At 29.0% G+C, this 115343-nt stretch carries 99 protein-coding genes, 1 pseudogene and 1 riboswitch (1 of these 101 running past the window's edge); of the genes and pseudogenes, 76 read left to right on the forward strand and 24 right to left on the reverse strand.

The genetic code is table 11. The features are described 5' to 3' along the window. Window positions 1–161: 161 nt before the first annotated feature. Entirely contained in the window at window positions 162–770 is a 609-nt protein-coding gene (locus tag Q3223_RS11910) for a DedA family protein (RefSeq protein ID WP_407812033.1), read from the forward strand. Between the two features lie 203 nt (window positions 771–973). Here Q3223_RS11910 and Q3223_RS11915 read toward each other — a convergent pair whose 3' ends face one another. From Q3223_RS11915 to Q3223_RS11925, 3 genes are read right to left on the reverse strand one after another with little or no spacing between them, the layout of a single operon-like run. Beyond that, on the reverse strand, window positions 974–1615 hold the full coding sequence (locus Q3223_RS11915; RefSeq protein ID WP_054275705.1) for an ABC-2 transporter permease: 642 nt from the start codon (window positions 1613–1615) through the stop codon (window positions 974–976). Beyond that, window positions 1603–2469: an ABC transporter ATP-binding protein gene (locus Q3223_RS11920; RefSeq protein WP_054275706.1), complete on the reverse strand. Its 867-nt coding sequence runs from the start codon at window positions 2467–2469 to the stop codon at window positions 1603–1605. Before Q3223_RS11920 ends, Q3223_RS11915 begins: the two co-directional genes overlap by 13 nt. 13 nt (window positions 2470–2482) lie before the next feature. After that, on the reverse strand, window positions 2483–2854 hold the full coding sequence (locus Q3223_RS11925) for a GntR family transcriptional regulator (protein WP_054268998.1): 372 nt from the start codon (window positions 2852–2854) through the stop codon (window positions 2483–2485). Window positions 2855–3048: 194 nt separating this feature from the next. Between Q3223_RS11925 and Q3223_RS11930 the strand changes: the two genes are divergently transcribed. The 11 genes from Q3223_RS11930 to Q3223_RS11980 all read left to right on the forward strand — a co-directional run bounded on the left by Q3223_RS11930 (window position 3049) and on the right by Q3223_RS11980 (window position 17274). Next, window positions 3049–3978, forward strand: a complete 930-nt coding sequence (locus tag Q3223_RS11930) for an AAA family ATPase (protein WP_054268999.1) — start codon at window positions 3049–3051, stop codon at window positions 3976–3978. A gap of 13 nt (window positions 3979–3991) precedes the next feature. Then, window positions 3992–5767, forward strand: coding sequence for a nitric oxide reductase activation-like protein (locus Q3223_RS11935; protein WP_054269000.1), 1776 nt, complete (start codon window positions 3992–3994; stop codon window positions 5765–5767). A gap of 132 nt (window positions 5768–5899) precedes the next feature. Further along, a riboswitch (cobalamin riboswitch) is annotated at window positions 5900–6093 on the forward strand. Between the two features lie 188 nt (window positions 6094–6281). Further along, window positions 6282–7034, forward strand: a complete 753-nt coding sequence (locus Q3223_RS11940; protein ID WP_054269001.1) for an energy-coupling factor ABC transporter permease — start codon at window positions 6282–6284, stop codon at window positions 7032–7034. Continuing rightward, the gene (locus Q3223_RS11945; protein ID WP_009888183.1) at window positions 7024–7308 is read left to right on the forward strand and encodes an energy-coupling factor ABC transporter substrate-binding protein; all 285 of its coding nucleotides are present in this window, start codon (window positions 7024–7026) and stop codon (window positions 7306–7308) included. Before Q3223_RS11940 ends, Q3223_RS11945 begins: the two co-directional genes overlap by 11 nt. Before the next feature lie 2 nt (window positions 7309–7310). Next, on the forward strand, window positions 7311–8009 hold the full coding sequence (gene cbiQ, locus Q3223_RS11950) for a cobalt ECF transporter T component CbiQ (protein WP_009888184.1): 699 nt from the start codon (window positions 7311–7313) through the stop codon (window positions 8007–8009). After that, complete coding sequence (locus Q3223_RS11955; RefSeq protein ID WP_054269003.1) at window positions 8002–8820, forward strand: energy-coupling factor ABC transporter ATP-binding protein; 819 nt, start codon at window positions 8002–8004, stop codon at window positions 8818–8820. The genes cbiQ and Q3223_RS11955 overlap by 8 nt, the downstream gene beginning before the upstream one ends. A 252-nt stretch (window positions 8821–9072) precedes the next feature. Then, a complete protein-coding gene (locus tag Q3223_RS11960) occupies window positions 9073–11337 on the forward strand; it encodes a DUF3553 domain-containing protein (protein ID WP_054275709.1) in 2265 nt (754 codons plus the stop codon). A gap of 18 nt (window positions 11338–11355) precedes the next feature. Continuing rightward, window positions 11356–12654 carry a M18 family aminopeptidase gene (locus Q3223_RS11965; RefSeq protein ID WP_074179959.1) on the forward strand — a complete coding sequence of 433 codons (1299 nt, stop codon included), beginning with the start codon at window positions 11356–11358 and terminating at the stop codon, window positions 12652–12654. Between the two features lie 30 nt (window positions 12655–12684). Then, on the forward strand, window positions 12685–13437 hold the full coding sequence (locus Q3223_RS11970; protein ID WP_054269006.1) for a patatin-like phospholipase family protein: 753 nt from the start codon (window positions 12685–12687) through the stop codon (window positions 13435–13437). A 64-nt stretch (window positions 13438–13501) separates the two neighbouring features. After that, window positions 13502–14026, forward strand: coding sequence for a peptidylprolyl isomerase (locus Q3223_RS11975; RefSeq protein WP_054269007.1), 525 nt, complete (start codon window positions 13502–13504; stop codon window positions 14024–14026). Between the two features lie 743 nt (window positions 14027–14769). After that, window positions 14770–17274, forward strand: coding sequence for a DNRLRE domain-containing protein (locus tag Q3223_RS11980; RefSeq protein WP_407812034.1), 2505 nt, complete (start codon window positions 14770–14772; stop codon window positions 17272–17274). A gap of 85 nt (window positions 17275–17359) precedes the next feature. Here Q3223_RS11980 and Q3223_RS11985 read toward each other — a convergent pair whose 3' ends face one another. Beyond that, entirely contained in the window at window positions 17360–18958 is a 1599-nt protein-coding gene (locus Q3223_RS11985) for a putative manganese-dependent inorganic diphosphatase (RefSeq protein ID WP_054268916.1), read from the reverse strand. A gap of 878 nt (window positions 18959–19836) precedes the next feature. Here Q3223_RS11985 and adhE point away from each other — a divergent pair. Then, window positions 19837–22479 carry a bifunctional acetaldehyde-CoA/alcohol dehydrogenase gene (gene adhE / locus Q3223_RS11990; protein ID WP_074179962.1) on the forward strand — a complete coding sequence of 881 codons (2643 nt, stop codon included), beginning with the start codon at window positions 19837–19839 and terminating at the stop codon, window positions 22477–22479. A 360-nt stretch (window positions 22480–22839) separates the two neighbouring features. Here the strand turns inward: adhE and Q3223_RS11995 are convergent, their stop codons facing one another. The 3 genes from Q3223_RS11995 to Q3223_RS12005 are packed head-to-tail and all read right to left on the reverse strand — an operon-like array spanning window position 22840 to window position 26471. Then, window positions 22840–23181: a hypothetical protein gene (locus Q3223_RS11995; protein WP_021382906.1), complete on the reverse strand. Its 342-nt coding sequence runs from the start codon at window positions 23179–23181 to the stop codon at window positions 22840–22842. 39 nt (window positions 23182–23220) lie between these two features. Then, window positions 23221–23883, reverse strand: a complete 663-nt coding sequence (locus Q3223_RS12000; RefSeq protein WP_407812035.1) for an ABC transporter ATP-binding protein — start codon at window positions 23881–23883, stop codon at window positions 23221–23223. Window positions 23884–23894: 11 nt separating this feature from the next. After that, window positions 23895–26471: an ABC transporter permease gene (locus Q3223_RS12005; RefSeq protein ID WP_407812036.1), complete on the reverse strand. Its 2577-nt coding sequence runs from the start codon at window positions 26469–26471 to the stop codon at window positions 23895–23897. Window positions 26472–26678: 207 nt separating this feature from the next. Here Q3223_RS12005 and Q3223_RS12010 point away from each other — a divergent pair, with 207 nt between their 5' ends. Together Q3223_RS12010 and Q3223_RS12015 are read left to right on the forward strand one after the other, a co-directional pair. Further along, window positions 26679–27614 (forward strand): sensor histidine kinase, encoded by a 936-nt coding sequence (locus Q3223_RS12010; RefSeq protein ID WP_407812037.1) that lies wholly within the window; start codon window positions 26679–26681, stop codon window positions 27612–27614. 18 nt (window positions 27615–27632) lie between these two features. Then, entirely contained in the window at window positions 27633–28370 is a 738-nt protein-coding gene (locus Q3223_RS12015) for a LytTR family DNA-binding domain-containing protein (RefSeq protein WP_009888197.1), read from the forward strand. A 171-nt stretch (window positions 28371–28541) separates the two neighbouring features. On the opposite strand, the gene Q3223_RS12020 is transcribed toward Q3223_RS12015, so the two are convergent. The 3 genes from Q3223_RS12020 to Q3223_RS12030 form a co-directional block, all read right to left on the reverse strand. Then, window positions 28542–33599 (reverse strand): DUF4132 domain-containing protein, encoded by a 5058-nt coding sequence (locus Q3223_RS12020; RefSeq protein ID WP_407812038.1) that lies wholly within the window; start codon window positions 33597–33599, stop codon window positions 28542–28544. Between the two features lie 24 nt (window positions 33600–33623). Next, on the reverse strand, window positions 33624–34043 hold the full coding sequence (locus tag Q3223_RS12025) for a hypothetical protein (RefSeq protein WP_054268921.1): 420 nt from the start codon (window positions 34041–34043) through the stop codon (window positions 33624–33626). Between the two features lie 225 nt (window positions 34044–34268). Further along, window positions 34269–34520, reverse strand: coding sequence for a hypothetical protein (locus Q3223_RS12030; protein ID WP_054268922.1), 252 nt, complete (start codon window positions 34518–34520; stop codon window positions 34269–34271). Window positions 34521–34608: 88 nt separating this feature from the next. On the opposite strand from Q3223_RS12030, the gene Q3223_RS12035 reads away from it, so the two are divergent. The 11 genes from Q3223_RS12035 to Q3223_RS12085 all read left to right on the forward strand — a co-directional run bounded on the left by Q3223_RS12035 (window position 34609) and on the right by Q3223_RS12085 (window position 44127). After that, a complete protein-coding gene (locus tag Q3223_RS12035; RefSeq protein WP_243194164.1) occupies window positions 34609–35358 on the forward strand; it encodes a YkgJ family cysteine cluster protein in 750 nt (249 codons plus the stop codon). A gap of 40 nt (window positions 35359–35398) precedes the next feature. After that, window positions 35399–36310, forward strand: coding sequence for an MBL fold metallo-hydrolase (locus Q3223_RS12040; RefSeq protein ID WP_054268924.1), 912 nt, complete (start codon window positions 35399–35401; stop codon window positions 36308–36310). A 50-nt stretch (window positions 36311–36360) separates the two neighbouring features. Further along, a complete protein-coding gene (locus tag Q3223_RS12045; RefSeq protein ID WP_054268925.1) occupies window positions 36361–37173 on the forward strand; it encodes a GTP pyrophosphokinase family protein in 813 nt (270 codons plus the stop codon). A 109-nt stretch (window positions 37174–37282) separates the two neighbouring features. Next, on the forward strand, window positions 37283–37975 hold the full coding sequence (locus tag Q3223_RS12050) for a metallophosphoesterase (RefSeq protein WP_054275721.1): 693 nt from the start codon (window positions 37283–37285) through the stop codon (window positions 37973–37975). A gap of 86 nt (window positions 37976–38061) precedes the next feature. After that, window positions 38062–39000 carry a hypothetical protein gene (locus tag Q3223_RS12055; protein ID WP_407812039.1) on the forward strand — a complete coding sequence of 313 codons (939 nt, stop codon included), beginning with the start codon at window positions 38062–38064 and terminating at the stop codon, window positions 38998–39000. Between the two features lie 36 nt (window positions 39001–39036). Next, entirely contained in the window at window positions 39037–40194 is a 1158-nt protein-coding gene (locus Q3223_RS12060) for an SAM-dependent methyltransferase (protein WP_223152931.1), read from the forward strand. 151 nt (window positions 40195–40345) lie between these two features. Continuing rightward, window positions 40346–40906, forward strand: coding sequence for a 5' nucleotidase, NT5C type (locus Q3223_RS12065; RefSeq protein WP_407812040.1), 561 nt, complete (start codon window positions 40346–40348; stop codon window positions 40904–40906). 28 nt (window positions 40907–40934) lie between these two features. After that, window positions 40935–41426, forward strand: coding sequence for a hypothetical protein (locus Q3223_RS12070; protein WP_021382913.1), 492 nt, complete (start codon window positions 40935–40937; stop codon window positions 41424–41426). A gap of 225 nt (window positions 41427–41651) precedes the next feature. Next, window positions 41652–42203, forward strand: a complete 552-nt coding sequence (locus tag Q3223_RS12075) for a helix-turn-helix domain-containing protein (protein WP_054268930.1) — start codon at window positions 41652–41654, stop codon at window positions 42201–42203. Between the two features lie 71 nt (window positions 42204–42274). After that, entirely contained in the window at window positions 42275–43210 is a 936-nt protein-coding gene (locus tag Q3223_RS12080; RefSeq protein ID WP_223152932.1) for a D-aminoacyl-tRNA deacylase, read from the forward strand. Between the two features lie 53 nt (window positions 43211–43263). After that, entirely contained in the window at window positions 43264–44127 is an 864-nt protein-coding gene (locus Q3223_RS12085; RefSeq protein WP_054268931.1) for an EamA family transporter, read from the forward strand. A 178-nt stretch (window positions 44128–44305) separates the two neighbouring features. On the opposite strand, the gene Q3223_RS12090 is transcribed toward Q3223_RS12085, so the two are convergent. From Q3223_RS12090 to Q3223_RS12100, 3 genes are all read right to left on the reverse strand, one after another. Continuing rightward, window positions 44306–44902, reverse strand: a complete 597-nt coding sequence (locus Q3223_RS12090) for a TIGR04100 family radical SAM protein (RefSeq protein WP_167639817.1) — start codon at window positions 44900–44902, stop codon at window positions 44306–44308. A gap of 26 nt (window positions 44903–44928) precedes the next feature. Next, entirely contained in the window at window positions 44929–45456 is a 528-nt protein-coding gene (locus Q3223_RS12095; protein WP_054268933.1) for a TIGR04002 family protein, read from the reverse strand. 325 nt (window positions 45457–45781) lie between these two features. Next, a complete protein-coding gene (locus Q3223_RS12100) occupies window positions 45782–46780 on the reverse strand; it encodes a D-2-hydroxyacid dehydrogenase (protein ID WP_054268934.1) in 999 nt (332 codons plus the stop codon). Between the two features lie 676 nt (window positions 46781–47456). On the opposite strand from Q3223_RS12100, the gene hadA reads away from it, so the two are divergent. The 8 genes from hadA to Q3223_RS12140 all read left to right on the forward strand — a co-directional run bounded on the left by hadA (window position 47457) and on the right by Q3223_RS12140 (window position 57033). After that, window positions 47457–48656: an isocaprenoyl-CoA:2-hydroxyisocaproate CoA-transferase HadA gene (gene hadA, locus Q3223_RS12105; RefSeq protein WP_054268935.1), complete on the forward strand. Its 1200-nt coding sequence runs from the start codon at window positions 47457–47459 to the stop codon at window positions 48654–48656. A gap of 38 nt (window positions 48657–48694) precedes the next feature. Then, entirely contained in the window at window positions 48695–49495 is an 801-nt protein-coding gene (gene hadI / locus Q3223_RS12110) for a 2-hydroxyisocaproyl-CoA dehydratase activator HadI (protein WP_021382982.1), read from the forward strand. 14 nt (window positions 49496–49509) lie between these two features. Next, complete coding sequence (gene hadB, locus Q3223_RS12115) at window positions 49510–50736, forward strand: (R)-2-hydroxyisocaproyl-CoA dehydratase subunit HadB (protein WP_074179972.1); 1227 nt, start codon at window positions 49510–49512, stop codon at window positions 50734–50736. Next, window positions 50736–51863 (forward strand): (R)-2-hydroxyisocaproyl-CoA dehydratase subunit beta, encoded by a 1128-nt coding sequence (gene hadC, locus Q3223_RS12120; RefSeq protein ID WP_054268937.1) that lies wholly within the window; start codon window positions 50736–50738, stop codon window positions 51861–51863. The genes hadB and hadC overlap by 1 nt, the downstream gene beginning before the upstream one ends. A gap of 47 nt (window positions 51864–51910) precedes the next feature. Further along, window positions 51911–53044 carry a putative isocaproyl-CoA dehydrogenase AcdB gene (gene acdB / locus Q3223_RS12125; RefSeq protein WP_021382942.1) on the forward strand — a complete coding sequence of 378 codons (1134 nt, stop codon included), beginning with the start codon at window positions 51911–51913 and terminating at the stop codon, window positions 53042–53044. A gap of 32 nt (window positions 53045–53076) precedes the next feature. Then, complete coding sequence (gene etfB / locus Q3223_RS12130; RefSeq protein WP_054268938.1) at window positions 53077–53862, forward strand: electron transfer flavoprotein subunit beta; 786 nt, start codon at window positions 53077–53079, stop codon at window positions 53860–53862. Between the two features lie 18 nt (window positions 53863–53880). Further along, a complete protein-coding gene (locus Q3223_RS12135) occupies window positions 53881–54918 on the forward strand; it encodes an electron transfer flavoprotein subunit alpha/FixB family protein (RefSeq protein WP_021382901.1) in 1038 nt (345 codons plus the stop codon). Between the two features lie 483 nt (window positions 54919–55401). After that, complete coding sequence (locus Q3223_RS12140) at window positions 55402–57033, forward strand: sigma-54-dependent Fis family transcriptional regulator (RefSeq protein WP_054268939.1); 1632 nt, start codon at window positions 55402–55404, stop codon at window positions 57031–57033. Between the two features lie 239 nt (window positions 57034–57272). Here Q3223_RS12140 and fba read toward each other — a convergent pair whose 3' ends face one another. Beyond that, window positions 57273–58199: a class II fructose-1,6-bisphosphate aldolase gene (gene fba / locus Q3223_RS12145; protein ID WP_054268940.1), complete on the reverse strand. Its 927-nt coding sequence runs from the start codon at window positions 58197–58199 to the stop codon at window positions 57273–57275. A 192-nt stretch (window positions 58200–58391) separates the two neighbouring features. Between fba and Q3223_RS12150 the strand changes: the two genes are divergently transcribed. From Q3223_RS12150 to rlmD, 3 genes are read left to right on the forward strand one after another with little or no spacing between them, the layout of a single operon-like run. Continuing rightward, a complete protein-coding gene (locus Q3223_RS12150) occupies window positions 58392–58721 on the forward strand; it encodes a DUF1904 domain-containing protein (RefSeq protein ID WP_003427754.1) in 330 nt (109 codons plus the stop codon). Then, window positions 58721–59443 carry a pseudouridine synthase gene (locus Q3223_RS12155; RefSeq protein ID WP_054268941.1) on the forward strand — a complete coding sequence of 241 codons (723 nt, stop codon included), beginning with the start codon at window positions 58721–58723 and terminating at the stop codon, window positions 59441–59443. Before Q3223_RS12150 ends, Q3223_RS12155 begins: the two co-directional genes overlap by 1 nt. Window positions 59444–59466: 23 nt before the next feature. After that, window positions 59467–60822, forward strand: a complete 1356-nt coding sequence (gene rlmD, locus Q3223_RS12160) for a 23S rRNA (uracil(1939)-C(5))-methyltransferase RlmD (RefSeq protein WP_054268942.1) — start codon at window positions 59467–59469, stop codon at window positions 60820–60822. An 805-nt stretch (window positions 60823–61627) separates the two neighbouring features. On the opposite strand, the gene Q3223_RS12165 is transcribed toward rlmD, so the two are convergent. Both Q3223_RS12165 and Q3223_RS12170 read right to left on the reverse strand, forming a co-directional pair. Continuing rightward, complete coding sequence (locus Q3223_RS12165) at window positions 61628–62077, reverse strand: hypothetical protein (protein WP_407812041.1); 450 nt, start codon at window positions 62075–62077, stop codon at window positions 61628–61630. After that, window positions 62017–62373, reverse strand: a complete 357-nt coding sequence (locus Q3223_RS12170; protein ID WP_407812042.1) for a hypothetical protein — start codon at window positions 62371–62373, stop codon at window positions 62017–62019. The genes Q3223_RS12165 and Q3223_RS12170 overlap by 61 nt, the downstream gene beginning before the upstream one ends. Before the next feature lie 165 nt (window positions 62374–62538). Between Q3223_RS12170 and Q3223_RS12175 the strand changes: the two genes are divergently transcribed. The 10 genes from Q3223_RS12175 to Q3223_RS12220 all read left to right on the forward strand — a co-directional run bounded on the left by Q3223_RS12175 (window position 62539) and on the right by Q3223_RS12220 (window position 71037). After that, window positions 62539–65106 carry a sigma-54-dependent transcriptional regulator gene (locus tag Q3223_RS12175; protein ID WP_407812043.1) on the forward strand — a complete coding sequence of 856 codons (2568 nt, stop codon included), beginning with the start codon at window positions 62539–62541 and terminating at the stop codon, window positions 65104–65106. A 229-nt stretch (window positions 65107–65335) separates the two neighbouring features. After that, on the forward strand, window positions 65336–65740 hold the full coding sequence (locus Q3223_RS12180) for a PTS sugar transporter subunit IIA (RefSeq protein WP_054268945.1): 405 nt from the start codon (window positions 65336–65338) through the stop codon (window positions 65738–65740). 23 nt (window positions 65741–65763) lie between these two features. After that, complete coding sequence (locus tag Q3223_RS12185; RefSeq protein WP_223152938.1) at window positions 65764–66261, forward strand: PTS sugar transporter subunit IIB; 498 nt, start codon at window positions 65764–65766, stop codon at window positions 66259–66261. A 2-nt stretch (window positions 66262–66263) separates the two neighbouring features. Beyond that, complete coding sequence (locus Q3223_RS12190) at window positions 66264–66665, forward strand: PTS mannose transporter subunit IIC (protein ID WP_074179975.1); 402 nt, start codon at window positions 66264–66266, stop codon at window positions 66663–66665. A 17-nt stretch (window positions 66666–66682) separates the two neighbouring features. Continuing rightward, window positions 66683–67171 (forward strand): PTS sugar transporter subunit IIB, encoded by a 489-nt coding sequence (locus Q3223_RS12195; RefSeq protein WP_054268948.1) that lies wholly within the window; start codon window positions 66683–66685, stop codon window positions 67169–67171. A 26-nt stretch (window positions 67172–67197) separates the two neighbouring features. Continuing rightward, window positions 67198–67953: a PTS sugar transporter subunit IIC gene (locus Q3223_RS12200; RefSeq protein WP_021383017.1), complete on the forward strand. Its 756-nt coding sequence runs from the start codon at window positions 67198–67200 to the stop codon at window positions 67951–67953. After that, on the forward strand, window positions 67953–68801 hold the full coding sequence (locus Q3223_RS12205) for a PTS system mannose/fructose/sorbose family transporter subunit IID (RefSeq protein WP_054268950.1): 849 nt from the start codon (window positions 67953–67955) through the stop codon (window positions 68799–68801). The genes Q3223_RS12200 and Q3223_RS12205 overlap by 1 nt, the downstream gene beginning before the upstream one ends. A 46-nt stretch (window positions 68802–68847) precedes the next feature. After that, window positions 68848–69327 (forward strand): L-2-amino-thiazoline-4-carboxylic acid hydrolase, encoded by a 480-nt coding sequence (locus tag Q3223_RS12210; RefSeq protein WP_054268951.1) that lies wholly within the window; start codon window positions 68848–68850, stop codon window positions 69325–69327. Window positions 69328–69389: 62 nt separating this feature from the next. Beyond that, window positions 69390–70697: a M20 family metallopeptidase gene (locus Q3223_RS12215; protein ID WP_223152939.1), complete on the forward strand. Its 1308-nt coding sequence runs from the start codon at window positions 69390–69392 to the stop codon at window positions 70695–70697. Between the two features lie 16 nt (window positions 70698–70713). Further along, window positions 70714–71037: a hypothetical protein gene (locus Q3223_RS12220; RefSeq protein ID WP_167639809.1), complete on the forward strand. Its 324-nt coding sequence runs from the start codon at window positions 70714–70716 to the stop codon at window positions 71035–71037. Window positions 71038–71236: 199 nt separating this feature from the next. Here Q3223_RS12220 and Q3223_RS12225 read toward each other — a convergent pair whose 3' ends face one another. Beyond that, window positions 71237–72058 carry an MBL fold metallo-hydrolase gene (locus tag Q3223_RS12225; RefSeq protein ID WP_054268954.1) on the reverse strand — a complete coding sequence of 274 codons (822 nt, stop codon included), beginning with the start codon at window positions 72056–72058 and terminating at the stop codon, window positions 71237–71239. A gap of 250 nt (window positions 72059–72308) precedes the next feature. Here Q3223_RS12225 and Q3223_RS12230 point away from each other — a divergent pair, with 250 nt between their 5' ends. The 15 genes and pseudogenes from Q3223_RS12230 to Q3223_RS12300 all read left to right on the forward strand — a co-directional run bounded on the left by Q3223_RS12230 (window position 72309) and on the right by Q3223_RS12300 (window position 90694). Then, window positions 72309–73709, forward strand: a complete 1401-nt coding sequence (locus Q3223_RS12230; RefSeq protein WP_407812044.1) for a sigma-54 interaction domain-containing protein — start codon at window positions 72309–72311, stop codon at window positions 73707–73709. A 222-nt stretch (window positions 73710–73931) separates the two neighbouring features. Then, window positions 73932–74999: a 2,4-diaminopentanoate dehydrogenase gene (ord, locus tag Q3223_RS12235; RefSeq protein ID WP_407812045.1), complete on the forward strand. Its 1068-nt coding sequence runs from the start codon at window positions 73932–73934 to the stop codon at window positions 74997–74999. A 34-nt stretch (window positions 75000–75033) separates the two neighbouring features. Continuing rightward, on the forward strand, window positions 75034–75342 hold the full coding sequence (ortA, locus tag Q3223_RS12240) for a 2-amino-4-oxopentanoate thiolase subunit OrtA (RefSeq protein WP_407812046.1): 309 nt from the start codon (window positions 75034–75036) through the stop codon (window positions 75340–75342). Further along, window positions 75335–76768: a 2-amino-4-oxopentanoate thiolase subunit OrtB gene (ortB, locus tag Q3223_RS12245; protein WP_176702550.1), complete on the forward strand. Its 1434-nt coding sequence runs from the start codon at window positions 75335–75337 to the stop codon at window positions 76766–76768. The genes ortA and ortB overlap by 8 nt, the downstream gene beginning before the upstream one ends. A 77-nt stretch (window positions 76769–76845) precedes the next feature. After that, window positions 76846–77220, forward strand: coding sequence for an ornithine aminomutase subunit alpha (locus tag Q3223_RS12250; protein ID WP_021382945.1), 375 nt, complete (start codon window positions 76846–76848; stop codon window positions 77218–77220). Further along, window positions 77214–79418: a D-ornithine 4,5-aminomutase subunit OraE gene (oraE, locus tag Q3223_RS12255; RefSeq protein WP_054275767.1), complete on the forward strand. Its 2205-nt coding sequence runs from the start codon at window positions 77214–77216 to the stop codon at window positions 79416–79418. Before Q3223_RS12250 ends, oraE begins: the two co-directional genes overlap by 7 nt. Continuing rightward, window positions 79418–80827 (forward strand): GlmL-related ornithine degradation protein, encoded by a 1410-nt coding sequence (locus Q3223_RS12260; protein WP_074179984.1) that lies wholly within the window; start codon window positions 79418–79420, stop codon window positions 80825–80827. The genes oraE and Q3223_RS12260 overlap by 1 nt, the downstream gene beginning before the upstream one ends. Next, window positions 80812–81876 (forward strand): ornithine racemase Orr, encoded by a 1065-nt coding sequence (gene orr, locus Q3223_RS12265; RefSeq protein WP_054275769.1) that lies wholly within the window; start codon window positions 80812–80814, stop codon window positions 81874–81876. The genes Q3223_RS12260 and orr overlap by 16 nt, the downstream gene beginning before the upstream one ends. Window positions 81877–81905: 29 nt before the next feature. Continuing rightward, window positions 81906–83327 (forward strand): Na+/H+ antiporter NhaC, encoded by a 1422-nt coding sequence (gene nhaC / locus Q3223_RS12270; RefSeq protein ID WP_054268962.1) that lies wholly within the window; start codon window positions 81906–81908, stop codon window positions 83325–83327. A gap of 830 nt (window positions 83328–84157) precedes the next feature. Continuing rightward, a complete protein-coding gene (gene vanR, locus Q3223_RS12275; RefSeq protein ID WP_054268963.1) occupies window positions 84158–84859 on the forward strand; it encodes a VanR-ABDEGLN family response regulator transcription factor in 702 nt (233 codons plus the stop codon). A gap of 64 nt (window positions 84860–84923) precedes the next feature. Then, the gene (vanS, locus tag Q3223_RS12280) at window positions 84924–85991 is read left to right on the forward strand and encodes a vancomycin resistance histidine kinase VanS (RefSeq protein ID WP_243194173.1); all 1068 of its coding nucleotides are present in this window, start codon (window positions 84924–84926) and stop codon (window positions 85989–85991) included. Between the two features lie 148 nt (window positions 85992–86139). Continuing rightward, entirely contained in the window at window positions 86140–87189 is a 1050-nt protein-coding gene (gene vanG / locus Q3223_RS12285; RefSeq protein WP_407812047.1) for a D-alanine--D-serine ligase VanG, read from the forward strand. Next, window positions 87182–87985, forward strand: coding sequence for a M15 family metallopeptidase (locus tag Q3223_RS12290; protein ID WP_407812048.1), 804 nt, complete (start codon window positions 87182–87184; stop codon window positions 87983–87985). The genes vanG and Q3223_RS12290 overlap by 8 nt, the downstream gene beginning before the upstream one ends. A 16-nt stretch (window positions 87986–88001) precedes the next feature. Continuing rightward, window positions 88002–90146 (forward strand): annotated as a pseudogene (gene vanT, locus Q3223_RS12295) (serine racemase VanT catalytic subunit). A gap of 191 nt (window positions 90147–90337) precedes the next feature. Further along, complete coding sequence (locus Q3223_RS12300; protein WP_219673834.1) at window positions 90338–90694, forward strand: VOC family protein; 357 nt, start codon at window positions 90338–90340, stop codon at window positions 90692–90694. A gap of 64 nt (window positions 90695–90758) precedes the next feature. Here the strand turns inward: Q3223_RS12300 and Q3223_RS12305 are convergent, their stop codons facing one another. Continuing rightward, a complete protein-coding gene (locus Q3223_RS12305; RefSeq protein WP_407812049.1) occupies window positions 90759–92081 on the reverse strand; it encodes an MATE family efflux transporter in 1323 nt (440 codons plus the stop codon). Window positions 92082–92201: 120 nt separating this feature from the next. Between Q3223_RS12305 and Q3223_RS12310 the strand changes: the two genes are divergently transcribed. The 3 genes from Q3223_RS12310 (at window position 92202) to Q3223_RS12320 (ending at window position 96371) form a co-directional block, all read left to right on the forward strand. After that, window positions 92202–93098 carry a LysR family transcriptional regulator gene (locus tag Q3223_RS12310; RefSeq protein WP_054268970.1) on the forward strand — a complete coding sequence of 299 codons (897 nt, stop codon included), beginning with the start codon at window positions 92202–92204 and terminating at the stop codon, window positions 93096–93098. A 225-nt stretch (window positions 93099–93323) separates the two neighbouring features. Beyond that, window positions 93324–94178 carry a helix-turn-helix transcriptional regulator gene (locus Q3223_RS12315; protein WP_407812050.1) on the forward strand — a complete coding sequence of 285 codons (855 nt, stop codon included), beginning with the start codon at window positions 93324–93326 and terminating at the stop codon, window positions 94176–94178. Window positions 94179–94256: 78 nt separating this feature from the next. Beyond that, window positions 94257–96371 (forward strand): HelD family protein, encoded by a 2115-nt coding sequence (locus Q3223_RS12320; protein ID WP_407812051.1) that lies wholly within the window; start codon window positions 94257–94259, stop codon window positions 96369–96371. Between the two features lie 261 nt (window positions 96372–96632). On the opposite strand, the gene Q3223_RS12325 is transcribed toward Q3223_RS12320, so the two are convergent. Further along, the gene (locus Q3223_RS12325; RefSeq protein ID WP_407812052.1) at window positions 96633–98876 is read right to left on the reverse strand and encodes an ATP-binding cassette domain-containing protein; all 2244 of its coding nucleotides are present in this window, start codon (window positions 98874–98876) and stop codon (window positions 96633–96635) included. A gap of 331 nt (window positions 98877–99207) precedes the next feature. Here Q3223_RS12325 and Q3223_RS12330 point away from each other — a divergent pair, with 331 nt between their 5' ends. The 5 genes from Q3223_RS12330 to Q3223_RS12350 all read left to right on the forward strand — a co-directional run bounded on the left by Q3223_RS12330 (window position 99208) and on the right by Q3223_RS12350 (window position 105176). Beyond that, entirely contained in the window at window positions 99208–99924 is a 717-nt protein-coding gene (locus Q3223_RS12330; protein WP_054268973.1) for a hypothetical protein, read from the forward strand. Window positions 99925–99951: 27 nt separating this feature from the next. Further along, a complete protein-coding gene (blaCDD, locus tag Q3223_RS12335) occupies window positions 99952–100890 on the forward strand; it encodes a CDD family class D beta-lactamase (protein WP_054268974.1) in 939 nt (312 codons plus the stop codon). Between the two features lie 291 nt (window positions 100891–101181). Further along, the gene (locus Q3223_RS12340) at window positions 101182–101688 is read left to right on the forward strand and encodes a GNAT family N-acetyltransferase (protein ID WP_054268975.1); all 507 of its coding nucleotides are present in this window, start codon (window positions 101182–101184) and stop codon (window positions 101686–101688) included. Between the two features lie 147 nt (window positions 101689–101835). Next, window positions 101836–102519, forward strand: a complete 684-nt coding sequence (locus Q3223_RS12345) for an ABC transporter ATP-binding protein (protein ID WP_054275778.1) — start codon at window positions 101836–101838, stop codon at window positions 102517–102519. Then, window positions 102516–105176, forward strand: coding sequence for an ABC transporter permease (locus Q3223_RS12350; RefSeq protein WP_407812053.1), 2661 nt, complete (start codon window positions 102516–102518; stop codon window positions 105174–105176). The genes Q3223_RS12345 and Q3223_RS12350 overlap by 4 nt, the downstream gene beginning before the upstream one ends. Window positions 105177–105369: 193 nt before the next feature. Here Q3223_RS12350 and Q3223_RS12355 read toward each other — a convergent pair whose 3' ends face one another. From Q3223_RS12355 to Q3223_RS12365, 3 genes are all read right to left on the reverse strand, one after another. Continuing rightward, window positions 105370–106551 (reverse strand): sensor histidine kinase, encoded by a 1182-nt coding sequence (locus Q3223_RS12355; RefSeq protein WP_407812054.1) that lies wholly within the window; start codon window positions 106549–106551, stop codon window positions 105370–105372. Further along, window positions 106551–107213, reverse strand: coding sequence for a response regulator transcription factor (locus tag Q3223_RS12360; protein ID WP_054268979.1), 663 nt, complete (start codon window positions 107211–107213; stop codon window positions 106551–106553). The genes Q3223_RS12355 and Q3223_RS12360 overlap by 1 nt, the downstream gene beginning before the upstream one ends. A 112-nt stretch (window positions 107214–107325) precedes the next feature. Continuing rightward, the gene (locus Q3223_RS12365; protein ID WP_054268980.1) at window positions 107326–107964 is read right to left on the reverse strand and encodes a TetR/AcrR family transcriptional regulator; all 639 of its coding nucleotides are present in this window, start codon (window positions 107962–107964) and stop codon (window positions 107326–107328) included. A 179-nt stretch (window positions 107965–108143) separates the two neighbouring features. Between Q3223_RS12365 and Q3223_RS12370 the strand changes: the two genes are divergently transcribed. From Q3223_RS12370 to Q3223_RS12390, 5 genes are all read left to right on the forward strand, one after another. Then, entirely contained in the window at window positions 108144–108749 is a 606-nt protein-coding gene (locus tag Q3223_RS12370) for an MBL fold metallo-hydrolase (protein ID WP_054275783.1), read from the forward strand. A 103-nt stretch (window positions 108750–108852) separates the two neighbouring features. After that, window positions 108853–109578 carry a PadR family transcriptional regulator gene (locus tag Q3223_RS12375; RefSeq protein WP_223152952.1) on the forward strand — a complete coding sequence of 242 codons (726 nt, stop codon included), beginning with the start codon at window positions 108853–108855 and terminating at the stop codon, window positions 109576–109578. A gap of 100 nt (window positions 109579–109678) precedes the next feature. Beyond that, entirely contained in the window at window positions 109679–110437 is a 759-nt protein-coding gene (locus Q3223_RS12380) for an ABC transporter ATP-binding protein (RefSeq protein ID WP_167639796.1), read from the forward strand. A 4-nt stretch (window positions 110438–110441) separates the two neighbouring features. Continuing rightward, window positions 110442–111182 (forward strand): ABC transporter permease, encoded by a 741-nt coding sequence (locus Q3223_RS12385; protein WP_407812055.1) that lies wholly within the window; start codon window positions 110442–110444, stop codon window positions 111180–111182. Next, window positions 111182–112231: an ABC transporter permease gene (locus Q3223_RS12390; protein ID WP_407812056.1), complete on the forward strand. Its 1050-nt coding sequence runs from the start codon at window positions 111182–111184 to the stop codon at window positions 112229–112231. Before Q3223_RS12385 ends, Q3223_RS12390 begins: the two co-directional genes overlap by 1 nt. Window positions 112232–112349: 118 nt before the next feature. On the opposite strand, the gene Q3223_RS12395 is transcribed toward Q3223_RS12390, so the two are convergent. Next, window positions 112350–113009: a chloramphenicol acetyltransferase gene (locus Q3223_RS12395; protein WP_231301318.1), complete on the reverse strand. Its 660-nt coding sequence runs from the start codon at window positions 113007–113009 to the stop codon at window positions 112350–112352. Then, window positions 113002–113580, reverse strand: a complete 579-nt coding sequence (locus Q3223_RS12400; protein ID WP_054268987.1) for a TetR/AcrR family transcriptional regulator — start codon at window positions 113578–113580, stop codon at window positions 113002–113004. Before Q3223_RS12400 ends, Q3223_RS12395 begins: the two co-directional genes overlap by 8 nt. Before the next feature lie 372 nt (window positions 113581–113952). Here Q3223_RS12400 and Q3223_RS12405 point away from each other — a divergent pair, with 372 nt between their 5' ends. After that, window positions 113953–115343: the 5' portion of a penicillin-binding transpeptidase domain-containing protein gene (locus tag Q3223_RS12405; RefSeq protein WP_407812057.1), read on the forward strand. 658 nt of this gene lie beyond the right edge of the window; the window shows 1391 of its 2049 coding nt (coding positions 1–1391); its start codon is at window positions 113953–113955; its stop codon lies off the right edge, out of view.

Here is a 115343-nt window from a genome sequence, read left to right on the forward strand (position 1 = left end):
ATTTATATAAGTTTCTTATTTTTAAAGTACTATTTTCAAAGTATGTTATAAATACTTTGTATAAATACATATAATAGTTTAAAGAGATTGATTCTTTAAATACAGAGTGGCGAGCTCTTATAGATATGTACTTTTAAATAAGAAAGGAGATAGATAAGTAAGTGTCTGTAATCAATAGTTTTATTCTACAATATGGATTAATCTCTGTATTTGTATTAATTATGATTGAGTATGCTTGTTTTCCATTACCTAGCGAAGTTGTATTGCCATTATGTGGAGCAATTGCCGCAAGGAATCATTTTGGGTTTTTGACAATTTTGATTTTGAGTATAATTGCAGGTATACTTGGGTCAATATTTTGTTATACAGTAGGAAATTGGGGTGGGAAATCTATCATAAATAAAATAGTAGAGATTTGTCCAAAGGCAAAGAAAGGAATATTTGCATCTCAGGACTATTTTAATAAATATTCTTCTATTTCTGTTTGTGTATGTAGATTAATTCCATTATGTAGAACATACATATCTTTTATAGCAGGTATAGCAGGTCAGAATATTATAACTTTTGTAGTATCATCTATTGTAGGAATTACCATATGGAATACTTCACTAATTAGCATAGGGTATATTTTCTCAGAGAGTTGGGTAAAAATAATGTCCCATTATAATGATTATAAATTCCTAGTTCTAATTATACCAATAGCTTTAATTCTTATTGGATTTACTATTAAGTCATATATACATAAAAAACATCATAAGTTAAGATTATAAAAAATTAATAGATTTTTTCATCATTTTTTATACTTACTGTAAGATTTAAGTGTTTGAGATAATTTCTAATAATCAAAATCCCCGTTTTTAGTACAATGTAGAAACGGGGATATTTAATGTCAAATTGTAATGAATAAGTTAAATTTAATAATGAAATAACATATTGAGTAGTAGTTAAGAGCAATTAATTATCAGCTTTATTTTTATATACAGCTATTTTTTCTTGAATATCCAAGTACACTTATTACAAAAGAAACAATGAATAAGACTATAACTGTAGTGAAAGCCATCAACAAATAGGATTGAGTAGAAGTCATAATGGTAGAAAGTCCAGGTCCATCCTCAAAATATTTGATAAAATAGAAAATAGGAACGACGAAAAGTAATCCTATTGTTTGTGCTGAACGGAAACCAAACCAATATGTAAGAGGTAAGCAAATAGCAGTACAAGTAAGTGGCAAAATAATTGCTGCAATAATAGATAAGCCCAATATACTGATTTCAAAATTACCATAGAAAATACTGCTCATCAAACTAAATATAATGCTTCCAGATAAACTAAAAACCAATGTGCATATAACAGAAATATATTTGCTTGCCACTACAGAATATCCACTAACAGGCATAGCTAATTGATATTTTTTCCAGTTTACATTCTCATCACTTGCAAAACTTATAATGTTTTGCATACCTATTGAAATAGAAAACATAATTGAAGTCATTAATCCAGCATATATCCCCATATTCATAATGAGAAGGATAATAGCCAATATTGCAATTATAATAAGTTTCTTATCAATACTTTTAAAAAAAAGATAGAAGTCTTTGTAAATTAATCCTCGCATAATATTCCTCCTTTAATATAGAAAAGCATAATATCTTCCAATGTCGCATTATCAACAACTACATCCTTATATTTTCTTCTTGCAGTTTCTTTATCATCAACTAAGCATTCTATACTCATATTTGTCTGTTTGCAAATAAGATAATCATCTTGTGAGATAGTTTTAAATTTTTCTTTTCCACATCTAATAATTCCATAATTGTAGATTAAGTTATCTTTTTGTTCTTCAAAAACAATTTCTCCTTTATGAATTAGTATTACATAATCTGCAATTTTTTGTATATCTGATGTGATATGGGATGAAAAGAAAATAGAGTGTTCTTCATCTTGTATGAATTCCAAAAACAAATCCAATATTTCATCTCTACTAACAGGGTCAAGCCCAGTTGTTGCTTCATCTAAAATTAGAAGTTTTGGTCTATGAGCCATAGCACATATAATAGAAAGTTTCATTTTCATTCCTTTGGAAAATGAGCCAATAGTTTTTTTTAATGGAAGCTTGAATTTTTCTAGATAATGTTGATAAAGTGTATCATCCCATGACGTATATATGCCAGATAGTATTTTACTGATATGTTTTACAGTAAAAATATCATGGAAATTGCACTCATCAAAGACAATACCAATATCATTTTTAATTGAATACGTTGCATTGTCTACCCCAAATATCTCAATTTTTCCAGCATCTTTTTTCAATTCATTCAGTATCAAATTAATTGTGGTACTTTTACCAGCTCCATTCTCTCCAATAAAGCCGACAATTCTACCTTTTGGAATACAAAATGAAACATCTTTTAATGAAAAATCATCAAAATTTTTATATAAGTTTTGAACTAAAACATTATTCTTTTCCATAGTTTACATCCCCTTAATCTTCATAGAATAATTTGAGAATATTGGTCATCTGCTCATAAGATATACCATGTGTTCGACCAATTTCTGAAACTTTTTGCAATAATTCTTCTGCTATTCGTAACTGTTCTTCTTGGATGAACTCTTTATTTTGACTAGATACAAAACTACCTTTACCAGACACAGTTTCAATAAATCCATCACGAGTTAAATCCTCGTATGCCCGTTGAACAGTAATTACACTTATATGTAAATCTTTTGCTAGACTTCTCATAGATGGTAGCATCTCACCAGCAGATAATGTTCCATTCATTATAAGACTTTTAATCTGCAAACATATTTGTTCATATATAGGTTTATCACTACTATTACTAATGATTATTTCCATTTAATCCTCCTATACTGTACTTACTGTACTTGTTAGTTAAGTACAGTATAGGCCTATAAATCAGTCTTGTCAAGATAATAAATATAAAAGAGAGAATAATACAATAATTTATATGTTAGTCACCTTATATCTTTTTATGCTAAAATGGTGTTAAGAAATGAAACAAATACTATTTATATAAAAGGGGTAAGAATATGGATATAATAGATAATCTAAGGGTACAAGGGGTAGATGAGAAACTTATTGAAGATGTACTATATTTTAGACGTTATTATGCTCTAGAGAAAGATTTAGAATATAGGGTAACGAAGTCTAAAACTTATTTTTATGGAAGAGATATTTTGTCTATGTGTATAGCAGCTATTTTGGAAGAAGAAAATATATTATTATCAGGACCAAAAGCAACAGGAAAAAACTTACTTGCTGACAACTTGGGTGAGATATTTAATAGACCTCAATGGAATACATCATTTCACATAAATACAGATAGTTCAACACTTATAGGTACAGACACATTTATAGATAATGAAGTTAAGCTTAGAAGGGGTTCTGTTTATGAATGTGCCATCAATGGGGGATTTGGTGTATTTGATGAAATTAATATGGCAAAGAATGATGCTGTAGTTGTAGTACATTCAGCTTTAGATTATAGAAGACTGATTGATGTTCCTGGATATGAAAGAGTAAATCTGCATCCAGCAACGAGATTTATTGGAACTATGAATTATGAATATGCAGGAACAAAAGAACTTAATGAGGCACTAGTATCTAGATTTATGGTAATAGATATTCCTCCTATAGAAGAAGATAAGTTGATGATGATTTTAAAAAATGAATTTCCAGATGCTGATGAAGAAAAATTAATGCATTTTGCAGGAATATTTCTAGATTTACAGTTGAAGTCTCAAAATGGTGAAATATCTAGTAAAGCTATTGACTTGCGTGGTCTCATGGCATCACTTAAGACTATAAGAAGAGGGTTGAAACCAACTCTTGCAATTAACATGGGACTTACAGGAAAGACCTTCGATATATATGAGAAAGAAATGGTTGGAGATGTAATTAAAACTAGAATACCTAATAAATGGGAGAGTATAGATGTATTTCCAATAAGTCATATTTAATATAGGTGAGATTATGAAATGGATATATGATGATTATGAATTTGAAAACAGAGCAAATAATTTATCTTGGACAATAGCTGGAGATTACAATGAAAGTATAGACATATCAGAAAAGGATTATTCTTCAAAAGAAATAGGTTTATATTTTGCAATAATTGCAGGTGCTAGAAGAAAGTATGTAGATTGGGACATAGTAAAAAAATACCTTACAAATAGAATACGAAAAGGATATGACAAAGATATTATATTGGGTCTGATTCAAGTCATATTAAATACAATAGTTGAAGAAAAGGCTATTAAAGATAGACCAGGGATAGAAGATATAAGAAGAAATGCTTATAAAGATATTGTTTCACGTTTTACCAAAATACACAATGACAATATTATGGATAAAATTAAATATGCCTTTGTACTTTATAATATGGACAAGCATCCAGCATTAGATAGCCTAACTAGAAGAATAGTTAATGACATAAGGAATATAGATACAAATCAAGATATTATGGAGATTTTAAAAGCATTAGATGTTATATATTTAACTTATTTTGAATATATGTTAAATGGAGAAGAAAGTAGTTCTACATATGATGAAAATAATGTAAAAGATGTTGATGTAAATTTTGATACATTTGCTGATTTTATGTATGAAGAACTTTATAGTGATGAAGAAGAAAATATTATTGAAAGTGATATAGACTCTATATCTTCATCTATGCTTATAGAGGGAGTAGGAGATTTTGAGGATTCTCAATCTAGCAATTCAGCAGACAGAGTAATATATGTTGATGAAGAGACTGCAAATAAGATATATTCAAAGATAGAACATTATTATGGGAAAACTTATTTGAGTAAAGGTGAAATTAAGAAGATTGAAACACAAAATTGTAGAAATGTTCATGAAGGGTGTAGAATACACTTTACAGATGGAGTTCTTAGAAGTGAGTGTAATAATGTATTCCAGTTAAAATATGTGACAAGGCAAAAAGAAAATAATTTAGGGAAATTTAGAGAGCATGCTAGAATGTATAGACAGCAGATAAAGAGATTAAAAGAAAGTCTAGCTAGAATTTTGATAGAAGAAAATGCTAAAACAAGAGTATACTCTGATTGTGGAACTATATTAGCAAATAGGGCTTGGAGAGTGGGTAGAAGTAATAATAATAAAATATTTTATAAAGATATAGAAAATGAAAAAGGAAAGTATGTTATTGATATATTATTAGATGCAAGTGGTTCTCAAAGTAGAAATCAAGGAAATGTGGCAATTCAGGCGTATATAATTGCAAATGCCTTAACAGAGGTTGGCATACCAAATAGAGTTATGGGATTTTCTAGTTTTTTGGATTATACAATATTAAAAAGATTTAAAGATTATGATGATAGTTTAAAAAATAGTGAAAATATATTTGAATACTTTTGTGCTGGTAATAATAGAGATGGTTTAGCTATAAAATCTATATGTAGTGGTCTAATAAATAGAGATGAAGAAAATAAAATTTTGATAGTTCTTAGTGATGGAAGACCCAATGATGTAAAGATAGGAAAAAATAGTGAGAGAACCTTAAGAGGAGAAAAAGCTTATAGAGGGATAGTTGGTTTAAGAGATACAGCTAATGAAGTAAGAAAAGCTAGGAAACAAAATATATTAGTATTAGGAGTATTCACAGGGAAAGAATCAGAGCTTGAGGCTGAAAGATTAATATATGGAAACGATTTTATATATTCAAGAGATATAACTAGATTTTCTGATGTGGTTTCGATGTATTTAAAGAAGATAATTAGAAATTAATCAAGATTATAAAAAATAATTTATATACATAAAAATATAAAAATGAATAAAATTTGTAAAAAATGTAGAAATTTTCACAGAAAAGGTATACAATGATTTATATAGCAAATGTTTTAAGAATAATTTAAAAATTAAATATATAATATTATAGGTTCTTCAAGCAAGATTAATAGGGAAAAAGGTTAAATTCCTTTACAGCCCCCGCTACTGTGATGCAGACGAAACTTTTGTTAGCCACTATGATGATATACTTTTATATTTCATGGGAAGGAAGAGGAGTAGGAAGAAGCTAAGTCAGGAGACCTGCCTAAAATATTAAAGTAATTTCTTCGGGGATGGAGAAAGTTTCTTATAATAATTATACAGATATGTTCATTTTATGTGTTTGTATTTGGATTGTCGAAAATTAGAAGCCTAGCCATCGAGTTAGGCTTTTTTATTTTTATTTTTAAAATAAATCAGACATATATTATTTATATTTTAATTATTAGAAAGGGAGAGAGGGGATAGTAAAATGAAACAAAATATCAAATTAGGGGTTATAGCTGCACTTATGTTAATCATTTTAACTCCAGTTACATCGAATGCAATGCACATAATGGAAGGATACTTACCAGTAAAATGGTCTATAGCATGGGGAGTTATATTTATACCATTTTTTTTAGTAGGACTAAAATCAATAGGAAAAATAGTAAAGCAAGACCCTAAAAAGAAAGTATTATTAGCGCTGTGTGGAGCATTTGTATTTGTATTGTCAGCACTAAAGATACCTTCAGTAACAGGAAGTTGTTCACATCCTACTGGAGTAGGTCTTGGAGCAATAATGTTTGGACCAAGTGTAATGTTTGTTCTTGGAACTATAGTTCTAATATTCCAAGCATTACTATTGGCACATGGAGGAATAACTACTTTAGGAGCTAATGCTTTTTCAATGGCTATTATAGGACCAATTATATCATTCTTAATATTTAAAGCATTAAAGAAAAAAGACGGAAATAATGCAATGCCAGTATTTCTTGCAGCAGCAATAGGAGATTTGGCTACATATACAGTAACTTCGATACAGTTAGCACTGGCTTTCCCAGACCCATCAGGTGGAGTGATGGCTTCAGCAATTAAGTTTTTAGGAATTTTCTTTATGACTCAAATACCAATAGCGATAGCAGAAGGTATACTTACTGTAATTGTATATAATTTAATTACAGAAAATGGAGAAAAAAGCATACTAGAAAATAATGATAAAGGAGTTAAAGCTAATGAGTGCTAAAACAAAGACGAAAACTAATATATTACTACTTTTATTAGTAGTAGCTCTTATCATATTCCCATTACTTGTTAATTCGGGAGCTGAATATGGAGGAGCAGATGGTCAAGCTGAGAGTGAAATTACTAAGATAAATCCAGATTATGAACCATGGTTTAGTAGCCCATATGAGCCACCAAGTGGAGAAATAGAAAGTTTATTATTCTCTGCACAAGCAGCGTTAGGTGCTGGTGTAATAGGGTACATATTAGGTGTTCAAAAAGGAAAGAGAAGTTAATTATGCTTATAATTGATAAATATGCATATACAAATAGATTAAGTAAAGTAAATCCAAATAAAAAAGTAGCCATAGGAGTAATCTTTCTGATTGCTTCTATGGTAATAAAAAATATATTTGTTTTAAGTGGAATTATGATTTTAATGAGTATTCTAGTTGTTTGTGTAGCTGGAATAGATTTAAAGAATTATTTAAAATTACTCAGAATACCAATGTACTTTTTATTTCTTAGTATAGGAATAACTCTTGTAAATATATCTTTTAATAAGGCAGACTTATTATATAGTTTTGAAATTTTTAGTTTCAATGTAGGAATATCAAAAGCATCTATTGACATGTCTATTCATGTGTTATTTAGAGCTATGTCTTGTTTGACTTGTGTATACTTTTGTATACTTACAACACCTTTTAATCAATTAATATTCTTCTTTAAAAAAATGCATTTACCTGATACTTTTGTTGAGCTATCAATGTTAATATATAGGTTTATATTCATATTTTTAGAAGAATTTTCAGAAATATATAAGTCACAAGAACTAAGATTTGGGTACATAAATTTAAAAACTTCATATAAATCCTTAGGAATTCTTGGAAGTATGCTGTACAAAAGACTTATGACAAGGTATGATGATATGTGTATATCATTAGACATAAAATTGTATGATGGTAAATTTCACATAGTAGGGGATAATGATGTTTAAAATAAATAATTTAACTTATCAATATGAAAAGAATGCCAATGCATTATTAAACATTAATATGGATTTCTCAAAGGGAAATGTTATAGGTATAATAGGTTCAAATGGTTCAGGAAAATCAACATTATTTATGAATTTAATGGGTATATTAAAACCTACATCTGGAGAAATTCTTTTTAAAGAAGAAAAATTAAAATATGATAAGAAAAGTTTGTATAATCTTAGAAAAAATGTGGGTATTGTCTTTCAAGACCCAGAAAAACAAATTTTCTATTCAAAAGTATACGATGATATAGCATTTGCAATGAGAAATATTGGTATAGATGAAAAAATAATTAAAGAGAGAATAAATAAAGCTCTAGTAGCTGTTAATGGAATAGATTTTATAGATAGACCAGTACATTTTTTAAGTTATGGTCAGAAAAAAAGGGTAGCGATAGCATCAGTTATAGCAATGGAAAATGAAATTATATTGCTTGATGAGCCTACAGCTGGTTTAGACCCAGTAAGTACTAGGTCTATTGTAGATATAATAAAGGGATTGAATAAAGATAATATAAAAATAGTAATATCCAGTCATGATATGAATTTAATGTATGAAATATGCGATTATATATATGTATTGGATAAGGGGATTTTAATTGATGAAGGAAAGGCAGAAAATGTATTTGTAAATGAAAATAACATTATACAAGCTGGCTTAGAATCCCCATGGCTAGTAAAGGTACACAAAAATATGAACCTACCTTTATTTAAGAAAGAAGAAGATTTGTATAAGTACTGGAAAGAAAGAGAACTTAATACAAACAAATAATTAAGCCCTAAACCTATTTTAAAAAAATAGATTTATATATAATAACCCTTAACCTAGACCCCTTAAAGGTGCCTTATGATTCCCCAAATCATAAGGTTATTTTTTTATTAAATAATAAAATAAATTATATGTAAAGTGTTATTTAATTGTAATATATTGGAAATAATCTATTAGTATAATACATAATTATAATTTGAAGTAATTCATATTTTAGATTAAAATATATTTATGGCTGTTAACAGGAGGAGAAATATGAATTTAGATACATTAAATCCTGCTCAAAGAGAAGCAGTAGAAAAGACTGAAGGTCCAGTACTTATACTGGCTGGAGCTGGTTCAGGTAAAACTAAGGTATTAACAACGAGAATGGCATACCTTATAGAAGATAAAGGTGTACAACCACCAAATATATTAGCGATAACATTTACAAACAAAGCTGCAAATGAAATGAGAGAAAGAGTTGAACAAAATATAGGTTCTGAGACTAAGGAAATGTGGATAAGTACATTCCATTCTTGCTGTGTTCGTATACTTAGAAAAGATATAAATAAGATTGGTTACAACAGGAGTTTTGTAATTTATGATGCAGCAGACCAAGTTACATTGGTTAAAGACTGTCTTAAAGAACTAAACTTAAGTGATAAGGTGTTTGAACCAAAAGCAGTTATAAGTGCTATTTCAGGAGCAAAAGATAAGCTTTATACTCCAAAACAGTTTAAAGACATTAACATGGCAGATAATAGAATGAGTAAAATTGCAGATATTTATGCATTATATCAAGACCGTTTAAAAAGAAATAGTGCACTTGATTTTGATGATTTAATACTTAAAACTGTAGAGCTTTTTAAGGCTAATGAAGAAGTTTTAGCATATTATAGAAGTAGATTTAGATACATAATGGTAGATGAGTATCAAGATACAAGTAAAGCTCAGTATGAATTGATAAAATTATTAGCAAGAGAACATCAAAATATTTGTGTTGTTGGAGATGATGACCAAAGTATTTATGGATGGAGAGGCGCAGATATAAGAAATATACTTGAATTTGAGAAAGATTATGATAATGTACATGTTGTAAAATTGGAGCAAAATTATAGGTCTACACAAGTGATATTAGATGCAGCTAATAAAGTTATATCTAATAATATAGAAAGAAAAAGGAAAAAGCTTTGGAGTGAAAAAAAAGAAGGAGAGCTTATAAAGATACAATTAACTGGTAGTGAAATAGAAGAAGCTGATTTCATTGCTGATTCAATTGCACAAATAGCTAGAAAAGAGAAGAGACCATATAAAGACTTTGCAGTACTTTATAGAGCAAATGCACAAGCTAGACCTGTAGAGGATGCTTTAAATAGAAGTCAAATACCATATAATATATATGGTGGTACAAAATTTTACGAGAGAAAAGAGATAAAGGATTTATTAGCGTATTTAAGAGTTATTCAAAATCCACAAGATGATATATCTATAAAAAGAATTATAAACGTACCTAGAAGGGGTATAGGGCTTAGAACAATAGAAAAAATTGAAGATAGAGCTAATTTAAAGCAGGAAAGTATATATTCAGTATTAATTGATATAGAGACAAATTCAGATATATCTACTAAAGCAAGAGCAAGTATAAGTGGATTTGTTGATATTATAGGTACACTTAGAACTATAAAAGAAGTTTATCCTGTTAGTAAACTTATAGAAAAGGTCTTAGATACTACAGGATATATGGATGAACTTGTAGAGATAAGGAATAAAAATGAAAAAGATTTGACTGGTAAGGGAGAGGAAGCTCAAGATAGAATTGACAACTTAAGAGAATTCATATCTATAGCTTTGGAGTTTGAAAGTAGTAATGATGAGAATTATGAAAACAAAGACTTAGAAACATTCTTAACTAGTATAGCACTTACATCTGAATCAAATGATGAAGAAGACAATGATAGGGTTTCTCTTATGACAATTCATACATCTAAAGGGCTAGAATTCCCTGTAGTATTCCTAATAGGTATGGAAGAAGGATTATTCCCTATATCAAGAGCTATAAAGTCTCTAAGTGATTCACAGATAGAAGAAGAGAGAAGACTTTGTTATGTTGGTATAACTAGAGCTAAAGAAGAGTTATATATGTCATTGACAGAGAAGAGGACATTATATGGTAAAACAAATGTTGCAATAGCTTCGAGATTTATGGAGGAGTTACCAGAAGAATGTATAGAAAGATTGTACAAAGTAAAGAAAGAACTGAGTTATTCTAAAGCAAGCTATAATATGTTAGATAAATATACTAAAAAGTATATGAATACTATAAGTAAATCTAAAGTTGCTGACAAGGTTAATGCTACAATAAAAGATTCCAATAAAGAAACTAATCCAGATGATATAAAACTTGGTTCTAAAGTGCATCATCCTAAATTTGGGGTTGGGACAGTAGTATCTATAATTGGCACAGATGTTACTATAGCTTTTGACAAGCAAGGAATTAAAAAAATAAACAAAGAATATACAACACTAAATATTTTATAATGGAGGTTAATATAGGGAATGGATAGTATAAATTTTGCTAAGAACTTAATAGACTTCATATATGATAGTCCATCATCTTTTCATGCAGTTGATAGTGCTAAAGAAATTCTAGATAAAAATGGATTTGAAGAGTTAGCTTTAAATCATAAGTGGAACCTAAAAGTGGGTGGAAAATACTATGTTACTAAAAATTTATCTGCTATAGTAGCTTTTGTAGTTAATTCAGAAGACATAGAGAAAGATGGTTTTAGAATAATAGGTTCTCATTCAGATTCTCCTACATTTAGCATTAAACCAAATGCAGAAATAGAAGCTGAAAAATCTTATTTGAAGTTGAATACAGAGTGCTATGGAGGAGCAATATTGAGCACATGGTTAGATAGACCTCTTGGCATAGCTGGCAGGGTAGTTTTAAAGAGTGATAATGTATTAAAGCCAAGCGAAAGACTTATAAACTTTCAAAAGCCAATTTGTATAATACCAAACCTAGCTATACACTTAAATAGAAGTATAAATGATGGTCATTCATATAATAAGCAAAAGGATATGTTACCTTTAGTTGGTTTGTTGAATGATACATTAGAAAAAGATAACTTCCTTTTAAAACAAATAGCATCTAATTTGGATGTAAATATGGAAGATGTCATAGATTTTGATTTGTTTTTATATGAATTTGAAAAAGGAAGTTTAATAGGGGCTAATGATGAATTTATATCTATAGGAAGACAAGACAATCTTGCTATGGTACATGCTAGTTTGAATGCTCTTATCGATACTAAAGGTCAAAATGGCGTAAATGTAATGGCCGTATTTGATAATGAAGAAGTTGGTAGCTCTACTAAACAAGGTGCAGATTCAAACATGCTATTAAATATATTGGAAAGAATTTGTTTATCAATAGGTAAAGATAGGGAAGAGTTCTTTGAGTCTATTTATTCATCTTTTATGATATCATCAGATTTGGCTCATGCTATCCATCCAAATACTCCAGAAAAACATGACCCAACTAATAAACCAGTTATGGGAAAAGGACCTGTTATAAAGATAAATGCTAGTCAGGCATATACAAGTGATGGGTATTCTATAGCTGTTTATAAGAATATATGTAGAGAAGCTAATGTTGAGTATCAAGAATTTGTTAATAGGTCAGATGAAAGAGGTGGAAGTACTATAGGTCCAATATCTTCAACTCATATAGATATACCATCTGTGGATGTGGGAAGTCCAATTTTGGCAATGCACTCTATAAGAGAATTAGGAAATGTTGAAGACCATTATAGTATATATAAAACGTTTAGCAAGTTTTTTGAAATATAAATATAAGATAAACAATTTGGAGATGAGACTATGAAATTAGGATTATGCTTAGAAGGTGGAGGCGCAAAAGGGGCTTACCAAGCAGGAGTAGTAAAGGCATTATATGATGGAGGAATAAATAAATTTTATTCAATTTCAGGGACATCGATAGGAGCAATAAATGGATATTATTTGTACACAGGTAATGTTGATAACTTAGAAAAAATGTGGACAAATATAAAAGATATCCAGAATGGAAATGTAAAAATAGTAAATAATACTGTGGATAATTCTCCTGCTATAGACAATTTGAGGGAACTAGATGATAGTAAAATTGAAGAAATGAAGTTTTATGTTAACTATGTAGAAGTCAATAATAAGGTAGTATCAGAAAAGATTGTTGATGTATCAAAAATGACTCGTGATGAAGCAATTATCAGTATTTCATACAGTGGATTGTTACCATCAAATCCAAAGGCCACTCTTGGTTTTAAAGAACAATTTGCAAAAGATGTTCAAGAAGGACTATATGATGGTTTTAAATTAGATGGAGGTCTAATTAGGAGTGCATTGATTGAACCTTTAATTGTGGATAATGTGGATAAGATTATTTTAATATCAACGAAATATAATTATGAATTGCCAGAAGATATTAAAAAAACATACGATGAAGACAGAATAATAGTAGTTAGACCAAATACTCAGTTCGCACCTAAAGACACTCTTAATTTTGATGATGAGTTTTGTAAAGCTATTTATCAAGAAGGATATGAAATAGGAAAAAATATACTTGATAGACTTTAATTTAGAGTATAATATAATAAATGTAATTGTATAATTTAACTAAGGAAAAGGAAGGTAATGAATTATGGAAAATAAAAATCCTATAGTAACTATAGAAATGGAAAATGGAAAAGAAATTAAAATTGAGTTGTACCCAAATATAGCACCAAATACAGTTAAAAACTTTGTATCATTAGTAAATGAGGGATATTATAATGGAATAATATTTCATAGAGTAATACCAGGATTTATGATACAAGGTGGATGCCCAAATGGTACAGGAATGGGTGGTCCAGGTCACTCTATAAAAGGTGAATTTAGTGGGAATGGATTTACTAATAATTTAAAACATGAAAGAGGAGTCATATCAATGGCTAGAACTATGGCACCTAATTCAGCTGGTTCTCAATTTTTCATAATGCATAAAAATTCACCACATTTAGATGGTCAATATGCAGGATTTGGTAGAGTAATAGAAGGTATAGAGGTTGTTGATGAAATAGCATCAATTAGAACAGATGCAGCTGATAAGCCACAAACTCCACAAGTTATGAAATCTGTTACTGTGGAGACTTTTGGAATAGATTACTCTGATGTAGAAAAAAATTAAAACATATATAAAAATTAGTTATAAGTAAAAGTCAAAATATATGTTGTTTATTGAAGATAAAATGGGATGTAGTTACGTCTTTAGACGAATACATCTCATTTTTTATTTATTCTATATAATAAGAAATTGTGTATTAAAATAATAAATTACAAAATATACCAACTAGAAATAACATTGGATTTTTATGATACTTATTCCATAAAATTAGTATCATAAAATTTTAATTAAAAAATAAAGTACAGTTAAAAAAATTTTACTAAAAATATTTTTATCCAAGTTTGTATATAATAATATATTAAATAAATATGGAAGACATATGGAAAACAATTATTCCAGTGTCTTTTTAAGCTATTTTATCTATTTTATTTAAGAAAAATAAGTTTTTCTATGTTTTTTATTTATAAAAAAATATCATCATGGAAATATCTTCTATTTACAATTTTATAACTTTGGTTTACAATAATAGAGACAATAAATCCTAAAAAACATAAGAAGAAAAAAGTGCTTAATATTTGAGAGAGACTGGTTTAGTTTACACCAGCTAGGCCAGTCAAGGAATAATTTAAAGTGTAATATATAACAATGAAAAAGAACCTGTAATTAGAATCTTCTAATTACAGGTTCTTTTTTGCAGAAATTGGTATTATTATATAAATATTTAAGAAAGTAAATTTTTAACTTTGTTGTAACTAAGTACGTTTTTTAACATAGTATAATATAGACCCAAAATGGAGGGATTATAAATGAGAAATATTATACTTTATTTAAATGATGATACCTTTATATCAAGAAAATATCCAGATAAAAACTTTAGTTTTTTAGAATATTGTTTAATAGGAACTAAATATTCAAGTACTTTTGTAGAAGAAAAACTTCTTACTTTTTTCAAAGTAAGAATACCAGAAATATTAAAAGATAAAAATATACTAAAAGCAGAGTTATTTATTCATATTAATTCAGATAATAATTATATTTTTAATGAAAAAATAGATATTGAAGTAAAAAGAATAACCGAATATTATAATTCAAGGACTATATCATGGAATGATAAATTGCCTATAGAAAATATTGAAGGATATTTACCAATTGGTATAAGTGATACATCTAACTATATATGTTTAAATATTACAAGTATTGTAAAAGCATGGGCGGTGGGCAAGTATCCTAATTATGGATTAGCTTTATCTTTAAATTATCCTTGTAAGATTATAGAGTTTACATCTAGTAGAGGTCGTAACAAACCATATATACTTATAACATTTGAAGAAAGAAAAAAAGAGTGCTGTCCTCCTAAATTCGGATGTCCTCCAATTAGAGTTACAGGTCCAACCGGACCAAGAGGCCCAATGGGAAGCACAGGAGCAACAGGACCAACCGGAAATACCGGAGAAATAGGGCCAACAGGAGCGACTGGTCCAACTGGAAACGCAGGAATAACAGGGTCAACTGGAGCGACTGGTTCAACAGGAAACACAGGAGTAACTGGAGAAATAGGCCCAACCGGAGCAACAGGTCCAATAGGAAACACAGGACCAACTGGAGCAACAGGCCCAACCGGAAATACTGGAGAAATAGGTCCAACAGGACCAACCGGAAATACAGGATTAGAAGGTTCAATGGGAGCAACAGGACCAACCGGAAATACTGGAGAAATAGGACCAACCGGAGCAACAGGCCCAACAGGAAACACAGGAACAACAGGAAACACAGGAACAACAGGAAACACAGGAACAACAGGAGCAACAGGACCAATCGGAAATACTGGAGAAATAGGAGCAACCGGAGCAACAGGTCCAACCGGGAACACAGGAGCAACTGGAGAAATAGGACCAACTGGAGCGACAGGACCAATAGGAAACACAGGACCAACTGGAGCAACAGGCCCAACCGGAAATACTGGAGAAATAGGAGCAACCGGAGCAACAGGTCCAACCGGGAACACAGGAGCAACTGGAGAAATAGGAGCAACCGGAGCAACAGGTCCAACCGGGAACACAGGAGCAACTGGAGAAATAGGACCAACCGGAGCAACAGGTCCAATAGGAAACACAGGACCAACTGGAGGAATAGGGCCAACCGGAGCAACAGGTCCAACCGGAAATACCGGAGAAATAGGTCCAACAGGCCCAACCGGAAATACTGGAGAAATAGGACCAACCGGGGCAACAGGTCCAACAGGGAACACAGGAGCAACTGGAGCAACAGGTCCAACAGGGAATACAGGAGAGATAGGGCCAACTGGAGCAACAGGTCCAACAGGGAATACAGGAGAGATAGGGCCAACTGGAGCAACTGGCTCAACAGGAAACACAGGATTAGAAGGCCCAATGGGAGCAACAGGCCCAACTGGAAACACAGGAGCAACTGGAAATACAGGGTTAGAAGGTCCAATGGGAGCAACAGGCCCAACCGGAAATACCGGAGAAATAGGACCACCTGGAGCGACTGGTCCAACTGGAAACACAGGAGCAACTGGAGAAATAGGACCAACCGGAGCAACAGGTCCAATAGGAAACACAGGAGCAACTGGAGAAATAGGACCAACCGGAGCAACAGGTCCAATAGGAAACACAGGACCAACTGGAGAAATAGGAGCAACCGGAGCAACAGGTCCAACAGGGAACACAGGAGCAACTGGAGAAATAGGACCAACCGGAGCAACAGGTCCAATAGGAAACACAGGAGTGACAGGACCAACAGGACCAACCGGAAATACAGGAGTAACAGGAGAAATAGGACCAACAGGAAACACAGGAGCAACAGGAGCGACAGGACCAACCGGAAATACTGGAGCAACAGGTAATTTCTCACAGCCAATTGCTAATTTTCTTGTAAATGCTCCATCTGCACAAATCTTAAATAATGGGGAAGCTATAAAAAATTGGCAAGCAGTATTGGGGAATAGTTCAAGTATAACAGTGGATGCAAATGGTACATTTAAAGTAGAAGAAAATGGTGTGTACTACATTTCAGTTTCATTAGCATTGCAACCAGGTTCATCAAGTATAAATCAATACTCTTTTTCTTTCTTATTTCCTATTTTAGGAGGGAGAGATTTAGCAGGTATCACTACTGAGCCAGGTGGTGGAGGTGTGGTTTCTGGATATTTCGCTGGTTTTCTATTTGGTGGAACTACATTTACTATAAATAATTTTTCATCTGTGTCTGTAGGAATAAGAAATGGTCAATCAGCAGGGACAGCGGCAGCTTTGACTATATTTAGAATAGCTGATACTATTATGACTTAACTTTATATTTAATATTAATATATGTATAATAAAAAACTGTTTCAAATATATATTTGAAACAGTTTTTCTGTTTAAAAATTTTATATTATTTAAAGTTCTTGATTGCAGTAGTTAAATTAGGCACTAGTTGTTTCTTTCTAGATACAACACCTGGTGCAAATGTACCTTGAACACCTTCAACACTAAATGCATCAGCAATTAATCTATCTTCTGCCTTATAGATTAAATAAGAGCCTTCTTTAATTATGTCTGTAACTGCAATAACTAATTTATCATAATCAGTTGAATTTATATAAGATAAAAATTCATCTTTTTTAGCAAATATAGAATCTATATCTAAAGTAAATACTTGTCCAATACCAACTTTATATCCACTCATATTGAATTCTTTAAAGTCCATATTTACTATTTCTTCTATAGTATATTCATCTAAAGAAGTACCACATTTAAACATATCCATAGCATATTTTTCCATATCTACATTTGCTATTTTGCTTAGTTCTTCACATGCTTTTTTATCCATGTCAGTTGTTGTTGGAGATTTGAATAATAATGTATCAGATAATATAGCAGATAAAAGAAGTCCAGCTATTTCATAAGGTATCTCAACATTATTTTCTTTATACATTTGGTAAATTATAGTACTATTACATCCAACAGGCATAACTCTAAAAGACATAGGAACATCAGTAGAAATACCACCAAGTTTATGATGGTCAATTATTTCAACTATATTTGCTTGTTCAATTCCATCAGCACTTTGGGCATATTCATTATGGTCAACTAAAACAACATTCTTTTTAGTTGGGTTCAATAGATGCCCTTTTGAAATCAATCCTAAAAACTTATTATCATCATCTAATATAGGATAAGATCTGAAGTTTGTCTCTAGCATGATTTCTTTAATTTCATCCATGTAATCATCTTCTTTGAATGTAATTAAATTTTCTGTAGCCTCTATAGAGTCTAAGAAACTACATTGATTTATCACATTAGAAGTTTTATAGTTATCACTTTCAACAGAAACAACAGAAACTCCATTTATTTTAGCAAGAGCTAGTAAATCTTTTGAAATTTCTGTATGATTAGTAAGTATTAAAAGTTTAACTTTTGTATCAATAGCATATTCAATACTATCATATCTATCGCCAACAATAGCTATGTCTCCCTCTTTTAGAGTCTCTATTAGAGTTTCCATACCAAATGATAGAGTAACCACTCTACCTTTTACATCTTCACCACAATCCACAAGAATAGTACCATTAAGGTTTTTACAAATATTTGATAGTGATGTGTGTATAGTTGTAAAGTGTTGATGAAGTAGGTTTTTAGCTATTTCTTTCATAGTAATGATACCAGCAAAAGTTCCATCATCATAAGTTACAGGTAGTGTCTTAACATTTTTTTCATCCATAAGATTATAAGCTTCTAATATAGATGAAGTTGGAGTTAAAGGAACTACTTTATCATAATTTAAATCTCTAACTTGTATTCTAACATTATCTAAAATTTCAGGTGCATCTACCTTAAAGTAATCTAAGGCATATTTAGCCTCTTTTCTGATATCTCCCAAAGCATAAGCTGTTGCTTTTATTCCTAGTTTGTTCTTTAAATGTGCTAATGAAATTGCAGAACATATTGAATCTGTATCTGGATTTTTATGTCCGAAAACTAATAAACTCATTTTAATACTCCTTTCAAAACTTGAATATAAATAATAATTGATAAAAATATTATATCAAAAGGTTGTGGGTATATGTTGTAAAAAGAAAAAAATTTAATGAAAAAATATTATATAAAATTTTATTTCTTACATAAATACAATGAATTTGATATAAAAATCATTATGATATTATACTTTTACCCAATTATATTCTCAATTAAATTTACTTTTATTTGAAATAAATCGATTAAATATACCTGCGAAAAAATTAATTAATATGATAATAAACTAAAAATTTATAAATATTTTATACTATAAAAATTTTTGTATATATGTTATAAGTAAAAAATTAACGGATTTAACATAAAAATTATTTATAGATATGAAAAGTATACTAAGTATGTATTGATTTAAAAATAACTTATATAAACTATACTAATTTCAGTTTATATATTTTTTAAAATTATACGGATGTTGTAGAACGAAAAATTGCATATAAGTCAAAAATAAGTGTTATTTTATGAAAATATGACAAAAATTTTATATGTTATTTATGCAAATAATACATAAATAACATATAAAATTTAATAAGTAAAAAAAGTGAAAGATATAAATTATCATTTTAGTATTTTATTTAGTCAAAGTAAATTATTCAAATGAAAAATATCTCATTTAAATAAAAAATTTAAATAAAAGTAAAAAAAATAATGTATTTGTTAAAAAATAAATTGACAAAATATTCAGAAAAAAACTTCTTGACCTAGAGAGACAAAGTAAATAAAATCTAAGGTATAGACATGAAATCTATAAAAATATTTTAAGTATAAGTTAAAATATAGATGATGTATTTAAGATTTATAAAAATAGGCGATACATAATTATTTAGGGAGGTTTTTAGTATGGAGAAGAAAGAAAAAGCTGTAGAAAAATTAAATGTTGAAGTATGTAGTCCTGAAATTGTCAATAGTGTTGAGACATTAAAAATGAGGCTAGAAGAAATCAGACTAGCACAAAAAGAATTTGCAACATTTACACAAGAGCAAGTAGATAAAATTTTCTTAGCTGCTTCAACTGCAGCAAATCAACAAAGAATACCTCTAGCAAAAATGGCAGTAGAAGAAACTGGTATGGGTATTGTTGAAGATAAGGTTATAAAAAATCATTTTGCTTCAGAGTATATTTATAATGCTTATAAAGACACTAAAACTTGTGGTGTTATAGAAAAAGATGAAGCATTTGGTTTCACAAGAATTGCTGAACCAGTAGGTGTTTTATCAGCAGTTATACCAACAACTAATCCTACATCGACTGCAATATTTAAGTCCCTAATAGCACTAAAAACTAGAAATGGTATAATTTTCTCTCCTCATCCAAGAGCTAAAAACTGTACTATAGAAGCAGCTAAAGTTGTACATGATGCAGCAGTTAAAGCAGGTGCCCCAAAAGGACTTATAGGTTGGGTAGATGTACCTTCAATTGAACTTACTAACGTTGTTATGGCAGAGGCAGACCTTATATTGGCTACTGGTGGACCTGGAATGGTTAAATCTGCATATTCTTCAGGAAAGCCAGCTGTTGGAGTTGGACCTGGAAATGTACCTGCAATAATAGATGAGAGTGCAGATGTAAAAATGGCTGTTAGTTCAATATTAGTATCAAAATCATTTGATAATGGTATGATATGTGCTTCTGAGCAAGCAGTAATAGTGCCAGAAAAAATATATGAAGAAGTTAAAAAAGAATTTAAATATCGTGGAGCACATTTCTTAAATAAAGAAGAAACAGAAAAAGTAGGAAAAGTAGTAATAATTGATGGTTCATTAAATGCTAAGATAGTTGGTCAGCCAGCTCATGTGATAGCTAAAATGGCTGATGTAGAAGTTCCAAAAACAGCTAGAATAATAATTGGTGAAGTAGAATCTGTTGAAGTAGAAGAACCTTTTGCACATGAAAAACTTTCTCCAGTACTTGCAATGTACAAATCTAAAAGTTTTGAAGATGCAGTTGCTAAAGCTGAAAAATTAGTTGCAGATGGTGGATATGGCCATACATCTTCGTTATATGCAGACTCTATAAATCATCCAGATAGAGTAGAGAAGTTTGTAAATGCTATGAAAACTTGTAGAGTATTAGTTAATACTCCATCGTCACAAGGTGGTATAGGTGACTTATATAACTTTAAATTAGCACCATCTCTTACTCTTGGTTGTGGTTCTTGGGGTGGAAACTCAGTATCTGAAAACGTAGGAGTGAAACATTTACTTAATATCAAGACAGTAGCTGAAAGGAGAGAGAATATGCTTTGGTTTAGAGCACCAGAAAAGGTTTATTTCAAAAAAGGTTGTTTAGGTGTAGCAGCAAGAGAATTTAAAGATGTTATGGATAAAAAGAAAGCCTTTATAGTAACAGATTCTTTCCTTTACAATAATGGATACACTAAGAAGCTAACTGATTTGTTAGATGAGATGGGAATTAAGCATACTACATTCTTTGATGTTGCTCCAGACCCAACATTAGCTTGTGCAAGAGAAGGAGCTAAGGCTATGGCTGATTTCCAACCAGATTTAATAATAGCTGTAGGTGGAGGTAGTGCAATGGATGCTGGTAAGATAATGTGGGTAATGTATGAGCATCCAGAGGTAGACTTCCAAGATTTGGCTATGAGATTTATGGATATAAGAAAAAGAGTATATGCATTCCCTAAAATGGGTGAAAAAGCATACTTTGCTGCTATCCCAACATCAGCAGGTACTGGTTCAGAGGTAACTCCATTTGCAGTTATAACTGACCAAGATTCAGGTGTAAAATATCCATTAGCAGATTATGAATTAATGCCAAACATGGCTATAATCGATGCTGACATGATGATGGAGATGCCACCAAGATTAACAGCAGCATCAGGTGTTGATGCCTTAACACATGCACTAGAAGCATATGTGTCTATGTTAAGAACTGAACCAGCTGATGGATTAGCACTTCAAGCAGGTAAAATAATATTTGAATATCTACCTCGTGCATACAAAAATGGAAAGAATGATAAAGAAGCAAGAGAAAAAATGGCAATGGCATCTACTATGGCTGGGATGTCTTTCGCAAATGCTTTCTTAGGAATTTGTCACTCTCTAGCACATAAACTGGGTGCATTCCACCACGTTCAACATGGTGTTGCAAATGCATTATTAATAAATGAAGTAATTAAGTTCAATTGTGCAGAAGCTCCAAATAAGATGGGTGCATTCTCACAATACAGATATCCTGATTGTATACAAAGATATGCTGAATTTGCTTCTTTTGCAGGAATCAAGGGAAATACAGACCAAGAAAAAGTAGATAACCTTATAAAAGCAATAGATGAATTAAAGGCAAGAGTAGGACTTCCTAAAACTATAAAAGAGGCTGGGGTAGAAGAATCTAAATTCTTAGAAGGATTAGATGCTATGGTTGAACAAGCTTTTGATGACCAATGTACAGGAGCTAATCCTAGATACCCATTGATGAGTGAATTAAAAGAGATATATTTAAAAGTTTATTATGGTAAATAATATTTATTGTACAATATAGGTTCTATTAGACTTGAATATAAATTATTAGATTTGAATATAAATAGATTTTTATTAGAGTCGTATATAAATAGTTTTTAATAATACATTATAACTTAAATCTTAAACGGAAATGATAAAAAGTTAAGAAATTCATATTGATTTTGAATATGTGTATTTAATCAATTAACTTTAAAATTAGTCGGAAAATTTTTTTATTACATATAATTTTAAAGCAGAATATATAAAAAACTTTATGAAAAAATTATAAAAATATTCAGAAAATTCTATTGACTAATTTATTTATCATGATATAATAAGTTTAGAAAACAAAAAGAATTGGGGCCTATTAAGGCCCCCTTACTACTTTTTGATAGATTTATTTAGAATAACTTTCTCACTTTGATTTTTTATATTTATTATAGAATCAGTATAATCTACTTCAAAGTTAGCAAAAGCAGAGAATAAATCTATGTCCCTTAATAAATGAATTGTCATACATTGATTGTTCTTATTTACCCTTAGAATCAATGCTCTTACAAAGGGAAATTGGATTCTAGAATTAAATAAGTTAGAACCGTCAGTATCTATATCTAAGCTACGATAATTAATATCTATAAATACATCTACATCATCGTTTTCTTCTCTTATTATTCTATAGTCAAAATCCAAGTCTAAATTTAAATTACCTAAAACCAATAACATTTAAATCCTCTTTTCTATAAGTAGTTTTAGAGTATTAGTTTAACTAAGCTCTCCATCTATTATAGATATAATTCTATCTGCTTTTCTAGCAATATTTTCATTATGTGTTATTATTATAAGAGTTTGGTTATATTTTTTTATAGAATTTTTTAGTAAATCCATGACTTCTTCTGTAGTTTTACTATCCAAATTTCCTGTTGGTTCATCTGCTAGTATTATACTCGGTTTTGCAGATAAAGCGCGTGCAATAGCAACTCTTTGTTGTTGACCACCAGATAATTGATTTGGAAGATGATTTTTCCTCTCACCAAGACCCAATAAATTTATAATGTCTTCGATATATTCTTCATCGACTTTTTTATTGTCTAACTTTAGTGGTAATTCTATATTTTCTTTTACATTTAATACTGGAATTAGGTTATACTGTTGAAAGACAAATCCTACTTTTTGTCTTCTATATTTTGCTAATCTTTTATCTGAAAGGCAACATATATCTTTACCATCGACTTTTATAGTCCCGCTACTTGGTCTCTCAAGACCGCCTACTAAATGTAGAAATGTGCTTTTTCCACTTCCACTTGGACCAATTATCGCAACAAATTCACCCTTATTTATTTTTAAATTTGCATCCTTTAGTGCATGTACAGCTGTTTCCTTTTTTCCATAAATCTTACCTAAGTTAAGAATCTCTAATATAGGCATAATTAATCCTCCTATTCTGTAATGTTTATAGCTTCAACTATACTAATTTTATTTATTTTCCTTAATGGAATATATGTAGCTAGGATACCTACAATTATGTTTGCTAAAACAACTAGGATATATATTTTGTAATCTATTGAAAATCCCAAGCCATATGATACAAAGCCTTGCATATAATACATTTTAAACTGTATTATAAGTCCTGAAATGATGGTAATTACACTTGAGAGTGTTCCATATAATATTCCTTCATAGAGTATCATATTTTTAAAGCCTCTCTCAGAAATACCAATAGCTCTCAACATTCCAAATTCACTAGTTCTTGAAGTTAAGTTATAACTTATGTTATTTATTATGTTAAGTACACTAATTATAAACATTACTGTTACTATGCCATAACTATAAATCAAAGACCTAGATGTCATCTTATCAGAATTTTCTTTTTCTACCATCATATCTACTGTTGTAGTTCCAGGAACTTCACTTCCAATTTTACCTAGAAGTCTATTTATTTTTTTCTTGTTTGCATTTTCATTAATGTCTGTATAAACTAAGTTATACTTATCTACACCAGTTAATTTTTTTAGATATTCGCTACTCGTTATTACATCTACACCATCATCTCCAGAGTACATACCATTATCTGCAAAAGGATAACTTATAATAGCTCCAACTTTAAATTCATATTCTAAGTATTCATAATTATCTTTTAAACTTTCATAAAGTCCTGTATCCATTCCAGCCTTCGGGTATTTAACTTTTATAGTATCACCTACCTTTATATCTATAGCTGGTGTCCCTTCACCAGGAGTAAAGGTCTTTGTATATTTTTGTGTTTTAGAAATTTCTGGTACATATACTATAGCTAAGTTTTCTTTTTTCATTTTTTTCAAGTTTATACTTCCACTTACTAAGTAATCTTCTAATGAATTTATCATCTCATCATTATAACCTTTTAACTTTTGTTTTAATGTATATTTTCCAGTAGTCTTATTTTTTATAAATAAAGGATTTTTCTTATAATAAGGAGCTGAATTTATAGCTTCGTAGTAATCTAATCTATTTATTTTATTTACCTCTATTCTCGTGTTTAAGATGCTAGCAGTTTTGACTTTGTCAATTCCATCTATATTTTTAATTTTATCTATCTGATTATCATTAAATCCCCTTATATCTTTAAAAGAGGTATTGCTACCAATTTCATTGAGATAAGTATTTGATAGAATAAAATCTGCATTCATATATACTTGCTCTTGAATGTTTTTGTTTTTGACATCTAAAAAAGAATATTTATAATTGTCTTTTATGACAATTATACCTCCTATACTCATAGATAATACAATTATAAGGAATCCCTTTTTATTTCTAAAGATGTTTTTTGCAGATATAGATTTTGTTACTGACATATTTAAAGTCAATTTTGATATTAAAGAATTAACTTTGATTATATTTTTATCAGTTCCAAAAGTTTTTCTTATAGCATCAATAGGAGAAATTCTTCTTATCTTTAAATATGTAAAGAAACTTATAATGAGTATTGTCAGTATTATACATGCAATTGATAAGAGGATTATTTTATCTGGAATAACAAAAGGAGTAACATTTATATTTCCTTCAAATTGAATATTTCCTGCAAACCTATTAAATATTTGTGCACCTCCCATACCTGTACATATACCTAGAGGCATTGCTATCAGAGCAAGTATGAAAAGTTCATAAAACATAAGTTTGAAAATCCTAAAGTTAGTGGAGCCAATAGCTCTTAAGATACCATATTCTTGTACTCTTTGGTATATTGATATAACATAGATACTATAGATTACAATACCAGAAAATATACTCATAGCAATTGCAACATATTTACTTGAATTATCTAAAGTACCATTTTCCATAGTAGCGTCTATAAGCATTGAGTTTCTTCCTACGCTTTTCTCATCCAACATAGCATTTTTTACTATATTGTCTATGTTTGTATTTATATCACTGCCTTCATTAAATTCAATAGAAGCTGTAAACTTATTCAATTTTGATTCATGTAGGTTTAAAAAAATTTCACATTTCCCCTTTTGTTTCTCTATAAATCTATCTTCAAGTATTCCTACAACTTTAAAGGTCTCTGGTTTTTCTTTTTGATATAATTTAAAAGTAAGGTTTTGATTTATTTCTGACTTTAAACCCATACTATTTAAAACCCATTTTTCTACCACCACCTCATTGTTAGCTTTTGGGAGGTGACCTTTTATAAGTTTAGATTGATTAGTTAAGTAATTTTTATTTGCATATTGTATGTTTATAGGTAATTTTTCATTAACATCTGTAGATGCATAATAAGATGTTATACCTAGGTTTTTAATATCTTTACCAGATTTTATGGATTCTAATTGATTTCTCTTTATATCTTTAAAGTATGCATGGTCAGTTCCAAGCTCTCTCTTTGATCTATCTACCTCTGCTTGTTGAGCACTTCTTGAGAGGGTACCAATACCAACAATGAGTGATGTAGCAAGAATTATACTTAGAGCAATTGCTAAAGACCTTGCTTTATAACTTTTTATGTATCTTAGTACTATTTTCAAATTATCTTTCATATTTACCACTTCCTTTCTTAGCTAAATCAATTATATGTTTATTTAAAATATATATCAAAGTAAGTATCTTCAAGTTTTGAGTACTTAATTGTACAAATTTATATGCATATTTACAAGTTTAATTAATGTACATGTAAATTTTGACTTTTTACATAATTTTTCTAAAATGATATAATCCTCATATAAAGTGTAGATGGGAGGGGAATTATGGAGAATAATTTTATATTTCCTATAGTAATACTAACTTTGTTTATATTTAGTAATCTTATAATGAATAAATACAGGTTTTATAAAGAATTAGACATATTAAAAAGAGGAATATTAACGTTTTTTGTATCGTGTTTTGTATGGATTTTATTCATGGAGGGTATTGAGTATATACAATTAAGTTTAGGATATAATTTTTTACTTGAAGGAGTATTAAATATTGTACTTTTTTTAATTTTAATTATTTTAAGCTTTTATATAGGATTTAAATTTATAAGATTACTAGACAATAACAATAAACAAGAGTATAAGCTACAAAAATTAGACAGTAAAATAAATCATAAGGACAATATAATCGTAAAATTAAGAAGTCAAAAACATGACTATTTAAAACATTTACAAGTAGTATATTCTCTATTAAATACTGGCTTAGCTGAAGATGCCAAAGAATATATAACGAATATATCAAATAGCTTTAAATCAAAAAATTCAAGATATGGGAAAGTATCTTATTTAGATGCTATAGCTTCCTTAAAATATGAGGAATGTCTTGAAAAGAACATATCTTTTGATGTATATATCCAAGATTTTATGGATAATTTAGAGATTGAACCTAATGATATGAGTTCAGTGCTATTAAACATAATAGACAATGCAATAGAATCTTTGTCTGCTATACAAAAGGAAAAGAAGTATATAAGATTACATGCATATGAAGATGAATTTCAGTATATTATAGCCATAAAAAATAATGGTCCTAAAATACATAATGTCGAAAGTATATTTTTGGATGGATTTAGCACTAAAGAAGGGCAAGACAGAGGTTTTGGGCTATATCTAGTTAAAAATATACTAGATAAGTATGATTATAGTATACTTGTAAATAGTGACGATTTTTTAACTGAATTTGTAATTTTAATACCAAAATATTATTAGTTAGGAGGAGAGAAGTCTGTGATAAAAGTTTTGATTTGTGATGATGATAAAATTGTAAGAGATGATATAGCAAATATAGTTAAAGAGTCTGGATATGTAGATTATGTTAAGAAAGTCAAGGATGGTATAGAAGCAATTGAATTTATAAAAAGTGAGAAAATAGACTTATTGATTATTGACATTGATATGCCATATAAAAATGGGATTGATTCTGCCAAAGAAATTCTTTCTATAGATAAAGATATACATATAGTTTTTGTAACAGGTTTTGCTGACTATAGTCTTGAGAGCTTTAAAGTACATCCTATAGATTTTATAGTTAAGCCGTTTAAAAAAGAAAAAATACTTGATTCAATTAATATAGCAATAGACCACATTAACTCTCATAAAATTGCAAAAAATAATTTTATAGAAGATACTCTTTTTGTATATAAAATAAGGAAACAGATACATATGATTAATTTTGATGATATAGTCATGTTTGAGAAAAATTCAAGAGCTATTAATTTATATACTAGAGATGAAGATACGATAAAATTTTATGAAAACTTTGATGATTTAAAAAAACGCCTACCTCCTAATTTCTTTATGACTCATAGACAATACATAGTAAATTTAAGACTTATACATAAGGTTATACCTATAAATAAGTCTTCTTTAGAGATAAAATTTATAAATTTTCAAGAAAGTGCTACTTTAAATAAATCTTTAGAAAAAGATTTTCTATACAGATTTTATAGGGTTAAAAGGTTTTAATGAAGAAAAAAATTTTCAGTGATATACAATATGTATGATGAAGATATCATATAAATTTGCTATAGTTATAAATTAATTCGTATAAAATATAATATAAAATATAATATAAAACATATTGGACTTTCATGGAAAATTAGAAAGCCCAATATGTTTTAGAGATAAATCTTATATTTATAAGTTGCTTAAGATACTAGGGTCTTTAATCTTATTATCTTCAGCAAGTAATAAGATTTTAGACATAATCTCAGCAGTCTTAGGGTCTTCATCAGCAAAAGGAAGGAATATCTTTCCTCTACTTTGAGAATGTACAGGAAGTATATTTAAAGCACCCATTCCTTTTTTATGTACGATACCAGAACCCATATGTACAGAATACTCACCTAAATTGCCTACTATAAGAGCATGAGACCCTTCAAAATTGACATTTTTAATCTTTAACAATAATAGCAATTCTTTAGCAATTGCTATACGCATCTCTACAGTAGAATGGCTTGTTTCAGGGTCAACACCACCAGCATGAGCGACACTTACAACGAGGTCTATATCACGCATAACTTCTGAAAATAAAATTGGAGGTATTGAAGCCAATTCTAAGCTTTTATAAGTCTTTCTATCAAAGAATTCTACTGTTTCAATAGTAGGGGGCTCAATATCTGCTGGCGAAAACCAATCAGCAAGTGCAAACATTTTTGCTACTATATTTTCTTTATAAAACACTTTTTGTAAACCTTCTTCATAATCAACAGTCCAAAGCTGATTTCTAAGAAGTGCTACAGTTTTCTTTGGCTGGATTTGGTGTCCAGCATATCTACGAGATATAGTTTTTTCAGATAATTCATCACTATTTATTCTATAATACTCGCGAAATACTTGCTTAAATGGCTGAACAATTTGCTTATTAAATAAGTCATGTTGGAATTCACTCCATTTACCAGATTCAAAAAGATGAACCGGATGTGCAAGTTTTAATTTATTTTTTGCTGTTAATTTAGAAGTCTCGCCCTCTATATTGCAAATAAAGAACTTAGACTTATCATTATAAACATATCCAATATTATCATCGCACACCCACACTAGATTCTTAATCAAAGGGCAGATAACTGGGTTTTTATAAATATTGGAGATTTCTTTAACTGTAAATATTATTTCATTTTTCATAGCTTGTTCTAAACTCTGTTTTGCACGAGAATACTGACTCTTTAAATCTTTTTGAACAGATTTAAGTTCAAGTACATATGGATGTTTGGCAATGGCTTTTGGTATACTTTTTAAAGCTTTATTACCTTTCTGGACTTTAGTAGATGCTTTACCATTTTCATCAACATCTATCCAAATTGAAGTTCCATCAATATCTTTTGGCTTAAATAAATGAGAGACTTCATTTAGTTTTTCAGTTTCAAGAGCCCACATCATACGATTGACATCTCCAAATCCAGCACTTCGAGCTAGATTTTCTAGCGCTATTGTACAAGCTTTCGATTCACTTTCACGACGTTGTGCTCCAAATTGTTTACTTTCTTTAGCAAATTTTTGGATAAATTCATAACGGAAAGTTGCTTCTTTAAGGTCTCCTTTTTTCATAGGAAGTAAAGAAAAACTTCTCAGCTTGTCTTGATTTCTATTTGTTTCAATTTCCTTCATTAACATGTCCTTATCAAGTTTACCGAGTGTAGCATCAGCATAAAGTTGTGCACGTCTATGAGAGTTTCCACCACTAGTTATATACTTAGCTGATTTGTAAAGTAGATTGAATCTTTCTTCACCAATGGTCTTATATGAATCCAAAAACCAGTCTATATCAAAAGCCCCATCGATAAAACTACGTGGTGAAATAGGGGAGAATAGAGCAACTTCTGATTCTTTTTGCGCAGAAAATCCTTCATTTATGTGTGCATGGAAGTACCAAATTGTACTCTTTAGACCCTTCCAGTTTAAATACTTTTCAATTATATTGACCCATTGAGGAGCATACATAGCAGCTTCTATCAATCTTAATTCAGTAATATCAGTGTCTTTAAGCAATTTTTTTAATTCTTTTGAGTCATCTTCTTTAGTAGGATAACAATTTTTAAGTAGAGAACTTAAAACATCTTTCTTTGAATAATTGTTACCATATGAATATCCCCTTTGAAAAGTTTCTTTACCAAGAGCAACTAATAGATTTACAAAATAATTTATACCTTCAAAATATTGTATGTTATTAGCTAGATGAGAAACTTCTGTTGGCATATCACCTCTACGTGATTCAATTTCTATAACTCTATTTGTAACAGTTTTTAAATTGTTTTTAAGCCAAGGATACTTTTCTAATGTGTCGCCAGCCCATCTAGGATTTGTTAGTGTTCTTATTATATTTGATGAATTGTATCCACTTATAATTTCTCTATTAACTTGTTCTTCAGTCATTAATCCTAATTCATGAGCACGAGCAAATACACCTATGCTAGTATAAAAAGGAAACTTATATTCTAATAACTGATAATTTGAAAATGTAGTATAGAAAAACTTAGTAAAAGAAATATCATCATAAATAAATGAATTTGCTTTATCAAGCCAATAATTTAAAATAGGGGCATCCAAAGCAGGGCAGTATTCATTTTGTCTATAATAGTTTTTAGTAAATTCAACTCTTTGTTTTTTACATTGTTCTGTAGTTAATAAATTTCTTAGTTTATAATATATATCTAAACAATAGTCAAATATCTCTTTATGGTCAAACTCATTTAGTAAAACTCTTAGAAGTCTTCTTGTAAGTGCATCGAATTTTAATTTATCAAGTCTTGCATATATTTTCTTTTGTTTTTTATAGTCAAGAACATTTGAATAGATAGACGAAAACCAACTTTTTTCTATTTCATTATATCCGCATGTATTTATATTATAAAATAAAATATCAAGTATTAATTTGTAGTCTAAATCGAGTTTTTTACTAATTCCCCTCCAAAGTCCTGCCAATGGATAATTATCAAGAGTATCATTAGAAGTCTTATATTTAATAGGAGTCAGATTATAAGTAGAGTAACCTAAAAGTACTTTTTCTACATTACCTGACCATCTTTCAACTTCATATTCATAGTCTGCATTTTCAGTAATAAGTTCATCAAATTTTTCATAAACTTGTATTATTTTATTTATGTCTGTATCAAGAATTTTTTTAGCTTCTTTTTTTGTTGATATAGAAATAGATTCTTCACCTGAAGATAAACTTATATTTGAAATAATTTTATTAAGTTTTGATGGAGTAGAAGAATCATCTTTAAAAGTAAATTGTTCAGGAATTTGAACCTTGTCTTTAGGATTATATATTCCAAACCCATTTTCTTTACAATAATCATTTTTTGCTTTACCTAATAAATTATCAATTAATATTTGAACTTGAGATGTATTCTTTTTAGATTTATCAATATCTTCTATCAGTAAAATAAGCTTATTATATAGTTTTTGTCTATTAGTATTGTCTTTTAATAAGTTTACAATTTCAAGACCTCCAAGACATTTTTGTGAATTTGAAGATTTTATAAGAGAGGAAGCGATGTTCTCTAATTTTGAATCATCTTGTTCAAGTAAAATTTTTATTACAGTTTGTCTAATAGAGCTTGTCTTTAAAGAAAGTAGATTGGTTATTTTGTCTAGCTCTATATCTGTTAGTTCAAGCTTTCTAAGTAGACTTAATACAGTTTCTCTATTGGAAACACTCTTATCACTTAAACATTCTAGTAAGAACTCACGTTGTCTATCCGTTTTTGGTTCATTTATGAAGTTGACTATAAGTGAAGCTCTTAAGTCTGAGCTCATAAGATGACAATTTTCCATAAGAGTGTCTATAAATTGGGCATTCATATCGTATGCTGTTAATGTCATCATACATTTAAGTATATCGTGAGAAGAAATTTCAATCCAAGTCCATGGAAATACGCTTCCTGAAAAAGATTTAGTCTTTGAATTTAAAATTTCTAAAGTATGTTTTAAATTTTCAAATTGTTCTTTTCTAGCACTAAAGTCTTTATCAATTGGAGTGTTTGACAGGTCAAAGTCAGTTTCTCTTTTTTGCCAATTATAGTAGTAGCCAACAGAACTTTCTACATAGAAATTTCTAATTACCCATGCTAGAATTTCTAAATCATCTCCCTTGATATTTTTAGATGCTATTGAGTGTTTGAAATATGTACTTTCTGTATGTGACAAGAAGTAAAGACCTACAAGTTTTTTATATTTTTCCTGACAAGAAAGTAAATCTTCAATAAGAGAGTAAGAGTCATATATATTGTAAGTTGCAGTAGACCATAAAGCAAAATAAATTTCAAGATTATCATCACTATTAACTGATTCTGTACGGAAATTTTCATCAGTTAATGATTTATATGAAAGTTCTAAGCACTTACGTATTATTCCGGGTTTTTGGTCTGAAAAACCAAGTCCTGTCCATGTATCTAAGGCTCTTATAACAGAACTAAATCTCTCTAAATTATTGTCCAAGATAGTTTTTAACATGTATATTGATGCAGGAATTGTACCTTCATCTAAGCTCTCCACAATTTGTTGTCTAAGCCCTTCTTGTTGCTTAGCTGCCAAAAGAAGTTTAGAAAGCATTTCATAGCATTTCTCACTATGACTTTTCATAATACCAATTATCATTTGTCTTGTAAGTAGAGCAGTTTGATTCTCTCCAAATATTACTTCTTCCAAGGCATTGATTATTTCTTGATTACCTTTATCTATTTCCAGTGCTATTTTATCACTCATTACAGAGTCATAGTATAAGACCTTATTTGGAAGCGTAAGATAATCTATAACTGAGAAATCATAATAAATTAAATCTACATAGTTTGAAATAAATCTAATTATACTTCTAAAATAATCTACAAGTCTATTTGAGCGATAACCTTTACGATAATAGCCTCCTGAATATGTATAATCCATCTTTCTTTTAATTAACTTACAAAGTTCTTCTACTTGTTCAGAAGTAAGTATTAACTCCAAAGCATTTTTTAAGGGTCCAGAAAGTAGTTCATCTATATTTTTAATCTCATAATAATAGCAATTATAGTATTTTTTTATCATATTTAAGAATTTATCTTCAGGGTCTCTATAATAGTATGAGCTATTTTCTATACAGTCCCAGAGAGCTTTTGCTAAGTCATAATACTTTTTTGAAGAGGATTTAGTAATATTATTTTTTAAATTTTCAATTATTTTAGGATTTTTTTCTACTCTAGTACGTTCCAACATTTATGTACCTCCAAATTATTTATTTTAAAACATTCTTCCAGCAAGTAGGGTAAGTCTTATAAAGGTAAATATATCTCCATTTTTTAGACTTATAGGGGAATTAAGTTCTTCAATAACATCTTCATTTATAAGCACCTTGTAAATTCCATCTTCAAATGCTTGTAATGCAACTTCTATTGCTTTTTCTACAGATTGTTTATTTTCGTTATAAATAGAACCAAATCCAACTTTTCCAATATCAGCCTGAGATTCAATTTCTTCATTAGTTAAGAAGTTTATTATTGATTTTTCTGGGATTTTTTCATTATATTCAAGAACATTTTTAGATACAATTTCAGAGATAGCCTCTTTTAGGCAATTGATGTTGTCAGATAAATCAAAAGGAGTAAGTTCTAGCATAGGTTTACGTTTGCCAACGGCTTTAACTCTAAAATAAATTTGCATAAAATCACCTCGCAAAACATTAATTATATATTTTAAAATTTATCTATTTGTTATATTATATCATTTTGTGAATTATTAATGTGAATTATGAGATTATTTTACAAAAAATAGAAAAAAAGCTATCTTAAAGTCTAAAAAAGAAATAAAAGATAACTTTTAACTATGAGTATATAAAATTATAACCATACATTTATTAAATTTTAATTTTAGAATTACTTTTGGTATCTATCTTTTTTTATTTACAAATTTTGGTCCTAAATATTTTTTTATTTCTTCTTCAGGAGAAAAGTCATCAATAAGTATTTCTTTTCCAGTATCCTCAAATACTACAAGAACTTCACAGTCACCTTGTAAGAAAAATTTTCTAACAGTATCTTCTTTAACTTCTCTAACCTTTATTACATTCTTTTTTTCTTTCTCAAAGTCTTTTGTGTAATAACTTCCCATCATATTAATTATTTTTGTATATCTATTCATAAAATGCCTCCTTATGCGATTAAATTTTAAAAATATGTTATAATAATTGTTTGTATTAACTTAATAATTATAACAAGGAGTAATAATAATGACTAGTATAAAAAATAAAGATATTTTAAATTGTATAGATTATTCCATTAAAAATAAGCTCTTTGATGAATTAAATGATGTATATAAATCTTTGCCAACAGGAAATTGTTCTGGATGTGGAAGTTGTTGTATGGAATCAGTAGGTATAAATTTAATTGAGTTTTTGAATATATTTTGTTATCTTGAAGATAGAGTTGATTTAAAAAGAAGTTGTATAAGTAAGGTATTAGATTACTACTTTGAAGAGTATACAAGAAAGAATGCATGTCCATTTAAAGATAATAATAATAGATGTTTAATATATGAAGTTAGACCATTAAATTGTAGACTGTTTGGACATTGGAAAAAAGAGGACTATAATAAAAATTTAGATAATGTCACTAAGAAAAATAACGATTATAAAATATTGATGAAGAAACAATATGGATTTGAAATAAATGATGAAGTGGTAAATTATAGAATAAATTACTGTGATAGCTTTGTTCCAGACAAGGATTATTTAAGTAAATCTGAGAGATTAAGTTTTTCTGATAAACTTATGATATTAGATTCAAAGATTTATTCTAATGGACTCATAGATATAGATTTTAGAGATAGAGGGATAGTTGAATATTTTATAGAGTCATTACTTTATAGAGGCTTATCCTATAATGTAAAAATAAGGATATCTAAAGAGTACAAAATAAGAAGAAGAACTATTGATAGAATAAAAAGGATTGTTCTTGTAGATTCTCATATTAGTAAGTAATAAATTGTAGCATAAATATTGTCAAAATGAGGTGAAGAAGGTGAATCTTACAAAAGTAAAAGGAAATACCTTTTTTATAAAAGGTGGCACGAATACAGGAATATATGTATTTGAAGATAATACAGCACTTATGATAGACCCAGGGTTATGTGGTTCAAGACCTAGGAGAGTAAATAAAGTTTTAGATGAAAATGAAATACAAGTTAAATATATTATAAACACTCATGGTCATGATGACCATTATGGAGCATGTAATCAATTTAAAGAGTATTATAAAGATGTGTGTATAATGTCATCAAAATACGATAAATTATATATAGAAAATCCAGAACTATTTTCAAAGTATATTGTCGGGGGAAAGAGCAATGTATTTATGGATAATATTTTAAAAAATAAACTTTTGGATGATATAAAAATAGATAAATCTATAGAAGCTGGTAAGCTTGAATTAAATAATGAAATGTTTGATATAATTGAATTTCAAGGTCATACACCTGGAAGTGTCGCTGTTTTGACAAAGGATAAGGTAATTTTTGTTGGAGATTTATTGATAGGAGATGAAATTCTATCAAAATATGACTTCTTGTTTTTATATGATATACAAGAACAAATAAATTCATTAGAGAAATTAAAAGATATAGATTTTGAGTACTTAGTCTTAGGGCATGGCAAGCAAGTAATATCAAAGGAAGATTCTTATGAATTAATCGAAAAACATTTAAATGCTCTAAAAAAATATCTATATCAAATAAGAAAGTTACTTGAAGAGCCTAAATCTTTAGAAATTTTATTAAAAAACATTATAAATAACAATAATTTAAGCAATAATTATAAAGAGTATCATTTTTTTAAATCTTCATTAGTATCTGTTATAAGTTACTTAGTTGATTTAGGAGAAATAGGATATATATTGGAGAATGGGGAATTGCTTTACTATACAAAAACAAAATAAATTATGATAAAATAAAGAAGGTCATAAAAAACAAATAAAGGGTGAGCAATATGGAATACGAAAAATGGAATGAAATACTAGCGCCTTATGAACATGCAGTAGAAGAGCTAAAAATAAAATTTAAAAATATAAGAAAAGAATATTTAGCAAAAGGTGAATATTCTCCCATAGAGTTTGTTACAGGCAGAACAAAAAAAATATCTTCCATAATATCTAAATTAAAAAGGATAAATGCAAAAGATATAGAAACTGAAATTGATGATATTGCTGGTATAAGAATAATGTGCCAGTTTGTTGAAGATATATATGCTATAGTTGATTTGATAAAAGTAAGAAATGATATGACTATAATAGGAGAAAAAGATTATATTACAAATTACAAAGATAGTGGTTATAGAAGCTATCATGTTATAATAAAATACCCTATAAACTCAATTGCGGGTTCAAAGGAAATTATATGTGAAATACAAATAAGAACTCTTGCAATGAATTTCTGGGCTACAATAGAACATTCATTAAAATATAAATATGACCATTACATACCTGAGACTCTTGCCGAAAGACTTAGAAGAGCATCTGATGCTGCCTTTCTTTTAGACCAAGAAATGAGTGAAATAAGAGAGGACATAATGAAAGCTCAGGCTATGTATCAAATGAAATCTATAGCTATTAGAGATACTCTAAATAGAATACAAGAATTATATGACTTAGGGGACACACACAAAGCTATGCAGTATCAAAGAAAATTGGATAGAACTGAAACAGATAAAAATATAACCGAGATATTGGAATTAAAACAAGAAATAGATATATTACTGGAGCAATATAAAAATACTAAGGTAGATGATAAAGTAGTTCAATAAAAAGCTACTTATAGAAAATTTGCTAAATATTAATGGGGCTGCCTCTTAATGGAAAATAATTTCTAAAAAGAGACAGCCTATTTAGTGTAATCAAGAAAGGAATGATATTATGAGTTTATATGCTATAGGTGATTTACATTTTTCAACATCAGTCAATAAGCCAATGAATATCTTTGGAAGTAATTGGGATGGTCATGAAAAGAAGATTATAGATAACTGGAAAGAAGTTGTTAAGGAAGAAGATTTAGTCTTAGTATTAGGAGATACATCTTGGGGAATTAATTTATCAGAAGCTAAAAAAGACTTAGATATAATAAGCGAACTTCCAGGACAGAAAATACTTATAAAGGGAAACCATGATTATTGGTGGACAACTGTTACAAGTTTAAATAAATTATACGAAAACATGAGTTTCATTCAGACAAATTTCTATGAATATAAAGATTATGCAATTTGTGGTGGTAGGGGTTGGATATGCCCTAATGATGTCAAATTTGATGAGACTGATGAGAAAGTTTATAAAAGGGAAGAAAATAGACTGAGATTATCATTAGAGTCTGCTCGCAAAAGAGGTCACTCAAAAATAATTGTGATTACTCATTATCCTCCTACAAATGATAAATTAGAAGAATCTTTATTTACAAAGCTATTTGAAGAATATAACGTAGAGAAAGTGATTTATGGTCATTTACATGGAAAAGAATCTTTTAAAATGGGATTAAAGGGAATTAGAAATGGAGTAGAATATATATTAGCATCCTGTGACTATACAGAATTTAAATTAATAAAAGTTAACGATTAAAAAACATAAATTGGTAAATACTATAAGATACATGATTAAAAATAAATATTTGAGGGATTTCGGTTTTGAGAAAGGAGACACGACTTATGAGGTGGATATTAGTTTTTATATTTTTATATCTTATTCCTTTAGTAGTGATATTCAGAAATTACAAGAATTTTAAGAGGTCTTGTATCTACAGTAGTATTTATGTGGTATTAGCTACAACAATAATGATAAGTAATATTTATATGAGTGGACTTAATAAGATAAAAGAATCTATGTATTATCACAATTATATTTCCGATGAGAGGTATGATGAAAAGTATGTATCAAATTTTAATGAAAAAGAAAGTACTGATTTAAAACAGAATAAGGTAAATAATGAAGAAGCATCAAATAATAAAGAATTAAATAGTAAACAAGATGAAAATGAACAAAATAACGAAAGTAATGAAGAGAATACGAATTTAAAAGAAAATAGTGATTCAGAGAATAATGTTTCAGCAAATGATAAATCAGAAGAACAAGAAAATACAACAAAAGAAAGTAGTAATAAAACGAACAAAGAAAAAAATAGTGAAGATATAAAAAAAATAGATATAGAAAGTATAGGAATTTTTAAGAAAGAAATCTATAATATAGAAAGAGTAGCTTTGGTTCCAATGAGAGAATGTATTCCTTACACTAAGGACATAGCAAAAAATATAACTAAATTGTCTAGTATAAAAAAAGATGTTACAAATGCTAGAGATAAGTGTAAAGAAGTTGTAAAAGAGTATGAAAATATGCAGATTCCAGAACTTTCTAAGGAAGAGTATACAGAAACATTGAGCAATGCTAGAGATGATGTAAAGAAAGCATATGAACTTAGAGAAAAATCTATGGAAAGTGCTTTAAAGTTAATAAATACTAAAAGCCCTAAATATATAGGGAAGATAACTGAGTATCTTGACTTGTCAGATAAGCAGATAGAAAGTTTTAAAAATAGATTGAATGATTTAAAAGAAGAAATAAATGAAGCAGAAACAAATAGTATTGATTAATAAGAATTAAGCATATAAGTTAAAAGGGAGATTAAGATGAATAAGCAGAGTATTGGAAAACTAAATATGTTTTTTATGGGGATTACTCAAAGAAACCTTGATAATAGGGATTTTTTTATTGAGTTAGAAGTGATTTTTAAATCTGGAAGAAAAGAATTTAAAGGAGTGGCAACAGAGGAAGATAATAAGTATAAATTTAATTTTAAAGGAAAATCAGATTTATATACATTTAATGAATTGCTTAAGAATATTTCTAAAGAAGCAGAGAACTATGATAGTTTAGTATTTAAATATATTGAGAGAGGAACTATTGTTGTAATCGAAGGCGATAATAAGAAGGTAAATGTAAAGTATCTAGACAACATAGAAGAAGTACCTAAAATAGATGAATTTACAGCATCTCAAATAAAAAACAGAGATTATTATGTAAAAGTAGGACAGGCAAATGCACTTTTAAAAGAAATTGGGGTACTTACAAAAGATGGTAAGATAAAAAATGATAAAATAAGAAAGTACAATCAGATAGACCATTTTGTGGAATTAATAGATAGTATTCTAAAGGAAATAAAGGATAAAGACTGTATAACAATTTTGGATTGTGCTTGTGGTAAATCTTATCTAAGTTTTGTTTTAAACTTTTATATAAAAGAAGTGCTAAAGAAAAACTGTTATTTTATAGGAATAGACTATTCAGATGTAGTTATAGAAGCATCAAGAAATATGGCTAAAAACTTAGGATATAAAAATATGTCGTTTATAAAAGAGGACTTGACTAATTATACACCAAATAGAGATGTTGACCTTGTGATAAGTCTACATGCTTGTGATACAGCAACAGATATGGCAATAGGTCTAGGAATTAGGGCAAAATCCGAAGCTATAGTAGTAGTACCATGTTGCCATAAGGAATTATTAGGGCAATATAAATATGAATCTATGGAACCAATATTAAAACATGGAGTATTTAAAGCTAGATTTGCAGATTTAATAACTGATGGTCTAAGAACTTTGTTATTAGAAGGCAATGGATATGATACTTCTGTAGTAGAATACATATCTCCACTCGATACACCAAAAAATTTAATGATAAGAGCAATAAAAACTAAAACAAATAATGAAAAAGCATTAAAAGAATATAGAGAGCTTAAAGCTCAATTTGGAGTTGAACCAACTTTAGAAAAACTTATATATTAGTTAAAAATGTAAAATTTACAAAAAGCTTGCTTAAATATGCAAGCTTTTTGGTATTATATAGGTATAGTCATATCCAGAGTTTTGATTTATAATTAAAGCTGTGCTATAATATGTGATTAATCAAATCAATAAACGTTACATGGAGGTAAAAATGAACAAATTAAATATATGTATTGATATAGATGGAACAATAACAAGCCCTTATCATTTTCTTCCATACCTAAATGATATTTTTAATAAAAACATAACTGAAGCAGAGTGTATAACACATAATTGGGAAGAATTATATGGTTCAGGGATAAGAGATGTATATACAGAATTTAATAATAAGTATATACATTCATATGATGAAGCAAAGATTGTGGAGGGTGCTACTGAGGTAATTGGCACATTATCTAAAGGACATAAGTTATCTTTTGTAACAGCTAGACATGAGTGTTTAACTGATGTAACTAAAAACTGGCTATCGAGACAAGGATTTTCAGATATAGATGTTTACTTATTAGGAAGTGATTATAAAGTTGAAAAGGCAAGAGAGCTGAGTTGTGATATATTTATAGAAGATAATCCTTTAAACTCAGTACAATTAGCTAATGCTGGAGTTAAAGTAATACTTCTAGATACTAACTATAATAAAGATATTACACATCAAAATATAGTTAGAGTTAATAATTGGATAGATATTGAAAAAATTATAAAACAAAGTGTTTAAAAGATTTGTAAATCGAAAGGGGGAGCATATGATAGATTTAAAACTTGAAAATAGAAAAGGAAAGATTCATGTAAAGAGCAGTGAAGTAAAAGATATTTTAGAATTACGTCCAGACTTTGAATATGTACAAGATATATCAAATACTATAAATCAAGAAAACATATTAGTGTTTGATTGTCAACTGACAGGAAATTCTTTTGATATGGATGATTTAGATATAGAAGAAATATTAGAAGAATTGGGTGAAGAAATAGATGAGTCTTATTTCAATGTTTTATTTGAAGATGTAAGAGCTTATTTAAAAGATGCTACTGATGAGATAGAAGCAGATTTACAAGAAAATTACTTATTTGATAATTTGAGATGTTATTTTGATATATACAATATAAATCAAGAATTTACCGATTTTAAGTTTGTATTTTTAGTTTCTTTTAAAGATATAAAAATTTCTTCATTAGCAAACCTAGCTAAGATTGTTTCTAAAAGACAGCTTATAGGTGCATCTAAGTTTTATAGTTAAAATGGAATCGTATGGTGTTAAAAACTAGTAGCCTTGTAAAAACATTGGTTACTAGTTTTTTTATTTGTACATTTTCACAAAGTTTCAGAAAACTATTTACATTATTAAAAAAGTAATGTATATTAAACATAATGTACAGTATAATGGAAAAATAGAGTTGAGTTACTAAATGTATTAAACAACTAAATGATTTATTTTTAGCTTAGTATAGCAGGAGGAGAATGTATGCAAAATTTAAATGAAATAATTTCAGAAAATTTGAAAAAAATAAGGAAAGAAAAACACCTTAGTTTAGATAAGATTGCTCAACTTAGTGGAGTAAGTAAGAGTATGTTGTCCCAAATTGAGAAATGTGAGGTAAATCCTACTATATCTACTTTAAAGAAAATAACTAATGGACTAAAAATTTCATTTACATCATTGATGGAGAGACAGGAAAGTGATATAGAATTGGTTCAAAAAAGTGATGTGGACCATTTTATTGAGGATGATGGAAAATATATAAGTTATCCGATATTTCCATTTGATTCTAAAAGAAGATTCGAAATATTTATGATTGAAATAGAAGAGGGTGGAAATTTAGATTCAAATGCTGAACTTCCAGGGACACAAGAGTTTATAACTGTTTTTAGTGGTGAGGTAACCATCAAAATAAATGGAGATGATTATGTTGTGTGTAGTGGAAATTCTATAAGATTTAAAGCAGATGTATCACATATATATAGAAACTCAGGTAAGGGTATAGCTAAAATGAGCATGGTAGTATATTATGTATAAATAATTTGGTGAAGTATATAGTTATATTTAGATGTTTTTAGGTATGAGATTAAATAATAGGAGTGTGATTTATGATGATTAACAAAAAAGCTGTCTTTTTCTTTTGTAATGATTTAAAGAAAGACCCAGTAGCAAATAGTGTGATTAAATGTTGTGAGGAAATGATGGATTTAAAGCAAAGTGATATTGTCATTGATGAAAGTTTTGTATTAGAATTTACAGATAAAGACAATAATTTATTTCAGTTTGTAAAGACAAAAGATGTAATAAGTCATAATTACAAATATTACTTGCCAATTTTAAATAAATATTTCAAAGATTATAATTTTGCAGGTGTTGTAAATTGGCATGAGGGGGAAAATGCTCCAGAGCAGATTTTAACAGCTCATACAATTGGAGATGTACCAACAGGAGAGTTTGGAAATTCTAACCCAAGATACTTTAAAAACATAATTAATGCAATTGAAGATATAAAAAATGAAACTTCACTTGATGAATTTACTACATTAACAGAAGCAACCCATTGGTCTGGCACAACATATGGTGAAGAATCTAAACTAATTACAGAATATTCTGTACCTATGTTAGACATAGAGATAGGAAGTAGTAGTGATAGTTTTAATAATAAGATGGCAATACAAGTATTAGCAAAAGCACTGGTTAGAGTATTTGATAATGATGAACCTTTAAAAACTTTATTATGTGTTGGAGGGGTTCATTTTGAAAAATCTTTTGCAGATATTATAAAAAATAAAGAATATAACATATCAATTGGACATGTACTGCCAAATCAGTGGATTGTAAGTGGGATGTATGATGATGAATTTGGATTTGAAAAATTAGAGAAGTGTGTAAATAGTATTGAAGGTGGAATTGATGGTATAGTTTTTCATGATAAATTAAAAGGTACTTATAAAGAGCAATGTCGTAAATTAGGTGAAAAACTTAATGTCCCTGTATTTAAACATAAAATATTAAAAAATCCAAAAGATTTGCCTATATGGTAGCTATATAATCAATATAAATAATAAGTCAGATTAATTTTTAAGTGAGGTCAAAAATGATATTATCTTATTTTGCATTATTAATTAGAGTAGTGCTATTAGCTTTTGAGAGAGTAGTTGTAAGGTTATTAGGCGATGAAGAAGGTGATATTTATAAAAATATAGCTTCATCATTTTTATTTTTCTTTATTGGAGGAGTATGTTTACTTCCATTTAGTTTAACGTATAAAGTTAGTGATTGGTCATTTTTAATACCATGTTATATAAGTAGCTTAGTTTACTCAATTGGCTCAGTAGCATATGTGACATCTTTAGCAACTGGTGAAGTTTCACTTGTGACTCCAATAAACAGTTTAAATTCTTTGTTTCTATTACTTTTATCAGTTATATTTTTAGGTGAAGGTTTAAGTTTAGCCAAAGTTGCAGGAATCATAGTTATGATTGGTGGAGTGTTCATATTAAAAAAAGTAAGTTCTTTTCTAAAAAATGTATCCGTGATTTTTAACAACTTGCCATGTAGACTAATGTTTTTGTACATATTTTTACAATCAGTAGGGAGAGTGCTGGATAAGGCTTTTTTTGTACAAGTATCTCCTATACTATATTCGACTATACTTTATTTCTTTGTAGGATTAAATCTATTTGTATTCTTAGCATTTAAAAAGAAGCAAAAAGTAATTTATGAGATTTTTAGTAATAAAAAGGGTCTTTCAATTGTAAGTGGTGCTATTAATGGATATTCTTATTTAGCATTATTAATCGCTTTAAATAATCTAGAGCTTAGTATAGCTGAACCGTTTTCTCAGGTATCTATGATAATAACTTTGATACTTGCTCACTTTATATTCAAAGAAAATATAAAAGAAAAAATACCAGGTTCAATTTTAATACTAATTGGTGGATGGCTATTGTTACTTTAATCGTTCCATTAATTAAAAAGAAGTATAGATAATTAAAGTCAGTTTAATAAATAGCTAATACATAATTAATAAATAATAAATAGGGAATATAAACATATTTATTTAGATAAATTCGTTTATATTCCCTATTTTGGTTATATTGATTTTTATATTGATATAATATGAATCTCACAAATTATTAGTTCTTATGTCTAACTCTTAGTGGTATATCAAGTTCTTTTGCTAATTGCTTAGATTCTTCTATTTCTTCTGGAGATATTTCATCTACTACTGAGAAAGCCACCTCTTTTATGTGTTTTTTGCAATCTCTTGCAAAATCTAACATATAATCAAATGATTTTTCTCCAAACTTTGGTTGTGTAACTCTATTATATGCTTCTTTATTTGGAGCATTAAGGCTTATTGATACTGCATCTATAACATCTTTTAATAGGATAGCTGTTTTTTTATTGTGTATTAAATCACTTAAACCATTTGTATTTATTCTTGTCTTTATGTTACTTTTTTCTTTTATAAACTTAGCAACTTCTACTAATTCATTTATTCTCATTAATGGTTCACCATATCCACAAAAAACAATTTCATCGTAGTCGTCTAAATTGTATTTGTTGAAGGCTTCTTTTACTTCGTCTATACTTGGTTCATGTTCCAACCATAGACTACCACTATTTGCTACTTCATCTTTTTCATTTCTTATGCAAAAAACACAACTACATGGACATGTATTAGTTATATTTACATAGATACTATTTTCAATTGTATATAAGATATTCATAATTTTCCCTCCATAAATTTAAATTCTTAATTAAAATAACGTCTTTTAAAGTCAAGTTTATCAAGTGCTATACCTAAAATTATAAAGACAATAAAACTTCCTATTGGCTGTAATAAACCAAGTAAGCTCATTATAAATGCACTTGTAAAGCTTCCAATGATTATTCCTTCAGCAAACATGTATAAGACTAACCCTACTATACCTGCTATAATCGAAGCAATTATATTTCTTTTATTTATTATCTTGTCACTTTTAGAAGTGAAAAATAATACAAGTATTGGCTTTATGATTATAGTTGGTATTACCCAAATAGCAGCACCTGTAGATAAATCAGCTAGACCAGCACCTATTGCAGATGCTGCTATAGCGTAGTTTGTTGGTAAGATGGTTGCAGCAAGATAAATAAAAGCATCTCCTATATGAACATATCCATTATTTCCACCCACTGGGATATGTAGTATATACGCTATTGTCAAACATATTATGGATGCAAATAACGCAGAAGTAACAATATAGGTCGTTTTTTTAGAAGTAACTTTATTCATTTTTTCCAATATACTCCCTCCCTAGAAATCCAAAACTAAGATAATTGTAATGTTTTCTTATACATATATTAATATTAATCATACAATTTTCATAGTTTGTTTAGTGTTTTTTTTGTAAAATATAGATTGTACCCATTCAAATGTATATAAATAGAAACGTGGAATAGAGTAGTAGGCAAAGTAGAATATAATATGTGATGTATTAGAAGTGGATAAATTAGAGATAAAAAAATAATATAAGAGAGTCTACCCAATAGACTCTCTTATATTTGGGAAATTAAAGGCTATTTTGTTAGATAATAGCTAATTAATAAAAAAATATATTTATAAAATACTAATTTACTCTGTTAGTAGCAGTTCCTGTTTCTATAACTTCTACAGCACTACTTAAACTAGAATAAACTATATTTTCTATCGCTGTACTAGTGAAGAAACCAAGGTGATGAGTGAATATAACTTGTTCCATAGAAAGAAGTTTGTTTATTTCTGGGTCAGTTAATTCGCCTGGATTCATCTTTTTATTTAAGAATAATCCTTCAGTTTCAAATGTATCAAGGGCAGCAGCTCTTATTTTTCCTGATTCTAGTGCTTCTATTAAGTCCCCTGTCTTAATTAAACCACCACGACCAGTATTTACTATATAAGCTCCATCCTTCATTATAGCTAGAGTATCTTTGTTTATCATATGTTTTGTTCCTTCAAGTAAAGGAGTATGTAATGTTATAAGGTCAGCTTCTTTTAAAAGGTCCTCTAAAGTATCTTTATAAGTTAATATATCATTTAAATCATTATTTGGATATTGGTCAAATGCAATTACGTTAGCCCCTAAGCCTTTGAATAGTTTTGCAGAAGTAGCACCTATTTTTCCAGTACCTATAACACCTACTGTAATAGATCTAACTTCTGTCCCAAGAAGTTCAGCTATCCAACGATAGTCACCTTCACAGACTTTTTTCTTTACTAAAGGAGTTTTTCTTAAAAGGTTCATAGCTTGAGTAACAGCTAATTCAGCTATTGCATTAGGTGAATAAGAAGGAACATTAGTAACAATAAGTCCATTTTCATTAACTAAACCAAAATGTATCATATCCATTCCTGCAGTTCTTGAAGCTATAACTTTAACCCCAGCATCTTTTAAAGTCTCATAAATATAAGGGTTATCTATATAGTTAGTTTGTTGTATAGATATACCATCATACCCTTTAGCTTTAACCACATTTTCTTCAGTCATGTTTTCAGGATAAATATCCACTTGAACATCCTTATGCTCTTCAGACCATTGTTTTATTACTGGTTCTTCATAATCGCGTGCTCCAAATACTAGTATTTTCATATCAATACCCTCCTGTAATTATTAAATTATATGGTAATCTTTCATTTAGAAATAATATGTAACATATAAGGCTATGTTTTTTATACAAAATTTTTAAGGTTAAAAATTTAGTTTTGAAATTGTTTTCCCTGTCATATTTCGATATTTAGTTATTTTTTATTTAATGTAATAATTGCTTTAAAAATTTATCAAAGAAATTGTTATTTTTTAGATTAAATATTATTAAAAATTTATCTAAGTTTGAAATTAGTTAACTAACTTGCTGATTAATTACAATGATAACATGTGTTTTTGAGTTTAGCAATGAAAACTTTTTTTGAAATGTCAAGCTTTTTCACAAAAAAATATATAAAAAAAACTTTTATATGCATAGAAAGGATAGCAAAATGCAATGGAGAGTTGCATAATGCCACGATATGAAAATAATAATTCAATTGTATATTGTTAAAAAACATTCAAATCAAGCGATATTTTGCTTAAATATAAAGTTGGCACGATAAATGCTTAACAATATAGGTGTAAGACAATAAAACAATAAAAAATAATTTTAATAATTTTTAAGTTATTTTAGATAAGATTAGGAACTTTGACATCAAATAGTTAATATCAGAAAAAGGTATTTCATGAGTGATTTAATCGAAATTTTATAATTGATACTATTAAGGAGGAAAACGTTATGCTTTTAGAAGGAGTTAAAGTAGTAGAACTTTCAAGTTTCATCGCAGCACCATGTTGTGCAAAAATGTTAGGTGACTGGGGTGCAGAGGTTATTAAGATTGAACCTATAGAAGGTGATGGAATAAGAGTTATGGGTGGAACATTTAAATCTCCAGCATCAGATGATGAAAACCCTATGTTTGAATTAGAAAATGGAAATAAAAAGGGTGTAAGTATTAATATAAAATCAAAAGAAGGAGTAGAAATATTACATAAATTATTATCAGAAGCAGACATATTTGTAACTAATGTTAGAGTTCAAGCATTAGAAAAAATGGGTATAGCTTATGACCAAATAAAAGATAAATATCCAGGATTAATATTCTCTCAAATATTAGGATATGGTGAAAAAGGACCTTTAAAAGATAAACCAGGATTTGACTACACTGCATACTTCGCAAGAGGAGGAGTTAGCCAATCTGTTATGGAAAAAGGAACATCTCCAGCAAATACAGCAGCAGGATTTGGTGACCACTATGCAGGTCTAGCATTAGCAGCAGGAAGTTTAGCAGCATTACATAAAAAAAGTCAAACTGGCAAAGGTGAAAGAGTAACAGTAAGTCTTTTCCATACAGCTATATATGGAATGGGAACAATGATAACAACAGCACAATACGGAAATGAAATGCCTTTATCAAGAGAAAATCCAAACAGCCCATTAATGACTACATATAAATGTAAAGATGGAAGATGGATTCAATTAGCTTTAATACAATACAACAAGTGGTTAGGCAAATTCTGTAAGGTTATAAATAGAGAATATATATTAGAAGACGATAGATACAATAACATAGATTCAATGGTTAATCATGTTGAAGATTTAGTTAAGATAGTTGGAGAAGCTATGTTAGAAAAAACATTAGATGAGTGGTCAGCTCTATTAGAAGAAGCAGACTTACCATTTGAAAAAATCCAAAGCTGTGAAGACTTATTAGATGACGAACAAGCTTGGGCAAACGACTTCTTATTTAAGAAAACATATGATAGCGGAAATACAGGTGTCTTAGTTAATACTCCAGTTATGTTTAGAAATGAAGGAATAAAAGATTATACACCAGCACCAAAAGTAGGTCAACATACTGTAGAAGTATTAAAATCTTTAGGTTATGATGAAGAAAAAATAAATAACTTCAAAGATAGTAAAGTTGTAAGATACTAATTAGTAATTCTAGATTTTATAAAAGGAGAATACTAAAGATGTACACAATGGGATTAGATATAGGTTCAACTGCATCAAAGGGAGTAATTTTAAAAGATGGAGAAGATATTGTAGCTTATGAGACAATATCTTCTGGTACTGGGACTACTGGACCATCAAGAGTTTTAGAAAAATTATATGGAAAGACTGGTCTTGCAAGAGAAGACATTGAAAAAGTTGTAGTTACAGGATATGGAAGAATGAATTATTCAGATGCTGATAAGCAGATAAGTGAATTAAGCTGTCATGCCAGGGGAGTAAACTTCATAATTCCAGAGACAAGAACCATTATTGACATAGGTGGTCAAGATGCAAAGGTATTAAAGTTAGATAATAATGGAAGACTACTAAACTTTCTTATGAATGACAAGTGTGCTGCTGGTACAGGAAGATTTTTAGATGTAATGGCAAAGATAATAGAGGTTGATGTATCTGAACTCGGAAGTATATCTATGAATTCTCAAAATGAAGTGTCAATAAGCAGTACATGTACAGTATTTGCAGAGTCTGAGGTTATATCACATTTATCTGAAAATGCAAAAATTGAAGATATAGTGGCAGGTATTCATACTTCAGTAGCAAAGAGAGTTTCTAGCCTAGTAAAAAGAATAGGAGTACAAAGAAATGTAGTTATGGTTGGTGGAGTTGCTAGAAATAGTGGTATCGTAAGAGCTATGGCAAGAGAAATCAACACAGAAATTATTGTACCTGATATACCTCAATTAACTGGCGCTTTAGGAGCAGCATTATACGCTTTTGATGAGGCGAAAACATCACAAAAAGAAGTGAAAAATATATAAAAAGAGGGATGAAAATGTCTGAAAAAAAAGAAGCTAGAGTAGTAATAAATGATTTATTAGCTGAACAATATGCAAATGCATTTAAAGCTAAAGAAGAAGGAAGACCTGTAGGTTGGTCAACATCAGTATTTCCTCAAGAATTAGCAGAAGTATTTGACTTAAATGTATTATATCCAGAAAACCAAGCAGCTGGGGTAGCGGCTAAAAAAGGTTCTTTAGAATTATGTGAAATGGCTGAATCTAAAGGATATTCTATCGACCTATGTGCATATGCAAGAACAAATTTTGGTCTTTTAGAAAATGGTGGCTGTGAAGCTTTAGATATGCCAGCTCCAGATTTCCTACTTTGCTGTAACAATATATGTAACCAAGTTATAAAATGGTATGAAAATATTTCAAGAGAATTAGATATACCTCTAATAATGATTGATACAACTTTCAATAATGAAGATGAAGTTACTCAATCAAGAATTGATTATATTAAAGCTCAATTTGAAGAAGCTATAAAGCAATTAGAAATTATATCAGGAAAGAAATTTGACCCTAAGAAGTTTGAAGAAGTAATGAAAATATCAGCTGAGAACGGAAGACTATGGAAATACTCTATGAGTTTACCAGCAGATTCTTCTCCTTCACCAATGAATGGATTTGACTTATTTACTTACATGGCTGTAATAGTTTGTGCTAGAGGTAAAAAAGAAACTACAGAAGCATTTAAGTTACTTATAGAAGAATTAGAGGACAACATGAAAACTGGGAAATCTTCTTTCAGAGGAGAAGAAAAATACAGAATAATGATGGAAGGTATACCTTGTTGGCCATATATAGGATACAAAATGAAAACATTAGCTAAATTTGGAGTTAACATGACAGGTAGTGTTTACCCACATGCTTGGGCATTACAATATGAAGTTAATGATTTAGATGGAATGGCAGTAGCATACAGTACTATGTTTAACAATGTAAACTTAGACCGTATGACAAAATATAGAGTTGATTCTTTAATAGATGGTAAATGTGATGGAGCATTCTATCATATGAACAGAAGCTGTAAGCTTATGAGTTTAATACAATATGAAATGCAAAGAAGAGCAGCTGAAGAAACTGGATTACCATATGCTGGATTTGATGGTGACCAAGCAGATCCTAGAGCTTTTACTAATGCTCAATTTGAAACAAGAATTCAAGGTTTAGTTGAAGTAATGGAAGAAAGAAAAAAACTTAATAGAGGTGAGATATAATGGAAGCTATTTTATCTAAAATGAAAGAAGTAGTTGAAAATCCAAATGCGGCTGTAAAAAAATATAAAGATGAAACTGGTAAAAAAGCTATAGGTTGTTTCCCAGTTTACTGCCCAGAAGAGATTATACATGCAGCTGGAATGCTTCCAGTTGGTATATGGGGAGGACAAACAGAATTAGATTTAGCTAAACAATATTTCCCTGCATTTGCATGTTCAATAATGCAATCATGTTTAGAATATGGATTAAAAGGTGCTTATGATGAATTATCTGGAGTTATTATACCAGGTATGTGTGATACATTAATTTGTCTAGGACAAAACTGGAAATCAGCAGTACCTCATATAAAATATATATCATTAGTACATCCACAAAATAGAAAACTTGAAGCTGGTGTAAAATACCTAATCAGTGAGTACAAAGGTGTAAAAAGAGAGCTTGAAGAAATATGTGGTTATGAAATAGAAGAAGCAAAAATTCATGAAAGTATAGAAGTTTACAATGAACATAGAAAAACTATGAGAGACTTTGTTGAAGTAGCTTATAAACATTCTAATACTATAAAACCATCAGTAAGAAGCTTAGTAATCAAAAGTGGATTCTTTATGAGAAAAGAAGAACACACTGAATTAGTAAAAGAATTAATAGCAAAATTAAATGCTATGCCAGAAGAAGTCTGTTCTGGAAAGAAAGTTTTATTAACAGGTATAGTAGCTGATTCTAAAGATATATTAGATATTTTAGAAGACAACAATATATCAGTTGTAGCAGATGATTTAGCTCAAGAAACAAGACAATTCAGAACAGATGTACCAGCAGGTGATGATGCGTTAGAAAGATTAGCAAGACAATGGTCAAACATAGAAGGATGTTCATTAGCTTATGACCCTAAGAAAAAACGTGGGTCACTTATAGTAGATGAAGTTAAAAAGAAAGATATAGATGGTGTTATCTTCTGTATGATGAAGTTCTGTGACCCAGAAGAATACGATTATCCTTTAGTTAAAAAAGATATAGAAGATAGTGGAATACCTACTTTATATGTTGAAATTGACCAACAAACTCAGAATAATGAACAAGCCAGAACTCGTATTCAAACTTTTGCTGAGATGATGAGTTTAGCGTAAGTTCATTAAAATAAATTTACTATAAAATGTGAAAATTGGAGGAAGCTATGTTATATAACAAAGAACAAGAACTTTTAAGAAAAGCAGTAAGAGATTTTGTTAGTAAAGAATTAGATACTTTACCAGCAGAAATGGATAAAACAGGTGTAATGCCTAAGGAATTAATCAAAAAATTAGCTGAAACAAAATTTATAAGCAGTAATATTCCAGAAGAGTATGGTGGTGGGGGAGCAGGATATGTTTCTTATGCTATCATAATGGAAGAAATAGCTAGAAGATGTGCATCAACAGCTACTTTTGTTACAGCTGGTTCTTCTCTTGCTACATTACCAATACTTTACAATGGTACTGAAGAGCAAAAACAAAAATACTTAAAAGGTTTAGCAACAGGTGAATTAATAGGAGCATTTGGTTTAACTGAGCCAGGAGCTGGTTCTGATGCAGGTGGACAACAAACAACAGCAGAATTAGTTGGAGACCACTACATCTTAAATGGTAGAAAAACTTTCATAACTAATGGACCATTCTGCGACATAGCTATAGTAATAGCAGTTACAGATAGAAGTAAAGGTCTTAGAGGTACATCAGCATTTATAGTAGAAAGTAAATGGGACGGTTTCTCAACAGGAGCTCATGAAGATAAAATGGGTATAAGAGGAACTGAAACTTCTGACTTAATATTTGAAAATGTTAAAGTTCCAAAAGAAAACCTTATAGGAAAAGAAGGTAATGGATTTAAAATAGCAATGGGTACTTTAGAAGTAGGTAGAATAGGTGTTGCTGCTCTAGCTCTAGGAATTGCTCAAGGTGCTTTAGATGAAGCTGTTAAATATACAAAACAAAGAGTTCAATTTGGTAAGCCTATAGCTAAATTCCAAAATACTCAATTTACTATAGCTGATATGGAAACAAAAGTTTGTGCAGCTAGAGGATTAGTTTACGATGCAGCACAAAAGAGAGATGCAGGAATGAGAGTTGCTCAAGAATCTGCAATGGCTAAATACTATGCAGCAGAAGTTGCAAATGAAGTTGCTTACAAAGCATTACAACTTCATGGTGGATATGGATTCATAAAAGATTATGAAATCGAAAGAATGTACAGAGACGCTAGAATCGTATCAATATACGAAGGAACATCAGAAGTTCAAAAAATGGTAATTTCATCAAACGTATTAAAATAATAAATAATCTAATGAAATTGGAGGTATAGACTTTGAAAATATTAGTTTGCGTAAAACAAGTTCCAGATACTAACGAAGTAAGAATAAATAAAGAAACAGGTACTCTTATAAGAGATGGAGTTCCAAGTATATTAAACCCAGATGATGCTAATGCATTAGAGGAAGCTTTAAAAATTAAAGATGAGCATGATGATGTAACTATAACAGTTATAACAATGGGACCTCCTCAAGCAGACTTTATGCTAAGAGAGTGTTTAGCTATGGGTGCTGATGATGCAATATTATTAAGTGATAGAGCATTTGGAGGAGCTGATACTTGGGCTACATCAAATACTATTGCAGCAGGTATAGCTAAAGTTGGAGATTATGACATAATATTTGCAGGAAGACAAGCAATAGATGGAGATACTGCACAAGTTGGACCACAAATTGCAGAGAAATTAGACATTCCTCAAGTTACATATGTACAAGACTTCAAAATAGAAGGAAAAGATATAATAGTTCAAAGACAATTAGAAGATGGATATGAATTAATAAAAGTAAGTACACCTGTACTTTTAACAGCAGTAAAAGAGTTAAATGCACCTAGATACATGTCTGTTGATAAAATAGTAAAAGCATATAAACATGATGTAAAAGTTTGGACAATTGATGATTTAGATGTAAATAAAGAAGAGGTTGGTTTAAAAGCATCACCAACTAAAGTATTTAGATCATTTACTCCTGAGCCAAGAGGAAAAGGAGAAATCTTAGAAGGTAAAGCTGATGAAATAGCTAACAAAATAATAATCGGTCTAAAACAAAAGCACATTATATAAGTTGGAGGAGTACAAACTATGAATGATATAAAAGATTTAAGTTCTTATAAAAACGTATGGATATTTGCAGAACAAAGAGAAGGAAAAATAGCTCCAGTAGTTATCGAATTATTAGGAGAAGGAAGAAAATTAGCTACAGAAGTAGATGCTGAGCTTTGTGCAGTATTATTAGGAAAAGATGTTGATGGATTAGCTAAAGAGTTAATCACTTTTGGAGCAGATAAAGTTTATGTTGCAGATGATGCTCTTTTAGAAAAATATACAACTGATGCATATACAAAAGTAATAAAAGATGCAATAGATGAAATAAAACCAGAAATAATGCTTTTCGGAGCAACTCATATAGGTAGAGATTTAGCACCTAGAATAGCTTCAAGAGTTGGAACTGGATTAACAGCTGACTGTACTAAGTTAGAAATAGACCCAGAAGATAAGAAAATAAAACAAACTCGTCCAGCATTTGGTGGAAACATAATGGCTACAATCATATGTCCAAACCATAGACCTCAAATGTCTACAGTTAGACCTGGTGTTATGGATAAAGCTGAGCAAGACGAAACAAGAACTGGTGAAGTTATAGCATTAGACTATAAAATAACTCAAGATGATATAAGAACTACTGTTTTAGAAACAGTTAAAACTAAAAAAGATTTAGTATCTCTTACAGATGCAAATGTTATAGTATCAGGTGGTTTAGGATTAGGTGGACCAGAAGGATTTGAAATGCTTAAGAAATTAGCTGACAAATTAGGTGGAGTAGTTGGTTCTTCTCGTGCAGCTGTAGATGCTGGATGGATAGACCATTCTCACCAAGTAGGTCAAACAGGAACTACTGTTAAGCCAAACCTATACATAGCTTGTGGTATATCAGGAGCAATACAACATTTAGCAGGTATGCAATCATCAGATTTCATAATTGCTATAAACAAAAACCCAGCAGCTCCAATTTTAGAAATCGCTGATTATGGAGTAGTTGGAGATTTACATGAAATAGTACCAATGCTTATAGATAAATTAGATAGCGTTGATGATTTATTAGAAGCTATAAAAGCTTAATTGATACAAATTATATAAATATTACTGATTGAATAAGTCTTATTAGTTAGTAACATGATTATTAACCCTTTGATAAGTTGTTGCTAGTTTGTATTTGTCAGTTATTAAAAAGTCTGTTTGAATAAAATTTTACAATACAAGATAATCTAGATAATCCTTATATGTGTATTGCTTACAAAATGTGAGTCATACCCTATAAGGATTATCTTTATTTTTTTTGAATAAATCTTAAATTTAATTAAATTGTACTAAATAGACAAATAATTACTAAATGTGTGATAAAATACAATTAAAAGCAAAATGAAATTTTTAACAAACTATAATCATTAAAATTATATCTTAGTTACATTTTAATGAAGGAAGCTATTTAAAAAGACAAATATTACGAGGAGTTGGTTGTATGTGCTAATGGTATTTATTGTAAGCAAACAATAAATTTTGTATGTAGTTCAATAAATTACTTAATGAAAGGTGCGAATATTAATGGATAATAATTTAATAGGGCTTATAGAACATGTAGAAAATCCAGCTATTTTATGTAAGGAATCAGGCGAAATAATATATTGTAATCATCTAATAGATAGTATTTTTAGTTTTCTAGATATAAAAAAGCCTAAAAATATAAATGAATTAGATTCTAACTTTGACAAAAAAGAAATTCTGACAGATAGTAAAAAGAAAATAGCTTTCAGAGAATTAAGAATGAATGCACATATATACAATATGAAAGATAATAATAATGAAAATACTATAGTTTATTTATTTGAGAAATCTGTAATATCGGATAAAGTAGTTGAGGATATAATAGAACATATAGATGAAGTTGTCGTTGTATTTAACAAAGATGGGGTAATTGAAAAGATGAATAATGTTAGTGATGAGATATTACCTTTTAAAAGAACTGAAGTACTTGGTAGAAATATAACGGACCTTGTAAGACAAGGATTAGTAGAAGAACCAATAATATTAAATATGCTTAAAGTGAAGAAAAAGATTTATAGAAATATCGTTTACCCTGATGGAAAACTTATTGCCTATACAGCAGTTCCAAGATGGGACTCTAAAGGAAAACTTACAGGAGGAGTACTTACAGGAAGAGATATTTCAAGGGTCATTAAGCTTGAATCTCAGATAAGATATAGTGATATGTCAGAGGATACAGAGTATATAAGTCAAAGTAAGATTATGGATAACATAAAAAAAGTTGTCAAGAGAGCTGCAGCTTCGGATTCTTCTATATTTATAAATGGAGAATCAGGTGTAGGAAAAGAAATAATAGCAAGAACTATCTATAAGTACAGTTCAAGAAGGGAAAAACCTTTTATCGCAATAAACTGTGGAGCTATACCAAATGAACTATTAGAATCAGAGTTTTTTGGATATGAAGAAGGTTCTTTTACTGGAGCTAAGAAAAAAGGTAAAAAGGGACTTTTTGAAGAGGCAAATGGTGGAACTATCTTTTTGGATGAGATAGGTGAGTTACCAATGCAGATGCAAAAAAAATTACTTAGAGTTATACAAGAAAATACGATTACTAGAATAGGTGGTAGCAAACCTATAAAGATAGATGTTAGATATATAAGTGCTACTAATATTTCTCATGAAGACCTTAGAAATAATCTTAAATTTAGACAAGATTTATACTATAGATTGAGTGTTATTCCAGTAAAAATACCACCACTTAGAGAGCGAAAAGAAGATATAGTACCATTAGTAAATTATTTCTTAAAGCTTTACAATGAAAAGTATAATAGAGAAGTAGAAGTTTCACCTAAGGTTATTGAGTTATTGGAAGAATATTCTTGGCCAGGTAACATAAGAGAATTGAAAAATATCATTGAAAGATTCGTAGTTTTATCAGCTAAAAATGTAATTGGAGAAGATGAATTTAATATGCTTATAAATCTAGATATGATTGATAATGAAACAGATGATTTATCACCAATAGTGGTAAATGGAATTATGAATCTTAATGATGCATATAAAATAGTAGACCAAATAATGATAAGTAAGGCTATAAATAAGTATGGTTCAATAACAAAGGCTGCTGAAGTTATAGGTATATATCCTTCTACTATTCATAGAAAGATAAAAAGTGGACACATTCATGTATAGTCAATTAGCTTAGAAAAGTAATTAGAATTGATGGAGTCTTACTTTTTAAGAGCTAATGATGGTCGATTACATAGAAAGCATAAACTGTTTGGCATAACTTAAAAAAAGAATAGATTAAGTTATGTTGATTTTGGACAACCTTTTTGGGAAATGTATGTACAACTTAAAAGAGATGGCTTAGAAATAAAATTAATTATTCCAAGTCATCTCTTTTCTTTTATAAATATTTAAAAGTTATATTAGTTTATAGAGTTAGCAGAACCTAAAACATCATCTATTTTGCTTTCAACTACAGCTTGTATAGCATCTCTACCAGCACCAATGTATTTTCTTGGGTCAAATTCTTTTGGATTTTCAGCTAAGAATTTTCTGATAGCAGCAGTCATAGCTAGTCTTAAGTCAGTATCCATGTTTATTTTACAAACAGCCATAGAAGATGCTTTTCTTAACATTTCTACAGGTACACCTTTAGCTCCAGCTATATTTCCACCAAATTCATTACATGTAGCAACTGCATTTTGGTCAACAGCAGATGCACCATGAAGAACTATTGGGAAACCTGGTAATTTGCTTTGGATTTCTTCTAGTATGTCGAATCTTAATTTAGCTTCTCCTTTGAATTTGAAAGCTCCATGAGAAGTTCCTATAGCTATTGCTAATGAATCAACTCCTGTTCTTTCAACAAACTCAACAGCTTCAGCTGGTTGAGTATATTTGTGAACATCAGAAGTAACATCATCTTCTGTTCCAGCTAAAACACCAAGTTCTGCTTCAACAACAACACCTTTAGAGTGTGCATATTCAACAGCTTCTTTAGTTATTCTAACATTTTCTTCAAAGTCAAAATGAGAACCATCTATCATAACTGAAGAGAAACCAGCATCAATACAAGTTTTAATAGCATCCATATTTGGGCCATGGTCTAAGTGAAGAGCTACGTCTACACCTATTTCATCAGAAGCAACTTTAACCATTTCAACTAATGTATGAGGTCCAGCATATTTAACAGCTGACATAGAAGCTTGTATCATAACATAAGAATTTTTAGCTTTAGCAGCTTTTAAAACACCTTGTAATTGTTCTAAGTCACTTATGTTAAATGCACCTATAGCAAATCCACCTTCATAAGCTTTTTTAAACATTTCTTTTGTAGTAATTAATGCCATTTTAAAACTCCTCCTATTAACTTTTAAAATTTACCCATCACTTATATTATAACGTTAAATCAAAAAAAGTATATAGTAAATTGTAATAACTATAAATTACAAGTATAATGTTAAATATAAGATAATAGGATTAGATAAAATAATAAAAAATATGAACGTTTTAAGAAGAATTAAGATAAAGGAGACCCAACAATGCCACAGATAAAAATTAGAGGAATTAATGAAAATGATATATGCAAAATAAGTGAAAAGATGATAGATGATTTAGTTGAAGCTGTAAAATGCCCAAGAGATTATTTTGAAATAGAATGTATAAAGTCAGTTGCAATAAGAGATGGTAAAATAGCAGATGTATATCCTTTTGTTGAAGTAGCTTGGTTTGATAGAGGGCAAGAAGTACAAGATATAGTAGCAAGAATAATAACTGATAGTATAAGAAATAATTTAGATGTAGAAAGTATGGATTTAGCATTTACAGTATTTGAAAAAGAAAAATATTATGAGAATGGAGAACATTTTTAATGGCTAAAAAGCAACGTATAGATAAAATTCTTTCAAATTTAGGTTATGGAAGTAGAAGTGAAATAAAGAAGTATTGTAAGCAGGGGTCTGTAGTAGTAAATGGAAGTGAAGTTTCAAATCCAGGAACTCAAGTAGACACTGAAAATGATGAGATATTGTTTAATGGAGAAGAAGTTATATATAGAGAATATATATATTTAATGATGAATAAACCAGATGGATATATATCAGCAACTACTGATAAATATGACCCAACGGTTTTAGATTTAATTGATTTATCATACTTAGCCTTTGAGCCATTCCCTGTTGGTAGGCTAGATAAAGACACAGAGGGATTATTAGTTTTAACTAATGATGGGAAGCTTTCTCATAGAGTTTTATCTCCTAAGAAGCATGTGCCTAAGACTTATTATGCAAAAATTGATGGAGTAGTTGCTGAAGAAGATGTAGAAGCTTTTTTAGAAGGTGTAGTGCTTGATGATGGATATAAAACTATGCCATCTCAGTTAAATATATTAAAGAGTGATGATGAATCAGAGATAGAACTTACAATACATGAAGGTAAGTTTCACCAAGTAAAAAGAATGTTTGAAAGTGTAGGCAAAAAAGTAGTATACTTAAAAAGATTGTCTATGGGTAATTTGAAATTGGATGAGAGCCTAGAATTAGGTGAGTATAGAGAGTTAACAGATGAAGAAGTAAAGATGATTGAAGAAAGATAATATAATAAATTGGAGGAAGGTTTGTGAAGAAAAAGGATATTGTAGAATTTGAAATAGATAAAATGGAATTTGGTGGTACATCATTAGGTCAAATTGGAGACAGAGTTATTCACATGAAGGGTGGAATAAGTGGTCAAAAGGTAAGAGCTGGTGTTAAAAAAGTTAGAAGTAAGAAAGCCGAAGTTAAGATGATAGAATTATTAGAGTACTCACCACTTGAAACTGAAGAAGCTTGCAAGCATTTTAGAGAGTGTGGAGGATGTACATTACTATCAGTACCATATGAAAAGCAATTGGAAATAAAAGAAAAACAAGTTATGGATTTATTCTTAAAGCAAGACTTATTTGGATTTCAATTTTTAGGGATAGAAGGAAGTCCAGAAAACAAATATTATAGAAATAAGATGGAGTATACTTTTGGAGATGAAGTAAAAAATGGACCTTTGACATTAGGGCTTCATAAAAAAGGAAAGCATATAGATATACAAACTGTTGAGGAGTGTATGTTAGTTGATGAAGACTTCTCAAAAATATTAGTTTCTAGTGTAGAGTTTTTTAATGAAAAAGAGCTTCCTTATTATAGAACAATGAATCATAAAGGATATTTGAGACATCTTGTAGTTAGAAAAGGGATTCATACTAATGAGATTATGGTTAATATAGTAACTTCTTCTCAAGAAGATTTTGACATGAATGAATTTAAAGAGATGCTTTTAGGGATTGATTTCAAAGCTGAGTTAGTAGGGATACTTCATACTATTAATGATGGTTTAGCAGATGCAGTCCAATGTGATGAGTTAAGAGTATTGTATGGAAGAGATTATATACAAGAAGAAATTTTAGGTCTTAAGTTTAAGATTTCTCCATTTTCATTTTTCCAAACTAATACTAAGGGAGCTGAGGTTCTTTATAGTATTGCTAGGGATTTTATTGGAGATTACAATGATAAGGTTGTGTTTGACTTGTATAGTGGGACTGGGTCTATTGGACAGGTTATGGCTGGTGCAGCTAAGAAGGTGTATGGTATTGAGATAGTCGAGGAAGCTGTTGTTGCTGCTAATGAGAATGCGAAGTTGAATGGGCTTACTAATTGTGAGTTTATTGCTGGAGATGTGGCTAAGGTTGTTAAGGATTTGAAGGACAAGCCTGATTTGATTATTGTTGACCCTCCAAGGCCAGGTATTCATAAGGATGCTATTAGGGATATTTGTGGATTTGGCGCTAAGGAGATTGTTTATATTTCTTGTAATCCTAAGTCTTTGGTTGTTGATTTGGTTGATTTTAAGGGTTATGGTTATGAGATTAAGATGGTTAAGTGTATGGATATGTTCCCAAATACACCTCATTGCGAGACTGTAGTTAAACTTATTAGAGAATAACAGGATTCTAGCTGTTTGAATGATGTTATAAAGGTGGATTTGCCACCGATTTGCCACCATAATTATTTTTAAGTAGCAAATTTATTCTACAATGCTTTTAAAAATATTTCCAGACTCCAAATTAATTTAGAGTAAAGTATATACAATAGATTTGTAATAGTAAATAATTACTTGTGATATAGATGAAAAAATTTAATTTACACTATAAATATTCACTTAAGGTACTATACTAAAACATTGATAGTATAGTACCTTTTTGTAAGCACATAAAAAGTAGACAAATACATAAATTATAGTCTATTTGTAGTTAATATGAGATTGGCATTTTCAATAGGATAATATTCCAAGGTATTTTTTCTTAAGTGGAGAAGTACCTATTTTACTATTTACATTTTATATCTTCTAAATTACTTATATATCTATCATTTTATTTATACTATTTTATTCTTATTTTTATAGAAACTAAAATTTTATTTGGTAAATAATTATATTTCTATTGGATGTTGTAATAACAATATCACTCTTCTTTAGAATTTATTATATCTAATTAACTTAAGATGTATAAAATCATAAATGTGTAAGATGTAAGAAGGATAATTCAAATTTTTTAATTGTAATTTTAGTGAGTTAGCAAGTGTACTTTTATCTGCTTCTCCTAAACTATCAATACTAATAATATATATTTTATTAGAAATGTCCTAATTTATTAGTTTATCAAATATCATCTTCATTATAATTTCATCATTTCATTAATATAAATAGTATTAAGATTTTTATAAGAGTTAAAGCAAGCATGTATTATTACTTAAATATTTGTATAATCAACATCTAGCAATTTACCTTTTTGGTGAAAATGATTAACAAGTTTTTTAGGATAATTCATTATTAATTCATCTGGAAAATTAATTTCTTTTAAGATATTCTCAGAATACTCATAGTTACCTATATCAAAACAAATGTGAGCATCTGAAGTTAGTATGATTTTAGCACCATATTTTTTGCAAAGTGTAGCAATATACTTACAATTATCCAAGCTACCACTTCTTGACACGCCTTTGATAGAACAATTATTTATTTCTATTAATATATTCTTTTCCATGGCTAATTTAATGATTAATTCATAGTCGATTGGGTAGTTTGGGTTTCCAAGGTGACCTAATATTTCAATATTATCATGCTTATCTATTACATTTATTAAGGCTTTAGTATTATTCTCCAATGTATTTGGTGAAAAAACGGCTTCATGAAATGACAAGATAATATATAATCTAATCGAGGAATGACAAAGGGTTCTAGGTCTATGCTTCCTTCAGTGTCTAGTATATTTGCTTCACATCCTCTTAGGATTATAATGTCATTTATGATTCTTGGAATATTTTGAATGTTGTGAAAGTACCATTTGTGGGGAGAACCAGGCATCTTAGGACCATGTTCAGATGTACCTAGTATCTTAATTCCATTTTCTTTACAATAATTAATATTTTCTAACAAAGTGCTATAGCCATGACCACTGACTATAGAGTGGGTGTGTAAATCTGATAAAAAATTCATATAAATTCCTCCTCTATAAAAGATGAGGGTAACGTAATTTATATTATAAAACGAACCAGAAATAAAATCAATAGTTACACAATTAGACAAAAATATTAAAATATTGTAGAATTAAGCTTAATAATAAATATTTAACAGTATTACTGCTTATGGGGGAGGTCAACTATGATACAAAAGAAGCTATCAAGGAAAGAAAAAGTTTTAATTTGCTTGAAAAGGCTAACAGAGGAACACTTGAACCTTAATAATGGCATTAGATTTGGATTTGATGCAGAATATATTGCTACTGAAGTAGGTATAAATAGAAGTAATGCTAGTAAGGAATTAAATCAATTGATAAAGGAAAGTATTATTATAAAGATAAAAGGAAAACCTGTTCAGTACTTATATAAAGAAAGTATTGAGAGTATTTTAGGAAAGAAACTAAATAAAGGGATATTTGATAATATTAACTCTATAAATGAATATAGTGAGAATGATTCTATCAAAGATGAGTATATTGTAGATAGCATAAAAAAAGAGAACAATATTTTTAATTTAATAGGGTATGATGGAAGTTTAAAGTCCCAGATAGAGCAAGCTAAAGCAGCAGTAATATATCCACCTAAGGGTTTGAGTACATTAATAATAGGACCTACAGGAGTTGGTAAATCTATATTTGCAGAATATATGTATAAGTATAGCTTAACTATAAAAGAAAATAGTGATAATGCACCATTTATCATATTTAACTGTGCTGATTATTCTGATAATCAGCAATTATTATTAGCGCAACTTTTTGGATATGTAAAAGGGGCATTTACTGGGGCTGATAAAGATAAGTATGGTATTGTACATGAGGCTAATAATGGGATATTGTTTTTAGATGAAGTTCATAGGTTATCTGCAGAGGGACAAGAAATGCTATTTCTGCTTATGGATAAAGGTATATATAGAAGGTTAGGAGAGACTAATAAGGTACATGAGTGTAGGGTTATGATAATTGCGGCTACTACAGAAGATCCACAAACAGCAATGTTGGAAACGTTTTTAAGAAGAATACCTGTAACTATAAAGATTCCGTCTTTAGAGGAAAGAGGCTTTCAGGAGAGAATGAGGCTTATATGTTATTTTTTTAAAGAAGAAAGTATTAGGATTGGTGTTAAGTTAAAGGTTTCAAAAGAAGTTATTAAGGCATTTATTTTATATAAGTGTAAGGGAAATATAGGACAATTAAAAAGCGACATACAATTAATTTGTGCAAGAGCTTTCTTAGACTATATGACCTATAAAATGGAATGTGTATATGTAAGACTTTCTCTTCTACCAAACAATATTAGAGAGTCGTTGTATGGAAATAACAGAAAAGAGGAGTTTGTACAGAATTTCAGTTTTATTGGGAAAGATGATATTATTTTTTTACCAGAAGAAAAGAATTTTGAAAGTGAAAATTTATTAATAGAAAATAAAAAATATGATTTAGATTTCTATGGAATGATAAAAGAAACTTGGGATAAACTTCAACAAGAAGGTATTAAAGAGTCACAAATTAGAAGCTTTATAGATGAAGATATACAGAAGTATTCCTATAATTTAATGAATACTTTTATATATAATAGTAGTAATCAAACAGCTTATAACAATATTGTTAATGATTCAATTGCAACTACTGTGAAGTATATTTTACAAAAGCATGATAAATGGAGTAGAAAAGAAGGATTAGATAAATTAATAAAAGCTATAGCCTTACACATTCAGAATTTAATTGAAAGAATAAAGATTGGGAACATAGTAAAACATCCTAATAAAGATGAAATTATGAAGGAAAGAGCATATGAATATGACATAGCAAAAGAAATATTATCTAACATGTCATTAATGTATGGGGTTGAGTTTCCAGAAGATGAAGCAATTTTTTTAGCAACGTTTCTTTATTTATCTTATGTGGGATTAAATGAGGAAAGTATAGCAATATTAGTTATAATGCATGGTGAATCTACAGCATCTAGCATGGTAAATGTAGCTAATACTTTACTGGATTGTAACCATGCAGTGGCAATCAATATGGGGCTAGAAGATAGAGTTCAGGATATTTTAGTCCAAGCTGTAGAAATAGCCAATGAAATTGATAAAGGAAAGGGAGTTTTAATTTTAACTGATATGGGATCTATTTTAACATTTGCTAAAGTTATTCATGATGCTACTGGAAAAGAAGTAAAAGCAATAGATATGGTAAGTACACCTATTGTAATAGAAGCAACTAGAAAGGCTCTAACTCCTGAAATGACATTAGAGAAATTATATTTTAATATTATAGAATCTATAAAGAAACATTATGGAGATATGGAAATTACATATGCTGAAAAAGATAATGGTGGTAGATATTTTGATAGATTACTAATTGACAATATTAGTAAGACTTTGACCTTTTTAAATGGGGAAAAAGCTTATTTTATATTAAAAGAAGTAATTAATAGGATTAGTGAACATTATTCTTTAGTAATTCAAGATGAGCTTTTAGTAAAGTTTATATTTCATTGTTCATGTATGATTGAAAGAATAATAATAAAAGAGTCTTTAGTTTATAAATTATACGAAGAAAGAATTAGTAGAAGTAAAGAATTATATTTAGTTATAAAAGAAAATTTTAAGCTTGTAGAAGAGACATTCGATATAATTATTTCAGATATGGAATATGCAAATATATTAGATATATTTGAATCACAATATGATACAGATAAATTTAAAAGTTGATACAAAATTTAAAAATAGCCAAAAGGCTATCTTTTTTTTACTTTTTTTGATACAGATTTGATACAGGTCGGAAAAAGATTTTGATACATATTGAAAGAATAAGTTTTTTTAATAAATTAAGCAAAAAGGGTTGGTTAAATCTTGCAGAATAGCCACTTGTTATTGATACACATACGTTGGCATGGCAATTGCTTATATAAAAAGTGACAAAAAAAGTGAGGTGAGATTGGTGATAGGTATAATAGTTATGACTCATGGGAGTTTTAGTGAAGAAATTATAAAAAGCTGTGAACTTATTGCAGGACCAGCAGAAAGAACAGCAGCAATTAAACTAAATAGGAATGATAATATTGAAGACTTAAATAGAAATTTTGTAGAAAAGTTAAATGAATTAGATGAAGGTGACGGAGTTTTAGTATTAGCTGACCTATTAGGAGGTTCGCCAAGTAATGTCGCAAGTTTAAACCTTAAAAAAGGTGGAGACTTTCATGCACTTACTGGAGTAAACCTTCCAATGCTACTTGAAGCTTTAATTAATAGAGAAGGAAAAAATCTAGAAGAGTTAGCAGATGCATGTATTGAAGCTGGAAAAACTGGTATAAACAATATTAATAAAGTTCTTAGCTCAATGTAATATAAAAAGGAGTTCGATTAAAAATGTCTTTAGTGGAATATTGCAGATGTGATGATAGATTAATACATGGTCAAGTGATATATAAATGGGTTAGGCATCTAGGTGTTAAAAAAATAGTAGTAGTAGATGATGAAACAACCAATGATGTTATTTCTAAAGGTTTAATAAAAATGGCAGCACCAAAAAATATTGATTTATCAATATTAACTGTAAGTGAATCAAGGAGGTATTTTTATAATAACCAAGCTGATGATAACGTTTTTGTATTAATTAAAAACTTAGATACTGCAAATAGAATGATAGAGGAAGGAATCGATATTAAAAAACTTATTATTGGAAGAATACCTACAGGGATAGGAAAAAAGAAAATATCTCAAAATGTATACATTAATAAAAAAGAGTTTCTTTTAATATATGCATTTATTAAAAAAAATATTAATGTATCAATTCAAATGGTACCTGATGATGATGAAGTAGAATTAAATCACAGTATTAATCGCTATAAAGGAGAGTTTGTTTAGTAATGAATAAATATAAGGCAATTATACTCTGCCATGGAACTTGGGGAGAGGTATTAGTAGAAGAAGCGAATGAAAATTTTGGATTGTCAAATCAATACGAAGTTTTATCACTAAGCTCTGAAAAAGATGTTTCTGTATTCATGAAAGAGGTTGAAGAAGTAGTAGATAAAGAAGATGTGAAAATTATAATATCAGATCTTTATGGGGGGTCTACATCAAGTGTTGCAATAGCTATTGCTATAAGAAGAGGTATAGATGCAATAAATGGACTTAGCTTACAGACAATTTTAATAGTAGATGAAGAATTAAGCAAGGACGATAAAGTACATACATTACCAGAAAGAATTGTGAAAAAGAATAATAACCTTTGTGTAGATTTAATTAAAGAATTTAAAAAAATATAAATTATGAGGTGGATATAATGTCAAAAATAACATTAGTAAGAGTAGATCACAGATTAATTCATGGACAAGTTATAACAAAATGGGTGAAAATCGCTCAAGCTCAAAAAATAATAATAGTTGATGACTTCTTAGGTCAAGATGAATTTATGGCTGATATATATAGAATGGCAGCACCATCAGGAGTAGAAGTATCTATTTTAACAGCAGAAGATGCAGGACAAGCATTCCAAAACAATACTTTAGGAGATAAAAATATATTTATTCTATTTAAGAACGTTGATATGGCAAGTAAAGCGTATAAGGCCGGACTTAAATATGAAAAGATTCAATTAGGAGGCATTCCAAATGAAGCAGGAAAGAAGATGGTATTTACAGCTGTTTCATTAGGAAATGAAGATGTAGAACAACTAAATGAACTTAATGAAGAGGGGGTTGAAATAGTTCTACAAGTTATACCAGAGGAATCATCTATGACATATGAAAATGCATTAAAGAAATTTAAATAAAAATTATAAATAAGGAGGAATTATAAATGGAATCTGTTTTGATGTTGGCAATTGTAACAGGATTATGGTATTGGTTTGCAGCAGGTCTTGCAGGATATACTCTTTTCTCAACACTAAAGTCACCTTTATTTATAGGTTTTAGCCTTGGATTACTTTGGGGTGATGTAACAACTGGTATGATTGTTGGTGCAAGTATAGAAATGGTTTATCTAGGAATGGTTGCAGCAGGAGGAAATATTCCATCTGATAAATGTTTAGCTGCTCTTATTGCAATACCAGTAGCACTTCAAACTGGTGTTAATGCAGAAGTTGCAGTATCTATTGCAGTACCTTTAGGTGTTATAGGAGTATTAGTTAATAACTTAAGAAGAACTGGTAATGCTGTATTAGTTCATAAGGCAGATAAGTATGCTGAAGTAGGTAATACAAAAGGTATCTGGAGATGTGCAACACTTTACTCTTTAATATTTGGATTTTTTTTGAGATTTCCAATAGTTTTTGTATGTAACTTTTTTGGAGCAGATTTAGTTCAATCATTATTAGATGTTATACCACAATGGTTAATGAATGGATTAACAGTAATGGGTGGTATATTACCTGCATTAGGTTTTGCAACAACAATATTTACTATAGGTAAAAATAAATTCTTACCAATGTTTATTATAGGATTTTTTATGGTTCAATATTTTAAAATATCAATTACTGCAGCTGCAATATTTGGTGTTTGTATAGCTCTTTTAGTTACATTTATGAAAGAAGATAAAAGGGTAGGTGAAGTATAATGCAAGATATTAAAAATGAACAAGGTACAACTGAAGTTAATAAGATAAGAGTACTTACGAAAAAAGATGTAACAAAAACATATCTAAGATGGTGGTGGACAGCAGAATTATCTAACTCTTTTGAAAGAATGCAAGCATTAGCAGTTTGTGCAAGTTTCACTCCAGCTTTAGAAAAGTTGTATAAGAAAAAAGAAGATTTAGTAGATGCATTAAAGAGACACTTACAATTTTTTAATACTCAAGCTATATGGGGAGGGTTAATTCATGGTACAGTTTTAGCTATGGAAGAAGAAAAAGCTACTGAAGGAAAAATCCCAGGAGAAGTTATTTCAGGTGTTAAGAATGGTCTTATGGGACCTTTGGCTGGAATTGGAGATACTTTAGATTTTGGTACATTTCAAACAATATTCCTAGCTTTAGGTGCTTCATTTGGTGCAGAAGGAAGTGTTATAGGTGCATTTTTCCCAATAATGTTTAGTATATTACTATTTTGTGAAGGCTATTATTTATTCCATTTAGGATATTCTTTAGGTAGAGATTCAATTAAGAAAATTCTATCAGGTGGTATTGTCAATAAGATAATTGATGGTGCTTCAATTCTAGGAATGTTTATGATGGGAGCATTATCTGCAACTACAGTTAAGCTTTCAACACCATTATCATTTAATATTGGTGGTAAAGCAATTGTTGTTCAAGATACATTAAATATGATTGCTCCAGGCTTATTACCACTTGGTGTTGTATTCTTTGTATATTGGGGAATGAAATACAAGAAGTGGACAATAACTAAGCTGTTAGTAATTTTAGTTGTAGTAGCATTAGTAGGATCATTCATTGGAATATTCTAATTTACAATGATTAAAATATAGAATTTAATTTTAGGAGGAGAAAGAAATGTCAGAAAAAATGTATACAGAAAAGGAATATTTAGAAGGAATTAGGGGAGCAACAGGAGAAAGAGCAGTATGGTTCTATCTTCTTATGAAAGAAGCTGAAAAATTAGGAGTTAATCCAGATGATATATGTAAAGAAGCAATATACGGATTTGGTAAAATGAGAGGTCAAAAATATAACGTAGCAGATACTCCAGGAAAAATGGCGGAAATGTTATATAATAGTAAAGGACAAAAAGTGTTTGAAATGGAATTAGTAGAAAATACAGATGAAAATGGAGTTTTAAAATTCCATCACTGTCCATTAGATGCTGCTTGGAAAGAATATGGATTAAATAAAGAAGAAAGAAAAGAAATTTGTAGATTAGCTTGCTATGGTGATTATGGAAGAGTTGATTGTGCACGAGGTGTTAGATTAGAGTTTGCTCAAAAATGTGCTCATGATGATGAAGTTTGCGAGTTAGTATTTACAAGAAAATAGTTTTTAATGTAAAAGCCTGTCCTTATGGACAGGCTTTAAAAAAACAGAAAGTAGGTTGATTTATGGATATAAGCAGAAGTGTAGATAATAGCTTAAATAGAACAGTAGAATTCCTAAAAGAATTAATAAAAATTGATACACAACAAGGTGAACCTATTTCACAATGTCCTTTTGGTATAGGACCTAAAAAATCTTTAGAAAAAACTTTAGATTACTGCGCTAGTTTGGGTTTTAGCGTTAAAAATATTGATAATTATATTGGATATGCAGAAATTGGAGAAGGAGAAGAATTAATAGGAATTCCAATGCATTTAGATGTAGTTCCACCAGGAGATGGGTGGAGTGTAGATCCATTTTCGGGAACAGTAATTGACAATATTATTTATGGAAGAGGTGCCATAGATAATAAGGGCGCTGTATCTATGCTTATACATGTATTGAAAAACATAGAGGATGTGTACCCTACAATTAATAAAAGAATAAGATTAATTTTTGGTACAAATGAGGAAACAGGTATGGAGTGTATCAAATATTATCTAGATAAAGGTGAAGAAATTCCAAGTATGGGCTTTACTCCAGATGCTATGTATCCAGTGGTTAATGGAGAAAAAGGAAGAGTTCATATAAGGATAGAAAAAGAGATTAAAATTGATATAAGTAAACCTTACATAATAGTGAGGGGAGGAACTAAAGAAAATGTTGTTCCATCTTATTGTACTGCAAAAATTATTAATGGAATTATTTCAGAGTTGACTACTAAAGGAGTAGCTACGCATGCAAGTAATCCTGAAAAGGGAGAAAATGCTATATCTAAAATGGTAATAAAGATAGTTGAAGATAATATGGATTTTCAGTATAGAGAAGATATAGAATTAATTTCAAAATACCTTTGTAGTGACTATTATGGAGATGCATTGGGAATTAATCAATATGATGAGGTATTCAAAAGCACTACTTTAAATTTAGGAATATTAAAAGCAAATGAGGAAAAAATCATATGTGAACTAGATATAAGGTATGGCAAAAATATAGATTTAAACAATATAATACATAGATTCAAAAAGTTTTTTTGTAATGGTTGGAAAATAAAGATTATTACTCATAAGGACTTACATTATGTGGATGAGAATAATTTAGTACTTAAAAAGTTATTAGAAGCATATGAAGAAATAACAGATGAAAATGGATATACAATTGCTATGGGTGGTGGTACATATGCAAGTTGGTTTAAAGATATGGTGGCGTTTGGACCTAAGTTCTTAGCGTATAAAACTGGCGGTCATGGAGCAGATGAAAGAGTATCGATAGAGCATATACGAAAGAATATGGAGATATATACCTTGGCTTTAATAAAACTATTAGAATTGTAAAAGGATAAGAGATATTATGTGCAAATATATAGATATCTTAAAAATAGAGGTTGTTTCTGCAGAAGGGTGTACTGAACCAATAGCTATAGTATATGCAATTTTCCGTGCTTTAGGACAGATAAAAGGAGAGATAAAACAAATTCAACTTTATTTAAGTACGAACATAATTAAGGATGCATTAGAGGTAAGTATACCTGGAACTGGGAAAATAGGAATAGAAATAGCAGCAACACTTAGTAAAATTATTAAAAAATCAGAAAAAAAGTTAGAGATATTATCTAATTTTACTAAAGATAAATTAGATAAGGCTAATGAAATAGTTGATAATAAAATTATGTAAAATTGTATCTTATTATTAATTTTGTAATATAATAAAAGCAAGAAGAACTACAATCTGTTTAGCAAATGTAATTTGTTTCCAAAATATTTGTAACTAGGAACAAGTTTATTAAAAGCTGTGACACTTTGAAATCACAGCTTTTGACTACAATGCTAAATTGAAATTTACCAACTATTCATTATGCTTATTACTTGATACTTTAAACTATAATCTCCATACCATCATAAGCAAAGAAAATATTATCAAGCTCCTTCTCTAATTCACTATAATAACCATAGGATTTCCCCCACATTTCATCAATATGTGTAACTATAACCTTTTTAATTCTGTAATAGTTTTTAATTTCTATAACTTCATCCAAAGTAAATATTTCATCTTTGAATGGTGCATCTTTAAGTTCTGTTCCATCATTTAATATGCCATCATCAGAAACTAAACTGATTATTAAAACATCTGCATCGAAGTACATATCATTATGAGTAAATGGTTTTGGATTACAACAAGCATATATGACTTTTTTATCATTCTCTCTGATAACATAGAACGTTATATTCCTATCTCGGTTGTTGTTAAACAAATCAATATCAAAATTATCTATCTTTATATGAGAAGTTTCATTAACAGAAATGCAGTGTAGAACATCCCCATAATATTTAAGACAATCAAGGTTCATTCGATTTATATCTTCAATCACTTCAGGCAATGCATAAAATTCAATAGGAGTATTTTTATCTGCAATAAAATCATAGCCAATTTTTTCAACGATTCTAATGCCTTTAACGTGGTCTGGGTCATGGTGAGAAATCGAAAGGTGCTTTACTTGTGATATTTTTTGCCTGTTGCAAGCCACTGCAATATCTTCAGGTGTGTCTATCAACATTTTTATATCATCAATATATAGGCTTGGGCCTAAGCGTTCATATCTTCCACCTTTTTTCCTAGCTTCTTCACATATTTTGCATTTACAAAATGAACTTGGAATAATTGACATACCACCACTACCAATAATTTTTAATTTCAAAGTTATCATACCTCCTTATTAAAATATTAGATTATATAAATAATCTACAATTAAAACTACTTAACAAAATTTTTATTTAGTAGATTATATCATGTATAAATATGAAATAACAGAAATATATGAATGGACTTAAAAATATATTAATACAATGTGCATAAAAAATATCATAAATATATGATAATATAAATACAGTAATACCATTTTATTAATTTTTTGGGTTTTTATATATTTAAGTATTGGGGTGATATAGTTGAACCAAGAGATATTTTTTAAAATAATGAATGAAATATTAGAAAATATTGACGAAGGGGTCCATTTTGTTAACAAAGAAGGGAAAACTATAATCTACAATGATTCTGTACAAAAAATGGAAAAAATGAACAGACAAGATATTTTAACGAATTCATTTTTTGATATAGTCAGCAAAATGAAAATAAATAGAAGTACACTAGTAGAAGTTTTGGAAAAAAGGAAAATTATCAAAGACAATGTTCAAAAATATCTAGATAAAAATGGTAAAGAAATAACAGCAATCAATACTACAATACCAATTGATATTAAAGGGGAATTTGTAGGAGCACTTGAAATATCAAAAAATATGACAACTATAGAAACTTTATTAAACAGAAACTATAAAAAAAATTTAATCAACAAAGTTAATAATCAACAAAAGAGAGGTTATGACTTTGATGATATTTTAGGAGAAAGTAATCTGATTAAAGAGGCAATAACAAAATCTAAGAAAGCCTGTAAGTCTGACGCTTCAGTATTTATATATGGAGAAACTGGAACGGGTAAAGAGTTATTTAGTCAGTCCATTCATTATGGAAGTAATAGAAAAAATTATCCGTTTATAGCACAAAATTGTGCAGCTCTACCAGAGTCACTATTTGAAGGAATACTATTTGGGACTAGCAAGGGAGGATTTACAGGAGCAGTAGATAGACCAGGTTTGTTTGAACAAGCTAACAAAGGAACTTTATTATTAGATGAAATAAATTCTATGCCTATTATGTTACAAGCTAAATTACTAAGGGTTTTGCAAGAAGGTTATGTAAGAAGAATTGGTGGAACTAAGGATATACCTGTTGATGTAAGAATTATTGCAACAACAAATGAAAGTCCAAAAGTTATTTTGAAAGAGAATAAAATAAGAAAAGATTTATATTATAGACTTAACATAATTCATATAAAAATTCCTCCTCTTAGAGATAGAAAAGAAGATATATCTTTGTTATGCAAAAAATTTATTTTAAAGTATAACAAAAAATTAAATAAAAAAGTGGTAGGAATTTCAGATGAAGCTATCCAAACCTTAAAAAATTATGACTGGCAAGGTAACATAAGAGAACTAGAAAACATAATTTATTGTACTATGAGTATGATGGAGGACGAGGTACAAATAGAAACAAGTATGATTAATATAAATGACTATTACAATCTTAAAGAGAATAAAGAGAGTAACGATTATTCTTTAAATGATTTGGAGGACAAGACACTTAATAATATTATTAGCGAGATAGAAGAAAAGTATATATGTGAATCATTAGAAAAAACATCGTACAATATAACTAAAGCAGCATCAATCTTAGGTATGAATAGGCAAAACTTACAATATAAAATAAAAAAATATAATATTAAAATCTTATAAATAAAAAAGAAAAATAAAGGAGCAAAATTATTATAAAAGAGCAAAATTTTTTGCTCTTTTTTTTATGTTTCAAAATAGATATAATTTTTTATTTATGAAAACACATAACAAAATAATTATAGTTTCAACGTTTCAAGAAATATTTGCTTTAATTTTGAAGTTGGCATGATTTATGCTTTAACTATTTATTGAGAATATATAAATTTTTAGGAGGGTGTATATATGAGAAAAGTAAGAGTTGGAATATGGGGATTTGGAGCTATGGGAATAGGTATGGCTAATATGATTCTAAAAAAAGAAGGTATGGAAATAGTATCTGTTTGTAGTAGAAGTACTTCTGGGAAAAGCATGTATGACATCTTAGAAATTGAAAGAGGAGAAAGACCAGACGTTATTATCAATGGAAATTATGAAGAAGTTTTTAAAGAAAAAAGTGTAGATGTTGTTTTATTAGCAACTGATTCATTTACTAAAAAGGCTTTTGATAAAATAATGTTCTTGTTAAATAGAAAAATAAATGTTATATCAACAGCAGAGCAAATGGCATATCCACAAGCTGATGATGAAGATTTAGCTAAAAAAATGGATGAAGTTGCAAAGGAGAATGGAGTAAGTATACTTGGAACAGGAATAAATCCAGGATTTGTGTTGGATTTACTAGTATTAGCACTTTCAGGAACTTGTGAGGAAGTTACTAGTATAAACGCTAAGAGAGTAAATGATTTATCTCCTTTTGGAAAATCTGTTATGGTAGAACAAGGTGTAGGAGTAACAAGAGAAGAATTCATAAAAGGTGTAGAAAATAATACTATAGCAGGTCATGTAGGATTTGTAGAATCAATAAATATGATAGCTGATGGATTAGGATGGAAACTAGATAAGATAGAACAAACAAAAGAACCAATAATGACTACAGTAGATAGAAAATCTAAGTATGGAGAGGCATTGGCTGGAAATGTTGCTGGTTGTAGACAATGTGGATATGGATGTGTAAATGGAGATATTTTGATTGAAATGGAGCATCCACAACAGATAATACCTGAAGCAGAAGGTATTAAAACAGGAGATTATGTATCAATAAAAGGTATACCAAACATTGATTTACAAATAAATCCTGAGATACCTGGAGGAGTGGGCACTTATGCAATGATAGTAAACTCTATTCCATTAATAATAAATGCTAGACCAGGTCTTAAAACTATGTTAGATATACCAGTGCCTAGAGCAATAATGGGAGATGTAAGAAATCAGATTGAAGTTGAATTAGAGGAAGAATCAAAGGCTAATTAATAAAATAATAGTTGGTTAATAAGGAGATGAAAAAATGGATGCTAAAGTTAATGATTGGGTTATTATACACAATATAGTATTGATTCCAGAAGAAAGAGCTCCACAAGTTCCAGAGGATACTAAGAAAGTATCCTTAGAAATGTGGGTTAAAGGATTTATACAAAAGGATGCTTCTATAGGTGATTTAGTAGAAGTTAAAACAATTACAGGTAGACTTGTAAAAGGTAATTTACTTAAAGTAAATCCATATTATACTCATGATTATGGTAAATGTATACCAGAATTACTCCAAATAGGAATACAGGCTAAAGAAATATTATTTGGAGGTGTATATAATGAATAATAATACAGCATCAATGAAAGATATGAGTTATAAAGCTGTTATGGGAAGAAATAATGAAATAATGAAAAATGCGATTGGATTGGATTACTCTTCTTTTGAACAAGAAGGAATAGGATTTGATTATGAAAAAATGATGGGTGAAACAGGATATACATTACAGGATATTGAAGTAATTCAGTCACAATATGCTGTTGGGAATACTCCCATAATAGAACTTAAAAATTTAACTAAATTAGCTAGAAAATGTGCTCCAGAGGGTAAAGGAGCTAGAATATTTGTAAAAGATGAAGCAATGAATGCATCTGGTAGCTTTAAAGCAAGAAGAGCAGCTACTGCTGTATATCATGCTAAAAAAATGGGATATAAAGGCGTAATAGCAGCTACTAGTGGGAACTATGGTGCAGCTGTAGCATCTCAAGCAGCTATGCAGGGTCTAAAATGTATAATAGTTCAAGAGTGTTATGATTCTAATGGTATAGGTCAACCTGAAATTATAGAAAAAGCTAGAAAATGTGAGGCATATGGAGCAGAAGTTATTCAATTAACTGTTGGACCAGAATTATTTTATACATTCTTAGTTTTATTAGAAGAAACAGGCTATTTTAATGCATCATTATATTCACCATTTGGAATTGCAGGTGTAGAGACTTTAGGGTATGAGTTGGCTATTCAATTTAGAGAAAAATATAAAAAAGACCCTGATGTAGTTGTTTGTACAAATGCAGGTGGAGGTAATCTCACTGGAACTGCAAGAGGATTGATAAAAGCTGGTTCTCTTAATACTAAAGTAGTAGGAGCAAGTGTTGACTTAAAAGGATTACACATGGCTAGTGATAATCAATTTAATAAAAAATCATTTACAACGGGGCATACAGGTTTTGGTATACCATTCTGTACGTGGCCTGATAGGTCAGATGTACCTAGGTCTGCAGCTAGGCCGCTTAGATATATGGATAGATATGTATTAGTAAAACAAGGAGAAGTTTTTTATACAACTGAATTATTGGCACAACTAGAAGGAATAGAAAGAGGCCCTGCAGGAAATACATCTTTAGCAGCAGCATTCTCTTTAGCTCAAGAATTGGATGAAGATAAAGTTATAGTAGTACAAGAAACAGAGTATACAGGAGCAGGTAAACATATATGTCCACAACTTACCTTTGCAAGAGAAAATGGAATAGATATAAAATTTGGAAATCCAAGAGAAGAGATTGCAGGAGTAAACTTAATATTACCAGAAAGGCCAGAATTATTAAAATGTGTTGACATTGATATGAATAAAATAAGAAAATCGTTTATAAAAAATTGTATATCCAACAATAACATTGAGAATGTTGATAATTTAAGTAATCAAGATATAGAGTATTTAATGGAAGAAGTAAAAAGTTCGAGAGATTTTGTTGTTGATACATTAAATAATTTATAATAATTACTAATTTTTAATTTAATACGAAATAAATAGTCGGAAAATTCAATTAAAATTATACGGATGGGGGAATGTTCATGAAAAAAAGAGAGGATGATTTTGAAGTTAGAAGAAAACATCTTCAAGAACTAAGTGATGATGAGTTAAAAGAAAGGTTTTGGAGCTTAGCTACCCAAATAGTAGAGCCAATGATAGACCTTGGCAAAAAGAACACAACACCATCAATAGAAAGGTCTGTTTTGTTAAGAATGGGATTTTCTTCTCTTGAAGTAAAACCTATTTTAGAAGGTGTTATGGAAAGAGGTCTTATAGGTAAAGGGGCAGGGCATGTAGTTTATAAGTTGGCTAAATCTAAAAATATAACAGTTAGAGAAGCTGGTTTATTATTAGTTAATGGTGAATACTGGGATGAAGTTACATGTTTATTTAGAGAAGGGGTAGAATCATGTTAAAGGAAAATAAAAAACTAGATATAGACTATATATTAAAAGATTTGGATAAATATAAACCAAAGAGAAGAGGTTGGGTTTGGAGAGAACATCTGGAAAATCTTGAAATGGGACCTTTTGAATATAAAGACTGTACAAAACCTTTAAAGAAGAGTGTAGGGTTACCATCATCTAAATATTTCAATAATATTGACCCTCAACCAAGCCCCATTATTACTACTGAAATAGCTTCTGGTAGATTTGAAGATGATATAAGAAGAATGAGGATGGCAGCTCATCATGGCGCTGACCATTTAATGGTTATTAGAACTGCTGGGCAATCCCATTTTGACGGACTTATAGAAGGTACTCCTCAAGGTATAGGTGGAGTTCCAATAACAAGAAAACAAGTAAGAGCTCAAAGAAAAGCTCTTGATTTTATAGAAGAAGAAGTTGGCAGACCTATTAATTACCATTCATATGTAAGTGGTGTTGCTGGTCCTGAAGTAGCAGTGATGTTTGCTGAAGAAGGAGTCAATGGAGCACACCAAGACCCACAATACAATGTTCTATATAGAAATATAAATATGATAAGGTCTTTTGTAGATGCTTGTGAAGCTAAAAAAATAATGGCTTTTGCGAATATAGCTCAAATAGATGGAGCACATAATGCTAATGCTACTGCTAGAGAAGCATGGAAGGTAATGCCTGAACTTATGGTTCAACATGCTTTAAACTCTATATTCTCTGAGAAAATAGGGATAGATAAAAGTAATATATGTTTATCAACAGTGCCACCAACAGCTCCTCCAGCACCATGCTTAAGAATAGACTTACCTTATGCTGTTGCACTTAGAGAATTATTTAGTGATTATAAGATGAGAGCCCAAATGAATACTAAATATATGGAATCATCAACTAGAGAAGCAACAGTTACTCATGTATTAAATTTATTAACATCAGTACTAACTAGAGCTGACATACAATCAACTATAACGCCTGATGAAGGTAGAAATGTACCTTGGCATATATACAACATAGAAGCATGTGATACAGCAAAACAAGCCTTAATTGGTATGGATGGCCTTATGGATATGATAGAACTTAAAGATGTTGGTGAATTAAGAGATAAAGCAAGAGAGCTTAAAGAAAGAGCTGTACTATATATGGAAGAAATATTTGAAGTTGGTGGATATTTTGAGTCTGTAGAGCAAGGATTTTTCGTTGATTCTGGAAATTATCCAGAAAGAAATGGTGATGGTATATCTAGAAAAATAAAAGGCGGAGTTGGAGAAGGTACTGTTTATGAAAGAGAAGAAGATTATCTAGCACCTGTAACTGCTCACTTTGGATACAACAATGTAGCTCAGTATGATGAAAATGCTATAGATAATCCATCAATATTAATAGACGGATGCACATTTGAAAATCCAGATAAAATCATATATATTGATGAGCTTGATGATTTTGACAATGTGGAAAACAGACTAAAAGAATCAGAAGAATACAGAAATGGAGATAAAATCAAGCCTGAAATGGAATGGTGTGCAGATGGAATTGTAATGATAACTATGATGTTACCTACTGATAAAAGAACAGCCGAGTTTGCAGCTTTGGAATTTGTAAAGAAAATGAACTTGCAAGAAGTTGAAGTTATAAGTAGAGAAGTGATGCATGAATCTGAAGGTACTAGAATAGAAGTGAAAGGAAGAGTTCCATTCGATATAGATTTAAACAATTTAGTAATACCAGAAGAGCCTAAAGTACTGACTGATGAAGAAATAAGAGCTGATATAGAAGAAAGACCTATGAAAATAGTTTCAGCTACAGTTGGAGAAGATGAACACTCAGTTGGTTTAAGGGAAATAATAGATATAAAACATGGTGGTATTGAAAAGTATGGTATAGAATGTCATTATCTAGGAACTTCTGTGCCTGTAGAAAAATTGGTAGATGCAGCAATTGAACTAAATGCAGATGCAATACTTGCATCTACAATAATAAGTCATGATGATATTCACTATAAAAACATGAAGAAATTACATGATTATTGTGTAGAAAAAGGTATAAGAGATAAAGTAATGATAGCATGTGGAGGAACACAAGTAACACCTGAAATAGCCGTTGAACAAGGAATAGATGCTGGATTTGGAAGAAACAGCAAAGGTATTCATGTAGCCACTTTCTTAGTTGAAAAAAGAAGAGAAATGAATAATAAGTAATGGAAAATAAAAAAATTTCTTTGAAAATAGATGTGTTGGTAGCTGAAATTGGAAGTACTACCACTGTAGTAAATGCTTTCCATAATATTGATACTGAGAATCCTGTATTTTTAGGTCAAGGTCAAGCTCCAACAACAGTGTTTGAAGGTGGAGATGTAAGAAATGGCTTGTCAGGTGCTATTAAGGATTTAGCTAATAAATTATCTGTAGAGGATATAAAGTATAATGATATGTTTGCAACTTCTAGTGCAGCTGGTGGGTTAAAAATGACTGTACATGGTTTAGTATATGATATGACAGTAAAAGCAGCTAAAGAAGCTGCTCTAGGAGCTGGAGCTGTTATTCGTCAAGTAACATCAGGTAGAATTAAAAGAACTGATTTAAATAAAATAAAAGAAATAAATCCAAACATAATTTTAATAGCTGGTGGAGTTGATTATGGAGAAAGAGATACAGCTATTTATAATGCAGAAATGATAGCTTCTATGAATTTAGATATACCAGTTATATATGCTGGAAATATTGAAAATCAAGATGAAGTAAAATTAATATTCGAAGATACAAACTATAAGCTATATATAACAGAAAATGTATATCCTAAAATAGATTTATTGAATATAGAGCCTACAAGAAAAATTATTCAAGGTGTATTTGAAGACCACATAACTACAGCACCAGGAATGAAGTATATTAAAAAAATGGTTAATGAAAATATTACTCCAACACCAGGCGCTGTAATGGAAGCATCTAAATTATTATATAAAAATATTGGAGATTTATTAACTTTAGATGTAGGTGGAGCAACTACTGATGTACACTCTGTTACAGATGGAAGTGACTATATCAATAAAATCTTAGTTAATCCTGAACCTGTAGCGAAGAGAAGTGTTGAGGGGGATTTAGGTGTATATGTAAATATGAAAAATATAGTAGAAGTTATAGGTAAAGAAAACCTACAAAATGAATTATCTATAGACATTGATTCAATAATAGATAATTATCCACCAATACCAAAATCAAAAGAAGAAATCCTATTTGTTGAGAGACTGACAACAGAAGCTGTTATCAAAGCTATGTTAAGACACTCTGGAAAAATAAGAAATATTTATGGAACAACTGGAAAAGTCAAAATTGCAGAAGGAAAAGATTTAACAGAAGTAAGATATATAGTTGGTACAGGGGGAGCGCTTACTAGGCTCCCTAGTAGAATTAAAATATTAAACAGTATGCTTAAATACAATAAAAATAAAGAATTACTATTTCCAAAAGAGAAAACAAAGATATTGATAGATAATGACTATATTATGGCATCTATGGGTGTTTTATCTAAAAAATATGAAGAAGCATCTCTTAAGCTCCTACTAAAAAGTTTAAACTTCAAGGAGGAAAGATTATGTACCCTAGATTAGAAATAGATATAGAAAAGTTAAAACATAATGTCAAAATAATTTCACAGAAGTGTCATGAAAAAAATATTAAGGTATCTTTTGTAACTAAATCATTTTGTGCACAAAAAGAGGTAGTAGAATCAGTATGTTGTGAAGGAATAGACCATATAGCAGATTCAAGGATACAGAACTTAAAAAAATTACAAAATATAAATTTGCCTAAAATGCTGATTAGAATACCCATGATAAGTGAACTAGAAGAAGTTATCAATTATTGTGATATTAGCCTTAACTCAGAACTGGAAACCATAAAGAAATTAAATGAATTGTGTAAAAGTAAAAATATTATTCATAAGATAGTTCTTATGTTTGACCTAGGGGATTTACGAGAAGGATACTTTTATGAAGAAGATTTTTTTAATAGTGTAAGAGAGATAGTAAGATTAAAAAATATTAAAATAATTGGTATAGCTACAAACTTAACTTGTTATGGAGCTGTTATACCATCTAGAGAAAATACAGGCAGATTAGTAAGTATAGCACGAAAGATGGAAGAAGAATTTGGTATAAATGTAGAAATAGTATCTGGAGGAAATTCAAGTTCTATGCATCTAATTATAAGTAATACTATGCCAGAGGGTATTACTAATTTAAGAATAGGAGAATCTATTATACTTGGCAGAGAAACAGCATACGGTAAAAATATACATGGAGCATATCAAGATGTATTTAAATTGGTATGCCAAATAATTGAATGTAAGGAAAAACCATCAGTTCCCATTGGAGAAATAGGGGTTGATGCTTTTAGAAAAAAACCTGTTTATGAAGATAAAGGAATCTTAAAAAGGGCAATTATAGCTATAGGTAAACAGGATATAAATATTGACTCTTTAATTCCAATAGACACTTATATAAAAATATTAGGAGCAAGTTCAGACCACATGATATTAGATGTAAGTAACACAAAACATGATTATAAAGTAGGTGATAATGTGGAATTCTTATTAACTTATGGAGGTATCATGTCATCTAGTACAAGTGAATACGTTTCAAAAAAAATTATAGTGTAGTGTTCAAATAATTAGGAGGAAATTACTTTATGAAAGAGCGAGAATGTAGAAAAGCAAGTCTGTTTGATGCAATGATACCAATTACTTGTTTGATATTATTTTTAAGCCTAGGAGTATTAGTATATGGTTCATCACCTCATGTGCCACTAATAGGAGCTGCAGCAGTAGCAGGACTTGTAGCTGTATATAGGCTTGGATTTAAATGGAAAGACTTAGAGTTAAGTATGTTTAATAGTATAAAGATGGCAATGCAAGCAATCTTGATTATAATTATAATAGGCGTACTTATAGGAACTTGGATAGTAAGTGGAGTAGTTCCATGTATGATTTATTGGGGACTAAAAATTTTATCACCAAATATTTTTTTAGTGGCATCAACACTAGTCTGTGCAATCGTATCTCTTGCAACTGGTTCATCTTGGAGTACAATGGGGACAGTGGGTGTAGCACTTTTAGGAATTGGTCAAAGTTTAGGTATGCCAGTTGGATTAATAGTGGGTTCTATAATATCTGGAGCTTACTTTGGAGATAAACTATCACCTTTATCTGAAACGACTAACTTAGCTCCAGCAATGGCAGGAACAGACTTGTTTACACATATAAAATATATGCTATATTCAACTATACCATCATTATTAATTTGTTTAGTAATTTATGGTGTAATTGGAATGAAGTATTCAGGTCAAGCATTAGATATAAAACAGATAGAGCTAATTAGGTCTACATTAGATTCTACATTTAATACTTTATCACCAGTATTATTATTAGCTCCAGTAATAGTAATTGGATTGGTTGTATTTAAAGTCCCTGCTATACCAGGACTTATAGTAGGTGCTGTATTAGGAGTACTGTTTGCAGTAGTTTTCCAAGGAGAATCTATGAAGACAATATTAGATGCGGCACAAAATGGATATATTTCATCGACACAAATAGAAGAAGTAGATGCTTTATTGTCTAAAGGTGGGATTATGAATATGATGTCTACAGTATCTTTAACAATATGCGCTCTGTCTCTTGGAGGTATTTTAGAAAAAACAGGTATGCTTGAAGTGGTAGCATCTTCTTTACTAAGATTAGCGAAGGGTGTATTTGGAACAGTATTATGTACAATGGTAACTTGTACAGTTACTAACATAATAGCAGGAGAACAATACTTATCTATAGTTATACCAGGAAGAATGTATAATAAGGAATATAAAAAAAGAGGTATACACCCTAAAATGTTATCAAGGGCTTTAGAAGATAGTGGAACTTTAACTTCTCCATTAGTGCCATGGAATACATGTGGGGCATATATAACAGCTACATTAGGTGTATCAGCATTAACATATGGTCCATATGCATTATTAAATATTATAAATCCATTGGTATCTCTAGTTTTAATTGCATGTAAGTTTAAAATAGCAAAAATAGAAGATGAACCTGAAACTTGTTTAAATTTTGATGTATGACGTTAATAAGTTTAAATTCAAAGTTTTATATTAATTTATTCTTTTATTTCTAATATTCTCAGAATATCTATGTGAACAGTATCATAAATTTTATATGTTAAAAAAGCTATAGGTGAATTTGTTTTTACATAAATTTGCTTATGGCTTTCTTCTATGGTTTATACACAGCTGATAGCAGAGATAATTATGTAAAATTATTTTCCAGATAGCCTAAATAGAAAATATTGTTTTTTAATATAGAAGTTTGAAAATAGTATTTATAATAAAAGAAACACAAAACGAAGTATGCTATACACAGAAAGTTGAAAGTTACTATATGTTGTGCGATAATAATAGATAAATTATGTTATAATAATAGCTTCAACACCTTGTGAAAGTGTAGTATTGTAAAGAATATATGTATAGAAGTCATTTGTGATTAGCATAAATGTGAATTTACCAATATTATGGAGAATATCTTTAACAAGAATGAAATAAATTTTAGCTAACAAAAATATGCACCTGTAAATAGAAGTAAATTTAAGAATATCAACAAAACATCAACAGTTAAAAAATTTTAAAGGAAAATAAAAATAACAAAAGAAATTTTCAAGATAATATAAAAATTTTAAACTAAGAAATAAAAATAACATAGAAGGAGTAGTTACTCGTCAAAATATTTAAAAGCACATAGTCAAAGTACAAAAACTTCATCAAATATCAGCTAATATAAGAACTTATTATATAAATAAAACTATAAGTGAGATAGTGAAAAACAAGCCATCTTATATAGTAATTGAATATGTAGCTATATTAAATATAATTAAGAGTAGCAGATTGAAAAATAATATATGAACGAAAATATTTTAATAGTAGATGATGAAAAAGAAATAGCTGACTTAATTGAAGTATATTTAAAAAATGAAGGTTTTACAGTATACAAGTTTTATACAGGTAAAGAAGCTATAGAATGTATTGAATCTAAGAAGTTAGACATGGCTATCTTAGACATTATGCTTCCAGATACTGATGGCTTTCATATATGTCGAAAAATCCGAGAGAAATATTACTATCCTATCATCATGTTAACAGCCAAAGTTGAAGATATAGATAAAATAATGGGTTTAACTATAGGTGCTGATGACTATATAACAAAGCCATTTAATCCTTTAGAAGTTGTTGCAAGAGTAAAAACACAACTAAGACGATATATGCGATATAATGATGTTTCTGAACATAAGACAAAAACTATTGATGAATATGATATTAAAGGGTTGATTATCAATAAAGAAACACATAAATGTAGTTTGTTTGGCAAAGAAATATTACTAACACCAATTGAATTTTCTATTCTTTGGTACTTATGTCAACATCAAGGGAAAGTGGTTCCTTCTGAAGAATTATTTGAAGCTATATGGGAGGAAAAATATCTCGATAATAACAATACAGTGATGTCTCATATTGGACGTATACGTGAAAAATTACATGAACCTTCTAGAAATCCAAAATTTATAAAAACTGTATGGGGAGTAGGTTATACAATTGAAAAGTAAAAATATTAGAGAGACTTCTGACTTTGCTCAAGTAAGGAATAAAATTTTTATAAAAACAGCAGTAATGGTATTTATAGCAATTATATTTATTTGGATTTTATATTCTTTTATATTATATAGGAACTTTTCTGAATGGGTGGTTTCTTTTTTTAAAAATGTTTTTCGGATGGAATATAAGGCAGCTTTAAATTTATATCAGCAGATTTTTCGTAATAATATGGATATTTTCATAATAATAGCTATTGCGATTGTATTTTTTATAATATTCCGATTCTATTTAAATCAGTTTACAAAATATTTTAGTGAAATTAATCAGGGTATTGAATCACTTATTAAAGAAGATATTGAAGAAGTTACTTTGTCTCCAGAGCTTTCGGCTGTGGAAAAGAAGATAAATTCAATTAAACATACACTTGAACAACGTAAGTCTGATACACAAATTGCAGAACAACGTAAGAATGACCTTATTGTTTATCTAGCACACGATTTAAAGACACCACTTACTTCAGTTATAGGTTATTTAACATTGCTTCGAGATGAAAATCAGATTTCTGAAGAACTGCGAGATAAATATCTATCTATTTCATTAGATAAAGCTGAACGTCTTGAGGATTTAATCAATGAATTCTTTGAGATAACAAGATTTAATCTATCAAATATAATTCTTGAATACAGTGAGATAAACTTAACACGTATGCTTGAACAATTAACATATGAATTTACTCCTATTTTAACAAGTAAAAATTTAAAATATATATTGAATATAGCTCCAAATATGATGATAAAATGTGATGTTAATAAAATGCAACGTGTATTTGATAATTTATTGCGCAATGCTGTTTATTATAGTTATGAAGGTACTACTATTGAAATAACAGCTATGCAGGATGGAAACAACATAAATATAAAATTTATGAATTGTGGTAATACAATACCAGAAGAAAAAATTAATCGTATTTTTGAACAATTCTATAGATTAGACACATCTCGTAGTTCAAATAATGGTGGAGCTGGTTTAGGACTTGCCATATCAAAAGAAATTGTTGAGCTTCATCATGGGATAATAACAGCACATAGTAAGGATAATATGATTGTATTTGAAGTCATCATTCCTAATTTAAGAAATTCTTAAGAATTTACGTATAAAAAAATGAGAAATCCTTCAGGATAAATAGATAAAAAGCATTCTTGTTATTGATATAATTACTGTATCAAAACAAGAGTGCTTTTTATTTTGATATAGTAATTAATATAGATTTTATAACAAAGGAGAATTTACTATGAATAAGAAAAAAATCGCAGTTATATTTGGTGGAAATTCAACAGAATATGATGTATCTTTGCAATCATCTTTTGCAGTACTTGAGAATTTAAATAGAGACAAATATAATATTATGCCAATTGGAATTACAAGAGATGGGAATTGGTATCATTATATTGGAGATTATGAAAACATCCAAAATGACACTTGGTTTGAAAACTCTACTTATCTAATTCCTATTGTTGTATCTCAGAATCGTGTGCAAAATGGCATTATTGAATTCTATGAAGACTATCATAAATATACTAAAATTGATTTCGCATTTCCTATATTACATGGAAAGAATGGAGAAGATGGTACAGTACAAGGATTATTTGAATTAGCAGGTATACAGATTATTGGATGTGATACTCTTTCTTCAGCATTGTGCATGGATAAAGATAAGTCTCATAAACTTGTCCATGCAGAGGGGGTTAAAGTACCAAAATCAATCCTATTAAAACATTCAGAGAAATCGGACATAATTAAATTGTCAAAAGATTTAAATTACCCATTATTTGTGAAACCTGTTCGTGCAGGCTCATCATTTGGGATTAGTAAAATTTATAAGAAAGAAGAGTTAGAAATAGCAGTTGACCTAGCTCTTGAACACGATAATGAAGTTATAATCGAGGAAAATATTGATGGTTTTGAAGTAGGTTGTGCAGTTTTAGGAAGTGATGATTTACTTGTTGGAAAAATAGATGAAATAGAATTGTCAAAAGGATTTTTTGATTATACAGAAAAGTATACATTAAAAAGTTCAAAAATTCATATGCCAGCTAGAATCAATGCTGATTGTGAGAAAAAAATACAAGATACAGCGAAAACTATTTATAAAACGCTTGGATGTTCAGGTTTTGCTAGAGTAGATATGTTTCTGACTCCAGGTGGAGAGATTATTTTTAATGAGGTAAACACAATTCCTGGATTTACTTCTCATAGCCGTTATCCAAATATGATGAAAGGTATTGGATTATCTTTTGAAGAAATCCTAGACAAAATAATTGAGGTGCATATAAATGAATAATACTTTATTAGTTAAAGATAAAGAATCTAAAATGATGAATACTATTTCACTAACTAAAGATAAAATCTATGATGGAAATCTAATTCTTGTAAATGCTTCTTTACCAATTGTAATATCTATGGATATGGAGCTAATCCCTGTAGATACAAAGTTTCCAAATGTTCTTATGAAATGTGAAGCTATAAATGCATTACAAAATATTTTGAAAAATATAGAAAGTACAAATGAAATAATACCAGTAAGTGGCTATCGTACTGTAGATGAACAAAAAGATATATATTCGAGTTCTCTTTTTGATAATGGAAAAGAGTTTACTGAAAAGTTTGTAGCTCTTCCAAATTGCAGTGAACACCAGACAGGGCTTGCTATTGACTTAGGGCTTAAGAAAGATGTTATAGATTTCATTTGTCCAGAATTTCCTTACGATGGTATATGTAATGAGTTTCGTAAAGTAGCTCCACATTATGGTTTTATAGAACGTTATCAGTGCAAAAAGGAAGAGATAACAGGAATATCTCAAGAACCATGGCATTTTCGTTATGTTGGATATCCACATTCTGAAATTATTAGTGAAATGAATTTAGCTCTTGAAGAATACATAGAATATATTAAGAGATTCTCTTATAAAGATTGTTTGAAGATAGAAGATAATGATAAAGTTATAAAGATTTTTTATATACCTCTTGATAATAAAGAAGAGGTACAAATCTCTATACCTGAGCAATATGCTTATCAAGTATCAGGTAACAATAGTGACGGTTTTATTATGACACTTTGGAGAAGTAAAAATGAATGATAATGGGGGAATGAGAATGATTAAGAATAAATCCTATACAGGGCTTGATTATTTTAGAATTATAGCAGCATTGCTTATAATCGCAATTCATACATCACCATTATTATCATATAGTAAATTGGGTGACTTTATACTGACTCGTATAATTGCTCGTGTTGCTGTGCCATTCTTTTTTATGCTATCAGGATTTTTTCTAATTTCAAGACACAATTATAATTATGATAAGCTGAAAAATTTTCTAAAAAATACGATATTTATATATAGTATAGCTATTTTGATTTATATCCCATTAAATATTTATAATGGATATTTTTCTATGGATAATTTATTACCTAATATTATTAAGGATATTGTATTTGATGGAACTCTATATCATTTATGGTATCTACCTGCTTCAATTATTGGTGCAAGTATAGCATATTATCTTGTAAAAAAATTTGGGATGAAGATGTCATTTATAATTGCGATTGTATTTTACATAATTGGTATGTTTGGTGATAGCTATTATGGTTTTTTAGAAAAATTACCACTATTAAAGAATTTGTATGGATATGTTTTTGAAGTGTCAGATTATACACGAAATGGATTGTTTTTTGCTCCTGTATTTTTCATACTTGGTAGTATAATAGCTGATAAATCTGCTAGTATATCGCCTAAAAAGAGTATAATTGGATTTCTTATATCATTTGCACTTATGTTTTGTGAAGGTATTATTTTACACAATCTAGGTGTACAGCGTCATGATAGTATGTATATTATGTTACTGCCATGTATGTATTTCTTATTTACAACTTTAACATTTTTGAAGGGACATAGAGTTAAATTTTTACGAACATCATCATTAATTATTTACATTATACATCCTATGATGATTGTTATTATTCGTATGTTCTCTAAGATACTTGGACTACAAACAACATTAGTTAATAACAGTCTTATTCATTATATAGTGGTAAGTATAGCGTCTTTTATAACTTCTATAATAATTATATTGATTCTTAACATAAAAGGGAAAAAAGGAAAATATAGAAAGACTTGAAATGTAAATACCAACAGAGCTTGGATTGAAGTTGATTTAAATAATTTGGAACATAATGTGAAAGTATTACAAAAAGCTATGCCACAAGATTGCGAATTGATGGCAGTTATGAAGGCTAATGCGTATGGTCATAGAGCCTTTGAAGTAGCAACTCATATAAATCAAATGGGTGTAAAATCATTTGCAGTGGCAACAATAGATGAAGCTATTGAACTACGACGTTATGGAATATCAGGAGATATATTAATTCTTGGATATACCAATCCAATAAGAGCTAAGGAGCTTCATAAATATAATCTTATACAGAGTATTGTCGACCTTAATCATGCTATCTGCTTAAATGAGCAGGAGTACTATATAAAATCACATATCAAAATTGATACAGGCATGCACCGACTTGGTTTTGATGCTAATGATATTATGTCAATTTTGCAAGTATTTGAATTAAAATACTTAGATATCCACGGTATATTTACACACTTGTGTGTTTCTGATAGTATGGTAGACGAAGACATAGACTTTACAAATAGACAAATTGAATGTTTTTATAAGTTAATTGATTTGCTATCAAAAAGGGAGATAAAAATTCCTAAAATACATATTCAAAGTAGCTATGGATTTTTAAATTATCCTGAACTTAAGTGTGATTATGCAAGAATTGGAATTGCGCTATATGGAGTACTAAGTTCTCCAAACGATACAACTAAACTACAGCTTGATTTACGTCCTGTTTTATCTTTAAAATCACAGGTTACTCTTATCAGAAAAATACAAAATGGTGAAAGCGTAGGATATGGAAGAACTTTTATTGCAAATAAAGATAGTATAATTGCAGTATTATCTATAGGTTATGCTGATGGTTTACCTAGAAATCTATCCTGTGGAAGAGGTAATGTAATAATAAATGGATACTTGGCACCAATAATAGGACGAGTTTGTATGGACCAACTTCTTATTGATATTACAGATATTCCTAGTGTAGAAGTTGGCAGTATAGCAACATTAATTGGAAAAGATGACTTATCTGAACTATCTGCCTCTGAAGTTGCAGATGTTTCAGGAAGCATAGCAAATGAATTATTAAGTAGAATGGGAGCTAGATTAAAATTCGTAAATAGGTAATAAGATACATAGATTAGTTTATCTCTGAGTATAGTTTTATAGTTCATATAATTTGTAATATTCGATTGAATAAAAATCAATAATATACTGTACTTAATATGTTCAAGATATAATATTTAACTTATTGTTATACAATTTATAGAGTGATATAATTTAGGATAAATAAGAGAAGTAGATACAGGGGGAAACACATGGAAATATATGATATATTAACACGTTTTTATATTCAAGATATAGAGAAAGCAATATCTTTTTATGAGAATGTTTTAAAAGAAAAATGTTCTCTACGTTTTTCTTATAAAGAAGTTGGATTGGAACTAGCACAGGTAGGAAATGTCTTACTATTATCTGGTTCTGATGATGCTCTCAAACCATTTATAGAAACAAAATCTACTTTTATGGTTGACTCTGTTGATGAATGGAGAAGTTATCTATTAAAGAATGGAGCAGTTGTGGTAAGAGATAAGAAAAAAGTTCCTACAGGATATAATATGACAGTAAAACATCCAGATGGCACAATTGTAGAGTATGTTCAACATACAAAATAAGATTAGTTAAAAATAGAATAGAAGATTATTACATAAAGGTGAACTTTGTATAGTGTTCACCTTTTTATTCTTTTGACATATAGAAAACAATGTATTGAAATAATACAACAGAAACCCAACCTATTCCAGTAGCAAATGCTACAGACTTTAGACCAAATCTTTGAATAAGCAAATAAGAAAGAATTACACGAATTGATATATGTAAGATAGTTCCAATTACAGGGATGTTTACTTTACCACTTCCTCGGTACCAACCAACAAAGGCGCTTCCTATAAAACATAAGACATAAAAAATAGAAATAGTTTTCATATATTCTACACCATTTATCATAATGTCATTATTTGTATTGCTCATCATAAGTCCAATAGTAGTTTCTGAAAAAAAGTACATTATTAAAGATAATCCAATTCCTAGACACACCAGAATAATCAATCCTGTATAAAATCCTTGCTTTGCTCTTTTTCTGTCCTTATTTCCAGTATTTTGTGCAACAAATATAGATATGGCCTCAGCTCCACTATCTCCAAAAGAATTAGCAAACCCTTCAATTCTTGTTGTAGCAGTATATGATGTAATCATATCTGTTCCCATTATATTTACAGCACCTTGTACTAGTAGTTTTCCAATATACAGACTAGATTGGTGGAGAGCAGAGATTAGACTATAAGAGATAGTTAATTTTAATAATTTCCATTCAAATTTCATATCCTCTCTTTTAAATAAAAGAAATGAGATATTTTTTCTTATATAAACGAAACAAAGAAGTGATGCGAGTGTCTGTGATAATACGGTTGCAAAGGCTGCTCCTTGAATTCCAAAATTACATACTGCAACAAAAACTAAATCTAAAACAGTATTCATTATCATTGAAAACATTAAGATAATAAGGGCCGATTTGGTATTACCAACAGCTCTCAAAGTTGCTGATAACAGATTATAAAAATATGTTGCAATGAGTCCACAAAAAATAATATTTAAGTAAGATTTTGCTATACTTGCAACCTCATGTGGAGTATTAATTATGTTTAATAGTGGAGATAGTATAAATATTGAGCATATACTTAATACAAAAGTCAATGTAGCTCCAAAAATAGTTGCTAAAAAAGATTCTCTTCTAAATGAAGACAAGTCATTGGCACCATAAAAATGTGCAAAGATAATTGAAATACCTGTGCAACTACCACTTAATATAAATATAAAAAGATTCATAATAGTACCTGCTACACCTACAGCAGCAAAGGCAGTTTGGCTTACAAATCTACCAACTATAATAGCATCAATAGTATTGTAAAGTTGTTGAAGTATATTTCCTAAAAGCAATGGTAACATAAGTATAAACAATTCTCTTTTTATATTTCCCTCTGTTAAGTTAGTTGTATATTTCATAATAGCACCTCGTTAAATTTTAAGATATAATTAGTTTACAGTCATATCAAATAATTGTAAAATGCCGTTTTTAGCCATATAATATAAATAAATATTTATATTATGAATTGAGGTAAGGTTATGACAGAACTTGAGATACAAGCATTTTTGACTGTTATAAAGTTAGGTAGTATTTCTGCTGCTGCTGAAAGTTTGTATGTTACTCAGCCAGCATTAAGTAGAAGAATAAATGCATTAGAAACAGAACTAGGATACAAGTTAATTAGAAGAAAAAAAGGTATACGAATATCAGAGTTGACAGAAGAGGGAAAAGCATTTGTACCAATTGCAGAAAAATATAAAATTCTTTTACAAGAAGCCAAGTCTATAACTAAAATGGATAGAAGTAAAATTCTAAACATATCCTCTATAGGGAGTGTAAGTTCATATATACTTCCAGATGTATTTTCATGCTTTATGAACACATATCCAGAATATAATATAAATTTTTACAATTATCATTCTTATGAAGCATATGATTACATTTCAAAGGGAGAAGTAGATATAGCACTTATTTCTGATGATATGTTTTTTAATAATATAGAGACAATACCAATATTTAAAGAAGCTATGTTACTAGTAACAAGTTATGGTTCAAAATATAAAAGTGAGTTACATCCTTCTATCTTAGATGTTGCTGATGAGATAAGGCTTCCGTGGAATCCTGAATATGATTTATGGCACAATTTTTGGTTTCGTTCAACTCTTCAACCTAAAGTATTTCTAGACCAGATGTCACTTTTGGAGTACTTTATGAGGCAAGAAAATGTGTGGGCTATTGTGCCAGTGTCAGTAGCATACCATCTTAAAGAAATATCAAATATCGAAATACATTATATAAAAGATGCACCTCCAGATAGATTTATTTATTACTTAATTAAGGAATCTAGTAAGAAAGAAATAATAAATAATTTTTTAGATTTACTAAATGAAAAATTATTGAAAATTAAAGGGTTAGAGTCTTTAATTAAAAAGTAAAAGTTATAATAAAATCTTGAACTAAGAATTTATTATGAGGTTAAGACATTATTTTGGAAACAATTATTATTAGGATTGGAAAACATAGAAGGAAATTATTAAGTATACTATAGTAAATATAAAGTATATATAAAAATAAATTTGTTTACAAAAGAGCAAGATTCATTAAATATGACTAAGTGATGATTGATATAATGTTGCGTGGATAAAAGGAGGAGAGCTGCAATGTCTTATAAAGTAATTAATGTCATAACAGCTATTGACTATATAGAGGAGCATTTATCAGATAAGCTGGATTTAGATATAGTTGCTAATGCTGTTCATTATTCAAAATATCACTTACATAGAATTTTCACATCTTCTGTTGGCTTGACGATGCATGATTATATAAAGCGAAGAAAATTAACAGAAGCAGCAAAACTATTGGTATTTTCAAAGAAACCAATAATTGAAATTGCATTGATAGCTGGATATGAAAGTCAACAGGCATTCACTTCTATATTTAAAGCTATGTACAAAAAATCTCCAAATAAATATCGAAAAGAACAAGAATTTTATCCTTTGCAGCTAAGATTTGTTTTGAAAAAAGACGATTTATTTTCAAAAAACGTGTTAGAGTTGGAAAAAGAAATTAAACTTGCAAATATGTCTGATATACCATTGTGGATGAATTTAGTGCGATTAGTCATAGATGGATTTCCAAATTTGCAAGAGGAAGAATATATTTCTCAATTGGAACAGTATATTTTAGAAGAAAGAGCCTTGATATTAAAGCTTAATAATATTGCTATTGCAAATATGATATTTAATAGAGAAACTAGAAGTATTGATTTTTTTGGTATACATCCACAATATCGTAATTCAGATATTGCACAAGTGTTTTTGAAGAAAGTTATTGAAGATTTCTTAATAGATACAGATATCTCAATTACTACCTTTCGAGAGGGTGACAAAGCCGATACAGGGCATAGAGATATGATAAAGAAGTTGGGATTTGCAGAAGCAGAGTTGCTTGTGGAATTTGGATATCCTACTCAAAAATTTGTCATGACTTCTGTAGATAAAAAGAACAATAAATAGCAATAATGATTAAAAACTCCAAAATATAATTAAGTATAATGATTCAATATAAGTACTTAATTAACAAGGAGGATTTAAATGTCTAAAAATAAACAGGTAGTAAATTTTGATTCTATTGTATTTGATTGTGAACATAACATATATGAACATGATACAGAGCTATTAACTTCTTTTCCAGATGAGATTGTACATCTAATAGATATAAACAATAAGATAGAAGATGCTTTTAATAAAGCTGAAAATCTTGTTGGAAAACTTGAGAGAGATTATATGGAAGCCAAAATCTATATGGTAAAAAATCGGGGCGAAATAGACCCACATGAAATGTTTCAAAATGAACAATCACTAAAACAAATAGATAACTATGGAGCTTTTATGGTGAAAGTTCGAGATAAGATTGATAAAACTAAAGATTCTCCATACTTTGCTAGAATAGATTTTAGATTGAAAGATGTGGATGATGAATATAAGTACTACATAGGTAGATTTGCATTTGATTATGAAGATGAACTGTTAATACTTGATTGGCGTTCTCCAATTGCTAGTATGTTTTATGATTATGAAATAGGAGTAGCAGGATATGATGCGCCAATAGGATGGGTAGATGGAGAAATAACAAGAAAGCGACAATTTAAAATCAAAAATGGGAAATTGGAATACGCATTAGAAAGTTCTATCAATATACAAGATGATATTCTTCAAAAAGAACTTAGTCATACTTCAGACGAAAAAATGAAGTCAATTATTTCAACAATACAAAAAGAACAAAATCAAATTATCAGAAATGATAAAGCTGATACATTGATTATTCAAGGGGTAGCTGGTTCTGGTAAAACATCTATAGCATTACATAGAATTGCTTTTCTTCTTTATAGATTTAAAGATAAAATATCAGCAAATAATGTAATTATCCTATCACCTAATAAAGTTTTTGGAGACTATATTTCCAATGTTCTACCAGAACTTGGAGAAGAACCATTATGTGAATTAAGCTTTGAAAATATAGCAGAAGTACAATTAGAGAGAATAATTAACTTTGAAAGTGAGAGAAACCCATTAGAAACAAATGATGCTAAATGGAGTGAAAGAGTGCGTTTTAAATCTACACTTGATTTTGTAAAACTTATGGATAGTTATATAAAACAAATGCCTAATAAGATTTTTATTCCAGAAGATTATATTTTTGGAGACTTCATAGCTAAAAGTGATTGGATACAGAGTAGATTTGATGCATATAATAAATATCCAGTTAAGAGAAGACTTGAAAAGGTAGCTGAAGATATTCGTTATAGATTCGAAACAGATAATATTATGGAAGAAGATTTACCAAGAGTAAAAAGCATACTTAAGAACTTAAATGGAATGTTGAAAATAAAAAATACCCTTTTGCTGTATAAGGATTTCTTTAAGCAAATGAATATATCAAACATGTTTGTGATGCCAGAAAAGAAAACACTTGAATGGTCAGATGTATATCCATTTATATATATCCATGCTGCATATGAAGGATTACAAGAAGATAAGGTTATAAGACATATTGTTATTGACGAAATGCAGGATTATACACCTATTCAATATGCTGTAATAAACTTGCTTTTTAAGTGTAAAAAGACTATTCTTGGAGATTTTGGACAATTAGTTAATCCCAATCATACTCACACACTAGATGATATGAAACAACTATATGATGATGGGGAACTAGTTATGTTGAACAAGAGTTACCGTTCTACTTTTGAGATTATTAATTTCACAAAAAAGATTCAAGACATATCTTCATTAGAGCCTATTGAGCGACATGGCGAAGAACCAGCTTTATTAAAATGTAATAACGAACAAGATGAGATAAATAAGATAAAAATAGAAATTGAAGAATTTAAAAAGAGTGATAATGCTACTCTTGGTATTATATTAAAGACAGATAATGACGCTAAAGCTATATATGATGTGTTAAGAGAAGAATATAGTGTTCACTTAATATCTTCTGAAAGTTCTAGCTTTACAAAAGGAGTCTCCATAACTTCTATTAAAATGTCAAAAGGTCTAGAGTTTGATGAAGTTATTGTACCTTCAGTAAATAATAAAACATATTATAGTGATTATGACCGCAGTTTGTTGTATATTGCTTGTACACGAGCTATGCACAAACTTAAGTTAACATATGTTGGTACATTAACTCAACTTATAAGCATGTAGATTATATTTTATATGCATTTATTATCATAAATGAGAATTGGGGCAAAGATTCATCAATAAATCAATAAAAAATAATACTTATAAACAAATAAAAAATAAAAGCTATAAATTACATTTGAAATTTAATAAAATTTTATGATTTATAGCTTTTATAATGTTAATTTCTTTTAAAATAAAGTTAAACTTTAAATTTATGAACTAAAACAAAGTAGTAATATATATGTAATAGTTCTTAATCTCTTAATAGTAGTATTATATTATCTATACCTTTATTGATTTTCTAAGGAAATCTGATGTTATAGTGCAACCTCTTTCAAACATTTCTAGTGGTGTACCTTCAAATACGACCTGACCACCATTTTTGCCACCATCAGGACCAATATCAATCACCCAATCAGCTTGTTTCAATACATCCAAATTATGTTCAATTATAATTATAGTATTACCTTTATCGACTATATGCTCAAAAATCAACATAAGTTTTTCAATATCAGAACCATGAAGCCCTGTAGTCGGTTCATCTAAAATATAGATAGTACCTTTTTTGTTGAGGTTTTTAGCTAACTTAATTCGTTGACGTTCTCCTCCAGATAGTGTGCTAAGCGGTTGACCTAAGGTCATATAAGATAAGCCAACATCTTTCATGGTTTGTAAGATTTTACAAAGCTTCTTTTCTGTAAAAAATTCAAGAGCTTCATCGACTGTCATGGATAGTACATCAACTATATGTTTGCCTTTATATAATTTTGCCAAAACTTCTTTACTATATCTAGTACCTTTGCAAGCTTCACATGTATTAATAATAGGGTCCATGAATACAAGTTCTGTAACAAGTACTCCTTTACCATCGCAAACAGGACAAGCCCCCTTTGAATTAAAGCTGAATAAACCTTCTTCAACATTATTTTCTTTAGCAAATACTTTTCTTATCTCATCAAAGAAACCAAGAAATGTAGCAGGCATAGAACGGTTTGTAGCTGTAATACGGCTTTGGTCGATTTTAATAACATCTTTTTCGTACTTTTGCGCAAAAACATGAGAGATTAAAGTACTCTTGCCAGAACCTGCTACTCCAGTAACAACAGTCATAATTCCCACTGGTAAATCTACATCAACATGTTTTAGATTATTTATACAAGCATCTCTAATTGGAAGGGTACCTTTTGGCTGACGAGAATTAGTTTTTATAGGTAATGATAGATTCATTGCATTTGAAGTAAGAGTATTTGCTAAAAGTAATTTGTCATAAGAACCTTGGAATACAACATGTCCACCATGCATACCAGCACTCGGTCCAATATCTATAACTTCATCTGCTATGGAGATAACATCTTTATCATGCTCTACCACAAGGACAGTGTTTCCTCTATCTCTAAGTTTTTTTAATAACTGATTCATACGATGTACATCTCGTGAGTGCATACCAGTGCTAGGTTCATCGAAAATATAAGTCATACCTGTGAGGCTACTTCCCATATAGCGTACAAGTTTTAATCTTTGAGCTTCTCCTCCAGATAGAGATGATGATTCTCTATTTAGATGTAGGTAAGGAAGTCCAATATCAATCATTCTTTTTAAACCATCAGCAAGAGTCTTTATTACAGTTTCAACTCTTTTATCTTTTATTTGTAACAATAAATCATAAAGGTCAGTAAGTTCCATATCACACATATCTGCAATCGAATATCCTAAGATAGTGCAGTTAAGAGTTTCTTTATTTAATTTTTTTCCGTGGCATATAGGACATTCTTTATCTGTTATAAGTCTTTCTGATTTTTCTTTTGTGTGTTTACTCATATTGCTAATATCTCGATTCAGATATGTTTGATTATACTTGTTAAAAATACCTTCTATTTTTGGATTTTCCTGTTTGCCATCTTTATTTTTTGAGCCATAAAGCAATAAATTATATTCTTCTAAAGAATAATCCTTTATAGGTTTATCTAAGTCAAAAAGTCCAGACTCTGCATACTGCTTCCAGTACCATGAATTAGGTTTAAATAAAGAGTCATTTATACATCCTGTATTCCATGAATTTTCAGGATTTATAATAGATTCAATATTGATTACTTTAACTCTACCAATCCCAGCACAATTTTTACACATACCATTTGGGTCATTAAAAGAAAAATGTGAAGTTGTTCCTATGTAAGGTTCTCCAATTCTAGAAAATAATAATCTTAGTGATGAATACAAATCACTTATAGTACCAACTGTGGAACGTGCATTACCACCAAGAGGAGTTTGGTCTACGATTACAGAAGCAGTTAAATTATCAATCAGCTCTACCTGAGGTTTTCTATACTTAGGTAGTCTATTTCTGATAAATGAAGAATATGTTTCATTCATCTGTCTTTGTGATTCTGCTGCGATTGTATCAAATACGATACTGGATTTTCCAGAGCCAGAAACACCAGTAAAAACAACAATTTTATTTTTAGGAATTTTAAATGATATATTTTTTAGGTTATTTTGTGTAAGTCCTTTTATTATAATATTTGACATGAATGTTAAATCCTTTCTGAGTACATTTTAGTAAAGCAATTATATTATGTAACCATATTATAATAAAATTAAAAGCTACTTTCTTGATATATTCTGCTATGTTATAGGACGTATTTCTAAGTTTAATCAGTCTCACACAATCTGAATAAATGCTAGTTGATAATAGATAAAAAAGTACATAATAGATACTCGTAATTTGATAAATATAAAGATAATTATACAATTAAAACGACTTGACATTTAAAACTTACTATTGTAATATTTAAATATTACAATAGTAAGTTTTAAATAAAGAACAAATAATTACCTCACTAACTGAAAGGAGGACATAATGATACTAATAGTTATATTAAGTATCTTCATCATAGCTTCAATCAATATAATTATATTAGGTAAAGAAAATATAAGAGACATAGTTATACCTTTAATTCTATTTATTGTAAGTGATTTTTTATTTTTGTGTGGAAATATCATATATAGGGGAGGAGTAATTCTACTATTTATAGGCTTATTTGCAATACCATTGATGTTAATTGCATTTATATGGATTTTAGTACATATGATTAAGCTTTACTATAAAAAAGATTTAAATAAAAGAAAAATGATTGGATGTATATTTGGTATCTTTATAAGTATAGGCACTATATTTATTCCTAGTCCAAGTGAAAGTTTTAGATTTAAACTTTACGAAGAAGATTATAGTGTAGTAGCTAAAGCTATTTTGAAAGTTTATGATGAAAAAAAGTTAAGCTCTGAATGTACCTTTTATATTAAATCTGATAAAAACGAATTGGAGAAGATATTTTCTAAAGAAGTAATAAAAAAAATGAAAAAATTAAACAGAAATTTAGATGTAGTTAAAATTTCTGGAGATAGAAATTTAGTCTATTTTTTATTTGGAGCTGAATTACAGTCTATTGATGGTATTGTAATTTTTAAAGACCTAAAAGATGTTAAACCAAAGTTAGATTTTATAAACAGAAGTATCCAAGCTCCTAGATTGGAGTATATTACAAATAATGTCTATTATTTTAAAGGTGGATTATAAGCTTATGTAGAGGAGATGATATAAAGTATGAAAAGAAAAAATGATTTTATTTGGATAGTTATTCTCCTAATTGTCATAGCTATGGGAGTATATTATGTAGGAAAAAAGCATAACGATACAAAACAAAAGTATGATAAGAATTATATAAACTCTGAATTAAATAACTCTAAAACTGAAAACAAGGATAAAAACAAAAAAGAAAAAATTAATATAGTTGATTATAGTGATTGTTTTAAAAATATTAGTGGAGGAGCTGTTTTTTATAATACTAAAAATAAAGAATATAATATATATAACAAAGAATTAATCGAAACAAGAAGGTCACCATGTTCTACTTTTAAAATAGTTTCAACTCTAATTGGTCTAGAAAAAGGAGTAATAAACTCGAAAGAATCAGTTATGGGATATGATGGAACAATTTATAAAAATAAAACTTGGAATAGAAATCTTAATTTGGAAGAGGCATTTAAGCAATCTTGTGTTTGGTACTATAAAAAATTATTAAATAAAGTTGACTCTAATTCTGTTCAAAAAATTCTAGATGATTTAAAATATGGAAACTGCGATATTAGTGAATGGGAAGGCGATTTAAAAAATGGAATGGGACATTTAAATGGATTTTGGTTAGAATCTTCATTACAAATATCTCCAAAAGAGCAAGCAGAAACAGTAGCAAAGATATTTGAAGGAGATACAAGCTTTAAAAAAGAGCATATTAATATTTTAAAAGATATTATGAAAATAGATGTAAATGACAAAAACATAAATTTGTATGGAAAAACTGGAACAGGATATGATGGAAAAAATCAACATGTAGATGCTTGGTTTGTTGGTATGGTAGAGATTAAAGATGATACTTATTATTTTGCTATTAAATCAGATGATTCCAATAAAGAAGTTACAGGTCCAAAGGTAAAAGAGATTGCAGTTAATATAATTAAGAAATACTATAATATCACAAAATAAGCTTAATTTTATTTGCATGTATAAGCTATTTAGTCATTAAATAATTTTACTAAGTTAAGTATAGATTATGTCTAAATCTTATAGTACATAAAATATTTGTTATTGAGTAATAAAATAAATCATAATACATATTAAAATAAATGTTAATAGCTCTTAGAGACTATGCAATATATTAAAAGTATAAATAAAATATGTTGCATAGTTTTTATTTTACATTATAATCTTAAATAATATATAAAAATATATAAAGGCAATTAAAGAATAAAATAATATTTTAAGGAGCTGAAGGTTATGGATAGACTACTATATATCAGACCTGTATATGATGAAGATGTCAAATTGATAGAAAACTGGATTAACCAAGAATATATACTTAAATGGTTTAAAAGTTCTGAAGAATGGATAAAAGAAATTAAAGCTAGATTTGGGGAATTTAGTTTTATAAAACATTTTATTGTTATGTATGATAATATGCCAATTGGGTTTTGCCAATATTATGACTGTCTTAGTGCAAATGAAATCTTTCACCCTGAAATACTAATTATAGGTACGTTTAGTATAGATTATTTAATTGGAGAGGAAGAGTATTTAAGGAAAGGTATTGGAAAAGCAATCATTAAATTGCTTATACATAAAATATTTAATGAAACAGAAGCTGAAAGAATAGTAGTTAAACCAGAAAAAGAAAATCTTGCTTCTTGTAACTCTTTAAGAACGAATAATTTTGAATACGATGAAGAAAATGATTTATATCACTTAAGTAAGAGTGATTTTTTGAGTAAAAGTGACTTAGACTAATTAAAAATAATTAAAATATAAATGTGTTTATAAAATATAATTTGCCTAATTAAAGCAGGTATTTTAATAGTTGTTTATATTTAGATTTGTGTCACTATAATGTCATTTTAGGTTGATAAAATTTAACCATAAAGGAGATGATTGTATATGGAAATACTAAAATGTGAAAATCTCACAAAAATATATGGTTCAAATCAAACTAGGGTGACAGCCTTAAATAATGTGAATTTATCAGTTCAAAAAGGGGATTTTGTATCCATTGTAGGAGCATCTGGTTCTGGTAAATCAACATTATTACACATGCTTGGAGGAGTAGACAGACCAACATCTGGGAAAATTTATATTGAAGATACAGAAATAGCAAGTTTAAAAGAAGAAGCTCTAGCAGTTTTTCGACGTAGAAAAGTGGGTCTTATCTATCAATTTTATAATCTTATACCAACTCTTGATGTCAGAAAAAATATATTATTACCGATGTTACTTGATAAAAGAAAAGTGGATGAAGAGAGATTTTCTGAAATTGTATCAATACTAGGATTATCTGATAGATTAAATCATCTTCCAAGTCAACTTTCAGGTGGACAACAACAAAGAGTATCTATAGCTAGAAGTTTAATCTATAGACCAGCTATTTTATTAGCAGATGAGCCAACAGGTAATCTTGATAGAAAAAATTCAGAAGAAATTGTAGACTTACTGAATATATCAAATAAACGATTTAATCAGACAATACTTCTTATTACTCATGATGAGAAAATAGCACTAGAAGCAAATCGTATTGTAACTATGGAAGATGGTGTGATTGTCTCTGAAAAGGTGGTGAAGAAATGAATATTCTTCAAGAATACACCTTAGACTTTGTACGTCGCAATAAACGCAGTAGTATAGCCATAATGTTAGCCATATTACTTACTACAACAATGATGTCTTCTTTATGTGGGCTATTGTATACGATGTGGAGTGATTTCGTAAGACTTTCAATAGAGAAAGAAGGTAACTGGCATGGTGAATTATTTGATACTACCTATGGAAGTGACCTATCATTAATTGAAAATTTTTCTTCTGTTGATGATGTAATGGTGAAAGGACAATGGTATGTAGGGAAAATTAGTAATGACAAAAGAGATTATATAATTTATAGAAATGCTACATCAGAATACTGGAACTCCATGCCAGAAAAAGACACTATACTAGAAGGTCGTCAACCAAAGAATGCTAATGAAATTGCACTTTCAAAACAGTACTTTGAAAGTAATCCAAGTACAAAGATTGGTGATAAGATTACTATTCCAATAGGTTATAGAACTTTAAATGGAAATTCTCTTGAACCTGTAGCTCCAAAATCAAAAAGTGAGAGTTTTAAAAAAACTTCAGAAATAACATTAACAATAGTAGGAAAAATGGATGTTACAACATCATCAGTTGTACCTGCATACACAGCTTTAGGATATTTGGATAAAAAAAGTATAAAACCCAATGATAATATAACTGTGTACTTACGATTTAAAAATATACGAGATACATATAAAGAACTCCCAAAGCTTGCTAAGTCATTGGGGTGGAAAACTAACGAATATGGAAAATATAATCTTAAATACAATAGTAATTATCTTTTAAAGATGTTAGTATTTCCTCCAGAACAGAAAGCATCTATGAATAGTATAGAAAAATTTGCAACTCCAATTATGTACTTTACAATAGCAATTTTTACAGTAGCAGTATTTGTAATGGTGATTTACAATGCATTTTCATTATCAGCAAATGCTAGACTTACTCAATTAGGGATATTATCTAGCATTGGTGCATCACCAAAACAAATTAGGAAATCTGTGCTATTTGAAGGCTTTTTATTAACTATTATACCTCTGCCAATTGGTTTATTTTTAGGCTGGTTATTGTGTGATAGACTTATAATTTATATTAATTCAATCAATTCTTCTACAGGTACTCAAAGTGTGGTATATACTTATGGTATTCCTGCTTTTTTACCAGCAGTTTTACTTACAATAATAACAGTCTGGATTTCTGCACTTATACCAGCACGAAAAGTATCAAAGATATCTCCTATAGAAGCAATACGACAAGGAGATAGTATTAAGATAAAAAAATCACATAAATATTCACTAGGAAAGATATTTGGTATAGAAGGAGAACTTGCAATGAATGCACTTCATGCACGTAAAAAATCCTATCGTACTGCAACAATATCTTTAACACTATCTTTTCTATTGCTTACAGGTTTTTTGCATATAATCGCAAACCAAGAAGGAGCAGAAGCTGTCTATGGAAGTGACGCTTATGAAAAACAAAGGGATATATCAATCCATTTAGCAAATGGAGAATCTGTAGAGCCTGCTTTTATTGAAAAACTAAGTAAGACAGAAGGTGTAAAGAGTTCATTATGTTATCTTAAAATGTCTGCTGCTACTTGGTTAACTGAAAAAGATGCCTCGAAAGAACTTGCAGAAAATGGTGGATTTAAAGGTGTAGTTTCATCTAAAAAATACTCTCCTATAGAACGTAATGGTAAATTTCGTATATACTCAGCTATAATTGGACTTGATGATAAGAGTTTTACAGAATATTGCAGACAAATTTCTGTGGACCCGAAGATATTCTACAATACAGAAAACCTAACTTCAATTGTATATAATAAAGAGGAAGATATTAATCGTAGTACACGAAGAGATAAAGTATATATAGATTATTTAAATCTTTCAATAGGAGACAATCTTAAATTAAATGAAAGAATATCTGATGAAGGTAAAGGCGATTATACTTTTAATATGAAAGTGGGAGCTATTACAAATAAGCTTCCTCAAATAATAAATACTAATTCAAGATATACATTAATTCAAATAGTACCAATGTCTATAGTGCAGGAAATATCTAAAAATTATAATGAAGAAGGTAGACTACGTTCAAATAATATGATGGGATTATTTAAAGTAGATAATCGTGAAGATATCCCAAAAGTAAAAGAAAAATTAGAGTCTATTTATAATAAAGCTTACGGGTCTGGAGATTATAGTATTGAGGATGTTGTAGAAAATGAAGAAAAAGATGCTAGTGGAAGAAAGACTATGAATTTAATAGTGAGCTTCATTACAGGATTGTTGGCTATGATTGGATTATCTAATGTATTGGCCACAGTGTCAGGGAATCTTAGAAGCAGAAGACAAGAGTTTGCCATGTTACGTTCTGTTGGATTATCACCAGATGGTATAAAAAAGATGCTTGCTTTAGAAGGATTATTTTTAGGAATTACACCATTATTACTCAGTATTCCTGTACAAATAGCAATAGTGTATATTTTTCTACGTATAAATGAAATACACTTTATAGAGTATTTACCATTTGCACCTTTATCTACAATAATAGGTTTTACTGTATTGATACTTTTTATTGTAATATCATCATATATGATAGGATATAAGCAATTAAAGAATGAAAATATAGTAGAATCTATAAAAAATGAAACAATATAAATAAAAGTTATCTGAATTAATTTAAGAATAACACCTTAAGACTATTGATAAGTATAGGTATGGTTCTATTATTTATTTAATAAAATCTGATTTATTTAATAAAGTATGAAATATAAATAGAAATATATTGTTTAAATAATAGATAGGATATAAATATGACTGGATTATAGGATTTTACCTATAATCCAGTCTTTTATGTGTAAAATTTAATTATGAACCTTGCACCACCATTATGACAATTTTCTGCATGCAGAGTTCCATTTTGACGTTCTATAATAGACCTTGATAGAGCAAGTCCTATACCAATACTATCCTTATTAGCATTTTTACCACGATAAAATCTATTAAAAATATATGGGAGTTCTTCCTGAGAAAATCCATTACCATTATCCTCTATAATAATTTCAGTATATAGAGGATTTTTGTTGTAGTAAGCAATAATATGTCCACCATTTTCTATATGTTCACTACAATTTTTGAAAATATTCAAAAGAGCTTCTAAAGTCCAATTAATATCAACTTCAAATTCTACTGAATCGCAACTTTCTATAGAAAGTGTTTGATGTTTTTCTTTTAAAGAATCTTCTATAGGCTCAACTGCATAAGTGAGTAGAGAATGTACATCTATAAGTTTTCTTTCAAATATTAAAGTACTTGCATCCAATTTTGATAATATAAGTAAAGATGAAACTAATCTCTCAAGTCTTGAGATTTGATTTGTAAGTCTATGAATATAATCTATTTCCTCATCAGAGCAACTTTCTGAAAGTAGTTGTGCCATAAGTGACATAGAAGTAATTGGAGTCTTAAGCTGATGTGCAATATCTGCAAGATTATCAGAAAGGGTCTGCCTTTCTTTTAAAGCAAATTCCTTTGAACAACGAAGCTCTCCTACTGTTTTGTATATCTCATCTTCAAGGTGAGAAAATTCATCTTCACATCGTAAAAGCACAGACTCTTTTCCTGAGTTTACTTTTTCTAAGTATCTAGTAAGATTGTTTATTCTATTCATTTTTTGTATATTTTGTTTATGTTTAAGTATATATACAACTAGAGCTATTGTTGAAATTATAATAAAAGAAACCACGAAAAAGTAAAAAAAGTTTTTACTCCAAAATGTACCTTTAGAGTATCCATGCTTTAATAAAATCTCATTTCCAATGTTAAGGTTATTATCACCTGAATCTTTTAGAGATTTTAGTATATGTTCTGTAGACTTAGGATTGAACTGATATGATGCACCAATAGCTTTAGATATCATTTTATATTCATCAAAAGAAGTTATAGTTGTTAGAATTACACTTAACAAAACAGTTATAGCGAAACAGAATAATATAAACACAGCTGTATTATTGATGTCTCTTGGAGTTTTCACTAATTATCCTCCATTCTATATCCTATGCCTCTCAATGTTTTTATACAAGGTGGATTTTTTAATTTTTCCCTAAGACGTTTTATTGTAACAGTAAGGGTATTGTCATTGACAAAGTTGCCATCTACGTCCCATAGCATTTCTAATAACTTTGTGCGAGTCATAGCTTTATTCTTATTTTCCATCAAGCTTAAAAGGAGCTTATATTCTCCTGCTGTCAAAAGTACTTCAACATTATCTAAATATACTTTGACTTCAACTTTATTCAATTTTATATTTTTGCATGTAATAGTATTGTTAATATCAGGATGAGTTCTTCTAAGAACTGCATTAATTCTAGATTGGAGTACTGAAAGTAAAAATGGCTTAACCACATAGTCATCTGCACCCATATCTAATCCATGTATAATGTCTTTTTCATCATCACGAACAGTCAAAAATATTACTGGAGTATCTTCTATACTTTTAACATATTGACAAAATTCATATCCAATACCATCAGGTAAATTTAAGTCAAGTAGAACCAAATCAATAGTTTTATCAAAGTTTTTCTTCGCTTCAGCAATAGTATTATAACAACACACTGTGTGATTTTTCTTTTCAAGAGAAGTTTTTATCCCAAATGTAATTGTATCATCATCTTCCAGAAGTAGTATTTTAGCCATTTACTTTTAATCCTTTCATCAGTTTAAATTTTTAATTTTAGATTTAATATTTTTTCATATTAAAGATAGGAAAAGTATCATTTAAGTAATATAAAGTTTAATTTATAAACTTCTAAACTTTAAGTGAATTTATCAAAAGAGAAAGTGTTGTTTCAATAAATTTCTCTTCATCTATATTAAAATTATCTAGGTACGATTTTCCTGTTAAAGATAATAAATTAAAAAATCCTGTGAGGGTAAATATTGATGAATACATAAGAGTAGGTATTTCAATATCATATCTAATACTTCCATCATTTTTTCCAACTTCAAACATTGCTTGGATTTCGTCAAACATAAATTTGTTAAAAGAAAAAAACTTATTCTTAAATGGTATCTCTGTATCTGAGTTTCTCGATTGTACAGCACCAATCATCCCCATAAGAGATAGAAGTGAGGGATTAGTACAATAAAATTTATAAAATGCAAAGTATGAAAATTTTATTTTTTCAAATCCTGTTTTACCCTTTACATTTTCTATTTCAATACTATTCCAAAGTCTCTCATATCCTCTTAAAACGACAGCAAAAAATAAATCCTCTTTACATGAGAAATATTTATATATAGTACGTTTAGTATATTCAACTTCTTTTGCCAATTCATTCATAGTTGTATTATCAAAGCCATTAAGGCAAAATAATATTTCTGCCTTATCAATAATCTCGTTTTCTTTTTGTAATTTTTCTTTATCTCTTCTTGATAATTCTGACATATAAATTATTCCTTTCTATTGATAATAATGTATACCGGTGGTATACTTGTGTAATTATGATATATTTATATACTGATGGTATACTTTTATGAAAATAAAATTGATATTAAGTCTTATAGATATTTATAACTTCACTAATTAATTATATAGGCAAAAGACTAAATAGGGGTAATTTATTTATGAAAATAACAGAAAATGTATTAATGTTAGATAGTACTCGTGGTTCAAATTGTTTTATTGTGTTTGATAAAGAGCTTACTCTTATAGACACAGGACTTCCTTTTATGGGGAAGAGCATAATTAAAGAATTAAAAACACTTGGAATTAAACTTACAGATATTAAACATATTTTACTAACACATCATGATGTTGACCATATATCTAATGTTAAGTTGCTAAAAGAACAGACAAGAGCGAAAGTGTGGGCTCATATAGAAGATATACCTTTTATTATAGGAGAGAAGGATAGACCTGGATTCAAAAAGTTTATAGGAAAGACAATTTCGAGAAGAATTATTAAGGATATTGAACCTTATGAAGAAAATATGAAGATTGGAAATATACAAATTATCCATACTCCAGGTCATACTCCAGGGCATGTGTGTATGGTTTTTGAAGATGTATTATTTGCAGGAGATTTAGTTAAAAATAAGAATGGGAATATAATTCCTTATCCTAATCTTTGGAATTGGGATTCTGAAAAGATGATGAAATCTATAAAAGAATTAAATAATTTTAAATATGAATGGATATGTATGTCTCATGGACTTCCTTGCATTAAGTAACAAAAATAACAATCTATAATAGGTATATCCTATATTATCTATTGACTATATCCAATATTGGTGATAATATAATATCCAAGATTGAGTATAGGTGGTGAATTTTATGATACGCACTTTAATTTTATATTATCTAAATATTAAACCAACACATGGGTATGAAATTCAGAAGTTTCTACAGGTGTCTGGTGCAGATAGATGGACTAAAATACAGTCTGGGTCAATATACTATGCGTTGACAAAACTAGAAAAAGATGGAGCAGTTAGGGTTTTAAGAGAAGAAAAAACTGGTGCTAGAATTCGTAAAATCTATGAGATTACCCAAAGTGGCAAATTAGAGTTAAAGGAAGAAATACAAAAAGAACTTCAAACGCCAATAGTACCAACAGGTTCAAATAAATTCCTATTACATAATATTTTGGATGTCTTACCTAAGGATATTTTACAAAAGAATCTTGAAAAGCATATAAAATATTTGATAGAACAGAAGAAGTATTGGGAAGATTGGAAAGAGATTAAAAAAATTGATAAAAAGAGTCTTGCAACAGAAAAGATTGCATTTGATATGACAATAGATAATCTAAATTATCAAATTCTATGGCATGAAGAAATATTAAATAATCTTGATAAGTATATATCTGTCGGTTGTGAGACGCAAAATATAATTAAATCTATAGATTTTTCAAATATAGAAGATGATTTTTTATTTACATCTGAGACAACAAATGAATTACTAGAAGTCCAGAGACTTAGAGATGAAATAATTGATAACCCAGATAAAGCTATAGAGAACATAGATAAAATAATATTAAAATTAAAAAATAAGCATTAAATTTTATTATAATAGCACGAGTAAAATACTCGTGTTTTAAAAAAATAATATATACAATGTTGGATATATAATATTGGTTAAACACTTGGGAGGTTTATAAATGAGTAATGTATTATTGGAGATTGAAAATCTATCTAAGAAGTATAAGGACAAGGAAGTTATATCAGGAGAAAGCTTCAAGGTATTCGAAGGAGATATTTTAGGTTTTATTGGACCAAATGGAGCAGGAAAAAGCACATCTATAAATATGTTTACAACGATTGTATCACCTGATGCTGGAAACATATATTATGAAGGAAAAAATATATATAATCAAAAAAATGATTTTAAGCGTTCACTTGGTGTCGTACCACAGGAATTAGCTATATATGAAGATTTAAGTGCATATGATAATGTTAAATTTTTTTGTTCATTATATGGATTTAGAGGTAGAGAACTTAAAAATAGAACTAAAGAAGCTTTAGAGTTTGTTGGACTTTGGGAGAGACATAAGGAGTTTCCTTCAAAATTTTCAGGAGGGATGAAACGTAGGCTCAACATAGCCTGTGCAATTTCACATAGCCCTAAAATCCTTATTATGGATGAGCCAACAGTAGGTATTGACCCTCAATCAAGAAATAAAATTATGGAGGCAATTAAAGATATTAATGCTAATGGTACAACAGTTATATATACTAGTCACTATATGGAAGAAATTGAAATCTTATGCAATAGAATTGTTTTAATAGACAAAGGAGTGATTATAGAAGATTTAGATAAAAACTTATATAAAAGCAAATATTTTAAATTTGGTTGTAAGACATTAGAAGATATTTTTTTACATATTACAGGTACAGACTTAAGAGATTTGGAGGAATAAATAGATGAGATATTTTTTACCATTGTTCAAATTAGGAGTGAAACGAAGAAGTAAAGATTTTTTTATTTTATCTTATAATATTGTTTTTCCAGTAATCATCATCATACTATTAGGATATTTAACATCAAAATCTTACGGAGAGGAATTTACATCATACAATTATTATACCATTGTTACAATACCATTTTGTATTTTTATGGGAATCATTAGTGTTTCATATGCAGCACAGGATGAAAAAGTTTCAAATACATCATATCGTTATATGATTTCTCCTATTTCAGTAGCAAACTTAGTTCTTTCAAAACTCTTCTCTTGTACAATAATACTTTCACTATGCAATTTGATAACTTTATTTTTGTTAAGAGGTATTTTTCATATGAGTTTTGGTGGAAAATTTTTAGCTGTTATTTTTCTTTTGACATGTGAATCAATTGTAGTATCATCCATTGGATTGTTTTTGGGATTTGTTTGTAAAAATTTAGATATGTTACGTAATATCATTAATATACCAATAGTGATTTTTGGATTTTTAGGAGGAGTATTTTTTCCAGTTAGCTCATTAAATTCAACTATTTCATTAATAATAAATATATCACCATTAACATGGATTAATAGAGCTATAGTTGCTTGTATATATGATAATAACTTGCATCTCCTTTTTAATATATCATGCATATTTATATTCACAAGTATATTTATAACAATACTTACAATTAAATTTTTCAAAAAGGAGGTTTTTATATAGTGAATTTAATAAACATTTTTAATAATAATTTAAAAAGAAGTATGAATAAGAGATTAGTTTTCTTAGTTACAATCTTATTCCCTATAATTGTAGTAATACTTGGGATATTGGCAAATTACATAAGTAAACCATCTTTCAATATTGGTATCTTAAATGATTACAAAAACGAACAACTCCTAAGCGAATCTGAAAAAAGAATATATGATAATACAATAATAGCTTTAAAAAATACTCAAGGAATCAATGTAGATATTGCAGACCTTAAAACAGTTAAAACTGATATTATAACTGGGAAGTATTCAGCTGTTATACATTTTAATAAGAGTGATTTTAAGTTATATTCTGTAAAAGATAAAAATACGAATGATATATTAAAGTATTTAATAGAAAGATATAAAAAAGACCCAACTCCTATAGATATAAGTGAACTAGAAGAAAATACCTTAGGTATCTTACAAAGAATAATTGCATTTATCGTATTATTTCTGATGATAACATCCACTGTAACAGCATCAATGATTATCAAAGATAAAAACTCAGGTACATTTACAAGAGTACAATATTCTCCACAAAATATAAAAGGATATGTGTTAGGAAATATGTTATATAATTTTACAATAACATATTTTCAGTACTTAGTTTCAATATCTATAATTAAGTTATTTAAGGTTGATATTGGCATGGATTATATAGACTTGGTTTGTTTAGGAATTTTGGTATCAGCTTTAGCAACTTCTTTTGGAACATTTGTATCTTCTTTATTCAATAAAGAAATGTATGCAAATTTATTTTCTACATGTATAGCCCTTATAGTATCACTTATTGGTGGTTCATTTATTTCAATTGAGAAAATGCCAACAATGTTACAAAATATTAGCATTATAAGTCCAATACGATGGTTTATTAGTTTTGTGACTTATGTGGAAGAGAGAAAAGGAAGTTTTTTTAATATGGGTTATATTTTCATTTTAATAGCCATGACATTAGTTTTATCTTTATTAGCTATGAAGTTTACTCAAAGAAGCAAATGCTTGAGTCATAATAATTGACTAATATAAAACTTTGTATAATGCAAAAGAGCCAATAATCTCTAATTTTCAAAGGTTATTGGCTTTTATTATTGTATCTAATCATTTTAATGACATTCTAAATCCAAAATATAAATTTTTAGTATAACCATTCCTTAGTATCAAAGCACATTTTTTGTATGTCATCAATAAAGCAACTTACATGGTATCCATCAGTAGATGCATGATGAACTGTTATAGAAAGAGGGAGAAGTATTTTTTCATCTTTTTGATAGTATTTACCTGCTTCAATCGTAGGGAAAAAATAATTTTCAAGACCATGATTATGCACAGTAAAACTCTTAAAACTAATCCAGGGAATACAAGAAACAGTATAACAGTTTTTTGGTGGATTTGGTTTTGCTAGAAAACCATAATTTTTTCCATATTCTTTAATATCAGCTAAATAATTTTCATAGAATATCGAAAAATCTTTATCATATTCTGTCCATATTGATGAAAAAGTCTTATCATCATCATGAAAGATTGCATAGAATGGTGTTAATGTACTCCAATAACCAAGTTCATCTTTATCATATGCAATTTTTAATTCTTTATATTGATTTAAGCAAGTCGTTATTATGTATAAATATGCTGGGTAAAATTTAATATTTCTTTCTTTCGTTTCCTTAATTAAATTAGTAATGTCTATTTCTATAGTTAAATCAAATCCTACATTTGTCATTTTTGAAAAATAGTAAAAATGTGTATATCGTTCCCAGTTTTGTAAGTCAATTTTATGGAATTCTCGTTTACTCATATGAAATCACCATATCCTTTATAATACTTATTTGATTATCAATATCTTCATTTGTAATCTTTAAAACAGGAGAAGATGTTTTCATACTATCAAATAAAAACATTATGTGTATTGCAATTGTTTTAGAGTCGCATTTTTTAAATTCACATTTAGATTGTCCATAGTCGATTAAATTTGAAAGCATTGTGATAGCTGAATTATATCTTTTATTCATATAATCACGTTGGTCCTTTTCTACAAAAGCAAATTCATGTATTGCAAAATTCAAACCACAATATTTACTTTTTATATCATTTTTTTGTTGCTGTAAAAAATATTCTAGCATATGTTTAGCTGATATATTTTCCTTGATACCCTTATCTAATAAATTTTGAGAGTCGTCTTTATGAGTATTTAGTATATTAATAAAAATTTCTTTTGTTGAATTAAAGTGTCTATACAGTCCACCACGACTTAAATTACATGCTTCACAGATATCTTTCATTGTTACATTACTATATCCTTTATCAGCAAATAACCTTATTGATGTATCAATAATAAATTGTCTAGTTTGTTCTCCTTTTGTTGGCATATGCTTTAACCTCCTTATTAACGACATGAGTGTCACTTTAATTATGAGACACATGTGTCGTTTTGTCAAGCCGAATTTATTCTCTATAAAGTGAATGTACAATAAAATAATATTAATTTATAAAATGGTTGGACAATACAAGAAGCATGATTTATTTTTAAAGGGATATGAAGAGTAATTAAATAGTAATAATATTATTGACTTTTAAAACTTACGTGTGTAATATATAAGTTACTATCAATTATATATTTACCTATATATTTTTAGGATATACTTAAAAACATAACAAAAGTACAGAGTAGTTATGTTCATAAGATTCCTTTAAACATAAAACTTACATATGTAATATATAAAATAATAAGGGTGGTTTGTATGAGAAAAAATAAAAAAACAAGAAAAATGATAATTTTTGGTTTTCTAATTTGTTTACTTGTAGTTATTGTTGGTTTTTTAGCTAAATTCATATTAGAGGGACTCAATAAAAGCAAACCAGATGAAGTATTTAAGCAATATATGTCTTTTGCAAATGAAAGACAATATGAAAAAATGTATGACTTGTTAGATGAAAAGAGTAAATCAGAAATTAAAAAAGAAAAATTTATTTTAAGAAATAAAAAAATATATGAAGGAATTAATTCACGTAATATAAGTGTAAAGATTAATGAAGTTAAAAAAGAAAAATATAGTGACAAAATAATAAAATACGATTCGAAGATGGATACCTTAGCAGGAGAAATTTCATTTTCAAATGAAGTACCATTAACTAGAGATAAAGATGGAGATTATAGAATAAGATGGGAGTCAGATGTTATATTTCCAGAACTTGAAGAAGATAATACTATAAGAATATCAAAGCTTAAAGCCAAAAGAGGAAATATTTTAGACCGAAATGGAGTAATGATTGCAGGACAAGGCCTTGCATCAATGACAGGTCTAGTTCCTGAAAAAATGAGTGATAATACAGAAGACTTAAAAAAATTATCTACTTTACTAAATATACCAGTTGAACAAATTCAAAAGAAATTAAATGCATCTTGGGTAAAAGACAATTCAATGGTACCTATAAAAACTATCGAAAAAATAAAAGACAAAGCATTACAAGACTCACTTCTTAGTATACCAGGAGTTAAGATATCTAATACAGAAGTTAGACAGTATCCATTGGGTGAAAAAGCTGGGCATTTAACTGGATATGTTCAAAATGTAAATGCAGAGATATTAAAGGAAAAAGAAGGTAAGAGATATAATCCTAATAGTATAATTGGTAAGATTGGCTTAGAGAGTTTACTGGAAGACAGGATACGTGGTATTGATGGATGTGAGATTATTATAGCTGATAGATATGGAGATAAGAAAAAAACTCTAGTAACTGAGCCTAAAATAGATGGAGAAGATGTAAAATTAACTATAGATTCAAAACTACAAAGTAAATTATATGAACAAATGAAAAATGATAAAGGATGTGCAGTAGTTATGAATCCTAAAACAGGAGAAATCTTATCCCTTGTAAGTAGCCCATCATACAATCCAAATGAATTTATACTAGGGATGTCAGAAGATAGATGGAAGGAAGTCAATGAAAATGAAAACAAACCAATGTACAATAGATTTAAAGCACGATTATGTCCTGGGTCTTCTTTTAAACCAATCACTGCTGGTATTGGTTTAACGACAGGAAAGCTTAATTCAAATGAAAACTTTGGACACAGTGGTCTTAGTTGGCAAAAAGATTCTAGTTGGGGGAGCTATAAGGTAACTACATT

The organism is Clostridioides sp. GD02367 (assembly GCF_045900275.1).
GTDB lineage: Bacteria > Bacillota > Clostridia > Peptostreptococcales > Peptostreptococcaceae > Clostridioides > Clostridioides difficile_A.

What these genes read in the sequence shown, in the direction of transcription:
- Q3223_RS11915 (WP_054275705.1), bottom strand. Translation starts at nt 1,615, where the DNA reads ATGCGAGGATTAATTTACAAAGACTTCTATCTTTTTTTTAAAAGTATT.
- Q3223_RS11920 (WP_054275706.1), bottom strand. Translation starts at nt 2,469, where the DNA reads ATGGAAAAGAATAATGTTTTAGTTCAAAACTTATATAAAAATTTTGAT.
- Q3223_RS11925 (WP_054268998.1), bottom strand. Translation starts at nt 2,854, where the DNA reads ATGGAAATAATCATTAGTAATAGTAGTGATAAACCTATATATGAACAA.
- Q3223_RS11930 (WP_054268999.1), top strand. Translation starts at nt 3,049, where the DNA reads ATGGATATAATAGATAATCTAAGGGTACAAGGGGTAGATGAGAAACTT.
- Q3223_RS11935 (WP_054269000.1), top strand. Translation starts at nt 3,992, where the DNA reads ATGAAATGGATATATGATGATTATGAATTTGAAAACAGAGCAAATAAT.
- Q3223_RS11940 (WP_054269001.1), top strand. Translation starts at nt 6,282, where the DNA reads ATGAAACAAAATATCAAATTAGGGGTTATAGCTGCACTTATGTTAATC.
- Q3223_RS11945 (WP_009888183.1), top strand. Translation starts at nt 7,024, where the DNA reads ATGAGTGCTAAAACAAAGACGAAAACTAATATATTACTACTTTTATTA.
- cbiQ (WP_009888184.1), top strand. Translation starts at nt 7,311, where the DNA reads ATGCTTATAATTGATAAATATGCATATACAAATAGATTAAGTAAAGTA.
- Q3223_RS11955 (WP_054269003.1), top strand. Translation starts at nt 8,002, where the DNA reads ATGTTTAAAATAAATAATTTAACTTATCAATATGAAAAGAATGCCAAT.
- Q3223_RS11960 (WP_054275709.1), top strand. Translation starts at nt 9,073, where the DNA reads ATGAATTTAGATACATTAAATCCTGCTCAAAGAGAAGCAGTAGAAAAG.
- Q3223_RS11965 (WP_074179959.1), top strand. Translation starts at nt 11,356, where the DNA reads ATGGATAGTATAAATTTTGCTAAGAACTTAATAGACTTCATATATGAT.
- Q3223_RS11970 (WP_054269006.1), top strand. Translation starts at nt 12,685, where the DNA reads ATGAAATTAGGATTATGCTTAGAAGGTGGAGGCGCAAAAGGGGCTTAC.
- Q3223_RS11975 (WP_054269007.1), top strand. Translation starts at nt 13,502, where the DNA reads ATGGAAAATAAAAATCCTATAGTAACTATAGAAATGGAAAATGGAAAA.
- Q3223_RS11980 (WP_407812034.1), top strand. Translation starts at nt 14,770, where the DNA reads ATGAGAAATATTATACTTTATTTAAATGATGATACCTTTATATCAAGA.
- Q3223_RS11985 (WP_054268916.1), bottom strand. Translation starts at nt 18,958, where the DNA reads ATGAGTTTATTAGTTTTCGGACATAAAAATCCAGATACAGATTCAATA.
- adhE (WP_074179962.1), top strand. Translation starts at nt 19,837, where the DNA reads ATGGAGAAGAAAGAAAAAGCTGTAGAAAAATTAAATGTTGAAGTATGT.
- Q3223_RS11995 (WP_021382906.1), bottom strand. Translation starts at nt 23,181, where the DNA reads ATGTTATTGGTTTTAGGTAATTTAAATTTAGACTTGGATTTTGACTAT.
- Q3223_RS12000 (WP_407812035.1), bottom strand. Translation starts at nt 23,883, where the DNA reads ATGCCTATATTAGAGATTCTTAACTTAGGTAAGATTTATGGAAAAAAG.
- Q3223_RS12005 (WP_407812036.1), bottom strand. Translation starts at nt 26,471, where the DNA reads ATGAAAGATAATTTGAAAATAGTACTAAGATACATAAAAAGTTATAAA.
- Q3223_RS12010 (WP_407812037.1), top strand. Translation starts at nt 26,679, where the DNA reads ATGGAGAATAATTTTATATTTCCTATAGTAATACTAACTTTGTTTATA.
- Q3223_RS12020 (WP_407812038.1), bottom strand. Translation starts at nt 33,599, where the DNA reads ATGTTGGAACGTACTAGAGTAGAAAAAAATCCTAAAATAATTGAAAAT.
- Q3223_RS12025 (WP_054268921.1), bottom strand. Translation starts at nt 34,043, where the DNA reads ATGCAAATTTATTTTAGAGTTAAAGCCGTTGGCAAACGTAAACCTATG.
- Q3223_RS12030 (WP_054268922.1), bottom strand. Translation starts at nt 34,520, where the DNA reads ATGAATAGATATACAAAAATAATTAATATGATGGGAAGTTATTACACA.
- Q3223_RS12035 (WP_243194164.1), top strand. Translation starts at nt 34,609, where the DNA reads ATGACTAGTATAAAAAATAAAGATATTTTAAATTGTATAGATTATTCC.
- Q3223_RS12045 (WP_054268925.1), top strand. Translation starts at nt 36,361, where the DNA reads ATGGAATACGAAAAATGGAATGAAATACTAGCGCCTTATGAACATGCA.
- Q3223_RS12050 (WP_054275721.1), top strand. Translation starts at nt 37,283, where the DNA reads ATGAGTTTATATGCTATAGGTGATTTACATTTTTCAACATCAGTCAAT.
- Q3223_RS12055 (WP_407812039.1), top strand. Translation starts at nt 38,062, where the DNA reads ATGAGGTGGATATTAGTTTTTATATTTTTATATCTTATTCCTTTAGTA.
- Q3223_RS12060 (WP_223152931.1), top strand. Translation starts at nt 39,037, where the DNA reads ATGAATAAGCAGAGTATTGGAAAACTAAATATGTTTTTTATGGGGATT.
- Q3223_RS12065 (WP_407812040.1), top strand. Translation starts at nt 40,346, where the DNA reads ATGAACAAATTAAATATATGTATTGATATAGATGGAACAATAACAAGC.
- Q3223_RS12070 (WP_021382913.1), top strand. Translation starts at nt 40,935, where the DNA reads ATGATAGATTTAAAACTTGAAAATAGAAAAGGAAAGATTCATGTAAAG.
- Q3223_RS12075 (WP_054268930.1), top strand. Translation starts at nt 41,652, where the DNA reads ATGCAAAATTTAAATGAAATAATTTCAGAAAATTTGAAAAAAATAAGG.
- Q3223_RS12080 (WP_223152932.1), top strand. Translation starts at nt 42,275, where the DNA reads ATGATGATTAACAAAAAAGCTGTCTTTTTCTTTTGTAATGATTTAAAG.
- Q3223_RS12085 (WP_054268931.1), top strand. Translation starts at nt 43,264, where the DNA reads ATGATATTATCTTATTTTGCATTATTAATTAGAGTAGTGCTATTAGCT.
- Q3223_RS12090 (WP_167639817.1), bottom strand. Translation starts at nt 44,902, where the DNA reads ATGAATATCTTATATACAATTGAAAATAGTATCTATGTAAATATAACT.
- Q3223_RS12100 (WP_054268934.1), bottom strand. Translation starts at nt 46,780, where the DNA reads ATGAAAATACTAGTATTTGGAGCACGCGATTATGAAGAACCAGTAATA.
- hadA (WP_054268935.1), top strand. Translation starts at nt 47,457, where the DNA reads ATGCTTTTAGAAGGAGTTAAAGTAGTAGAACTTTCAAGTTTCATCGCA.
- hadI (WP_021382982.1), top strand. Translation starts at nt 48,695, where the DNA reads ATGTACACAATGGGATTAGATATAGGTTCAACTGCATCAAAGGGAGTA.
- hadB (WP_074179972.1), top strand. Translation starts at nt 49,510, where the DNA reads ATGTCTGAAAAAAAAGAAGCTAGAGTAGTAATAAATGATTTATTAGCT.
- hadC (WP_054268937.1), top strand. Translation starts at nt 50,736, where the DNA reads ATGGAAGCTATTTTATCTAAAATGAAAGAAGTAGTTGAAAATCCAAAT.
- acdB (WP_021382942.1), top strand. Translation starts at nt 51,911, where the DNA reads ATGTTATATAACAAAGAACAAGAACTTTTAAGAAAAGCAGTAAGAGAT.
- Q3223_RS12135 (WP_021382901.1), top strand. Translation starts at nt 53,881, where the DNA reads ATGAATGATATAAAAGATTTAAGTTCTTATAAAAACGTATGGATATTT.
- Q3223_RS12140 (WP_054268939.1), top strand. Translation starts at nt 55,402, where the DNA reads ATGGATAATAATTTAATAGGGCTTATAGAACATGTAGAAAATCCAGCT.
- fba (WP_054268940.1), bottom strand. Translation starts at nt 58,199, where the DNA reads ATGGCATTAATTACTACAAAAGAAATGTTTAAAAAAGCTTATGAAGGT.
- Q3223_RS12150 (WP_003427754.1), top strand. Translation starts at nt 58,392, where the DNA reads ATGCCACAGATAAAAATTAGAGGAATTAATGAAAATGATATATGCAAA.
- Q3223_RS12155 (WP_054268941.1), top strand. Translation starts at nt 58,721, where the DNA reads ATGGCTAAAAAGCAACGTATAGATAAAATTCTTTCAAATTTAGGTTAT.
- Q3223_RS12170 (WP_407812042.1), bottom strand. Translation starts at nt 62,373, where the DNA reads ATGAATTTTTTATCAGATTTACACACCCACTCTATAGTCAGTGGTCAT.
- Q3223_RS12175 (WP_407812043.1), top strand. Translation starts at nt 62,539, where the DNA reads ATGATACAAAAGAAGCTATCAAGGAAAGAAAAAGTTTTAATTTGCTTG.
- Q3223_RS12185 (WP_223152938.1), top strand. Translation starts at nt 65,764, where the DNA reads ATGTCTTTAGTGGAATATTGCAGATGTGATGATAGATTAATACATGGT.
- Q3223_RS12190 (WP_074179975.1), top strand. Translation starts at nt 66,264, where the DNA reads ATGAATAAATATAAGGCAATTATACTCTGCCATGGAACTTGGGGAGAG.
- Q3223_RS12195 (WP_054268948.1), top strand. Translation starts at nt 66,683, where the DNA reads ATGTCAAAAATAACATTAGTAAGAGTAGATCACAGATTAATTCATGGA.
- Q3223_RS12200 (WP_021383017.1), top strand. Translation starts at nt 67,198, where the DNA reads ATGGAATCTGTTTTGATGTTGGCAATTGTAACAGGATTATGGTATTGG.
- Q3223_RS12205 (WP_054268950.1), top strand. Translation starts at nt 67,953, where the DNA reads ATGCAAGATATTAAAAATGAACAAGGTACAACTGAAGTTAATAAGATA.
- Q3223_RS12210 (WP_054268951.1), top strand. Translation starts at nt 68,848, where the DNA reads ATGTCAGAAAAAATGTATACAGAAAAGGAATATTTAGAAGGAATTAGG.
- Q3223_RS12215 (WP_223152939.1), top strand. Translation starts at nt 69,390, where the DNA reads ATGGATATAAGCAGAAGTGTAGATAATAGCTTAAATAGAACAGTAGAA.
- Q3223_RS12220 (WP_167639809.1), top strand. Translation starts at nt 70,714, where the DNA reads ATGTGCAAATATATAGATATCTTAAAAATAGAGGTTGTTTCTGCAGAA.
- ord (WP_407812045.1), top strand. Translation starts at nt 73,932, where the DNA reads ATGAGAAAAGTAAGAGTTGGAATATGGGGATTTGGAGCTATGGGAATA.
- ortA (WP_407812046.1), top strand. Translation starts at nt 75,034, where the DNA reads ATGGATGCTAAAGTTAATGATTGGGTTATTATACACAATATAGTATTG.
- ortB (WP_176702550.1), top strand. Translation starts at nt 75,335, where the DNA reads ATGAATAATAATACAGCATCAATGAAAGATATGAGTTATAAAGCTGTT.
- Q3223_RS12250 (WP_021382945.1), top strand. Translation starts at nt 76,846, where the DNA reads ATGAAAAAAAGAGAGGATGATTTTGAAGTTAGAAGAAAACATCTTCAA.
- oraE (WP_054275767.1), top strand. Translation starts at nt 77,214, where the DNA reads ATGTTAAAGGAAAATAAAAAACTAGATATAGACTATATATTAAAAGAT.
- Q3223_RS12260 (WP_074179984.1), top strand. Translation starts at nt 79,418, where the DNA reads ATGGAAAATAAAAAAATTTCTTTGAAAATAGATGTGTTGGTAGCTGAA.
- orr (WP_054275769.1), top strand. Translation starts at nt 80,812, where the DNA reads ATGTACCCTAGATTAGAAATAGATATAGAAAAGTTAAAACATAATGTC.
- nhaC (WP_054268962.1), top strand. Translation starts at nt 81,906, where the DNA reads ATGAAAGAGCGAGAATGTAGAAAAGCAAGTCTGTTTGATGCAATGATA.
- vanR (WP_054268963.1), top strand. Translation starts at nt 84,158, where the DNA reads ATGAACGAAAATATTTTAATAGTAGATGATGAAAAAGAAATAGCTGAC.
- vanS (WP_243194173.1), top strand. Translation starts at nt 84,924, where the DNA reads ATGGTATTTATAGCAATTATATTTATTTGGATTTTATATTCTTTTATA.
- vanG (WP_407812047.1), top strand. Translation starts at nt 86,140, where the DNA reads ATGAATAAGAAAAAAATCGCAGTTATATTTGGTGGAAATTCAACAGAA.
- Q3223_RS12290 (WP_407812048.1), top strand. Translation starts at nt 87,182, where the DNA reads ATGAATAATACTTTATTAGTTAAAGATAAAGAATCTAAAATGATGAAT.
- Q3223_RS12300 (WP_219673834.1), top strand. Translation starts at nt 90,338, where the DNA reads ATGGAAATATATGATATATTAACACGTTTTTATATTCAAGATATAGAG.
- Q3223_RS12305 (WP_407812049.1), bottom strand. Translation starts at nt 92,081, where the DNA reads ATGAAATATACAACTAACTTAACAGAGGGAAATATAAAAAGAGAATTG.
- Q3223_RS12310 (WP_054268970.1), top strand. Translation starts at nt 92,202, where the DNA reads ATGACAGAACTTGAGATACAAGCATTTTTGACTGTTATAAAGTTAGGT.
- Q3223_RS12315 (WP_407812050.1), top strand. Translation starts at nt 93,324, where the DNA reads ATGTCTTATAAAGTAATTAATGTCATAACAGCTATTGACTATATAGAG.
- Q3223_RS12320 (WP_407812051.1), top strand. Translation starts at nt 94,257, where the DNA reads ATGTCTAAAAATAAACAGGTAGTAAATTTTGATTCTATTGTATTTGAT.
- Q3223_RS12325 (WP_407812052.1), bottom strand. Translation starts at nt 98,876, where the DNA reads ATGTCAAATATTATAATAAAAGGACTTACACAAAATAACCTAAAAAAT.
- Q3223_RS12330 (WP_054268973.1), top strand. Translation starts at nt 99,208, where the DNA reads ATGATACTAATAGTTATATTAAGTATCTTCATCATAGCTTCAATCAAT.
- blaCDD (WP_054268974.1), top strand. Translation starts at nt 99,952, where the DNA reads ATGAAAAGAAAAAATGATTTTATTTGGATAGTTATTCTCCTAATTGTC.
- Q3223_RS12340 (WP_054268975.1), top strand. Translation starts at nt 101,182, where the DNA reads ATGGATAGACTACTATATATCAGACCTGTATATGATGAAGATGTCAAA.
- Q3223_RS12345 (WP_054275778.1), top strand. Translation starts at nt 101,836, where the DNA reads ATGGAAATACTAAAATGTGAAAATCTCACAAAAATATATGGTTCAAAT.
- Q3223_RS12350 (WP_407812053.1), top strand. Translation starts at nt 102,516, where the DNA reads ATGAATATTCTTCAAGAATACACCTTAGACTTTGTACGTCGCAATAAA.
- Q3223_RS12360 (WP_054268979.1), bottom strand. Translation starts at nt 107,213, where the DNA reads ATGGCTAAAATACTACTTCTGGAAGATGATGATACAATTACATTTGGG.
- Q3223_RS12365 (WP_054268980.1), bottom strand. Translation starts at nt 107,964, where the DNA reads ATGTCAGAATTATCAAGAAGAGATAAAGAAAAATTACAAAAAGAAAAC.
- Q3223_RS12370 (WP_054275783.1), top strand. Translation starts at nt 108,144, where the DNA reads ATGAAAATAACAGAAAATGTATTAATGTTAGATAGTACTCGTGGTTCA.
- Q3223_RS12375 (WP_223152952.1), top strand. Translation starts at nt 108,853, where the DNA reads ATGATACGCACTTTAATTTTATATTATCTAAATATTAAACCAACACAT.
- Q3223_RS12380 (WP_167639796.1), top strand. Translation starts at nt 109,679, where the DNA reads ATGAGTAATGTATTATTGGAGATTGAAAATCTATCTAAGAAGTATAAG.
- Q3223_RS12385 (WP_407812055.1), top strand. Translation starts at nt 110,442, where the DNA reads ATGAGATATTTTTTACCATTGTTCAAATTAGGAGTGAAACGAAGAAGT.
- Q3223_RS12395 (WP_231301318.1), bottom strand. Translation starts at nt 113,009, where the DNA reads ATGAGTAAACGAGAATTCCATAAAATTGACTTACAAAACTGGGAACGA.
- Q3223_RS12400 (WP_054268987.1), bottom strand. Translation starts at nt 113,580, where the DNA reads ATGCCAACAAAAGGAGAACAAACTAGACAATTTATTATTGATACATCA.